Genomic DNA, 115343 nt, shown 5'->3' on the forward strand with positions numbered 1-115343 from the left:
GCCACAGCGTACCGGGCAGGTAGCCCATTTGCGCAGCCAGTACCGGCCCGACCAAGGGGCCTGCGCCGGCGATGGCGGCGAAGTGGTGGCCGAAAAGAATGTGTTTGTTGGTCGGGACGTAGTCCAGGCCGTCGTTGTTGAGCACCGCCGGGGTGGCACGGCGCGGGTCGAGTTGCATCACCTTGGTGGCGATGAACAGGCTGTAGTAACGATAGGCGACCAGGTAGATGGCCACCGCCGCGACCACGATCCACAAGGCGTTGATCGCCTCGCCGCGACGCAGGGCAACCACACCCAGTGCGCAGGCACCTATGACTGCCAGCGCCAGCCACGGAATATGGCGTAGCAGGCTATTATTGTTGTTCATGGTTAGCTTCCAGCTGGTGGATTGGAAAGACCGCCCACCGAGTCTAGGGCCAGTCAAGCGGCATTGCCACACTTGCTTTGTTCTAGAGCCTCTGCGGCCACATTGCAGCACCTGATGCACGTGCAACTCTAACTATAGTCAGGACGACACCTGATGATCTATTCGAGGATCCATGCCATGAGCGATCACGACGAACGCCGCCGCTTTCAACGCATCGACTTCGATGCCCCCACCGAGCTGCGCCAGGGGCTGAACTGCTGGCCTGCAAAACTGCTGGACCTTTCACTCAAAGGCTTGCTCATTGAACGCCCGGCAGATTGGGATGCCGACCTGACGCAGGACTTCGACGCCATCATTCACCTGGGCGACGATGCCCGCGTGCAGATGCAGGTCGAACTGCGCCATGAAGAACCGGACCGTCTGGGCTTCATCTGCCTGTACATAGACCTCGACTCGATGAGCCATTTGCACCGTCTTGTGGAATTGAACGTGGCTGACAGCACCGAAATGATGCGTGAGCTGCGCGAACTCATCGAATAATGGAATCTCTTAGCTAGCTAATAGCCTTCCCGCCTGGTGTTTCTTGTCTACCCAGACAGCTTTAAGCCTGGGTAGCGTTGCTTTGTACACACCCCTCTAATACAGCTTCTGCCAAGTTGGTACGCCTTCTGCATTGGGTTCTAGCACGCCCTGCGGCCGGATCTGTTCGCGCTCCGATCAAAATATTGTATACAATTTTTGTAGCAATCATTTGTAGGAAGTGTCTACAGTAGCGGCACAACAATAAACAGAGAGCCTGCTCCATGACTACGTCCCCTAGCACGTCTCCCGCCAAGCGACCCGAGGATGAAAACCTCGGCCTTGGTGCCAACCTGGCCTATGGTCTGCAGCATGTGCTGACCATGTATGGTGGAATCGTCGCAGTACCCCTGATCCTGGGGCAGGCCGCGGGCCTGAATGGTGCCGAAATCGGCATGCTGATCGCCGCCTCGCTGTTTGCCGGTGGCCTGGCCACCCTGCTGCAGACCCTTGGCCTGCCGTTCTTCGGTTGCCAGTTGCCACTGGTACAAGGCGTGTCGTTCGCCGGTGTGGCGACCATGGGGGCGATTCTGAGCAGCGAGGGTGGCGGTGGCCTGCCTGGGGTGCTCGGGGCGGTCATGGCAGCGTCGCTGATCGGCTTTCTGATCACGCCGGTGTTCTCGCGCATCACCAAGTTCTTCCCGCCGCTGGTGACCGGCATCGTCATCACCACCATCGGCCTGACTCTGATGCCGGTTGCCGCACGCTGGGTGATGGGTGGCAACAGCGCCTCGCCGGAGTTCGGTAGCATGGCCAACATCGGCCTGGCCGGGCTGACCTTCGCCATCGTGCTGCTGCTCAGCAAGCTTGGCAACGCAACCATCTCACGGCTGTCTATCCTGCTGGCCATGGTGGTCGGCACGCTGATCGCCTGGGCATTGGGCATGACCGATTTCAGCAAGGTCAGCGAAGGCCCGATGTTCGCCTTCCCCTCGCCGTTCCACTTTGGCATGCCAGAGTTCCACATCGCCGCGATCCTTTCGATGTGCATCGTGATCATGGTGACCCTGGTGGAAACGTCGGCCGATATCCTCGCCGTGGGTGAGATCATCGACACCAAGGTGGACTCCAAGCGCCTGGGCAACGGCCTGCGCGCCGACATGGCATCTAGCATCCTGGCGCCGATTTTCGGTTCGTTCACCCAGAGCGCGTTCGCCCAGAACGTTGGCCTTGTGGCGGTGACCGGGGTCAAGAGCCGCTACGTGGTGGCTACCGGCGGCGTGATTCTGGTGGTACTCGGCCTGCTGCCAGTCATGGGCCGGGTGATTGCTGCCGTGCCTACCCCGGTATTGGGCGGCGCCGGTATCGTGCTGTTCGGCACCGTGGCGGCCAGCGGTATCCGCACCCTGTCCAAGGTCAGCTACAAGAACAACGTCAACCTGATCATCGTCGCGGCCTCGCTGGGCTTCGGCATGATCCCGATTGCCGCGCCGACCTTCTACCACCACTTCCCGAACTGGTTCGAGACCATCTTCCACTCCGGCATCAGCTCGGCGGCGATCATGGCCATCCTGCTGAACCTGATCTTCAACCACTTCACCACCGGCAACTCGGAAAACCAGTCAGTGTTCGCTGCAGCCTACGAGCGGACCATCCAGTATTCGGACATTTCCGCGCTGCGTGATGGGGACTACTTCAAGGATGGCAAGCTGTTCGATGCCGAGGGTAACGAAGTGCCGATGCTGGAACTGGACGAGCATGGCAATGAAACGGTCAGGCGCACGGCCGTTGCCGAGCACTGACTGATTGCAGGAGCGAGCTTGCTCGCTCCTGCACACTATTCGAACAATGCATCCAGCGCCTGTTCCAGGCGGGTAACGGCAATCACCTGCAACCCCGCCGGCGCTTCTTTCGGCGCATTGCCCTTGGGTACGATGGCACGCTTGAAGCCGTGCTTGGCCGCTTCCTTCAAGCGCTCCTGGCCACTGGGCACCGGCCGTACCTCGCCCGACAAGCCAATCTCGCCAAACACCAGCAGACCATGGGCCAGTGGCCGGTTACGCAGGCTGGACATCACCGCCGCCAGCAGCGCCAGGTCCGAAGCCGTTTCCAGCACCTTCACCCCGCCGACCACGTTGAGAAACACATCCTGGTCATGGGTCGGGATGCCGCCATGACGGTGGAGTACCGCCAACAACATGGCCAGGCGGTTCTGATCCAGGCCCAAGGTCACCCGCCGCGGGTTGGCCAGATGGCTATCGTCGACCAGCGCCTGCACCTCGACCAGCATTGGCCGGGTCCCCTCCCAGGTTGCCATCACCACGCTCCCCGGCACCTCTTCCTGAGTACGGTTGAGGAAGATCGCCGACGGGTTCGATACCTCCTTGAGGCCACGATCGGTCATGCCGAACACGCCCAGTTCGTTGACCGCGCCAAAGCGGTTCTTGACCGCCCGCAGCAAGCGCAGACGGCCATCGGACTCACCTTCGAAATACAGCACAGTGTCGACCATGTGCTCCAGCACCCTCGGGCCAGCCAGCGAGCCTTCCTTGGTCACGTGGCCGACCAGAAAGATTGCCGTACCGCTTTGCTTGGCGTAGCGCACCAGCAACGCTGTGCTTTCGCGCACCTGAGCCACGCCGCCCGGGGCCGATTGCAACTGCTCGGTGAAAATGGTCTGGATCGAGTCGATCACCATTACCCTCGGCTTCTCGACCCGCGCCGTGGCAATGATCGTCTCGATGCAGGTTTCGGTCATCACCTTGAGCTGGTCCTGAGGTAGCCCCAGCCGCCGGGAGCGCATGGCCACCTGCTGCTGCGACTCCTCCCCTGTGACATACAGTGCCGGCATGCCCACGGCGATGTTGCACAAGGTCTGTAGCAAAATGGTCGATTTGCCGATGCCGGGGTCACCGCCGATCAGCACCACCGAGCCATCCACCAGGCCGCCGCCCAGCACGCGGTCCAGTTCGGTGCTGCTGGTCGTGAAACGCGGGATTTCCTCAACACTGACTTCGGCCAGGGTCTTGATCTGCGCCTGCTGTCCCGTCCAGCCAGCGCGGCCACTGCTGGGTGCAGCAGCGCCGCCGCTTTCGATCATGGTTTCGACCAGGGTGTTCCAGGCCCCGCATTCGCCGCACTGGCCAGCCCATTTGGGGAAAGTCGCGCCGCATTCGGTGCAGCCATACAAGCGCTTGGCCTTGGCCATGGGTGGGGTCTCCTGGAAAAATTCGCCATGATAGCCGAGCAGGACGTGTCTCGAACGCCTCGGGATGCGACAAAACTATTCGTTCTAACTGCAGTCAGTAGCCCTGAACACAACGCATGAAGCGTTTTAGTGGCTTACACTGCCTTAACCTTACCTTTTGTTACAAGGAACCAAACATGGGCATGCTCAACGAGTTCAAGGCTTTCGCAGTCAAAGGCAATGTCGTCGACATGGCGGTCGGTATCATCATCGGCGCGGCCTTCGGCAAGATCGTCTCGTCCTTCGTCGGCGACGTGATCATGCCGCCACTGGGCCTGCTGATCGGTGGCGTGGACTTCAGCGACCTGGCCATTACCCTGAAGGCTGCCGAAGGTGACGTGCCAGCGGTGATGCTGGCGTATGGCAAGTTCATCCAGACCGTGATCGACTTCGTGATCGTGGCCTTTGCCATCTTCATGGGCGTGAAAGCAATCAACAAGCTCAAGCGTGAAGAAGCCGTGGCGCCGACTACGCCGCCTGTGCCTTCGGCTGAAGAGACGCTGCTGACCGAGATCCGCGATTTGCTCAAGACGCAGAACCAGAACCGCTTGCCTTGAAATTGCCGGGGCCGTTGTGGGAGCGGGCATGCCCGCCCCCACAACGGCCCCAATAGTCTTACCAGTAGTTCTCGACTGCTACCTGCCCGGGCCGCTTGCTCAGGCTCAGTTGCAGGTCTCGCGCCTTGAGGACCTTGCGGGTTTCGTCGATCATTTCCGGGTTACCGCAGAGCATCACCCGCGAATGCTCTGGTGACAGTTCAAGCCCCGCCGCCTTCTCCAGCTCGCCATTCTCGATCAACGTGGTAATGCGCTGATTCAACGCACCCGGGTGCTGTTCACGGGTCACCACGGGAATGAACTGCAACTTGCCCGCGTACTCAGCCAGATAATCGCGCTGTTCCAGCCCGGCAATTTCATCCACATAGGCCAGTTCCTTGGCTTCGCGCACTGAATACACCAGCTTGATGCTGTCGAAGCGCTCCCAGGCTTCGAAGTCCTGCAGGATCGACATAAAGGGCGCGATGCCGGTACCGGTAGCCAGCAACCACAGGTCACGACCACCGACGAAGCGGTCGAGGGTGAGGAAACCGAACGCCTGGCGGTCGATCAGCAACGTATCGCCTGCCCCCAAACGGCTCAACTCACTGGTGAACTCACCACCTGGCACCACGATGGAAAAGAAATCCAGATACTCATCATGAGGCGCGCTGACCATGGAATAGGCGCGCCACACCACGCTACCATCGGCCTTGGTCACACCTAGCCGGGCGAATTGGCCGGAACGGAAGCGGAACCCCGCATCGCGCGTGACCCGCAGGCTGAAGAGGTTCGGCGTCAGTGGCTGAACATCGAGCAGTGTCTGGCGGGTGAACTTTTCGGCGCTAGCGGTCATATCGGGCTCCAGGGTTGGCGTGTGCACAGTGTCGCCTAAAGTGGCCAGGATAAAAACCACCGCTTTGTAGGGCCTCATGAAGTGCAATCGGGCCAAAGTCGCAGAAATTCCTGATCGCTATAACAAAAAATTCCCAACAGGATGGTAGGTCTTTTCCTACAATCTTCCGGGTACTCAAACGGATTGGATTCTGCGCGCATCAAGGAGTGCTTCAGATGTATCACTGGAAACCTGAACATCTTCATGCATTCGTCAGCGAACGCAGCCCACAAAAGCTATTCGACATCGCAGTCCATCTGGCTCGGGACCTGGACATGGATTACCTTGGGCTGAACATCCGCATTCAGATCGCTACGCAAACGCCAAAGCTGTACCTCTACAGCAACTACCCAAGTGAGTGGATCGAGCGCTACCAGCGCGACGACTTCTACAAGCAGGACCCGGCAGCGAACCTGAGCCACAGCTCCACGACACCGGTGCTCTGGACCGATGAACTGTACAAGGAAGCCCCGCAATTTCGCGAAATGGCCTGCCAGCATGGCCTGCGCCACGGCTGGACACAGTCGCTTCACGATCAGCAGCACAACGAAAGCCAGATCAGTGTCGCTCGGCCAAACGGCCACATCGATGCGTTCGAGCTGTACGACAAAGCCGGTAGTGTGCAGTGGCTGTGCCACACCCTTCACGCGGTACTGGGCGAGCACCACCTGAACGCGCTGTGCCCACCGCAACCGAAAATGAGCGAGCGTGAACTGGAAGTGCTGAAATGGTCTGCCGCCGGCAAGACCGCTGCCGATGTTGCCTGCATCCTCTCGCTGTCGCAAAGCACGGTCAACTTCCATATCCGCAGCGTGATCACCAAGACCAATGCAGCCAACAAAGCCGGAGCCATCGCCATTGCCGCCTTGCGTGGCTGGATCTGACCTTCAAACCTGCGACCTTGGGCAAAGCCCTGTAGAATCGTCCGGCAAAGCCCGGCGCGAACCGCAGCGGGCAGTTTCGTACCCGAGCCAGACGCCATGCCCCTGTTGACCACCCCCTACGCCGAACTCGACCTGATCCGCCAGCCGGAGCAGGCCAACGACCCGCTGCAGGCTTTCGATGCCGCCGACGAGTACCTGCTTGCGCAGTTACACGATCAGGCACCTGACGCCAATTGCCGGGTACTGGTGCTCAATGACAGCTTCGGTGCCCTGGCCGCAAGCCTTGCGGGCCAGCTGCAGGTGGTCAGCAGCGGTGACTCGCACCTGGGGCACCTGGCCCTGGAAAAAAACCTGGCGCGCAATGGCCTGCCATTCGACAGTGTCCCGTTCGTACCAGCCAGCCAACACTGGCAAGGCCCGTTCGACCGGGTGCTGGTGCGTGTACCCAAGACCCTGGCCCTGCTCGAAGAACAACTGATCCGCCTGCAAGGCCAGCTGGCCCCCGGTGCGCAGGTGATTGCCGGGGCGATGATCAAGCACCTGCCACGGGCGGCCGGCGACCTGATGGAGAAGTACATCGGCCCCGTACAGGCTTCGCTGGCGCTGAAAAAGGCCCGCTTGCTGACAGCAACGGTTGCCGAGCGGCCGCACGCCAAGTCCCCCTACCCTAGCCGCTACCGCCTCGACGTGCCGGCACTGGAATTGGTCAACCACGCCAACGTGTTCTGCCGTGAAGGCCTGGATATTGGTACCCGGGCATTCCTCCCTCATCTGCCACGCGACCTTGGCCGTGCACGGGTGGCTGACCTGGGCTGCGGCAATGGCGTACTCGCGATTGCCAGCGCCCTGGCCAACCCGGACGCCGAGTACACCCTGGTCGACGAGTCGTACATGGCGGTGCAATCAGCACAGGAGAACTGGCAGTCCGCGTTGGGCGAGCGCCCGGCGACCTTCGTCGCGGCCGATGGCCTGGCCGGGCTGGAGAAACAGTCGCTGGACGTGGTGCTGTGCAACCCGCCGTTCCACCAACAGCAGGTGGTCGGTGATTTCCTGGCCTGGCGCATGTTCCAGCAGGCGCGTGAAGCGCTGGTGGTAGGCGGGGCGCTGTATATCGTGGGTAACCGGCACCTGGGCTATCACAGCAAGCTGGCGCGGTTGTTCCGCGGCGTTGAGCAGGTGGCGGCTACGCCCAAGTTCGTAATCCTGAAAGCCCGCAAGTAGGAGCGGGCTTGCCCGCGAACACCGGCAACGCCGGTGCCATCTAGCGCGTTGCCTGCTTCGCGGGCAAGCCCGCTGCCGCTCTTTATCAATGTGTGGTCAATCCCGCCGCCCCCATGAACAGCCGCATCACCCAGGCCGCCACACCCAGCGCTGCCACGCTCATCGCCCAGATCAGCAACAGCCAACCCAGTCGCTGCCACAGCGGTTTCTTTTCTTCCAAGCCATGCTTGCCAGTCATCATGCGGCCCTCCTAGTGATAGCCGTCTTCGTGGGTCACCTTGCCGCGGAACACGTAGTAGCTCCAGAAGGTATACATGAGGATAAACGGCAGGATGAACAGGGTACCCACCAGCATGAAGCCCTGGCTTTGCGGTGGCGCTGCGGCATCCCAGATCGAGATCGACGGCGGGATGATGTTAGGCCACAGGCTGATTCCCAAGCCGCTGTAGCCAAGGAAGATCAATACCAGAGTGAGCAGGAACGGCGTGTAGTGCGCGTTGCGCGCCACCGCTTTGAGCAACCCGTAGAACGTCACCAGCACCAGCAGCGGTACCGGCATGAACCAGATCAGATTGGGCATGCTGAACCAGCGGTCGGCAATCTGCGGGTAGGCGATTGGCGTCCACAGACTGACGATACCGATCACCACCAGCAGCACCAGCGCCAGCGGCCGGGCCATATCGTGCATCTTCTGTTGCAGCGGCCCTTCGGTCTTCATGATCAGCCAGGTACAACCCAGCAGGGTGTAGGCCACGATCAACCCCAGCCCGCAGAACAGGCTGAACGGTGTCAGCCAGTCCAGGGTGCCACCGGCAAAATGCCGGTCGACCACCTTGAAGCCCTCCAGGAACGCGCCAAGCGCCACGCCCTGGAAGAAGGTGGCGATCAGCGAACCCCAGATGAAAGCCTTGTCCCAGATGTGCCGCTTGTCGGCCTTGGCCTTGAAGCGGAACTCGAAGGCCACGCCTCGGAAAATCAGGCCGATCAGCATCAGGATCAGGGGCAGGTACAGGGCCTCAAGGACCACGGCATAGGCCATCGGGAAGGCCCCGAACAGTCCGGCACCGCCCAGGATCAACCAGGTTTCGTTGCCATCCCATACCGGCGCGACAGTGTTCATCATGACATCACGGTCCTGCTCGCCCTTGACGAAGGGGAAGAGCATGCCGATCCCCAGGTCGAATCCGTCCATCACCACGTACATCATGACGCCGAAGATGATGATCACGGCCCAGATCAGTGGAAGGTCGATACCCATGGTTCAGTTCCCCTCGTTCAGGCTGGCAGAGGTGGCCTCGCGGCCATCATCGGCGGCGGACAAAGGCCGTGCCGGCGTGCGTTTCTGGCCTGGGCCTCCCGGTGTGTGCTCGTCACCCTCGCCGGTCTGCGGCCCTTTGCGCACCAGGCGCATCATGTAGCCAAGGCCGGTGCCAAACAGGGCGAAGTACACCACCACGAACGCCACAAGGGTGAAGCCGAGCTGGGCGTAACTGTGGTTGGAAACACCGTCCGCCGTGCGCATCAGGCCGTACACCACCCAGGGCTGGCGGCCAATTTCGGTGGTGAACCAACCGGCCAGTAGCGCGACCAGCCCGGATGGGCCCATCCACAGCGCCACATACAAGAACGGTCGCGAACTGTACAGCGTGCCGCGTTTGCGCAACCACAGGCTCCACAGGCCGACGAAGATCATCAGGAAACCAAGCCCGACCATGATCCGGAACGACCAGAATACGATGGTCGAGTTAGGCCGGTCCTCGGGCGGAAACTCCTTCATCGCCGGCACCTGCTTGTCCAGGCTGTGGGTCAGGATCAGGCTGCCGAGCGCCGGGATCTCGATCTTGAACCGGGTAGTCTCGGCCTTCATATCGGGAATGCCGAACAGGATCAGTGGAGTCGGCTCACCGGGCACGTTCTCCCAATGGCCTTCGATCGCGGCAATTTTTACCGGCTGGTGCTTGAGTGTATTGAGACCGTGGAAATCGCCGATCACTGCCTGAATCGGGGCGACGATCAGTGCCATCCACATGGCCATCGACAGCATCTTGCGAACGGCCGGGTTGTCACGCCCGCGCAGCAGGTGCCAGGCCGCCGAGGCACCGACGAAGAACGCGGTGGAAACGAACGCAGCAGTGGCCATGTGCATCAGGCGGTAGGGGAAGGAGGGGTTGAACACCACCGCAAACCAGTCCACCGGCACCACCCGACCATCGATGATCTCGTGACCTTGCGGGGTTTGCATCCAGCTGTTCGAGGCGAGAATCCAGAAGGTCGAAACCAGCGTACCGAGCGCTACCATCACCGTGGAGAAGAAGTGCAGACCACGGCCGACGCGGTTCCAGCCAAACAGCATGACGCCCAGGAAGCCGGCTTCGAGGAAGAACGCGGTCAGTACTTCGTAGGTGAGCAGCGGGCCGGTGACGGCGCCGGCAAAGTCGGAGAAGCGGCTCCAGTTGGTGCCGAACTGGTAGGCCATGACCAGGCCGGAGACGACGCCCATGCCGAAGTTGACGGCGAAGATCTTCGACCAGAAGTGATAGAGGTCACGGTAGACCTGGTTGTGGGTCCGCAGCCATAGGCCTTCGAGGACTGCCAGGTAACTGGCCAGGCCAATGGTGATGGCCGGGAACAGGATGTGGAACGACACGGTAAAGGCAAACTGCATTCGGGCGAGCTCTAAGGCCTCTATTCCGAACATGGTGCTTCCTCTTCAGATAATCCGGCGTCCGGGCTTGTGGCCCCAGTCGCCCACTGCCCCCACTGGGTCGAGTACGGCGTGTTGGAATTGTTCTGTTCGATCGCAGGGATTCCGGCCAGACGGCCATTTCTTTGATCTGGAACGATTGACCCAGATCAATGAATGCTAGGAAGCATAGTCCCGAATGGCCCGGTGGGCCGTGTGGTGGATTGCCGCGTGACCTGTTGCCTCACCCTCTTTAATCAACAATAGAAAAGTGCCGCCCCGTGCAAACAGTAACTGTTTGTTACAAACAGATGATACGCTGCGCCCCCCTCTACTGCGCCGAGGCCCCTGGTTTCCGATGTCCGATTCCGCACCGCAGTTGTTGCGTCACCATCGTCCTTTTCTGGCCTTCTGGCTGGCTCGCGTGTTCACCGCCAGCGGCTTCCAGATGCTCACCGTGGCCATCGGCTGGCACCTCTACCAATTGACCGGCAACGTACTGGACCTGGGCCTTGTCGGCCTGGTCGAGTTCGCCCCACGGGTGCTGTTCATGTTGCACACCGGCCATGTCGCCGACCGCTATGACAGGCGCAAGGTCGCCGCCCTGTGCCAGAGCCTTCAGGGCCTGATTGCCCTGGCGCTGGCGCTGGGCAGTGCCACCGACAACGTCACCCGCGAACTGATCTTTGCCCTGGCCTTCCTGCTCGGCGCCAGCCGCTCGTTCGAAATGCCGGCAACCCAGGCGCTGTTGCCCAATGTGGTACCGGCCGGGCTGTTCCCGCGGGCGGTGGCGGCGTCGGCCTCGGCCACCCAGTCGGCGACCATCGTGGCGCCGGCGGTGGGTGGTTTCCTGTATGCCTTTGGCAGCATGTGGGTGTACGGCCCGACGGTGGCCCTGTACGCCATTGCCTGCGTACTGACCCTGAGCCTGCAGGCGCGTGGCCAGGTCGCCCAGCGCGGGCGCGCCAGCATCGAATCGCTGCTGGCTGGCATCCGCTTCATTCGCAGCCGGCCCGACATCCTCGGCGCCATCTCGCTCGACCTGTTCGCCGTATTGTTGGGCGGGGCCACCGCGTTGCTGCCGGTATTTGCCAAAGACATCCTGCTGACCGGTCCGATGGGGCTTGGCCTGTTGCGCTCGGCGCCAGCGGTGGGGGCGTTGCTGATGTCACTCTGGCTGGCGCGCTTCCCGTTCCAGCGCAACGTCGGGCGGACGATGTTCACTGCGGTCGGCGTGTTCGGCGTGGCGACCATCGCCTTCGGCCTGTCGACCTCCTTCTGGTTCTCGCTGGCAGTACTGGTGGTACTGGGTGCGGCAGACATGATCAGCATGGTCATTCGCAGTTCGTTCGTACAGCTGGAGACACCGGATGAAATGCGTGGGCGGGTGAGCGCAGTGAACGGCTTGTTCATCGGTGCCTCGAACCAGCTCGGCGAGTTCGAATCGGGGGTGACCGCGCACTGGTTTGGTACAGTGCCGGCGGTGGTGCTGGGCGGGGTGGGCACCTTGGTGGTGACCGGGGTGTGGATAAAACTGTTCCCTACCCTGGCCAAGCGGGATCGGTTGCATAGCGGGTGATCGTTACCTGTGCCAGCCTTTTCGCGGGCATGCCCCGCCTACAGGGGACCTTACCCGCGAAGAGCAAGAAAAACCCATTCCCCAACGGCCATAGGCCCCCGCCATGCATGCTGGTATGATGCGCGGCTTTTTTCCTCCCCACACAAAACCACGGCATCCGGTACGGTCTGTGCTTTGCTGATGGGGTCGATACATTCATGGCGCCGGGGGCGCCTTGGGGAGCGGGCATGCTGGAAAGGCTGTTTCAACTAAGAGCACACAACACCAACGTGCGCACCGAGATTCTCGCGGGCGTCACCACCTTCCTGGCCATGGCCTACATCCTGTTCGTCAACCCGAGCATCCTCGGCGAGACCGGCATGGACAAGGGCGCGATCTTCGTCGCCACCTGCCTGGCAGCGGCCATCGGCTCCGCCACCATGGGCCTGATTGCCAACTACCCGATCGCCCTGGCACCGGGCATGGGCCTGAACGCGTTCTTCACCTACACCGTGGTGCTGCACATGGGCCACACCTGGCAGGTGGCGCTGGGTGCCGTGTTCCTGTCTGCGGTGATGTTCTTCCTGCTGTCGATCTTCCGCATTCGCGAGTGGATCGTGAACAGCATTCCGCTGCCGCTGCGTTCGGCGATTGCCGCCGGTATCGGCCTGTTCCTAGCACTGATCGCCCTGCATAACGCTGGCATCGTCGTCGATAACCCAGCCACTTTGGTGGGCATGGGCGACCTCAAGCAGCCCTCGGTGATTCTCGCCACGCTGGGCTTCTTCCTGATCGTCGGCCTTGAGTCGCTGAAGGTGCGCGGCGCGGTATTGATCGGCATCCTGGCCGTCACCGTCGCGTCGATCGCCATGGGCGTCACGCCGTTCGGCGGGATCGTGTCGATGCCACCTTCGCTGGCACCCACCTTCCTGCAGCTGGACATCGCCGGTGCCCTCGATGTGGGCCTGATCAGCGTGATCTTCGCGTTCCTGTTCGTCGACCTGTTCGACAACTCCGGCACCCTGATCGCCGTGGCCAAGCGCGCCGGCCTGATGGGCAAGGACGGCCACATGCCGAAGATGGGCCGCGCCCTGATCGCCGACAGCACCGCCGCCATGGCCGGCTCCCTGCTGGGCACCTCGACCACCACCAGCTACATCGAATCTGCTGCGGGTGTGAGCGCCGGTGGCCGTACCGGCCTGACTGCCATCGTGGTTGCCGTGCTGTTCCTGCTGGCGCTGTTCTTCGCCCCGCTGGCCGGTAGCGTACCGGCCTTCGCCACGGCCCCGGCGCTGCTGTTCGTCGCCGTGCTGATGGCCTCGGGCCTGGCAGAAATAAACTGGGACGACGTGACCGAAGCCGCGCCGGTTGTCGTGACCGCCCTGGCCATGCCGCTGACCTACTCGATCGCCAATGGTATCGCCTTCGGCTTCATCGCCTGGACCGCCGTCAAACTGATTTCCGGCCGCCGTCGCGACCTGAACCCGGCCCTGGTGATCCTTTCCATCCTGTTCGTCATCAAGCTAGGCTGGTTCAACGCATGAGTGCTGCTTTCGACCCCTCCTCCTACGCGACCCAGCTGGATGCCAAAGTGGCCCGGCTGCGCGAGCTGCTGGCGCCGTTCGGCGCGCCGGAGCCGACTGTTTTCGACTCACCGCGCGAGCATTACCGCCTGCGCGCCGAGTTCCGCCTGTGGCGCGAGGATGGCCAGCGCCATTACGCCATGTTCGCCCCGGGCGAGAAGCACAAGGCAATCCTGATCGACGATTTCCCCATTGCCAGCCAGCGCATCAATGCATTGATGCCACGCCTGAAAGCGGCCTGGCAGGCCAGCGAAGAACTGGGCAATCGCCTGTTCCAGGTAGAGTTCCTCACCACCCTGGCTGGCGATGCAATGATCACGATGTGCTATCACCGCCCGCTGGACGAGGCTTGGGAAGTGGAAGCCCGGCAACTGGCTGACGCGCTGGGCGTGAGCGTCATTGGCCGTTCCAAGGGCAAGCGCCTGGTAATCGGCCGTGACTACGCGGTGGAAAAACTCGATGTGGCTGGCCGCGTGTTCAGTTACCGCCAGCCGGAGGGTGCGTTCACCCAGCCCAACGGCGCAGTGAACCAGAAGATGCTCAGCTGGGCCTTCGAGGCCATTGGCGAGCGTGAGGATGACTTGCTGGAGCTGTATTGCGGCAACGGCAACTTCACCCTGCCGCTGGCCACGCGTGTACGCCAGGTGCTGGCCACCGAAATCAGCAAGACATCGGTCAATGCCGCACTGAGCAACCTCGACGAGAACGCTGTGGATAACGTGCGGCTGGTACGTTTGTCGGCAGAGGAACTGACCCAGGCACTGAATGAGGTGCGGCCGTTCCGGCGCCTGGAAGGCATCGACCTGAAGAGTTATCAGTTCGGTACAGTGTTCGTCGACCCTCCGCGTGCGGGGATGGACCCAGATACCTGCGAGCTGACCCGTCGTTTCGAACGCATCCTGTACATCTCGTGCAACCCGGAAACACTGGCAGCGAACATTGCCCAGTTGCAGGACACCCACCGCATCGAGCGCTGTGCATTGTTTGACCAGTTCCCGTATACCCACCATATGGAAAGCGGGGTTCTGCTGGTTCGGCGCTGATCGTTGTATCGCCGGGGCTGCTTTGCAGCCCATTCGCGGGCAAGCCCGCTCCCACATTGATCGGCGTCGGTGTACGCAGATCGTTGTAGGAGCGGGCTTGCCCGCGAATGGGCCGCAGAGCGGCCCCAAGCTTCACCTCAGAAGTCGAAGAAGACTGTCTCCCCTTCCCCCTGAATGCGGATATCGAAGCGATATGCCGTCTTCCCATCCACTTCACAACGCTTGGCAATCAAGGTTTCTCGCCGCTGCGGCTGCTCGATCAGGTTGAGCACCGGGCACTTGGCGTTGGCCTGGGCCTCATCATCGAAATACAGGCGCGTGTGCAGGTGGATGTTGATGCCACGGGCAAACAGGCTGATGTTGATGTGCGGTGCCATCGGCACGCCAGCAGCGTTGTTCACCACACCCGGCTTGACCGTGTACAGCGTCCACTCACCGGCATCGAAAGTGGTAGCCGTGCGGCCAAAGCTGTTGAAGACGTTTTCCAGGTTGTAGGCATCCTGGTACTCACCGTTGGCGTCGGCCTGCCACACTTCCAGGAACGAATCGCGCACCAGGTGGCCGTTCCCGTCATATACGTGGCCGATCAGCAGAATGTGCTCGCCCGGGGCGTCCGGCTTGGCCAGGCAGTTCCAGATTTCCTGGTCGCGGGTCGGATTGCCGGCGGCTTCCAGGGCCAGGCCGATGTGCACGTAAGGGCCGGCAGTCTGCGAAGGGGTTTCCGGCAGCAGTTCGATTGGCATGGCGGGGTCCTCAGCAGTTTTCGAAGTGGGTCTTGCGCTGGCCGCGCAGCACGATGTCGAAGCGGTAGGCCAGGCAGTCCATCGGGTTGGCGTTGCTCATGTCGAGCTTGGCGATCAACTGCTGCACGGCTTGCGGGTTGGCGATCGACTTGACGATCGGGCACATCGGGATCAGCGGGTCACCCTCGAAATACAACTGAGTAATCAGCTTGGTAGCGATCGACGGGCCACTGATGGCGAAGTGGATATGCGCCGGGCGCCAATCGTTCGGGCCGTTGCGCCATGGGTACGGGCCCGGCTTGATGGTGCGGAAGCTGTAGTAGCCGTCGCGGTCGGTCAGGCATCGGCCAACACCACCGAAGTTCGGGTCCAGTGGCGCCAGGTAGCGGTCGTTCTTGTGGCGATAGCGGCCGCCGGCGTTGGCTTGCCACATCTCCACCAAGGTGTTCGGCACAGGCTTGCCGTACTGGTCGACGACACGGCCGGCGACGATGATGCGCTCGCCGATTGGCAGGCCGCCGTTATTGAAATTCAGCAGCAGATCATGGTCGTGGGCGCCGAAGCCCAGGTGGGAAAAGTCTGGACCAGTGGTTTCGCTGATCGACTGCGGAATGCTGACCAGTGCCTGGCGCGGCGAGCGGGCAACGGACGTCTTGTAGTCAGGCGTAAGGGCTTTAGGGTGCCAGTTGCGATCACGGATCACGAAGCGGCTGTTGTCCTGGGCGGGCATGCCGGTTTCCTCTCTTGGAATTGTGAGAACGCCTGGGCGTGGCAGGCGGACTTGCAGTTTCCGGCAGGCGGTACGTGATGAATACTGAAATCGACCACCTGATCCATAACCAAATGGTTATGTATCAACACCTCAGCCTGACACGTACCGCCTTCGTGAACTAATCTTTGTCTTCTTGTTTCACGCTCGGGAGAGCATTCATGGAATGGCGAAAAGGCCGACGCAGCGACAACGTGGTCGATGCCCGAGGCGAAGGTGGTGGCGGCGGCATGCGTTTCGGCGGCGGCAAGGGGCTGGGCCTCGGGGCGATCCTGCTGATCGTCGGTATCGGCTGGCTCACCGGGCAGGACCCGTTGCAGATTCTTGGCCAGCTTGCCGGCCAGATGGAGCAGCAACAACAGCAGACGGCGCCCAGTGGTGCGGGCGGCAAGGCGCCACCGGCCAACGACCAGCAAGCCGAGTTCGTCGCCTCGGTTCTGGGTGACACCGAAGACACCTGGAAAGCCCTGTTCGCCGAGGCCGGCAAACAATACCGTGACCCCAAACTGGTCCTGTTCAGCGGCCAGGTCAACTCGGCCTGTGGTTTTGCCTCGGCAGCGGTCGGGCCGTTCTATTGCCCGGCGGACCAGCGGGTGTATCTGGACATGTCGTTCTTCCGCGAAATGGAAACCCGCTTCGCTGCAGCTGGCGACTTCGCCCAGGCCTACGTGATCGCCCACGAAATCGGCCACCATGTGCAGACACTGCTGGGGGTTTCGGCCAAGGTCGATGCCGCACGACGCGCCGGCCAGCGCATGGAGGGCGACAACGGCCTGTTGGTGCGCCAGGAGTTGCAGGCCGACTGCCTGGCCGGCGTATGGGCCTATCAGGCGCAGAAACGCCTGAACTGGCTGGAGCCAGGCGATGTCGAGGAAGCGCTGAATGCGGCCAATGCCATTGGCGACGACCGCCTGCAGCAGCAAAGCCGCGGGCGCGTGGTGCCGGACTCGTTCACCCACGGCACCTCGGCGCAGCGGGTGCGCTGGTTCAAGACCGGGTTTGCCGAAGGTGAAGTGAACCGCTGCGATACCTTCAGCGCGCGCACCCTCTGATACCCGGCCCAACAGCGAACGAGTGAAAGCGCGTGCTGATGTTTTTGCTGAAAAAGCGTTTCAGCTTCCTCAATCATTGCCGATAACACCTGCACGATTCAGCGGGCATCCAGAACAATAACGCCTGGCGATCGAAGATCAAGAGAGCGAAATCAACTTCTGGAGAGCGTGCATGAACAGCTGGTTCGCCAACATCAGCGTCAATCTTAAACTCGGCCTGGGCTTCGGCCTGGTGCTGGTCCTCACCGGCCTGCTGGCCCTCACCGGCTGGACCAGCCTGGGCAGCCTGATCGACCGCAGCAACTGGATGGGCGACATCGGCCAGTTGAACAAGGACCTCACCAATCTGCGCATTGCGCGCCTGCAGTACATGATTGCCAACGGCGACGATACCGCCGCCGCCAACACCCTGGCCAAGCTGGACGCATTCAGCAAGCAGCAGGCCTACCTGGCCACCACTTTCAAAAGCCCGGAGAACGTCAAGCTGCTGGGTGAGCTGGGCGAAACCATCAGCGCCTACAAGCTGTCGCTGAACAAGATGCGCCAGGGCTACGACGCCACCCGCGCGGCGCGCGTTTCCATGGACAGATCGGCCATCCTCGCCGACCAGGCCATGGATGCGCTCAGCCAGGAAGTGATGGCTCGCCCCGAGGCTGACAGCGTGCGCCTGGCCCAGTACCAACTGATCAGCAAGGCCCGCCAGCAACTGCTGCAGGTGCGTATTGATGTGCGTGGTTACATCGCCGAAAACAGCAGCGCCAACGAACAGGCCGCGCTGCGCCAGCTGGATGCAGCACTGGCCGATACCGACAACCTCAAGCGCCAGCTGCCCAGCGAAGACGCGCGCCTGCAGCAGTTCGAAAACGCGGTACTGGCCTATCGTGACGCGGTACGCCAGTTCCGCGACGCGGTTGCCAACATCACCACCTCGCGCGCCGAAATGACCGTGCAGGGCGCCGACATCGTCAAGCGCAGCGACGCGCTGTACCAGATCCAGCTAGAGCGCCGTGACATCGAGAGTACCCAGGCCCGTAGCCTGCAGGCCATTGCCACACTGCTGGCGCTGCTGGTCGGCGTGCTGGCGGCGGTACTAATCACCCGCCAGATCACTCGCCCCTTGCAAGACACCCTGGCGGCCGTGGAAAAGATCGCCAGCGGCGACCTTACCCAGCACATGCGCGTCACCCGCCGCGACGAACTGGGTGTGCTGCAGCAAGGCATCGCGCGCATGGGCACCACCCTGCGCGAGCTGATCAGCGGCATCCGCGATGGCGTCACCCAGATCGCCAGCGCCGCCGAAGAGCTGTCGGCAGTCACCGAACAGACCAGCGCGGGCGCCAACAGTCAGAAGGTCGAGACCGACCAGGTGGCCACCGCCATGCACGAAATGGCCGCCACCGTACAGGAAGTGGCGCGCAATGCCGAGCAGGCCTCACATGCAGCCACCGGTGCAGATGACGAAGCTCGGGCCGGCGACCGCGTGGTAGGCGAAGCGATTGGCCAGATCGAACGCCTGGCCGAAGACATGCACCGCTCTACCGAGGCGATGAACCTGCTGCAGCAGGAAAGCCAGAAGATTGGTAGCGTGATGGACGTGATCAAGTCGGTGGCCGAACAGACCAACCTGCTGGCGCTCAACGCGGCGATCGAGGCGGCACGCGCCGGCGAGGCAGGCCGTGGCTTTGCCGTGGTTGCCGACGAAGTGCGCGGCTTGGCCCAGCGCACGCAAAAGTCTACCGAAGAGATCGAAGAGCTGATTGCCGGCCTGCAGCACGGTACCCAGCAAGTGGCGAGTGCCATGGAGGGCAGCCGTACCCTGACCGACAGCAGCGTCGAACTGGCGCGCAAGGCCGGGTCATCGCTGGAGAACATTACCAGTACGGTATCGAGCATCCAGTCGATGAACCAGCAGATTGCTGCGGCGGCAGAGCAGCAGAGTGCGGTGGCTGAAGAGATCAGCCGAAGCATCCTGAATGTGCGCGATGTGTCAGAGCAAACCGCGGCAGCCAGTGACGAGACGGCAGCGTCGAGTGTGGAGCTGGCGCGGTTGGGTGGGCAGTTGCAGACATTGGTCAGCCAGTTCCGCGTCTGACCGACCGCCTGGATTCGCGGGTAAACCCGCCCCTACAGATGTAGCAGGGGGTTTACCCGAGAATGCGTCAGCACGGCTTGCACAGCATCACTTGACGATCATCCCCACCCCACGCCCACGTGGATCAGAAGCGGTCTCAAGCTTCGCTCCATCGACTCGAATCGCCTGGATGTCACCCATCTCCCAGCCCTGGTCCTCCAGCACATAGCCCATCTTCTTCAGCTCGTCAGCTACCGGACCGGTCAGCGGCGCATAGCTGTCGAAGTAGATGGTGTCCTTGGGCAGCAACTGATGGTGCACGCGCTGCGCCGCCACCGCCTTGTCCAGCGGCATGCCGTAGTCGTACAGGTTGTTCATCACCTGGAAGATCGAGGTAAAGATCCGTGAACCACCCGGGGTACCGATAACCAGCTCGACCTTGCCATCGCGGGTCATCAGGCTGGGACTCATCGACGACAGCATGCGCTTGCCCGGTTCGATCGCGTTGGCATCACCGCCGACCACGCCAAAGGCGTTCGCCGCCCCCGGTTTGGCGCTGAAATCATCCATCTCGTCGTTGAGCAGGAAACCGGCGCCCTTCACCACCACACCACTGCCGTAGTCGAGGTTGAGGGTGTAGGTATTGCTGACCGCGTTGCCCTGCTTGTCGATGATCGAGAAATGCGTGGTCTGGTGCGGTTCGAGGCCCGGCTTGACCTTGTCGGTCTCGGAGATGGCCTTCGGGTTGACCTGGGCTGCGCGCTTGGCCAGGTAATCCTTGGCCACCAGCTGGTCCACCGGCACCTTGGTGAAGGCCGGGTCGCCCAGGTAGTCGGCGCGGTCGGCGAACACCCGCTTCTCGATCTCGGCCAACAGGTGGATGTACTGCGCCGAGTTATGCGCCACCCCTTTGAAGTCGGCCGCGCGGTCTTCCTTGATGCCCAGCAACTGGGCCAGCGCCACACCGCCGGAGCTCGGTGGCGGCGCGGTATACACCACATTGCCACGCCAGCTCACGGCCATCGGTTCACGCCATACCGCCTTGTAATCCTTAAGGTCGTCTTTGGTAATCAGGCCTTTGTCAGCCTGCATCTGCGCCACCAGCAAATCGGCGGTCTTGCCTTGATAGAACTCGCTCACGCCCTTGTCGGCTATACGCTCCAGGGTCTGGGCCATTTCCGGCTGCTTGAACAGCTCGCCGACCTTCATGTTGCCGAAGTAATCGTTGAAGTTGGTCGCGGTCTTGAACATGCCCTGGGCATCGTTGCGGTACTGGTACTGCTTTTCTGCCACCTTGAAGCCGTTTTTCGCATAGCCGATGGCCGGGGTCAGCAACTCGCTCCAGGGCAGCTTGCCGAACTTCTGGTGCGCCTCCCACAGGCCCATTACCGTACCGGGTACGCCTGCGGCACGTGCCCCGACCAGGCTGAGGTTCTCGATGACCTCGCCCTTGTCGTCCAGGTACATGTTGCGTGTGGCGGCCTTGGGCGCGACTTCGCGGTAGTCGAGGAAGTAAGGCTTGCCATCGACGAACAGGGTCATGAAGCCGCCACCGCCGATGTTACCGGCCTCCGGGTAAGTCACCGCCAGGGTGAAGGCGGTCGCCACTGCCGCGTCTACCGCGTTGCCGCCCTTTTTCAGAATATCGGCGGCCACCTGTGCACCATATTGATCGGGGGCGGCCACCGCGCCGCCCTCCAGCGTGGCGGCGTAAACCGAGGAACAGCTCAGGATCGCGGCTGCGAGAGCCAGGTACTGGAAAGGGACAATGCGCATGACACTTCCTTGGTGTTGTTTTTGTCGAGCACTCAGTAAGGCCGAAGCGCTTCGACTGTGCAATCAACCGTCGGAAGTTTCGCCGCCTGTGGACAGAATTTGTCGCGTTCAGGCAACTCAGCAGGCGTACATGGCCAGCTTGCGCTGGATGAAATCCAGGAAGCACTGGATGCGCAGCGCCAACTGGGTGTTGCGGTAATACACCGCGTGGATCGGCTGACGGTAGCCATTATTGGCCTCGCTCAGCAGCACCTGCAGGCGCCCTGTACGGATATCTTCGTGGGTCATGAAGTGCGACAGGCTGACGATGCCCTCCCCGGCCAGCGCCAGCTGGCGCAGGGTTTCGCCGCTGGAAGCGACCAGCGTCGGGCGGATGCTCCAACGATCGCCCTGAGCGTGGCGTAGCGGCCAATGATTGAGCGACTCAGGTTGGCTGAAGCCGAGCAGACAGTGGTCGGCCAGCTCCTCGACCTCCCGTGGCGTGCCGTGCTGCTCCAGGTAGGCCGGACTGGCCAGCACCTGCACCGGACTGCAACCCAGGCTGCGCGCATGCAGGCTGGAGTCGGCCAGTTCACCGATGCGGATCGCCACATCGGTGCTCTGCTCCAGCAGGTCGATGATCAGGTCGTCAGTGTTGAGTTCCAGTTCGATGCCCGGGTACTGGCGGCGGAACTCGCCGATCCACGGCAGGATGGCATGCAGCATGAACGGCGCCGCAGCATTGATGCGCAATCGCCCGGTCGGGGTCTGGCGGTTCATCGACAGACGCTCTTCCATCTCGTCCATCTGCTGCAGGATCAGCCGCGAGCGCTCAAGAAAATAACGACCCTCTTCGGTAAGGTCCATGCGCCGGGTGGTGCGGTTGACCAGCGTGGTGCCCAGCTTGCCCTCCAGGCGCGACAGGGTGCGGCTGACGGCAGACGGGGTCTGGCCCATCTGCTCGGCAGCAGCGGAAATCGAGCCGCAGTCGATGACGGCGACGAATACCTGGAGTTCTTCGGATCGGGTTTTCACATCTAGGCCTGTGGTTGGTCTGTGCAAGGATTAGATAACCGCTTGTCGAGGCCAAGTCCAGCGGCGCCTGTACGGGCCTATTCGCGGGCTTGCCCGCTCCCACAAGTACTGCAAAGTCCTTGAAACCTGTGTAATACCTGTGAGAGCGGGCAAGCCCGCGAATAGGCCCGTACAGGCATAAAATTACTGTGCCTTGCCAAACACCTTGTCCAGATGCGCCTCATAAGCTGCCAACGCCGCCGGCACATCCGGGCGCTTCATCACATCCACCGCCAGGAAGGTCGGCAGGCCGGTCATACCCAAGAACTGGTTGGCCTTGTGGAACGGGAAGTACACGGCATCCACCCCTTTGCCTTCAAAGAAATCGCTCGGGTCATCGAACGCCTGCTGCGGCGCGTTCCAGGTCAGCGACAACATGTATTGCTTGCCGTGCACCAAACCACCGCTGCCGTATTTTTGCGAGTGGTCCGAACGGGTACGGCCATCATTGGCATACAGGCTGCCATGGCCGGCAGTGAATACCTCGTCGATGTACTTCTTAACGGTCCACGGCGCGCCCATCCACCAGCCGGGCATCTGATAGATCACCACATCGGCCCAGAGGAATTTCTCCACCTCTTCCTGGGCATCGTAGCCGCCATCGATGAACGTCTGGCGCACATCGAAACCGGCGCGGTCCAGATGAGCGATGGCCGCTTCGTGCAAGGTCGCGTTGAGACGGCCTTCGGAGTGAGCGAACTGTTTACCACCATTGAGCAGAAGGATCTTTTTCATGCTGGCCTCCACGGCCGAATCAAAAATTGATGCCGGCAGGTTAGAGGCTCGCGGGGGCGGGATACAGCGGTGACGGGGCAAAATACAATTGACCAGAAGTCACGAATGAGCAATACATTATTGCCGTAGAATAGCGTCACCCCCCATCACCGAGTAGCGCCCCATGAGTGAGCCGTTCGCCTTTATCCTCAAAGCCAAGACCCGCCCGGAAATGGCTGATGCGTTCGAAAACCTGTTCCGTCCCTACGTCGAGCCAAGCCGCCAGGAACCCGGCTGCATCGAATACCACATGCTGCGCGACCAGCAGGACCCGAGCCTGTTTGTGTTCTTCGAAGTGTGGGCCGACAAGGCCGCGCTGGACGTGCACTCGGCCCTCCCGCACATGGCCGCCTTCTTCGAAAAGCGCATGGACTACCTGGAGCGCGATTTCGATATCCAGAGGGTCGACATGCTCAGCGCTTCGTCCGCTAGCCGCTGATCAGCAGATGGCCGCCGAGTGCGGCCAGGCCGATGAAAAAGCAACGCTTGAACAGCAGCGCGCTGATCCGCTGACGCAGCCACTGCCCCGCCAGCATGCCGAGCAAGGCCGGCGCCAGCATCAGCAGCGACGCTCCTAGCGCCTGGCCACCCAAGGCATCCTGCCCGGCCAGACCTAGGGCCAAGGCCAGGGTCGACACCGTAAACGACAAGCCCAGGGCCTGGATCATCTGCTCGCGGTTCAAACCCAGGCTCTGCAGATAAGGCACCGCTGGCATCACGAACACCCCGGTCGACGCGGTGACCACACCCGTGACCAGCCCGCAAAGCGGTCCCAGCCAGCGCTCGTGTGCCGGTTTCACATGCAAGCCCAAGCCGACCAACCCATACAACGCATAGACCAGCAAGGCGCCCCCCAGCGCGTGCGCAGCCCATGGGCCACTGTTGATTCCCACCCAGGCGCTGCCCAGCAAGGTGCCGACAAAGATCAATACCAGCATCGGCCCCAGGCGGACCAACAACCCTCGCAAGTGCCCGCCGCAGGCCAACTGCCACAGGTTGGTGAGGGTCGAGGGCACGATCAGCAAAGCGGCAGCCTGCGCTGGCGGCATAGCCAGGCCCAACAGGCCCATGGCAATGGTCGGCAGGCCCAGGCCAATGACCCCCTTCACTGCCCCAGCCAGCAGGAAGGTCAGTACAACCAGCAACGACAGTGCCGGGCCAATGTTCTGGTAGAACGCGAGCAAGGTAGTCATGGGGCCGATGATGGCGCACCCCGGGCAACGTGAGAATCTGCCATATACTCAGCCAGCCTCTTGCCAGGACAGAGCCACATGCATTTCGACCTGATCGACCTCAAGCTGTTCCTGCACACCCTGGAGTGCGGCAACATTACCGCCGGCGCCAGCCGCAGCCATCTGTCGCTGCCGGCAGCCAGTGCGCGCATTCGCGCCATGGAAGCATCGCTGGGCATTCCCTTGCTGGAACGTAACCGCCGTGGCGTACAACCAACGCCGGCTGGCCAGGCACTCTTGCAGCATGCACGGCTGATAACGCAGCAGGTCGAACGCCTGCAATTCGACCTGGGCCAATACGCGCAAGGGCAGCAAGGCCAAGTGCGCCTGCTGTGCAACACCGCAGCGCTGACCGAATACCTGCCCGAACTGCTGGCCAGCTACCTGGCTGAAAACCCGGGCGTCAGCGTGGATGTGCAAGAGCTGCCGAGTTTGCGCATCGTGCAGGCAATTACCCAAGGCATGGCCGACCTGGGTATCGTTTCCACAGCCGCCCCCAGCGAGCACCTGCAGACCCGGCAGTTTCGAGACGACCCGCTGGTGCTAGTGACGCCCCAGGGCCACCCCCTGGCCAGTGCGCTGGCGCCAAGTTTCGTCGACAGCCTGGCCCATGGCTATGTAGGCCTGGGGGCCGGCAGTGCATTGGGGTTGTATCTGGAAGAGCAAGCGCTGCACGAGGGGCAGCGCATGCAGGTCCGGGTGCGTGCCGAGGGGTTTGATGGGGTGATCCGCATGGTCGCGGGCGGGGCCGGAATCGGGGTCGTGCCGCTGGCGGCAGTACAGCGCTGGCAAGGCATGCTGCCGTTGCACTGGGTTGCGCTGCAGGAGCCATGGGCCAACCGCCGGTTGCTGGTGTGCGCGCGGGATTTTGCGACATTGCCGGGCTATGCCGCAGAACTGGTAGCCACCTTTACCCATTGACAGCCTTCGCTGGCACGACTGCTTCCACAAACTCGTTCGCGTACCGCTCGGACCGTGAGGGTATTGATACCCCCTGGGGTATTCGTGAAAGGGTACGGCGACCCCCTACTTCAGATAAGAACGCAACAACGCCGCCACCTTGTCTGCCTCGTCCTGCCGTTCCTCGGCACTCAGGCCGTCCGCCACGAGGTGATCGCGGATGTGCCCTTCCATCACCTCGGCCATCAGCCCGTTCACCGCGCCGCGCACGGCAGCGATCTGCTGCAGGATCGCCAGACAGTCCTTGTCCTGATCCAGCGCCGTCTCCAGGGCGGCGGCTTGGCCTTTGATCTTGCGCACCCGGGTCAACAGCTGCTTCTTGCTCTTCAGGGTATGTGCCATTGGGCTTAACACCATGCTAGGTATACTGGGGTATAGTATTTGTCTCGATCTTCCGGGAGCATGATAAACCATGGCGACACAAACCTCAGACCGCTGGCAGCACAGCCACCAGTTCCACACCAGCAACCTGGGCGCTGAGCGCAAAACCCGCCTGGCGGTTTGGCTGACCGCAGTGATGATGGTGGCGGAGGTTGCCGGAGGCTGGTACTTCAACTCCATGGCGCTGCTGGCCGACGGCTGGCACATGAGCTCCCACGCCCTGGCACTTGGCCTGTCCTTGCTTGCCTACGCTGCCGCTCGGCGCTATGCAGGTGACCGGCGCTTTGCCTTCGGCACCTGGAAGATCGAAATTCTCGGCGGCTACTCCAGCGCACTGCTATTGCTGGGCGTGGCCGGACTGATGGCGTTCCAGTCGGTGGAACGGCTGTTGGCGCCGGGACAGATCCACTATGACGAGGCTATCTTGATTGCCGTGGCGGGCCTCGCCGTCAACCTCATCTGCGCCTGGCTGCTACGCGATGACCATCATCATGACCATCACCCTCACAGCCACGATCATCATCACCATCACCACCACGACCTGAACCTGCGCTCGGCCTACCTGCATGTGATGGCCGATGCCGCCACTTCGGTGCTGGCCATTGCTGCCTTGCTGGCCGGCAAGTTCTGGGGCGCCAGTTGGCTCGACCCAGCGATGGGCCTCGTCGGTGCGCTGCTGGTCGCGCTGTGGGCCCGTGGCCTGCTGCGCGATACCGGGCGAGTGTTACTGGACGCCGAGATGGACGCCCCAGTTGTGGCGGAAATCCGAGAAGTGGTAGCGCAATTGCCGGCGCCGGCCAGTATCACCGACCTGCATGTCTGGCGGGTGGGCAGGGACCAGTACGCCTGCATTCTTGGCCTGGCCACCCAGGCCACACTGAATGCCGACGGCGTGCGCCAGGCCCTGGCCGTGCACGAAGAGTTGGCGCACATCACTGTCGAGGTAAACCGCCTGCCATAGCGCGGCCAGACACCTGGACGTCGAGCCCAGGCAACTGCGGCGCGGCCGTTGGGCCTATGGTGACCAGTCATTCAGCCAGTCACCAGGAGTTGTGCCATGTCCGATTTCATCACCGTCCTGCGCGAAACCTGCCCGACGCCGGTCGTGGACGCCACCAAGTGGAAGCGCATCGGCGGCGATCCGCACACCGTCAACCTCAATGCCTACCTGTCGGCCGACGGCAGCAAAATCATGGGCACCTGGATCTGCACCCCAGGCAAGTTCGAGGTCAACTACGATAAATGGGAGTTCTGCCACTTCCTCGATGGCTACTGCATCATCACCCCGGAAGGCGAAGAGCCGAAGCACCTGAAAGCGGGTGATGTGTTCGTTATCGAGCCAGGCATGAAAGGTACCTGGGAAGTGGTCGAGACTGTACGCAAGTATTTCGTCTTCGCCTGACTTGTAGGCGCGGGTTTACCCGCTCCTGCAACGGCCACGCAATACCTGTAAGCGTGGACAAAAAAAATCGCGAAGCAGACGCCCTTCCCTCTGGTGCGCAGTTACAGAGGGAAGGCCGCCTGGCCCGCGATGAAATCCACCTCTTGCATCAATCCTTCTTGCGATAACCCTCGACGATGGCCGAGAAGTCCTTGCCACCCTCACCTCGCAAACTCATGGCCTGATACAACTGTTGGGCCACGGCACCGAGAATCACCGGTTGGTGTGCCTGGCGTGCCGCTTCGGTGGCCAGCCCCAGGTCCTTGAGCATGAGTTCGGCGCCAAAGCCACCGGTGTAGCCACGCGATGCCGGTGCGGTTTCGATGATGCCCGGCCACGGGTTGTAGGTGTCCGAGCTCCAGCAACGCCCGGTCGAACTGTTGATGATGCCGGCCAGCACCTTGGTATCGATGCCCAACGCGTTACCCAGGGCCATGGCCTCGGATACGCCGATCATCGAAATGCCTAACAGCAGGTTATTGCAGATCTTGGCGATCTGGCCGGTACCGACTTCCCCGCAGTGCACAATGTTGCGGCCCATCTGCTCCAGTACCGGCTTGAGGCTGGCGAACAACTCGGTACTGGCGCCAACCATGAACGTCAGGGTGCCCGCCGCGGCGCCGCCAGTACCACCGGAAACCGGCGCATCACCCATGTCCACGCCCTTCGCCGCTGCGGCCTTGGACACATCACGTGCGGTCTGCGGGTCGATGGTGCTGCAGTCAACGGTCGGCGTGCCAGGGCGAATGCCGGCCAGTACGCCGTCCTCGTTCAAATACACGCTACGTACATGGGCTGCGGCCGGCAGCATGGTGATCACCAGCTCGCTGTTGGCCGCCGCGTCCTTGGGCGAGGGGCTGATCTGCCCGCCCAGTTCTGCCAGCTCTGCCAGCACGGCCTTGTTCAGGTCGAACAGGTTCAGCTGATGCCCGGCCTTGATCAGGTTGCGAGCCATGGGCGCGCCCATGTTGCCCAGGCCGATGAATGCGATACGCATAACGTACTCCTTAGCGCAGGCTAATGGTGGTGTTCACACCGTCGTTGACGCTGTCGTCATCGAACCAGCGAGCAGTGACAGTCTTGGTCTGAGTGTAGAACTGCACCACTTGCTTGCCGTACGGCCCGAGATCACCGAGCTTGGAACCACGCGAGCCGGTGAAGCTGAAGAACGGTACGGGTACCGGGATCGGGATGTTGATGCCGACCTGGCCGATATCGATCTCGCTCTGGAACTTGCGTGCTGCCGCGCCGCTCTGGGTGAACAGGCCGGTGCCGTTGCCAAACGGGTTGGCGTTGACCAGGGCGATGGCCTCGTCGAGCGTGTCGACTTCCAGGGTCACCAGCACCGGGCCGAAGATTTCCTGGGTATACACCTGCATGTCGGTCTTCACGCCCGAGAACAGGGTCGGGCCGACGAAGTTGCCTTGCTCATAGCCCGGTACCTTGACGTCACGGCCGTCGAGTTCCAGCTTGGCGCCTTCCTTGATACCGCTTTCGATCAGGCCCAGCACACGCTCCTTGGCCCGCTTGGAAACCACCGGGCCAACGTCGGTGCCCGGCTCGCAGCCAGCATTGACCTTGAGCTTGCTGGCAGCCTCCTTGATATCCGGCAACCATTCGCGGGCCTTGCCCACCAACACTGCCACCGAGGTCGCCATGCAGCGCTGGCCCGCCGCGCCGAAGGCCGCACCGACCAGCGCATTGATGGTTTGCGTGCGGTTGGCATCAGGCAACACCACCGCGTGGTTCTTGGCGCCCATCATTGACTGCACACGCTTGCCATGCTGGCTGCCGAGGTTGTACACGTGCGTACCGACTTCAGTAGAGCCCACGAAGGAAATCGCCTTGATGTCCTGGTGGGTGCAAATGGCATCCACCACCTGCTTGCCGCCGTGCACCACGTTCAGCACGCCGGCCGGTACGCCGGCTTCCAGCGCCAGCTCGACCAGAAGCATGGTCGACAGCGGATCCTGCTCGGATGGTTTGAGCACGAAGGTGTTGCCGCAGACGATGGCCATGGGGAACATCCACAGCGGGATCATCGCCGGGAAGTTGAACGGGGTGATGCCAGCGCACACGCCGATCGGCTGGCGCAAGGTGTAGGTATCGACACCGCCGGCGACGTTCTCGGCGAATTCGCCCATCTGCAGGGTGCCAATGGACGCCGCGTGCTCGACCACTTCCAGGCCGCGGAAGATATCACCTTCGGCGTCGGCCAGGGTCTTGCCCTGCTCGGCGCTGAGTACCTGGGCAATGCGTTTGGTGTGTTCGCGGATCAGCGCCTGCAGCTTGAGCATGATGCGCATGCGCGCGCCGATCGGGGTGTCACGCCAGGTCTGGAATGCGCGGTGCGCGGCGGCCACGGCTGCATCGACTTCCTCGACGGTGGCGAACGGTACGCGCGCCAGCACCTCTTGGGTGGCCGGGTTGACGATGTCACGCCATTCGGTGGTTCTGGACTCGACCCACTGGCCGTCGATCAGCAGCTTGACCTGCTCAACCTTGGTGCTGTTAGGGGATTGCGGTGCGTTCATCTGCGTTCTCCTTGGAATTATTGTCGGGACGAGATCGCCAGCGCCGGGCAAACGCGAGGTGGCGTCCTGAGGCTTGTTTCGAGTATAGATGTGCAAACATCCAACAAGAACGCACAAAAAAACCGGATCATCATGCAAAAAGACCTCACATCCCTGAGCGCGCTCAACTGGGACGATTTGAAGTTCTTCCTCGAAGTGGCTCGCACCCGCAAGGCCAGCAGTGCTGCCAAACGGCTGAGCGTGGACTACACCACCGTGTCGCGACGCATCAGCTCGCTGGAGGGTGCGCTGGGCACCTTGCTGTTCGAAAAGTCGCGCACCAACGGCTTTGTGCTGACCGCCGAGGGCCAGCGCCTGCTGGGCTATGCCGAATCGATCGAGAGCACGCTGCACATGGCGTGCGAGCAGGTGTCCGGGTCGGGGGTGGCGTTGTCGGGCCATGTGCGCATGGGCTGCACGGAGGGCTTTGGCAGCTTTTTCATCACGCCGCAGCTAAGCCACTTCGTCGACGCCTACCCGGCGATTTCGGTAGACATCCTGCCGCTGCCGCACTTCATCAGCCTGTCCAAGCGTGAGGCGGACATCGTCATTGCCCTGGAGCGGCCCGAGCATGGACCTTATGTGTGCTGCAAGCTGTGCGACTACCGCTTGCGCCTGTACGCGACCCAGGATTACCTGGACAGCCACGCGCCGATCCGCCAGGTGGGGGATTTGGCCAAACACCCGTTCATCAGTTACGTGGATGACCTGGCGTTCAGCTCCGAGCTGCTGTACCTGGCCAACCTGATCCCCAACGCCAGCGCGCATCTGCGCAGTACCAGCGTGATCGCGCAGTACACGGCAGCGCTGCAGGGGCGCGGGCTGGCGATATTGCCGTGCTTCCTCGCCGCGCAGGACCCGCGATTGGTCACGGTGTTGCCGGAGGAGATCGAGGTGACGCGGCAATTCTGGATGTACTGCCGGGAGGACTTGCGCAAGTTGAAGCGCATTACCCTGCTGTGGGATTACATCCGTGGGGTGACCGAGGCGAATGCGCCGTTGTTGATGGGGCAAACCCGCGAGATACGCTTTGCCCAGGACTGATGGGCCTGCGCAATTCAGAGAGCGACACAGACCCTGTGGAAGCGGGCTTGCCCGCGAACACCGGCGAAGCCGGTACCACACACCGCGTTGCCTGCTTCGCGGGCACGCCCGCTCCCACAGGGGATATTTGACTGATGGGCCTGCGCATTTCCGAAGGCAACACAGCCCCTGTAGGAGCGGGCTTGCCCGCGAACACCGGCGAAGCCGGTGCCAGGCCGCGTTGCCCACGCTTACAGGGGATATGTGACAGCCCGAGCGTCAACGATCAGTAGGACGCTACCACGATGGACACCCGACGGTTCTCGGTACGCCCGGCGCTGGTGCGGTTGTCCGCCACCGGCTGGCTGCTGCCCAGGCCGCGGCTCTGAATGTTCTGCGCCTGCATGCCAACCCCCACCAGCGCCTTGGTCACGCTTTGCGCGCGGCGCTCGGACAGTTGCTGGTTGTATGCCGCCTTGCCCGACGAGTCGGCATGCCCGTCCACCCGCACGCCCTGGATACCAACGCCGAGCAACGCCTTGCCGATGCGCTCGACAATCGCCTGGCTCTGGCCGTTGAGGCTGTCCAGATCGCTGCCGAACAGCACTTTGCCAGACAAGTCGTAGGCCCAACCTTCATCGGTCGGGGTGAAACCTTCGCGCTTGAGCACAGCAATCTGTTCTGGGGTAAGGCCCTTGGGGGGTGCGCTCTGACAACCGGTCAGCGCCAGCATGGCGAGCAACAAGGCCCAAAGCGGGAATCGTAAGGCTTGCATCACGGGTTCAACTCCTGTTCCTGATTTCGTTGGCGGACCGTTCCGTCTGCGCCACTTGCCAATGGCCACGGCGTTTGCGCTTGGCCTGGTACATTGCCGCATCGGCGGCATTGAGGAGACTGGCCGGGTCAGCGCCGTCATCCGGGTAATAGGCAATACCGACGCTCAGCGAGGTGGCGATACTGCGGCCACTGTCCAGTTGCACCGGCAACTTCATGCTGGCAACGATCTTCTCGGCAATGTGTTCGGCGTCCTCGCGCGAATGCAAAGGCGTCAACAGCACGGCAAACTCGTCGCCCCCCAGGCGCGCCACCAGGTCTTGCTCGCGCAGCTGGGCGCGCACACGTTCGGCCACACTGATCAACACCTCGTCACCCACGGCGTGGCCAAGGGTGTCGTTGATCTGCTTGAAGTGGTCGCTGTCGAGGAACAGCACTGCCAGGTGGTCTTGCTGGCGCGCCGCATTTTGCACGCTGCGGCTCAGGCGCCCTTCAAAGAAGGTGCGGTTGGGCAAGCCGGTCAGGCTGTCGTGGCTGGCCTGGTGGGCCAGGGTCTGGTTTTCGCTCTGCAGGTGGCTATGCCACACCTCCAGTTCATCCAGCAGCGCATTGAAGTCGTTACCCAGTTCGTTGAGCTCGGCAATCGGCGCTTCTGGTACGCGCCGGTCGAAGCGGCGCTCGCGGCGGGCGGCATGGGCGACACTGGCCAGGCCACGCAGGGGGCGGGTGATATCGCTGAGCAGGCGCCGCGACAGATACTGGGCAGCCAAAGCGCTGAGCACCGTACAGAACAGAATCCCGGCCAAGCCGCTGAACAGGAACAGCAACAGGCTCCTGCCCTGGCCTGCCAGCTCGATGTGCCCAACCTGCTGGTTCTGGTGCACGATCGGCAGAATGACCGGCTCTTCCAGCAAGGCAGTGGCAACCTGCACCTCCAGCTGCGCGAGCATGCCGGTATTGTCGCGTTGCCAGTGCGCCAGTTGCTCGCCCTCGTTGTTGAAGACCTTGGCCTCGGCCACTTCTTCGGTACTGGCAATCAACGCCAGCGATTCATTGGCGGCGGCGCTGTCATCGAACACCACCGCCGCTTCTACGGTGTAGTTGATCGAGCGGGCGATCAGCTGCAGGTTATGGTTGGCATAGACACGCAGGGCGAGCACGCCCAGCAGGGTAAGAGAGATACCCGCCAGGCCAACGGCAAGCAAGGCGACGCTAAGGTGGCCACGGCCCAGCACCGAGCGCAGGGTCGGGCGCACGGTACGCTTGCGGGTCGGCTTCATGGCTGCTCCGCCCGGCGCCGCGACAATTGCAGCACGCTGGGGTGAATGTGCACGCCAGAGCGTGCCACCGAGTCGAGATTGACTTCAAAGGCCACCTGCTGGTCGCTGACCCGCAGGCAGAACAGGCTGCCGACCGTGCAGGGGTCATCCGCCTCGCTGATGCTCAGCACCGGGCGGCCGCCGATACGCTGGAACAGTCGATCCCGCTGGCCCTGGTCAAGCTTGCCGATGTAGATGGCATCGCAGGCCTGGGCGACCTGGGTGTCTTCTGCCAGCAGGCGCCGCACCTGCAGCGGCCGGCCAGACTCCTGGACATGGCCCTTGATGAGATCGTCGGCGTACTCGGTCGGGCCGACCAGGCACAGGCGCAAAGGAGAAGGTTCGACGGGCCAGCGGGCGTAGCTGAAGATACCCAGTACTACCTGGGTGACTGCCTTGGCGCGTTGCTGTGCCTGGGCGGTAGTTGTACCGGGGTCTGCCTGGGCAGCGCCTGCAGAAAGGAACAGGACGGCCAGCAATAGCGAAAGCGCACAGCTTGTCACTCGCCTTGCGGCCACGTTCATGTGGGAAATCCCTTCAAGCCCCTTCCGATATCGGCGCAACGATAGCACATGGCCGCTTTATTGTATGAACATGCGGCCACGTGTAATGGGTTTCATGGCCCTAGACCTGTTCGAGCATCAACCCGGAAATACGCCGTACTTTGCGCGCCACCGCTTCTTCGAAGATGCCTTGGCGTGGCTCAACCAGGCTGAAGCAGTGCTTGGCCCGGGTGATGCCGGTGTACACCAGTTCCTTGGTCAGCACCGGGTTGAGCGCATCCGGCAGCACCAGGGCAGTGTGGCTGAACTCCGAGCCCTGGGACTTGTGCACGGTCATGGCGAATACCGTTTCCACTTCGTTGAGCCGGCTCGGCAGAACGAACCGCACACCACCATTGCCATCGTTGCGCGGGAAGGCCACACGCAGCAGCGGCTGGCCATGCTCATCCGGCAGGCGCAGGGCAATGCCGATGTCACCGTTCATCAGACCCAGGCCGTAGTCGTTGCGGGTCACCAGCACCGGGCGCCCTTCGTACCAAGGCTGCTGGCTGTCGATCAGACCGGCATTGTGCAGCACCCGCGCCACCCGCTCGTTGAGGCCTTCGACACCCCAGGCACCCCGGCGCACCGCGCACAGCAACTGGAAATCTTCGAAACTGCGCAAAACCTTGCTCGCCCATTGCTCCCAGGCGGGATCGTCAAAGGCGGTATCAAGTGCCGGCCGGTAACGGCCAAGGGTGCGCAGGTAGCTGCGGTAGCCTTGCGGGCCATCGGTCCCGCGGTTCAGGCCATCGAGTAGCAGGCGGTCGAAAGCACGATCCTGCTCGTGCTTGAGCGCCAGGCTGTGCACGTCGGCCGGCGCCGTGGCCAGCAGGTTGCGCGCCGCGTGAGCGTCCTGACGATTGACCAGTCTGGCCAACTGGCCGATACCGCTGCCTTCACCGAAACGCCTTGAGAACCGCAGCATCACCACTTGCTGCGCCAATGGGTGGCGCTGCTCATCGCCGGTCTTGAGGCCACTGCCGGCCAGCGACTCGCCACTGATCTGCTGAAGCCACGCTGCAGTCGCCGGCGAGTAAAAGCCCTCCTCAGCATCGCGGCACAGGTCACCCAGCACCGCGCCGGCCTCAACCGAAGCCAACTGGTCCTTGTCGCCCAGCAGCACCAGACGCGCCCGCGGCGGCAAGGCATCGAGCAGGTTGGCCATCATTTCCAGGTCGATCATCGACGCCTCGTCGACCACCAGCACATCCAACGGCAACGGGTTGCCAGCATGGTGGCGGAAGTGCCGCGAGCCCGGGCGGCTACCGAGCAGGCGATGCACGGTGCTGACTTCAGTAGGGATTTGCCCGCGTACTTCGGCGCTGACTTGCAGGCGCTCGACTTGCTGGCCAATGGATTCGGTCAGGCGCGCAGCGGCCTTGCCGGTCGGTGCAGCCAGACGGATGCGCAGTGGCCTGCCCTGCTCCACTGCCGGTGCCTGCAGCAACGCCAGCAGGCGCACCACGGTGGTCGTCTTGCCAGTACCGGGGCCGCCAGTGATGATGCTGAAACCGGCACGGGTGGCCAAGGCACAGGCGAGCTTCTGCCAGTCCACCTGGCCAGCTGGCGCGCCGCCCTCGAACAGTTGCGCCAGGCGCTCTGGCAGGTCTGCAGGCGGTGCTTCGGCCTGACTCAGGCGCTGGCGCAGGGCATGGTCGATGCGCCGTTCGTAACTCCAGTAACGGCGCAGGTAAAGGCGCTCGCCACTGCGTACCAGTGGCCGCGCTTGCTGGTCAGGCGTATCACCTGCGGCCACCAGCGGGCTAGCGATGATGCGCTGAAGCCAGGCATTCAAGTCAAGGTTGGCCAGCAGTTGCGATGGCAGTAGCAAGGGGCCGATCAGGGCATCACCTTCCGGCGGCAACGACAGTGCGAAATCTGGCTCGGCCAAGGTTTGTTGCAGGTCGAGGCAGACATGCCCGTGCCCAAGTTGGTGGCTGGCCAGCGCTGCCGCCAGCAATAGCAAGGGATCACTGCCGGGGGCGCGCTCTTCCAGGAACGAGACGAATGCGCGGTCCAGGGCTCGTAGCCAGCCCCGCTCAACCCAACGGTCGAGCAATTGCAGCAGGTCAGCGCTGTTGTGCTGCGGTGCCAGCGCCAGCAGGTGCTCTGCGTGCAACGGGGTGGGCAACAGGTCGACAAGGCTTCGGCTCATGGCGCAACTCCGGCAAACAGGTCCTGCTGTACCGGCGCGTGCTCGCCACGGAACAGCGCATCGAGGCTTTCGATCAGCTCACGCGGTGGCTTGGCGTGGTACACACCGTGGCCGCTGCTGCTGGCACCGCGCAGGAAGATGAACAGGGCGCCGCCAACATGGCGGTCATAATCGTAGTCCGCCAGCCGCGCGCGCAACTGGCGGTGCAGGGCCAGCAGGTACAGCACATACTGCAGGTCGTAGCGGTGCTCAAGAATCGCCTTTTCCATGGCCATGGCATCGTAGGCCTGGATGTCCGGACCCAACCAGTTGGACTTGTAGTCGGTCACGTAGTAACGCCCGTCCAGCTCGAACGCCAGGTCGATGAACCCTTTGAACATGCCGTTGAGCACTGTCGGCTGCGCAGCCGGGCGCGCCAGACCGGGGTGGGTGTGACGCGCCACCAGGCGATCGAGTTGTTCTGCGTCGACCCGGTGGCTGGCGAACCAGAACTCCATTTCGATCTGGTAATGACGCAGCTGGCCCAGGGTTACGCTCTGGTCGCCGCCCGGCAGCGGCAACGCCTCGCCCAGCAAACGTTGCATCCAGTGGCTCAGGGTGGGGATCCAGCCGGCCCAGTCACGGCGGTTGCAGCGCTGGCCAACGGTACGCTCGATCAGTTGAGGGTTGCCGCTGACCTCGCAGAAGCCCTCACGGCCCGCCCACTCCAGCAAACCATGGAGGAAGGTGCCGGGGTTAGGCCCCCGCGGGAAGCGATGGATATCGCCGCTGTCGGCCGGGACTTCACGCAACATCTGGGCATCGGCCACCTCGTCATCCAGCAGTTGCTGGGCCTGCGAGCTGTCGGCGCCGAGGGTCTGATCACCAACACGAAGGGCACTGTAGGAAGCGATCCACCAGTGCTCGGCAGCCGCACGGCGTGGCCTGCGTGCTGGCAGCAGTTCACGTTCGGCGTGTGGCATGCGATACATCTGCTCGTCCGCCTGTGGCAAGCCTGGGCAAGTGATGTGCGGGCAACCTGCCGCCAAAGCCTGCAACCAGTCCGTCAGTTGCGCCGAGCCAGCCAAGGCAAGGCCGCCCCCCAGCAGGTAGCCAAAAGCCGAGCGGTGCAGCTGCGAGCTCTTCTGATTACCGCGCTTGAGGTCGGCGACACCCAGCCAGCAAGCATGCTGGGCGCGAGTCAGGGCCACGTAGAGCAGGCGCAGGTCTTCGGCCAGGCGCTCGTCGTCAGCGCGCTCGATCTGCTCCTGGTCAGGTGTAAGGGTGACGTGGGCGTTACCTTCGCTGTCATGCCACGCCAGCGGCAGACGGCTACCATCCACCGGTTTGCTGGTGCAGATGAATGGCAGGTAGACCAAGGGATATTCCAGGCCCTTGGATTTGTGGATGGTCACCACCTTGACCAACTGTTCGTCGCTCTCCAGGCGCAGGATCTGCTCTTCACCGGCCTGCCCGGAACTGGCCAGGTGCTCGGCCAGGTGGCGGATAAGCGCCTGTTCGCCGTCCAGCTCGCCAGCAGCCTGCTGCAGCAGCTCGGCCAGGTGCAGCAGGTTGGTCAGCACCCGCTCGCCATCACTGCGGCGGATCAGCGTGCGCGGTAGCTGGAAGTCATGCAGCAGGTGGCGCAACATCGGCAACACCCCCTGGCGCTGCCAGGTGTCGCGGTAAAGACGAAAACGCATCACCCAGCTCTCCCAGACCCGCTCGTCCTGGTTAAGCCGGTCCAGCGCGGCCAGCGACAGGCCCAGTGTCAGGCTGGCCAGAGCAGCCTTGAGCAGGCGCTCCGAGTCAGGCTCGGCGCAGGCCTTGAGCCAGACCAGCAGGTCGTGGGCTTCCTGGGCGGCAAACACCGAGTCCTTGTCGGACAGGTACACACTGCGCACCTCGCGAGCGGCCAGTTCGGCGCGGACCATCTGCGCCTCATGGCCATCGCGCACCAGGATGGCGATGTCCGAGGGCAAGCAGGCGCGCAATTCGCCTTCGGCATTCTGGAAACCCGCCGTGCCCTGCTGGCCGCCATTGAGCAAGGCAACAATATGGCTGGCGCAACTGGCGGCCAGTTGCTGGCGGTAAACGCTGCTGGAGACTGGCTCTTCACTTTCCAGCTGCCAGCATTGCAGGGCTGCACTGACTTCACCGTCAATCAGCAGCTGTTCGCCACGCCCCTTGGCGCGCACCTCGATGAATGGCAGCGGGTTGTCATCGGCCTCGCGGAACAGGAATGCACCCCGCCCCGCTTCACGCGCCTCGGCCTGCAGGAACACCTGGTTGACCGCCGCCACCATGGCTTTGCTGGAACGGTAGTTGGTGTCCAGGCTGTGCAGGCGGCCGCTGGTGGCACGTCGCGCGGCGAGGTAGGTGTAGATGTCGGCACCCCGGAAGGCGTAGATCGCCTGCTTGGGGTCGCCGATCATGAACAGGCCGGTTTCTGCGCGATTTTCGCTGATCTGGTAAATGCGCTCGAAAATACCGTACTGAACCGGGTCGGTGTCCTGGAATTCGTCGATCAGCGCTACCGGGAACTGCTCACGGATCAGACTGGCCAGGCGCTCGCCGGCCTCGCTGGCGAGTGCGTGCTGCAAGCGCACGAGCATGTCGTCGAAGCCCATTTCTGCACGCCGGCGCTTCTCCACTTCGAAACGCGCCGATACCCAACTGGCCGCGTGCTCGAGCAGCGGGGCATCCGGGCTGTCCAGGGCCTGCAATTGTTGCTGCAAGTGCTGCATGGCGTTGAGGGCTGGGTGCTCGGGAGGTTCTCCCTTCCAGGCCTCGGCCATGCCCGCCGGGGTCAGCCGGGTAAAGCCGGTGCCCAAGTCGAGCTCTACCAGTTGCTCATCGCTGGCCCAAGCGCAGAGCTTGTCGAACCAGGGCTCGAAGTAACGGGCTTGCATCTTGCGGCCGTCGACCTGCTTGGCAGCCAGCGCATCGCGGCAGATTTGCCGCAGCTCCTCGGCCCACTGCGCCCATGGCGCCTTGATCCGCGCCAACTGCGCGCCACGTTGCTGCAGCGACGCTTGGATCAATGCGGCGGGCTCTGGCCCATCCTGCTGGACGCGCACACGGCCGAACAGCGGGCGAATGTGCGGCAGCAAGGCGTCGGGGCTCCCCCAGTTGCCGCGTACCCAGGTCAAAGCGTCACCTTGCATCCCATAGCAGAAGCGCCGCCAGTAATCGCGCATGACCTGGCCCAACAACTCACTGTGGTCGGTTTCCAAGGTCTGGGTGAACAGGCTGCCGCTGTCGAAGGCATGCTCGCGCAGCATGCGCTGGCACCAGCCATGGATGGTCGATACCGCAGCCTCGTCCATCCACTGCACGGCGATTTCCAACCGGCCGGCGCAGCGCGGCCAAGTCTCTTGCGGGTAATCGTCACGCAGTTGGTGCAACAGCGGATCAGCGCCTTCCAGCTCACCACGGAAGAACCGTGCGGCTTCAGCCAGGCGGGCGCGGATGCGCTCGCGCAGCTCTTTGGTGGCGGCGTCGGTGAAGGTCACCACGAGGATCTGCGGTGGCAGCAGCTCACGCTCGAAGCCCTGCTCGCCACCGTGCCCGAGGATCAGGCGCAGGTACAGCGCCGAAATGGTGAAAGTCTTGCCCGTGCCAGCGCTGGCCTCGATCAGCTGGCTACCGTGCAGGGGGAAACTCAGTGCCAGCGGACGGTCCTGGGTCATGCGCCTTTCTCCGGGTTGCCCAAGGTCTGCCAAGGGGCGGTGAACAACGGGCGGTACAAGGTCTCGCACCAGCCTTCAAACGTTTCGTCAGCGGTGAGTGCTGCAAAGTCCCGGAACTGGCGGGCCAAGGCAATGCTTTCACTCCGTTCGCCAAAGCTGGTGCGTTCGTCGCCTTCGTAGGCACGAGCTGCTGCGGCCATGGCTTTATCGGCATCGTCTTGGGCCAACCAGGCGAACGCGGTCTTGGCCGCGACTGGCAACGGCGCATTCATTGCCGCCTGACGGGCCACCAACAGGTCGCCCAGCAGTTGCGCGGCCAGTGCTTGCGGCAGCGGCGCAAGCAACAGGGTCAGGTCACTGGCTACCAATGCACTGTTATAGGGGTAGCCCGCTGCACAGGCCGCCAGGTGCGTAACCCAGGGCGCGATAAGGCGGTGCCACTTCAGGTTGTTGCGCCCGGCACTGATGGTGTTGGGTACTGTGGTGATGCTGAGCAGGCTCTGGTCTTCCGCCTGGAACACCCGGCCCAGCCAGCCTTCCAGACGGTGCTGACCGTGCTCGAAATGCACCGGCAAAGCGCCCTCGACCAGCTGTGGCCAGCGTTGCAGCAATTGCTGGTGACGTTGCAGCAGGTCCGGCAGCGGTTCGATCAACTCGTTTTGCAGCAGTTCGCCGAAACCGGCTAGTGGCAGTAAGCCGCAGGCCTGCAGGCGTCGGGCCTGGGCGCGCAAGGCCTGTTCGGCGTTGTCAGGTGCGGCCAAGGCGGCGCCAAGCAGGCTTTCACTGGCGCCGTAGCGTTGCAGGGTATCGAGGACGAAGGGCTCTTCGTCCGGGGTGGGCGCTTCCAGCGCCTCAAAGTACACCTTCAAGCGCTGGCTGAAGAAGTGCCGCACCGGGTGGCGCAAGAAATCATTCAGCTGGTGCAGACTCAGGGCTTCAGCGTCCTGATATGGCGGCAGGCCCGGCTCGCTCTGCTCGTCTGCCTCGCCCTGCTGGTGCAGCACCTGCCATTCATGGGCATAGCTGAACAGTGGGCTGCCCTTCTGGAAGTACCGAGGGCTGAATGGCTGCAGCGGGTGCTCCTGGGTCAGTGCGTGCAACAGTTGCTCGCCCGGTTTCGCGGGCTGCCCCTGCTGCGCGTCGGCCAAATGCCAGCCCGCAGCAATGTGATCGCGCAGCTGGCCGATCAGCACTGAGGCCGGGCGTTCGCTGTTGTCGCGGATACTGCGCCCCACCCAGCTGACATACAGTTGGTCACGTGCCGACAGTAGCGCTTCAAGCAGCAGGTAACGGTCGTCTTCGCGGCGTGAGCGGTCACCGGGGCGATAGTCGCTGGCCATCAGGTCGAAGTCCAGCGGTTGCTGCGCACGCGGGTAGTCGCCATCGTTCATGCCCAGCAGGCAGACCACCCTGAACGGGATGGCGCGCATGGGCATGAGTGTGCAGAAGTTGACCGAACCGGCGAGGAAACGTTGCGACAACTTGCCTTGATCGAGGCCCGACAGCCAGGCTTCACGCACCACGGTAAGCGGTAGCGGGTCGTGCAGGCCGACGGTCTCGCACACTTCAAGCCAGCTGTCGCGCAGATCCTGCAACTGCATCAACAGGAATTCATCACCTTCGTCCTCGGCGAGGAAGAACACGTTCAGCAAGGCATGCAGTCGCTCGCCCCACTGGCTGACGGTAGCAGGCTCGGACAAGGCCTGGCAGGCAACTTCGAGCGCATCAAGCAACGCGACCAGCGGGCCGATCAGTGCCGCGTCCAGGCCACCGATTTCATCGTAGGGTTCAATGCCATCACAGGCCTCACCCACCCCCACCGCATAACCCAACAACATGCGGCGCAGGCCGAAACGCCAACTGTTCTGTTCAAGCCCGGCGGGCAAGCCCAGGCTCGCCCGCTGCTCGGCGTCAAGGCCCCAACGGATGCCAGCGCCCTCGATCCAGCGGTGCAGCGTGGGCAGGTCGTTTTCACGGATGCCGAAGCGGGCGCGGACTGCCGGCACGTCCAGCAGGTCGAGCACTTCGCTGACCGCGAAGCGGCTGTCAGGCAGTTTGAGCAGGTGCTCCAGCGCGATCAGCAAAGGCTCGCGGCCACGCTGGCCCTGGTCTGTCAGGGTGAACGGGATGTATCGCGGGTCGTTGCGCTGCAACTGGCCGAAGACGGCACGGATATGTGGCGCGTAAGTGTCGATGTCCGGCAGCATGACGATCACGTCGCGCGGGCGCAAACTAGGGTCGGCGCTGAAGCGGGCCAACAGCTGGTCGTGGAGGATCTCCACTTCACGTTGCGGGCTGTGCGCGATATGGAAGCGGATCGAGCGGTCTTTTGTGGTGTCGACTGGCGGCCACAGTTCGCGGCTCTCGGCGAGCGGGCGCAACTCCAGAATGTCGTCCTGCAGTTCGTTGAGCAGCGTGGTGGGCGAACCGTCGCTGAACAGGTCGATGCGGCCGTCGCTGAACACGCCCTGGTAGCTGCCCGGGTCGTCATAGCTGTCGAGCAGGTTGATGTAGTCGCGGCCTTGTTTACCCCAGGCTGCCAGTAACGGATGAGCATGCTGGTGCAGCGTCTGGTCGTCCAGTTGCAAGGGCATGCCTTGCTTGCGTTGCTGGCGTTTGTACTGATGGCGCAACAGGTCCTTGTCGGCAACGATATCGGCCCAGTGATGACGGCATGGGTTGTGTACGCACAACAGAACCTGACTGAAACGCGACAGGCCTGCCAGCGCTTCCAGGGCCTGGGCCGGCAGCGAAGAGATACCGAACACGATCACCCTCGATGGCAGCCCTGCAGGCGCCTGCTCCAGGCTGTTGATGCGCTCGATGAAGCGTTGGTGTACTCCGGCGCGGCTCTGTGCCATGCCTTGCTCGCCAACATCCTCCAGCAATGCTCGCCACAGCTCGGCTTGCCAGCGGTTGCCTGGCGGCAGGACTTTGCGCTCGCCGCGGGCCGTGTTGATGACATGCTCGCCAGTGGCCCAGTCCTTGAGCCAATCGGCGCGGTAGACCTGGTACTGGTCGAACAGGTCGGCCAGGCGCTCGGCCAGCTGGTAGCGCTTGCGCAAGTCACTGTCGTCGGTGAGGAAGCGCCGCAGTGGCTCGAAATACGGCCGCTCGATGAGTGCTGGCAACAGGCGCATCAGGCGCCAGGTCAGTGGTGCCTTGTCGAGCAGAGACACTTCGGGAATTTCGCTACGGCCCAGCACGCTGCGATAGAGCTGCCACATAAAGCTACCGGGCAGTTGCACATCGATTGCAGCGGCGATGCCGCAGCCGCCCAGGTCATCCTCCAGCGGATCTTCAGCCAGGGCCAGCTTGAGCCATTGGGCGATACCGTTGCTTTGCACCAGGGCAATTTCGTTTTCCAGAGGCGCCAGCGGGTAGCGACGCATCCAGCTCACTACCAAGCTACGCAGGTCGTCGAGGCGGTTGCCGTGAACGATCATGAAGCCTGGATGGAGATGGGCGGTGTTGAGCATCGGAAGGTCTCTGGAGGCGCTGATGGCTGAGAGGGGAACGATATCACGCGTACATGAAACGGCCGAATGCCATCAGGCCGCGGGAGCGGGCGTGCTCGCAGGGCTTCGAGCAGGCACAGGCTTTTTTGCCCACAAAGACAAAACCCCTACCTGCATGTGCAGATAGGGGTTTTGCGAAATGAATCTTGACGATGACCTACTCTCACATGGGGAAACCCCACACTACCATCGGCGATGCATCGTTTCACTACTGAGTTCGGGATGGGATCAGGTGGTTCCAATGCTCTATGGTCGTCAAGAAATTCTGTAGCCAGAATGTCCAGATGGACAGCCCGGCGAATCCGGATATGTGATGTTTGTGGTCTTACGAATTTTCGGGTCTTTCGTCTTCACCACCGCAATCTGCGTCAGCAAATTGCTTGGGTGTTATATGGTCAAGCCTCACGGGCAATTAGTATTGGTTAGCTCAACGCCTCACAGCGCTTACACACCCAACCTATCAACGTCGTAGTCTTCGACGGCCCTTTAGGGGATTCAAGATCCCAGTGAGATCTCATCTTGAGGCAAGTTTCCCGCTTAGATGCTTTCAGCGGTTATCTCTTCCGAACATAGCTACCCGGCAATGCCACTGGCGTGACAACCGGAACACCAGAGGTTCGTCCACTCCGGTCCTCTCGTACTAGGAGCAGCCCCTCTCAAATCTCAAACGTCCACGGCAGATAGGGACCGAACTGTCTCACGACGTTCTAAACCCAGCTCGCGTACCACTTTAAATGGCGAACAGCCATACCCTTGGGACCGGCTTCAGCCCCAGGATGTGATGAGCCGACATCGAGGTGCCAAACACCGCCGTCGATATGAACTCTTGGGCGGTATCAGCCTGTTATCCCCGGAGTACCTTTTATCCGTTGAGCGATGGCCCTTCCATACAGAACCACCGGATCACTAAGACCTACTTTCGTACCTGCTCGACGTGTTTGTCTCGCAGTCAAGCGCGCTTTTGCCTTTATACTCTACGACCGATTTCCGACCGGTCTGAGCGCACCTTCGTACTCCTCCGTTACTCTTTGGGAGGAGACCGCCCCAGTCAAACTACCCACCATACACTGTCCTCGATCCGGATAACGGACCTGAGTTAGAACCTCAAAGTTGCCAGGGTGGTATTTCAAGGATGGCTCCATGAGAACTGGCGTCCCCACTTCAAAGCCTCCCACCTATCCTACACAAGCAAATTCAAAGTCCAGTGCAAAGCTATAGTAAAGGTTCACGGGGTCTTTCCGTCTAGCCGCGGATACACTGCATCTTCACAGCGATTTCAATTTCACTGAGTCTCGGGTGGAGACAGCGCCGCCATCGTTACGCCATTCGTGCAGGTCGGAACTTACCCGACAAGGAATTTCGCTACCTTAGGACCGTTATAGTTACGGCCGCCGTTTACCGGGGCTTCGATCAAGAGCTTCGCTTGCGCTAACCCCATCAATTAACCTTCCGGCACCGGGCAGGCGTCACACCCTATACGTCCACTTTCGTGTTTGCAGAGTGCTGTGTTTTTAATAAACAGTCGCAGCGGCCTGGTATCTTCGACCGGCATGAGCTTACGGAGCAAGTCCTTCACCCTCGCCGGCGCACCTTCTCCCGAAGTTACGGTGCCATTTTGCCTAGTTCCTTCACCCGAGTTCTCTCAAGCGCCTTGGTATTCTCTACCTAACCACCTGTGTCGGTTTGGGGTACGGTTCCCAGTTATCTGAAGCTTAGGAGCTTTTCTTGGAAGCATGGTATCAACCACTTCGTCGCCTAAAGGCAACTCGTCATCAGCTCTCGGCCTTGAAATCCCGGATTTGCCTAAGATTTCAGCCTACCACCTTAAACCTGGACAACCAACGCCAGGCTGGCCTAACCTTCTCCGTCCCTCCATCGCAATAACTGGAAGTACAGGAATATTAACCTGTTTTCCATCGACTACGCTTTTCAGCCTCGCCTTAGGGACCGACTAACCCTGCGTCGATTAACGTTGCGCAGGAAACCTTGGTCTTTCGGCGTGCGAGTTTTTCACTCGCATTGTCGTTACTCATGTCAGCATTCGCACTTCTGATACCTCCAGCAAGCTTCTCAACTCACCTTCACAGGCTTACAGAACGCTCCTCTACCGCATCATCATAAGATGATACCCGTAGCTTCGGTGCATGGTTTGAGCCCCGTTACATCTTCCGCGCAGGCCGACTCGACTAGTGAGCTATTACGCTTTCTTTAAAGGGTGGCTGCTTCTAAGCCAACCTCCTAGCTGTCTAAGCCTTCCCACATCGTTTCCCACTTAACCATGACTTTGGGACCTTAGCTGACGGTCTGGGTTGTTTCCCTTTTCACGACGGACGTTAGCACCCGCCGTGTGTCTCCCATGCTCGGCACTTGTAGGTATTCGGAGTTTGCATCGGTTTGGTAAGTCGGGATGACCCCCTAGCCGAAACAGTGCTCTACCCCCTACAGTGATACATGAGGCGCTACCTAAATAGCTTTCGAGGAGAACCAGCTATCTCCGAGCTTGATTAGCCTTTCACTCCGATCCACAGGTCATCCGCTAACTTTTCAACGGTAGTCGGTTCGGTCCTCCAGTCAGTGTTACCTAACCTTCAACCTGCCCATGGATAGATCGCCCGGTTTCGGGTCTATACCCAGCGACTAAACGCCCTATTAAGACTCGCTTTCGCTACGCCTCCCCTATTCGGTTAAGCTCGCCACTGAATATAAGTCGCTGACCCATTATACAAAAGGTACGCAGTCACCTAACAAAGTAGGCTCCCACTGCTTGTACGCATACGGTTTCAGGTTCTATTTCACTCCCCTCTCCGGGGTTCTTTTCGCCTTTCCCTCACGGTACTGGTTCACTATCGGTCAGTCAGTAGTATTTAGCCTTGGAGGATGGTCCCCCCATATTCAGACAAAGTTTCTCGTGCTCCGTCCTACTCGATTTCATTGATAAGAGATTTTCGTGTACGGGGCTATCACCCACTATGGCCGCACTTTCCAGAGCGTTCCACTAATCTCAAACCAACTTAAGGGCTGGTCCCCGTTCGCTCGCCACTACTAAGGGAATCTCGGTTGATTTCTTTTCCTCAGGGTACTTAGATGTTTCAGTTCCCCTGGTTCGCCTCTTGCACCTATGTATTCAGTACAAGATACTCAGCTTATGCTGAGTGGGTTCCCCCATTCAGAGATCTCTGGATCACAGTCTGTTTGCCGACTCCCCAAAGCTTATCGCAGGCTACCACGTCTTTCATCGCCTCTGACTGCCAAGGCATCCACCGTATGCGCTTCTTCACTTGACCATATAACCCCAAGCAATCTGGTTATACTGTGAAGACGACATTCGCCGAAAATTCGTACGTTGCTCTTTCGAGCAGAACTCACAAATTTTACCTTAGCCTGATCCACCAGCAGTGAAACTGGTGTTCAGTCTATATCTATCACATATCCGAATTTTTAAAGAACGATCTGACAAAAGTCAGAAATCAACATTCGATACGAATGCTCATTTCTGAGTTTGATCAAGGTACAGCAAGTGGTGGAGCCAAGCGGGATCGAACCGCTGACCTCCTGCGTGCAAGGCAGGCGCTCTCCCAGCTGAGCTATGGCCCCGCATATTGGTAGGCCTGGGCAGATTTGAACTGCAGAAGAGCCGTCCTCACCACTCTTTATCCAGAGGCATGGGGTGCTCAACATTCCAACCAAAATTGGTAGGTCTGGGCAGATTTGAACTGCCGACCTCACCCTTATCAGGGGTGCGCTCTAACCAACTGAGCTACAGACCTAAGGGTAAAACTTTGGGTCTCGATCGTCTTTATACAATGAATCAAGCAATTCGTGTGGGAGCTCATCAGCAGGCTGATGTCGTCGATTAAGGAGGTGATCCAGCCGCAGGTTCCCCTACGGCTACCTTGTTACGACTTCACCCCAGTCATGAATCACACCGTGGTAACCGTCCTCCCGAAGGTTAGACTAGCTACTTCTGGTGCAACCCACTCCCATGGTGTGACGGGCGGTGTGTACAAGGCCCGGGAACGTATTCACCGCGACATTCTGATTCGCGATTACTAGCGATTCCGACTTCACGCAGTCGAGTTGCAGACTGCGATCCGGACTACGATCGGTTTTGTGAGATTAGCTCCACCTCGCGGCTTGGCAACCCTCTGTACCGACCATTGTAGCACGTGTGTAGCCCAGGCCGTAAGGGCCATGATGACTTGACGTCATCCCCACCTTCCTCCGGTTTGTCACCGGCAGTCTCCTTAGAGTGCCCACCATTACGTGCTGGTAACTAAGGACAAGGGTTGCGCTCGTTACGGGACTTAACCCAACATCTCACGACACGAGCTGACGACAGCCATGCAGCACCTGTGTCAGAGTTCCCGAAGGCACCAATCCATCTCTGGAAAGTTCTCTGCATGTCAAGGCCTGGTAAGGTTCTTCGCGTTGCTTCGAATTAAACCACATGCTCCACCGCTTGTGCGGGCCCCCGTCAATTCATTTGAGTTTTAACCTTGCGGCCGTACTCCCCAGGCGGTCAACTTAATGCGTTAGCTGCGCCACTAAAATCTCAAGGATTCCAACGGCTAGTTGACATCGTTTACGGCGTGGACTACCAGGGTATCTAATCCTGTTTGCTCCCCACGCTTTCGCACCTCAGTGTCAGTATCAGTCCAGGTGGTCGCCTTCGCCACTGGTGTTCCTTCCTATATCTACGCATTTCACCGCTACACAGGAAATTCCACCACCCTCTACCGTACTCTAGCTTGCCAGTTTTGGATGCAGTTCCCAGGTTGAGCCCGGGGCTTTCACATCCAACTTAACAAACCACCTACGCGCGCTTTACGCCCAGTAATTCCGATTAACGCTTGCACCCTCTGTATTACCGCGGCTGCTGGCACAGAGTTAGCCGGTGCTTATTCTGTCGGTAACGTCAAAACAGCAAGGTATTAACTTACTGCCCTTCCTCCCAACTTAAAGTGCTTTACAATCCGAAGACCTTCTTCACACACGCGGCATGGCTGGATCAGGCTTTCGCCCATTGTCCAATATTCCCCACTGCTGCCTCCCGTAGGAGTCTGGACCGTGTCTCAGTTCCAGTGTGACTGATCATCCTCTCAGACCAGTTACGGATCGTCGCCTTGGTGAGCCATTACCCCACCAACTAGCTAATCCGACCTAGGCTCATCTGATAGCGCAAGGCCCGAAGGTCCCCTGCTTTCTCCCGTAGGACGTATGCGGTATTAGCGTTCCTTTCGAAACGTTGTCCCCCACTACCAGGCAGATTCCTAGGCATTACTCACCCGTCCGCCGCTGAATCAAGGAGCAAGCTCCCGTCATCCGCTCGACTTGCATGTGTTAGGCCTGCCGCCAGCGTTCAATCTGAGCCATGATCAAACTCTTCAGTTCAATACTGCTTGGGTTTTTAAGAAACCCTAAACTTGGCTCAGCAATCTCAAATGACTATGTGATTTCTCGCATGGTCACTTGTGATGCTGATAATCTTTTTGACTATCAGTCCGTACTCACAAGCACCCACACGAATTGCTTGATTCGATTTGTTAAAGAGCGTTTGGTTAAGAGCTTTTCGTCTCAACCGAGGCGCGCATTCTACGCTTTCCTCAGAGCCTGTCAAGCGTTTATTTTGAAGTTTTTTGCGAGAAACTCGTTTAGCTTCAAACACTTGGCTCGCTGCGATCTCTCGTAGCGGGAGGCGAATCATACAGCACTTAGAAGCACTGTCAACCACCTTTTCAACCGCTTTCGATCATTCGATCGTAGCCCTCTAGCTTTCGCCTTAACTACTTAACTCGTTGAATATCAAGGAGTTTTTCGTTCCGATGTCGCTGGAAGTGGGGCGCATTATAAGGGGATTCGAAAGCGCGTCAACCTTTAATTTCATTTATTTGGAATATTCCAGGTGAAGACCGTATCAAGGCCACCAGGTGCTCGCCGCAACACATTCAGCGCCTGTGAGATCGAGCGCCGCCCGCGCGGCGCATCGCGAGCTGCGCTCGCTCCTACGTTTGTTTCGGGCCAATTATGCCTGTGGGATTTGCGCGCGAACGCCTTGGCGCATGGCGCGATATCGCGTCGTACAAACAAGGCGGTCGCGCGCGTCTATCACAGGCGTGACTGGCCCGAAACAAACGTAGGAGCGAGCGCAGCTCGCGATGCGCCGCGCGGGCGGCGCTCGATCTCACAGACACCAGAGAAACAAAGGCGGGCCCCCTCCACAGCCATTGCTATCTCAAGACAGGCCCGTGGCAGCCCCACCCCCTCTCAAACCGCCCTACCCTGCCTCCTGGCAACCCTGGGAAGAGCCCGCGCAACAGCAGGTATCCGCAACACCATCAACACAGCCCCAATAAACGCATAGATCGACCATTCCCGAAGGTCGGAACGCACGATCCAGAGGAAATGCAGCAAGCCCAACCCAAGCACCGCATACACCAACCTATGCAGCTTCTTCCACCGCGCCCCCAGCCGCCGTTGGCTGTACCGGTTAGAGGTAACCGCCAACGCCAGCAAACCCAGGAAGCCCAGCGCCCCCACAATAATGTAGGGCCGCTTGCTGAGTTCCACCGCCAACTGCCCCCAATCCAGCCCAAGAATGAAAAACAGGTAAGCCAGTATGTGCAGCACTATATAAGCGAACACCCACAACCCCAGCTGCCGGCGAACCACGATCCAGCCAGACCAGCCCGTCAACTTCTGCAGAGGGGTCATGCTCAAGGTCACCAGCAAGAAGGTAAGCGCCCCGAGCCCAAGGCGGTCCATCATGATCTTCCCGGGGTCAGGCCCCAGCAGGTTCATCGCTGCTTCATATAGCCACCACATCGGAAACAGGCAGCCTACGACGAAGATGGCCAAACGAAACCAGGGGTAACGCATCAGTAGTTCTTCCGCAGATCGAGCCCGGCATAGAGCGACGCCACTTCATCAGCATAGCCATTGAACATCTGGGTCTCCCGCACGTTGGGACTGAACAGTCCGCTGGGCAAGCGACGTTCGCGCGCCTGACTCCAGCGCGGGTGGTCGACTGTAGGGTTCACATTGGCATAGAAGCCATATTCATCCGGCGCCAGCCCTTCCCAGGTAGTACCGGGCTGCTCCGCTACCAGGCTGATGCGCACAATCGACTTGATGCTCTTGAAGCCATACTTCCAAGGCACCACCAGACGCAACGGCGCGCCGTTCTGGTTGGGCAGCTCCCGGCCGTACATACCCACCGCGAGAATTGCCAACGGGTGCATCGCCTCATCCAGGCGCAACCCTTCTCTATAAGGCCAGTCGATCAAGGCGAATCCTGAGCGCTGCCCGGGCATATGCTGCGGATCGTTCAGCGTTTCGAAACGCACATAACGCGCCTTGGAAGTAGGCTCGACCTGCTTGAGCACCTGAGCCAAAGGGAACCCCAGCCACGGAATGACCATCGACCACGCCTCAACACAGCGCAGCCGATAGATCCGCTCCTCAAGCTGATAGGGTTTGACGAAGTCCTCCAGTGCATAGCGTCCGGGTTTGCCAACCTCACCATCCACCACAACAGACCACGGTTCGGTCTTCAGGCTGTCGGCATTGGCCGCCGGGTCGCCCTTGTCGGGCCCGAACTCGTAGAAGTTGTTGTAGTGAGTGGCATCCTTGAATGGCGTGATCGCCTCGTCCTTCACCGTCACCGCTTGCCAGTGCGTGGCCGCGAGCTTTTCAGTGAACCAGGCTGGTGCGACCCCAGCCTGCACATCAGCATAACGGGACACTTGCGCCGCGCCCACCCCGCCCGGTAATGCGCCTAGCGCCAAGCCAGCCAATGAGCCGCCCAGCAGGGTACGACGGGAAAGGTAAATGCCTTCGGGGGTGATCTCCGACGCCTTGCACTCGGAAGACCTGGGAAGCTTGATAAGCATGAACGGCTCCATAGCACTGAGTAACGGATGTACCAGTAAGACTATGGAGCCGTGAGGTTATTCCAGCGTTAAGTGATTTTCACACTTTGCGACGGCGTGCCTTCAGCAGGAACTGGATCGGCCCCGATGCTGCATAGGCAAGGAAGATCAACAGAAGGATACGCGGAGGGTCGCTGAACACGACGGCAAACACCAGCACCACCGCCAGGATCGCCACGAACGGCACGCGCCCCTTGAGGTCCAGCTCCTTGAAGCTGTTGTACTTGATGTTGCTGACCATCAGCATGCCAGCAGCAGCCACCAACAGCGCCACCAGGAACGACAGCTTGGAGCCCTGAATGCCATAGTCGCTGAACGCCCATACGGTGCCCGCCACCACACCGGCGGCAGCCGGGCTGGCCAGACCGATGAAGTAGCGCTTGTCGGCGGTACCGACCTGGGTATTGAAACGCGCCAGGCGCAACGCGGCACCGGCCACATAGATGAATGCAACCATCCAGCCGACCTTGCCCATGTCACCCAGCGCCCAGCCGAAGGCCAGCAAAGCCGGGGCCACGCCGAAGGCGACCATATCCGATAGCGAGTCATACTCGGCACCGAAGGCACTCTGGGTGTTGGTCATGCGCGCAACGCGGCCGTCCAGACCGTCGAGCACCATGGCCACGAAAATGGCGATAGCGGCAAAAGCGAAGTACTTGCTCGCCTCGCGCGGGTCGCCGGCACTCAGGGCGCTCTGTGCGCTCATCGAGCTGATGATGGAATAGAAACCGGCAAACAGGTTGGCGGTGGTAAACAGGTTGGGCAGCAGGTAGATGCCGCGGTGGCGCACCTTACGGCCTTCGGCGTCATGCCCTTCTTCAACGTGCTCATCGACAGGTAGCAGGCTTTCGGCGTCGGAGGGCTTGTTCGGCTCTTCGGGACGTTCGCTCATGGAGGGTACCTTGCAACAGGATGGAAAATGTTCGACACGGGCCCGCGAAACAGGTTCTGACAGCGAGCCACTGGTCTGCTTTATACCAGAAGCGGGATGCCAGAACGAAAAAACGCGGCCAAAGCCGCGTTTTTCATCTTTCGATAAGACTTAGTTCTTGGTCTTGTCGACGATTTTGTTAGCCGAGATCCACGGCATCATCGAGCGCAGCTGCTCACCGATGATTTCGATGCCGTGAGCGGCGTTGTTGCGACGCTTGGCGGTCATCGATGGGTAGTTGGTAGCACCTTCGGAGATGAACATCTTCGCGTACTCGCCGTCCTGGATGCGCTTCAGAGCATTGCGCATGGCCTTGCGGGATTCTTCGTTGATGACTTCCGGACCAGTCACGTACTCACCGTATTCGGCGTTGTTGGAGATCGAGTAGTTCATGTTGGCGATGCCGCCTTCGTACATGAGGTCTACGATCAACTTCAGCTCGTGCAGGCACTCGAAGTAGGCCATTTCCGGCGCGTAGCCAGCTTCGACCAGGGTTTCGAAACCGGCTTTGACCAGTTCGACAGTACCGCCACACAGAACAGCCTGCTCACCGAACAGGTCGGTTTCGGTTTCGTCCTTGAAGGTGGTTTCGATGATGCCGGTGCGGCCACCACCCACGCCCGAAGCGTAGGACAGCGCGACATTCTTGGCGTTGCCGGAAGCGTCCTGGTAGATAGCGATCAGGTCAGGGATGCCGCCGCCTTTGACGAACTCGGAACGAACGGTGTGGCCCGGGGCTTTCGGCGCGATCATGATCACGTCGAGGTCGGCACGCGGAACAACCTGGTTGTAGTGGATCGAGAAACCGTGCGAGAAGGCCAGGGTAGCGCCCTTCTTGATGTTCGGCTCGATTTCGTTCTTGTACAGAGTGCCCTGGAATTCGTCCGGGGTCAGGATCATGACCAGGTCAGCCGCAGCGACAGCGGTAGCAACATCAGCAACTTTCAGGCCGTGAGCTTCAGCCTTGGCAACGGTAGCCGAACCTTTACGCAGACCGACGGTAACGTCTACACCGGAATCTTTCAGGTTGCACGCCTGAGCGTGGCCCTGGGAGCCGTAACCGATGATGGCGACTTTCTTACCCTGGATGATGGAAAGGTCGCAGTCTTTATCGTAGAAAACTTTCATGAAAATACCCCTGGTTATATCTCGGCCCCTGCGGAGCCATCGCTAATTTTTAAATTTAGATGCTGAGCACTTTGTCGCCACGGGCAATGCCGGTAACGCCGCTGCGCACGGTTTCCAGAATCGATGCAGTGCCGATCGCCTGGATGAAGCTGTCCAGTTTGTCGCTGGTACCGCTCAGCTGCACGGTGTACACGCTGGCGGTCACGTCGACGATCTGGCCGCGGAAGATATCCGTGGTGCGCTTGATCTCGGCGCGCTGGGCACCGGTGGCCTTGACCTTGACCAGCATCAGTTCACGCTCGATGTGAGCGCTTTCCGACAGGTCGACAAGCTTGACCACTTCGACCAGCTTGTTCAGGTTCTTGGTGATCTGTTCGATCACTTCGTCATGGCCAACGGTGGTCAGCGTCAGACGCGACAGGGTCGGGTCTTCGGTCGGCGCTACAGTCAGGCTTTCAATGTTGTAGTTGCGCTGGGAGAACAGGCCGACCACACGGGACAACGCACCTGGTTCGTTTTCCAGCAGCAGGGAAATGATGTGCCGCATATCAGGTACGCTCCGTCTTGCTCAGCCACATGTCACGCATCGAGCCATCCTTGATCTGCATCGGATAGACGTGCTCACTGCGGTCAACCGCGATGTCGATGAACACCAGACGGTCCTTCATCGCAAACGCTTCTTCCAGCTTCGGCTTGAGGTCTTTCAGGCTGGTAATGCGGATACCCACATGGCCATAGGCCTCGGCCAGCTTGATGAAGTCAGGCAGCGACTCGACGTATGAGTGCGAATGGCGACCGTTGTAGGCCATGTCCTGCCATTGGCGGACCATGCCCAACACACCGTTGTTCAGGTTGACGATCTTCACCGGCAGGCCGTATTGCATGCAGGTGGACAGCTCCTGGATGTTCATCTGGATACTGCCTTCGCCGGTCACACAGGCCACGTCCTGATCCGGGAAGTTGAGCTTGATGCCCATCGCCGCCGGGAAGCCGAAGCCCATGGTGCCCAGGCCACCGGAGTTGATCCAGCGGTTTGGCTTGTTGAAGCGGTAGTACTGCGCGGCAAACATCTGGTGCTGGCCTACGTCGGAAGTGACGAAGGCATCGCCATTGGTCACTTCGCACAGTGTCTCGATGACTTTTTGCGGTTTGATGACGTTGCCATCGCCCTTGTCGTAAGGGAACAACTCGCCATTGCCACGCCATTCGTCAATCTGCTTCCACCAGGCATCCAGCGCCGCCTTGTCAGGCTGCTCGCCGATTTCCTTGAGGATGCCGAGCATTTCGCTGAGCACGCTGTCGACCGGGCCGACGATCGGCACGTCGGCCTTGATCATCTTCGAGATCGACGCCGGGTCGATGTCGATGTGGATGATCTTGGCATTCGGGCAGAACTTGGCCGGGCCGTTTACAACGCGGTCGTCGAAACGCGCACCGACGGCAAAGATGACGTCGGCATTGTGCATGGCCATGTTGGCGGTGTAGCTGCCATGCATGCCAAGCATGCCGAGGAACTGGCGGTCGGTACCCGGGAAGCCACCCAGCCCCATCAGGGTATTGGTGACCGGCAGGTTCAGCGACTTGGCGATTTCAGTCAGGGCTTCGGAGCCACCGCCGAGGATCACACCGCCACCGGAGTAGACAACCGGGCGCTTGGCAGCCAGAAGCATCTCGGCAGCCTTGCGGATCTGCCCGGAGTGACCGCGGACCGCCGGGCTGTAGGAGCGCAGCTTGACCTTTTTCGGGTAGACGTATTCAAACTTTTCAGCCGGGTTGGTCATATCTTTTGGAATGTCGACCACGACTGGACCTGGGCGACCGGATTGCGCCAGGTAAAAAGCTTTTTTCAGAATTTCAGGGATCTCGGTCGGGTTCTTGATCATGAAGCTGTGCTTCACGATCGGCCGCGAGATACCGATCATGTCGGTTTCCTGGAAGGCATCGGTGCCCACCATGGTGCTAGGCACCTGGCCGGACAGGATAACCATCGGAATCGAGTCCATGTAGGCGGTGGCAATGCCGGTAATGGCATTGGTCGCGCCAGGACCGGAGGTTACCAGTACCACACCGGCCTTGCCGGTGGCACGAGCGTAGCCGTCCGCCATATGGGTTGCCGCCTGCTCGTGACGAACCAGGATGTGTTCCACTTCCGGTTCTTTGAACAGTGCGTCGTAAACATGCAGGAGAGCACCACCAGGGTACCCGTAGATGTGCTTAACGCCTTCGTCACGCAAGAAGCGGACGACCATCTCAGCGCCAGATAAAAGCTCCACGTTGTTCACCTCTAAAACGCCAGAATACCGCCCTCACTGGACGGGTCTTAATAGGTTTACTGCCAAGCAGAGCATGAGCGAACGTCAGCACTGACTGAGCAAGTATTGGGAGATCCCCAGAGTGTTGCGGGGGTTTCCCACCCAGCGCGAGGTAACGCGTTGCGGGGTGTAACAGGTCGGCGCGGGTGTGCACCTCATGATCTGCTTAGCGGGTCTGCTTCTGGCAGTCCCTCTACAGCGGAAGTTGGATTCTTGTGATTCGGCGCCAACAAGTCAAGAAAAATTATTGCCAATTTTTCCCCAAGATGAATTCCTGCCACCACTAAAAATCGCTTCAGCAGCAGAATTAAGAAGATTTCCAATAAAAAGGGCCACAATCTGCGGCCCTAGAAGGAAAAACTGAAGAAATCAGGCGGAAGGAGCGATCAATTGATCAAAAGCTGCCAACAGGCGCCGTAGCTCACGACTTTGCTCCGGCCGGTCGGTAAACACGGTTTCGGCCATGACAAGGATGCTCGATGCATTGGGCAACGGGTGGCCCAGTTCGATGATGATTTTCATGCGGGGCAGGAAGATCCATTGCAGCCACTGCTCAAAATTGAGGGTATCCACGGCGAACGGCACCGTACTGGCCAGCGCCTCGTCGCTTGGCGGCTCGTCATCCCACCAGCCTTGCACCTGCAGTTCACGCTCGATCAATAGCAGGTGGTCGGCAATATCCAGAATGCGCTGCTCGATCATCACGAATTGACCCGCGCCTTTTGCCGGGCCAGCGCAGCGCCAGCGCTGTCACCCTGCTTTTCACGCGCCTGGGCGATCGTGTTCCATAGCTCTGCCTGCAGGCTTGGGCGGCCGTTGGCGTAGGTCAGAGCGCGACGCGCCAACTGCTCGGCCTGCGCTGCATCACCTTGCGAGAGGCGCACCTGGGCCAGGCGATACAGCACCTGCGGCTCACGCGGAGCAATACGCTGGGCACGCTCCAGGCTCGAGGCGGCACCGTTGAAGTCGCCACTGCCCTGCTGCGTCTGCGCAGTGGTCAGCAACGCCAGCACCGGGCCGTCCAGTTGCTCGTCGGCCGACAGACCACCGGCGGCAGCGCTGCGCGGAATACCGGTGGGCGCACTGGCGCTTTGCGGGGTGTTATTCATCGCGGCAATGTCGAAGGGTTCATCGGCAATCGGGTTGGGATTGGTGGTCATCGGTGCCGAACTGACAGGGCCTGGAGTGATGGGCCCTGGAGTGATCGGCGCTGCGCCATTGTTCGCCGGGAACGTCTGGATGCCCGAAGCACCTGCGCCCTGCGGGATCATCACGGTGACGCCGGAATCCTCCGGCAGCGTCTGCGCCTGGGCGGTGCCGGTGTTATAGCCACCCGCCGAGCGGTTGGCCGTCACGCGCTCGCTGTTGGACACGCGGGTGCTCGAATCGACCACCGGAATATTGCCACGCGGGACGCTGGAGCACCCCTGGAGCACAGCCAACGCCGTCACGGCAGGAAACAGCCACTTGTTCACGTCACACCTCATCAATGCAGCCTGTGCTTAATTCATCCAGCCCTTGACCCAGTCCATTACCGATTCGACTGGATCCTGCTCGCCGCCACAGGTTGCGCCGGCCGGCGGCTCACTCCCGCGAATATACGGCATCTGCACCGCTCCCGGACAGCTGGCATCAGACCCATGGCCAGTGTACGGGTCGATCCAGGCCTGCACCACGTTGTCCGGTTGCGGCATATCCAGTGGCAGCGGGTCGGCCTTCTTCATGAAACTGGTCCACACCTGCAGGGCTCCGGTGGCGCCGGTAAACGGTGTCTTGCCGTTATCGTCACGGCCCATCCACACCACGGCCAGCAGATCCTGACTGAAGCCGGAGAACCAGCTGTCACGCGAGTCGTTACTGGTACCGGTCTTGCCCGCCAAGGTCAGCGAGCGTGGCAAGGTGTTGTACACCGAGCGCCCGGTACCTTCGCGCATTACGCGCTGCATGGCGTTCTGCACCAGGTAGATGGCACCCGGGTCGAAGGTTTGCTGGATCTGGAACGGGTAGCGCTTGAGCGGCTCGCCCTCGGCGGTGAGCACGCTGCGGATACCGCGCATCGGCGTGTTGAAGCCACCGTTGGCGATGGTCTGATACATGGTTGCCACCTGCATCGGTGACATGCCACCAGCGCCCAGCAACATGGCCGGGAACGCTGGCCAGTCAACATTTACCCCCAACCGACCAATGGTCTTGATCACGTTCGGCACGCCCACTTCCAGGCCGAGCTTGGCGGTCGACAGGTTGTACGAGTTGGCCAGCCCCTGGTACAGGTAGATAGTGCCGTGCGGGCGACGGTCATAGTTTTGCGGGCGCCAGACTTGGCCGTCAGCCCCCTTGACCGAAAATGGCTCATCCTGCACCCAACTGGTCAGGGTGTATTTGCTCGGCTGCTCCAGCGCAGTCAGGTATACCGACGGCTTGACCAGCGAGCCGATCGGCCGCACGGCATCGATGGCCCGGTTGAAGCCGGCGAAGCCTGCCTGGCGGCTACCGATCAGCGCCTGTACTTCACCGGTCTCAGGGTTGGTCACGACCATTGCCGCTTCCACCTCGTCAGCCCCCTTGCGGCCCGACAGGCGCTTGAAGGTCTCTCTCATCGAGGTTTCGGCCTTCATCTGAAGGATCGGGTCGAAGCTGGTAAAGATGCGCAGGCCTTCTTCGGTCAAGTCTTCGTCGCGGTAGTCCTGACGTAGCTGTCGCTTGACCAGGTCAAGGAAGGCCGGGAACGAGCTGTCGGCCAGGCTGCCACGCTTGGTTACGCCCAGCGGCATTTTCTTCGCCGCATCGACTTCTGCCTGGCTGGCCACGCCCTGCTCGGCCACCAGGTCGAGCACCAGGTTGCGGCGCGCCAGGGCGCGCTCGGGGTGACGCCGCGGGTTGTAATAGGACGGCCCTTTGACCATGCCCACCAGCAGGGCGATCTGATGCAGTTTCAGCTCGGACAACGGCTGGCTGAAGAAAAACTGGCTAGCCAGGCCAAAGCCGTGCACGGCGCGTTGACCGTCTTGACCGACGAACACCTCATTGAGGTAGGCCTCAAGGATTTCGCGCTTGTCGTAATGCAGTTCGAGCAGTATCGCCATCATCGCCTCGGTCAGCTTGCGGCTGAGGCTGCGCTCGCTGCTGAGGTAGAAGTTCTTCACCAACTGCTGGGTCAGGGTACTGCCACCCTGGCGCATGGAACCGGACGAAGTATTGACCCACATGGCCCGGGCGATGGACTTGGGCGACACGCCGTAGTGGCTGTAGAAGTCGCGGTCTTCCGTGGCCACCAGGGTTTCGAGCAGATACTTGGGGACCTGATCGATCTTGATCAGGATGCGGTCTTCAAGGTTTTTCGGGTAGATGCCGCCGATCATCAGCGGCTCCAGGCGCACCACGTCAAGCGCCTTGCCGTTGGCGCCGGAAAGGCCCGCAACGTAGTCGCCAGAGAAGCGCACGCGGACGAACTGCGCCGGCTCCATGCCCTCGTAGAACTGGAAGCCACGGGTATTGAGGTCGACGGTATTGCCGTTGACGGACGCAGCGCCGGGGCCGTTAGCCGCGCTCTCGCGACGGTAGCCGAGGGCATCGAGCTCGGTGAGGAAGTCGCTCTTGCTCAACTTCTGGCCGGTGAACAGCTCCAGCGGCCGGGCATACACTTTGGCCGGGATGGTCCAGCGCTTGCCGGAGAACTTTTCCTGGACGACGGCATCGAGGTAAACCGCGAAGCCGGCGACTATCACCAGGCCTACCAGGCTGAGCTTCAAAGCCCAGCCCAGCCAGGCGCGGGAGCGGCCGGTCGGGCGTTTCTGAGGGGTACGGGAATTTCGGGTTCGGGTCATGGCGGCGGATTATACGCACTTTATAAAGGCTGGGCAGACGGCCCGGCGGTAGGCAGGGACGGCACCATTGACCATAATGGCGCATTCGAATTCCCTTGCCCCGGAAGGATTTGCCGTGAGCCAAGCTCTTATTACTGCGTTGCAGAACCCTGCCCTGTACCCTCACCCCGTGGATGGGTTTCAGCTCATCGAGACGCATATCTCCTGGGTCCTGCTCACTGGCGAGTACGCCTACAAGGTCAAGAAACCGATGAATTTCGGCTTCCTGGACTTCACCGGGCTGGACCAGCGCCGGCATTTCTGTAACGAAGAGTTGCGCCTGAACCAGCGCCTGACCGAAGGCCTGTATCTGGAAGTGCTGCCGATCACCGGTAGCGTCGACGCACCGCAGATCGGTGGCGAAGGTGAAGCCATCGAGTACGTGCTGAAGATGCGCCAGTTCCCTCAGGGCCAGATGCTCAACACCCTGCAGGCCAATGGCGAGCTGAACGCCACGCACATCGACCAGATGGCCCGGCAGATTGCCGAGTTTCACCTGCAGGCCCCACGTGTGCCGATGGAGCACCCGCTGGGCACGCCAGACAGCGTGATGGCCCCGGTGGAGCAGAACTTCGAGCAAATCCGCCCATTCCTCAGCGACAAAGCCGATCTGCAGCAACTCGACGCCCTGCAGGCCTGGGCTCGCAGCAGCTTCGAGCGCCTGCACGGCCTGCTGGAAAAGCGCAAGGCCAATGGCTTCATCCGTGAGTGCCACGGTGACATCCACCTGGGCAACGCCACCTTGATCGATGGCAAGGTAGTGATCTTCGATTGCATCGAGTTCAACGAGCCTTTCCGACTGACCGACGTCTACGCCGACACCGCCTTCCTGGCCATGGACCTGGAAGACCGAGGCCTGAAATGCCTGGCCCGGCGCTTCATCAGCCAGTACCTGGAACTGACGGGGGACTATGAAGGCCTGGAACTGCTCAACTTCTACAAGGCCTACCGTGCGCTGGTGCGGGCCAAGGTCGCACTGTTCAGCATGCCGGCCGATGCTGATGGCGTGCAACGTGCCACCACCCTGCGCACCTACCGCAATTACGCCAACCTGGCCGAAAGCTACAGTGCCATCCCGTCGCGGCTGCTGGCCATCACCCATGGCGTTTCGGCGGTGGGCAAAAGTCACGTGGCCATGCGCCTGGTCGAGGCCTTGGGTGCTGTGCGCGTGCGTTCGGACGTGGAGCGCAAGCGCCTGTTCGGCGAACAACAACAGGCCGACGCCGGCCAACTGAGCACGGGCATCTATGACCAGGACGCCAGCGCTGCGACCTACCTGCGCCTGCACGAGATAGCTGCGACCGTGCTGCGCGCCGGCTTCCCGGTGGTGCTGGACGCCACCTACCTCAAGCATGAGCAGCGCCAGGCTGCGGCAGACGTTGCCAGCCAGACCGGAGTGCCGTTCCTCATCCTTGACTGCCACGCGCCAGAGGCGGTCATCGCCAGTTGGCTGGAGCAGCGCCAGGCCGAAAACAGCGACCCGTCGGATGCCACGCTAAAGGTGATCAAGGCCCAGCAGGCAGGCCGTGAGGCGCTGGATGCGCAGGAGCTGGTGCACAGCACACGCGTCGATACCCAAACTGCCGGCAGCATGGACCAGGTGATCGAGCAGATTCGCCAGCGATTGCCTGGCCTGTAAGTTCATCATCTTCCTGTGCCTGCCGGCAAAAGGGCAGGCACAGGCCGCTCATCATCCGATGGCAAAAAGCCGCGTATTCCCGAACCCCCGCTACACTCCTCTCTGACCCTGCTCGCGATTTATCCCCCATTCCCGTTCAGCCATCGCAAGGAGGCTCGATGAACGATGAATTGCAGCATCTGAAGAACCTTGGCAAGACTTCTGCGCAGTGGCTGCATGCAGCCGGCATCCACAGTGCATCGGATTTGCGCCGCCTGGGCGCTGTGGGTGCGTACCAGGCCGTGAAAACACGAGGGTTCCGTGCATCGAAGGTGCTGTTGTATGCCATTGAAGGCGCCCTGCTGGACATGCACTGGAACGATTTGCCGCTCGAACGCAAGGAAGCACTCAACCAACAATTGGACGCGAAAAAACCTACGCAGAAAAACCAAAATAATCAGGGTAAAGGGATTGACGGCTAAATGAGAATTGTTATGATTATCGCAACTGGTCGCGAGACTGGTTGGATAAGCTAAGAGACCTTGGTTCGGACTCTCAGATTATCTCCTCATCAGGCTAATCACGGTTATTGACCCGGCAATTTGCCGGGTCTTTTTTTGCCTGTGCTTTTCAAGGATCAACGCCGCAACTGCGCACAATAATCCTGCTCCGGCATCGCTGCCGTGTACCACACATAATCAGCCTCGCCAGGCTCGATTCGCTCGCCTACCTCAGCCAGCAGCAATACCTTGCTCTCCCCCGATGCCTCTAGGTCAGCCAGATGCAAGGGTATGCCCAAGTCCTTGCGCACGTGGTAAGCCCCGGCAAACAACAGTGCCGGTTGCGGCGCCGCCTGCAAACGCTCGGCCATGCGCCGGTCGCGCTGCTGCTGAACGGCCAACATCGCCGGTAACTGGCTTTCCGGCAGCATCCCGCAATGCCCGGCGCGCACCTGTTCCAGCAAGGCAGCCTTTACCGCGGGTGCATTGGACTTTTCGCCCTGCACCGGAGCCGGTTGTCGATAGGCCTGACGCATCTCGGCGGGCGAAAGGTTGGCTGCCAGCAACGTCACCCGATGCTGCAAGGCTTCGGTGACAATCGGCCCGTACAACTGCCAATCCCAGCCCTCCTGCCAGGCCAGCGCCTTGGGCAAGTCTTCCGGCAAAGGCTGCCCCATCAGCTTGTCCACCCGTGACTGCTGTTCGGGCTGCAGCATTTCCAGCAACAGGCTGCCCTGAGTACGCTGGCTTTGAAGAGCGCGCAGCAGCCATAGCTGCAGCGCGTGATGGTCAGGGTTGTCGTGCTTCTCGCCGACAAGCACGCGGGGGGCGACAGCCAGGCGATGCACCAGCTTTTCGGGGCTTATGACCTGCTCATTGGACAGATCGACAATCTTACCCAGCTCGGCGTGGGTGCGACCTTCGCTACTCTGCCAGGCGGGCAACGGCGGCAGGCTGGCCTGACAACCGCCCAGCGCCAGTACCAGGCACAGCGAGAAACCAGACAGCAGCGGGTGTCGCATCGGCAGTTACTCCATGTCATCCACAATTTGAATGGCCTTCCCCGAGGGGGCGGATCTGTCGCGAGACAAGGCCGCTTCCACACAGGCCGTGCATGGCTTGAGAATCAACGGGTGATGATCAGCGGATGCCCGCGCTCGGGGTGCGCTTGCACCAGTACGTCGATACCGTACACCGCCTTCAGTGCCGCCGGGGTCAGTACCGCGTCGGGTGTGGCAAACGCGTGGCAACGCCCCTGCTCCAGCAACAGGATGCGATCACAGTAACGCGCCGCCAGGTTCAGGTCATGCAGGATCACCAACACTGCAGCACCGCAGTCGGCGAAACGACGTACGGCTTCCAGGGTGGTGTGCTGATGCAGTGGGTCGAGCATCGAGGTCGGTTCGTCGAGCAGCAACGTGGCCCCCTCCTCGCCCGGCCATAGCTGCGCCAGCACGCGGGCCAGGTGCACCCGTTGCCGCTCGCCACCGGAAAGCGCCAGGTAACTGCGCTCCACCAGGTGCCAGGCATCTGCCGCCTGCAACGCCGCCTCGACAATTTCCGCATCACGCCGCTGCCCGGTGCCATGAGGCATGCGCCCCATACCGACCACTTCCTCGACCCGAAACGAGAAACTCAGGCTGGACACCTGTGGCAACACTGCCAGGCGCCTTGCCCGTTCCTGCCCAGCCCAATCGGCCAGGGGGCGGCCCTGCAGCGTCACCCGCCCGCGGCCGGGCGCCAGTTCACCGCACAGCACACTCAGCAGGCTGCTCTTGCCGGCACCGTTGGGACCAAGCACACCCACTACCTGCCCCGGAGGCAACTGCAGGTGAATGTCGTGCAGCACCTCATTGCTACCCCTGCGCAGATACAGGCCCTCTACTTGCAACATCAGCCGCGCCCTCGCATCAGCAGGAACAGGAAGAACGGCGCACCAATGAAGGCCGTGACGATACCAATCGGCAGCTCGGCCGGCGCCAACAGCAGCCGCGCCGCAAGGTCGGCGAACAACATCAGCACACCGCCGGCCAGCAGCGAGGCTGGCAGCACCACACGGTGATCGGGGCCGGCCAGCAGGCGTACCAGGTGCGGCACTACCAGGCCGATGAAGCCGATCAACCCGGCTGCAGCCACTGCCGCCCCAACCCCCAGTGCCGTGCAGAACACCAGCTCACGCTTGAGCCGCTCCACGTCAACGCCCAGGTGACGCGCCTCAGACTCACCCAACAACAGGGCATTCAGCGCCTTGGCCCGGCGCGGCAACCACACCGCAACCCCTGTCGCCACCAGCAACAATGGCCACAGTCGCTCATAGCTGGCGCCATTGAGGCTGCCAAGGTTCCAGAATGTCAGCGTGCGCAAGGTGGCATCATCGGCCAGGTAAGAGAACAGCCCCACGGCCGCGCCACCCAGCGCGGTCATGGCCACGCCAGCCAGCAGCATCGTGGCAACGTTGGTCTGGCCATCGCGGCGCCCCAGGCGGTAGACCAGCGCAGTTACCCCAAGCCCGCCGACAAAAGCGCAGAACGACAGCAGATAAGGCGCGAAAGCATCCGGCATGCCGCCAAGCCAGGCGCCGCCAACAATGGCAACCGCAGCCCCCACTGCGGCACCGGCGGCAACACCTACCAGCCCGGGGTCGGCCAGCGGGTTGCGGAACAGCCCCTGCATGGCCACCCCGGACAGAGCCAGCACCGCGCCCACCGCCAAGCCCAACAGGGTGCGCGGCAGGCGGATCTGGCCAAGGATCATCTCGGCCTGCTGCAGGCCATCTTCGGAAACAGGCAGCCCCAGCAGACGCAGGCCAGCGCGCAGCGTATCAAACATCGGCAGGCTGACTGGCCCCAACGCCAGTGACAGCCAGATCGCCAACAGGCACAACAGGCTCAGGCTAATGAACAACGTACGTGGCTGGAACCGCTGTTTCATTGCGCGAAGCTGGCCTGAGCAAGGGGGTAGAAGGTGGCTGCCAGCGACTGCAAGGTCGCCGGTAGCCGAGGCCCAAGCCCGCCGACCAACAGCGTCGGGTCCAGTGAGACCAGGCGTTTCTCACGCACGGCCCGCGAGGCCGCCAGTGCGGGGTTTTCTTTCAACAGCGCCTGCAACGCCTGCCCATCGGCCAGCGCCCGGTCGGAAAACACGATCACATCCGGGTCAAGCGCCGCCAAGGCTTCGTTGGAGAAGTTCTTGTAACCTTGGTGCGCGGCCAGGTTACGCCCACCCGCCTGGCTCAGCAGCCAGTCACCGGCAGTGCCTTGCCCGGCGATCAGCGGCTTGGCCCCGGCATGGCCGACCAGCAGCAACACCCCAGGAGCCTGCTGCCCGGCCTGGGCCAGCTTGACGTTGGCATGCAACGCATCGAGCCGCTGGCGGTAGTCCGCTGCAAGCGTGGACGCTTGCTGCTCTGCGCCGAGCAACTTCCCCAGGTGCCTGAGGTTTTCATCTACCGCCGGCAGCTCGGCTTTGCTGGAGAACAACTCAACCCGCACGCCGGCCTTGCGGATTTGCGCCAGTACCGGTGGCGGGCCCATTTCCTCGGTGCCCACCAGCACATCCGGGCGCAGGCTGAGAATGCCTTCGGCCGACAGCTGTCGCTGATAACCCACACTGGGCAACGATTTCAACGAGGCCGGGTGCTGGCTGGTAGTGTCCACACCGACCAGGCGCGCTTCACCCCCCAATGCGGTTATCCACTCGCTCAAGGCGCCACCCGCGCTAACCCAGCGTTGCGGCAGCTCGGCTGCCAAGGCTTGGGTAGAGAGCACAAGGCTTGCACACAAAGCGAGAAAAGCAGTTGGACAGCGCATCATCGGGTTCCTTCTGAAGACGGCTACACGCCTTGTGGCGAGCGGCGGAACTGCGCACCATAGACAGCCAGGCGCAGCGAACGCGATCAATTTGATAATTATTCGCATTGAAGCGTCAAGCCAACATATGTTCCACGAGCCATCCTTGCCATGCACTTCCTTTGTACATCCCTCGGCCTGGCCGAGGGCCAAAGCCGCGCCTTCAGCGTAGACGGCCTCGAATTGTTCGGCGTACGCCGCCAAGGCCAGGTGTACCTGTACCGCAACCGCTGCCCGCACCGGGACATCCCGCTGAACTGGGCAGAGGACGCGTTTCTGGATGACAGCGCCAGCCTCATCCACTGCGCCCATCACGGTGCGCTGTTCCTGATAGAAAGCGGCGAATGCGTGGCAGGCCCCTGCGAGGGTGAGCAGCTGCAGCCCCTGGGCTGCCACGAAGACAGCCTGGGCATCTGGTTCAAGGGGTAAGCAACACCGGCAAGCGGCGATCGATGACGATACCCTCGGCGTCCAGCCGGGTGCCATAGGCCAGCACCTCCACCCCGTCCGCTACTGCAGCGCGCAGCGCCTGGGCGTAGGCCATATCGATTTCCTCAGCCGGGCGCACAGCGTCGATACCGGTCAGGTTCACGCAATACAGCTGCACGGCCCGCACGCCCTGCCGGGCCAGCGTTGCCAGCTCGCGCAGGTGTTTCGCACCGCGCTGAGTCACCGCATCAGGGAAGGCCGCAACTGCAGTGTCGGGGTAGCCCAGCGTCACACTCTTGACCTCGACATAGGCCGGAGCACCCTCGAACTCCAGCCGAAAGTCGATACGGCTGCCTTCCTCGCCATAGGCCACTTCGCGCTTGAGTGCAGTGAAACCAGCCAGTTCAGTGATAGTGCCGGCGCGCAGGGCCTCTTCGACCAATGCATTGGCCCGCCCGGTATTCACGCAGGCCAACCGCCCCTGGGGGGTTTCGCTGATTTCCCAAGTCCCTGGCAGCTTGCGCCTGGGGTCGTTGGAGCGGCTGAACCACACCTGCCCACCTTCACGCATACAGTTGAGCATGGAGCCGGTATTCGGGCAGTGGATAGTCATCTGCTCGCCGCTGGCCAGTTCGATATCGGCCAGAAAGCGCTTGTAGCGACGCAGCAGGCAGCCCTGCTCGAGTGACGGAGAGAAACGCATCAGCCTTGCCAGCTCCGCAGGCCACGGGCAATACGCTGCACCGCTTCTTCCAGGCGCGGCAGGCTCTGGGTATAAGCGAAGCGCACATGGTGCCCGGCCAGGTGGCGACCAAAGTCCAGGCCCGGCGTGAACGCCACGTGCTCGGTTTCCAGGAAATGTCGGCAGAATGCGAATGCGTCACCGCCAAAAGCGCTGATATCGGCATATAGGTAGAACGCGCCTTGCGGCTCGACGGCAATGCGGAAACCCAGTTCACGCAGGGCAGGCAGCAGGTAGTCGCGACGGCGGGCGAACTCGGCGCGGCGCTCTTCGAAAATGGCCAGCGCCTCGGGCTGGAAACAGGCCAGCGCGGCATGCTGGGCCATGCTCGGCGCGCTGATGTACAGGTTCTGCGCCAGTTTCTCCAGGTCGGCCACCGCACCGGGCGGGGCCACCAGCCAGCCAAGGCGCCAACCGGTCATGCCGAAATACTTGGAAAAACTATTCAGGACAAAGGCCGAGTCGTCGACTTCCAGCACGCTTGGCGCGTCCATGCCATAGGTGAGGCCGTGGTAGATCTCGTCCACCACCAGATGACCATGCCGCTCATGGGTGGATTTGGCCAGGCAGGCCAACGCTTCGCGCCCCAGCACGGTTCCAGTCGGGTTAGCCGGCGAAGCGACCAGAGCGCCGACGGTGTCCTTGTCCCAGTAGCGCTCAACCAGTTCGGCAGTCAGTTGGTAGTTAACGTCCGGGCCCACCGGTACCAATTGGGCCCCGCCCTCGACCAGGCGCAGGAAGTGGCGATTGCACGGGTAACCCGGATCGGCCAGCAGCCAGTGCTTGCCCGGGTCCACCAGCAGGCTGCTGGCCAGCAGCAGCGCGCCGGAGCCACCCGGGGTAACAAGGATGCGCTGCGGGTCGATATTCAGGCCATAGCGCTGCCCATAAAAGCCGGCAATTGCCTCACGCAGTGCCGGCAGACCGCGTGCGGCGGTATAGCGAGTGTGCCCGGCGGCCAGCGCGGCCTGGCCGGCAGCGACGATGGGTGCGGCCGTGGTGAAGTCCGGCTCGCCGATTTCCAGGTGGATCACGTCGTGCCCGGCCGCCTGCAGCTCGTTGGCCCGGGCCAGCAGCGCCATGACGTGGAAAGGTTCGATGGCGCGGCTGCGCGCACTGTAGGGTTGGGCCATGACCTTCTCTCAATTGGGTCTAAACTGGAGATTCTACCTCTGCACACCACCGAACGTACCGCTCAGGCCAGTGTCAATTAGCAGGATCGGGCGGGGTAGCGCACCCCCGATCTATCTGGTAAGTTCGGCGGCTCGCAGTCGCAGGGCCGGCGGTCGCCGGAGATGGAGCATCCTGCGCATTGGATCAGATGAGTGAGAGGCGGTCTATTCATGTCCACCCTAGAAAAGCAAAAAGCCAACCAGAATCTTTATGGGGTTGCACCCTATCAGGAGACCAAGGGTGAGGAGTACATGGGTGAGCCCATGCGCAAGCACTTCACCAAGATCCTCACTGGCTGGAAGCAAGAGCTGATGGTCGGCGTCGACAAGACCGTTGACCATATGAAAGAAGAGGCAGCCAACTTCGCAGATCCCGCAGACCGGGCATCCCAGGAAGAGGAATTCGCCCTCGAACTGCGCAACCGCGACCGCGAGCGCAAGCTGATCAAGAAAATCGATAAAACCCTGCAGAAGATTCAGGACGAAGAGTACGGCTGGTGCGAGTCGTGCGGCATCGAGATCGGCTTGCGCCGCCTGGAAGCCCGCCCAACCGCCGACCTGTGCTTCGACTGCAAGGAAATTGCCGAGAAAAAGGAAAAAACGGTCGGCAAAGGCTGATCTTTCTTCCACCTGAACGGGGCGCATCATGCGCCCCGTTTCATTTATATGCCCAGCCTGACCATGACCGACTCCAGCTACATCGGGCGCTTCGCCCCCACCCCCAGCGGCTTCCTGCACTTCGGCTCGCTGGTCGCCGCCCTCGCCTCCTGGCTCGATGCCCGCGCCGTCAACGGCCGCTGGCTGCTGCGCATGGAAGACACCGATCCGCCCCGGGAAATGCCCGGCGCCCGCGATGCCATCCTCCAGACGCTGGAACGTTACGGCCTGCACTGGGATGGCGAGGTGGTATTCCAGAGCCAGCGCCACGATGCCTATGCTGCCGTGGTAGACCGCCTGTTCAACATGGGCCTGGCGTACGCTTGCACCTGCTCGCGCAAGCAACTGGAAAGCTACAACGGCATTTACCCGGGCTTTTGCCGTAACGCCGGGCATGCCCGTGAAGGGGCGGCCATCCGCCTGCGGGTGCCGGAGCTGATCTACCGTTTTACCGATCGTGTGCAGGGTGAATACCAGCAACACCTGGGGCGTGAGGTGGGCGATTTCGTCATCCAGCGTCGTGACGGGTTGTACGCCTACCAGTTGGCCGTGGTGCTGGACGATGCCTGGCAGGGTGTTACCGACATCGTGCGTGGCGCCGACCTGCTCGACAATACCCCGCGCCAGCTGTACCTGCAGGAACTGCTGGGCTTCTCACAGCCGCGTTACCTGCATATTCCGCTGATCGTGCAGCCAGATGGGCACAAGCTGGGCAAGTCGTACCGTTCCCCGCCACTGCAGGCGGAGCATGCTACTCCCCTGCTACTGCGGGCACTGCGGGCGCTGGGGCAGGAGACGGATCCGGAACTGCTGTTGGCGACGCCAGCAGAGGTGCTGGCAGTCGCGCGCACGCAGTGGCGGCCAGAAGCGATCGCGCAGCGGACCACGGTGCCGGAGGCTGATTTGCGCTGAACCTTTACCAGCCTTTTCGCGGGCGCGCCCGCCCCCACAGGAACCACGCCGCCTTCAAGGCCTGTGGTCTACCTGTGGGAGCGGGCATGCCCGCGAAAGGGCCGGCACAGGTAAAGCCCCCCTAAAAACAAAAGCCCAGTAAATTCAAACCCTTGGCGAACGCTGTGGATTCCCGCTAGCATCCCCCCTGCCATTTGCGCCAATAATAAGTTCAAGCCCGCAGCGCCCAACCATCGAGGCCAGCATGTACATCTATCGTTTGGTCCTGCTTCTGGTCGTGGGGATCTACCTGTTCTCCCCGGCCATCATGGACTGGTGGATCGAACCGACCGGAGCCTGGTACCGCCCCTACCTGCTCTGGCTGATCCTGATCGTCGTCACCTTCATCCTGCAGAGCCAACGAGATGCCGATGAGCTTTAGCCTGACCCAGATGATCCTGATCAGCGCCGGGTACCTCATGGTGCTGTTCGGCGTGGCCTGGATCAGCGAGCGCGGGCTGATCCCGCGTTCGATCATTCGCCACCCACTTACCTACACCCTTTCGCTGGGCGTTTACGCCAGTGCCTGGGCCTTCTATGGCTCGGTTGGCCTGGCCTACCAGTATGGCTACGGCTTCCTTGCCTGTTACCTGGGGGTGTCTGGCGCATTCCTGCTGGCGCCGGTGCTGCTCTACCCGATCCTCAAGATCACCCGCACCTATCAGCTGTCATCGCTGGCCGACCTGCTGGCCTTCCGCTTCCGCAGCACGTGGGCCGGGGCCTTGACCACCATCATCATGCTGATTGGCGTGCTGCCGTTGCTGGCCCTGCAGATCCAGGCGGTGGCCGACTCGATCAGCATCCTTACCGGTGAGCCGGTCAAGGCCCGGGTGGCCTTTGCCTTTTGCACGCTGATCATTCTGTTCACCATCTTCTTCGGCTCGCGGCACATCGCCACGCGCGAAAAGCATGAGGGGTTGGTTTTCGCCATCGCCTTCGAGTCGGTGATCAAGCTGCTGGCCCTGGGCGGTATTGGCCTGTATGCCTTGTATGGCGTATTCGGCGGCCCGCACGAGCTGGAAGTCTGGCTGTTGCAGAACCAGACCGCCCTCGCCGCCCTGCACACCCCCCTGCAGGAAGGCCCATGGCGCACCCTGCTGCTGGTGTTCTTTGCATCGGCCATCGTCATGCCGCACATGTACCACATGGCCTTTACCGAAAACCTCAACCCGCGCTCGCTGGTCAGCGCCAGCTGGGGCCTGCCGCTGTTCCTGCTGCTGATGAGCCTTGCCGTGCCGCTGGTGCTGTGGGCCGGCCTGCGCCTGGGCGCCAGCACCAACCCCGAGTACTTCACCCTGGGTCTGGGCATCGCCGCCAACAACCAGGCATTGGCACTGCTGGCCTACATTGGCGGCCTGTCGGCAGCCAGCGGCCTGATCATCGTCACCACCCTGGCGCTGTCGGGCATGGCCCTGAACCACCTGGTGCTGCCGCTTTACCAGCCCCCGGCCGAAGGCAACATCTACCGGTGGCTGAAGTGGACCCGCCGTGCACTGATCGTCGCCATCATCACCGCCGGGTTCATGTTCTACCTGAGCCAGAACTACCACCAGAGCCTTGCAAACCTGGGCATCGTCGCGTTCGTCGCCACCTTGCAGTTCCTGCCTGGGGTGCTGTCGGTGCTCTACTGGCCAACCGCCAACCGCCGCGGTTTCATCGCCGGGCTGCTGGCCGGCACCCTGGTGTGGATGGTGACCATGCTGCTGCCGCTTCTCGGCAATTTGCAGGGCTTCTACATCCCGCTGCTGGACATGATCTATGTGCTGGACGATACCAGCTGGCACATGGCAGCCATCGCCTCGCTGGCGGCCAACGTGCTGCTGTTCACCCTGATCTCACTGTTCACCAACGCCAGTACCGAAGAGGTCAGCGCGGCCGAAGCCTGTGCCGTGGATAACGTGCGCCGCCCGCAGCGCCGCGAGCTGCACGCCGCCTCGCCGCAGGAATTTGCCACCCAACTGGCCAAGCCGCTGGGCGCCAAGGCCGCGCAAAAGGAAGTCGAGCAAGCACTGCGCGACCTCTACCTGCCGTTCGACGAACGCCGCCCCTATGCCCTGCGCCGCCTGCGCGACCGCATCGAAGCCAACCTGTCCGGCCTGATGGGGCCGAGCGTGGCCCAGGACATGGTCGAGACTTTCCTGCCGTACAAGTCCGGTAACGAAAACTACGTAACCGAAGACATCCACTTCATCGAAAGCCGCCTGGAGGACTACCACTCGCGCCTGACCGGGCTGGCCGCCGAACTCGATGCCCTGCGCCGCTACCATCGCCAGACCCTGCAGGAGTTGCCCATGGGCGTCTGCTCATTGGCCAAGGACCAGGAAATCCTGATGTGGAACAAGGCCATGGAAGAGCTCACCGGCATTGCCGCCAAGCATGTGGTCGGCTCGCGCCTGGTCACCATCGACGAGCCTTGGCGCGGCCTGCTGCAAGGCTTCATCAACGTGCCCGACGAGCATCTGCACAAGCAGCGCCTGGCACTGGATGGCCAGCCGCGCTGGCTGAACCTGCACAAGGCAGCCATCGACGAGCCACTGGCCCCCGGTAACAGCGGGTTGGTACTGCTGGTGGAAGACCTTACCGAAACCCAGGCACTGGAAGACAAGCTGGTGCACTCCGAGCGCCTGGCCAGCATCGGCCGCCTGGCCGCCGGCGTGGCCCACGAGATCGGTAACCCGATCACCGGCATCGCCTGCCTGGCGCAAAACCTGCGCGAGGAACGCGAAGACGATGGCGAAATCATCGAGTTGTCCAGCCAGATCCTTGACCAGACCAAGCGCGTATCGCGCATCGTCCAGTCGCTGATGAGCTTTGCCCATGCCGGCGGCAGCCACCAGAACAGCGAGGAGCCCGTGTGCCTGGCCGAAGTGGCACAAGATGCCATCGGTCTGCTGGCGTTGAACCGGCGCAATTTCGAAGTACAGTTCTTCAACCTTTGCGACCCGGACCATTGGGCCGAAGGCGACCCGCAGCGCCTGGCCCAGGTGCTGATCAACCTGCTCTCCAACGCCCGCGACGCCTCGCCGCCCGGCAGCGCCGTACGCGTGCGCAGCGAGGTTAGCGAGCACACCGTCGACCTGATCGTCGAAGACGAAGGCAGCGGGATTCCGAAGAACATCATGGACCGCCTGTTCGAGCCCTTCTTCACCACCAAGGACCCGGGCGAAGGAACCGGACTGGGGCTCGCTCTGGTCTATTCCATCGTGGAAGAGCATTATGGGCAAATCACCATCGACAGCCCGGCCGATATCGAACGGCAACGAGGCACCCGGATCCGCGTGACCCTGCCCCGGCATGTCGTAGCGACGTCCCCTGAAATTCGAGACCGTCGAGAGAATTGAATCAATGCCGCACATTCTGATCGTCGAAGACGAAACCATCATCCGCTCGGCCCTGCGTCGTCTACTTGAGCGGAACCAGTACCAGGTCAGCGAGGCCGGCTCGGTGCAGGAAGCCCAGGAACGCTTCAGCATTGCCACTTTCGACCTCATCGTCAGCGACCTGCGCCTGCCAGGTGCCCCCGGCACCGAGCTGATCAAGCTCGGCCAGGGCACCCCGGTGCTGATCATGACCAGTTACGCCAGCCTGCGCTCAGCGGTGGACTCGATGAAAATGGGCGCGGTGGACTACATCGCCAAGCCCTTCGACCATGACGAGATGCTGCAGGCAGTGGCGCGTATTCTGCGCGACCGGCAGAACGCCCCGGCTGCTGCACCGCCTGCCGAGCCACGCGCCAGCAATGGCAAGGTTGCAGCCTCCGACAAAGGCAGTGCGACAACGGCCAATGGCGAAATCGGCATCATCGGCTCGTGCCAGCCCATGCAGGACATGTACAGCAAGATCCGCAAAGTCGCCCCAACCGACTCCAATGTGCTGATCCAGGGCGAGTCGGGCACCGGTAAAGAGCTGGTGGCCCGCGCCCTGCACAACCTGTCTCGCCGGGCCAAGGCACCGATGATCTCGGTGAACTGCGCGGCCATCCCCGAAACACTGATCGAATCCGAACTGTTCGGCCACGAAAAAGGCGCTTTCACTGGCGCCAGCGCCGGGCGCGCCGGCTTGGTGGAAGCCGCCGATGGCGGTACGCTGTTCCTCGATGAAATTGGCGAACTGCCGCTCGAAGCCCAGGCACGCCTGCTACGTGTGCTGCAGGAAGGCGAAATTCGCCGGGTAGGTTCGGTGCAGTCGCAAAAGGTCGATGTGCGCCTGATTGCCGCGACCCACCGCGACCTGAAAAACCTGGCCAAGGCCGGCCAGTTCCGTGAAGACTTGTATTACCGCCTGCACGTGATCGCCCTGAAGCTGCCAGCACTGCGCGAGCGTGGCAGCGACGTCAACGAGATCGCCAGCGTCTTCCTCGCCCGCCAGAGCGCTCGCATCGGCCGCGACGACTTGCACTTCTCGGCCGAGGCCGAGCAAGCCATTCGCCACTACAGCTGGCCCGGTAACGTGCGTGAACTGGAAAACGCCGTGGAGCGCGCGGTGATCCTCAGCGAGAGCGCAGAAATTTCCGCCGAGCTGCTGGGCATCGACATCGAACTGAGCGATCTGGAAGAGGACGACCTCCTCGACAATGCCCTGGTGGTGGCCGGCGCGGCCAACGCGAGCCACGAGCCGACCGAGGACCTGTCGCTGGAAGACTACTTCCAGCACTTCGTGCTTGAGCACCAGGACCACATGACCGAGACCGAACTGGCACGCAAGCTCGGCGTCAGCCGCAAGTGCCTGTGGGAACGCCGCCAACGCTTGGGCATACCACGACGCAAGAGCAACGCTACCAGCGAGTAATTCAACCTGCCCAGTGTTCGCCGCAGCAAGTGCGGCGCCTGTGAGATCGAGCGCCGCCCACGCGGCGCATCGCGAGCGAAGCTCGCTCCTACATCTGTTTCGGGCCAATCAATCCTGAGCCATTGGCGCGCGGCCCCTTGTGTGTCCCCTTCAATATCCTGTCGTGCACCGAGGGGGATGCGCGCCAATGGCACAGGCGCTGAACGGGGTGTGGCGAACACATCTGGCCTGGGAACACCCCAGGTAACACATCACCTCCCGTAAAAATCTGTTACCCACGCTTTCCGCCGTAACAGCCCCCGAGGCGTACGGTAACGAAATTCCGACATTTTCGACCTTCCGAAAATTGCGAAACCTGCTCAAGCCCTTGATTTTATTGGGTTTTGAAAAGTTGGCACGGCACCTGCTATATGTTTGGTACAAGAACAATAACAAGCACTGCAACTCAGAATAAGAACAAGACGAAACGGCTCACGCACAATAAAAACAAGACGGCGGAGGCGCAGCTAACTGATTCTTTTGGAGAGGATGCGTGTTTGGGGCTTGCCCCACAGCCAGGCAGAGAACAACAAAAACTGCACTAAAAAGCAGCGCCTGAACTGGTTGGATCGACAGATCAACGTGTCATCAGCGGCCAAAGCAATCCGTTTGCTCTTTACCCTCGGTTTGGGGGTCGTCCACAAGCTTCGAGATTTGTGGACAGGGCACTCAACAAAAACAAGAAGCCCAGCAAAAAAACAATAAGAGCACGCAATGACTTCTTGGGGAGCTTAGGCTCCCCTTGTCATTTCTACCCTTCTGGCAGGCATCCTGCTACCCGCCTACACCATTCCCCGAGTAAATGCTAGAATCCCCGCCCATCATGCGGCCATTCTCCTATTCTTGGCCGAACATTCCTTCACACAGTGCATCCCATGCTGAAGAAGCTGTTCCAGTCTTTCCGCCCGCCCGTACCGGGCCCGCACCACAGGCGCACCACGCCCGAGGTGATCAACAAGAGCCAGCATTCGCTGCAGCGCCACCAGTTCAGCCGTCATGCGGTCAACATCGTGGAGCGCCTGCAAAGCGCCGGCTACCAGGCTTACCTGGTCGGTGGCTGTGTCCGCGACCTGATGCTGGGCATTACGCCGAAGGACTTCGACGTGGCCACCAGCGCCACCCCCGAACAGGTCCGTGCCGAGTTCCGCAACGCCCGCATCATTGGTCGCCGCTTCAAATTGGTCCATGTGCATTTCGGCCGTGAGATCATTGAAGTCGCCACCTTCCGCGCCCACCACTCCGAGGGCGATCAGGGCGATGCCCACCGTTCGTCGCATAACGCCAGTGGTCGCATTCTGCGAGACAACGTGTACGGCACCCTGGAAGAGGACGCGCAACGCCGCGACTTCACCATCAACGCCCTGTACTACGATCCGGTCAGCGAACGCATTCTCGATTACGCCAACGGTGTGCACGACGTGCGCAATCGCCTGCTGCGGCTGATCGGGGACCCGACCCACCGCTACCAGGAAGACCCGGTGCGCATGCTGCGCGCGGTGCGTTTTGCTGCCAAGCTCGACTTTGGCATCGAAAAGCACACCTTCCTGCCGATTCGCGGTCTGGCCCCGATGCTGCGCGAGATTCCACCCGCACGCCTGTTCGAGGAATGCCTCAAGCTGTTCCTCAGCGGCCAAGGTGCCATGGCCTTCGAAATGCTGGTCGATCTGGAGTTGTTCGAACCGCTGTTCCCGGCCAGTGCCCACGCGCTGGACGAGCGGCCGACCTACACCCACACGCTGATCAGCCAGGCGCTGAACAACACCGACCTGCGCGTGAAGCAGGGCAAGCCGGTGACGCCAGCCTTCCTGTTTGCGGCTCTGCTCTGGCCAGCTCTGCCGGCCCGTGTGCTGCACCTGCAGAACCAGGGCGTACCGCCGATCCCGGCCATGAACGGTGCGGCCCACGACCTGATCGCTGAGCAGTGCGCGCGCATTGCCATCCCCAAGCGTTTCACCCTGCCGATCCGCGAAATCTGGGACATGCAGGAGCGCCTGCCGCGCCGCAGCGGCAAACGCGCCGACATGCTGCTGGACAACCCGCGTTTCCGCGCCGGTTACGACTTCCTGCTGCTGCGTGAAAGCGCCGGGGAAGAAACCGACGACCTGGGCCAGTGGTGGACCGATTACCAGGACGCAAACGACAGCGAGCGCCGCGAGATGATCCGTGAGCTTGGCAGCCGCGACGAAAGCGCCGGCCCGCGCAAGCGCAAGCGCAGCGGCAGCAAACGCAAGCGCAGTGGCGACGAGGCGTTCGAGTGACCATTCGCGCCTACATAGGCCTGGGCAGCAACCTGGACGCCCCTGCCGAGCAGTTGCGTAGCGCCCTGCAGGCGCTCGACCAGGTCGAAGCCACGCGCCTGGTAGCCGCCTCGGCCCTGTACACCAGCGATTCGCTGCTGCCCGGCCAACCGCGCTACACCAATGCTGTCGCCGCCTTGGACACCGCCCTGGCACCACTGGCATTGCTCGATGCGCTGCAGGCCATCGAAAACGACCAGGGCCGCGTGCGCAAAGAGCGCTGGGGCCCGCGCACGCTGGATTTGGACATCCTGCTGTTCGGTGACCAGGTGCTCGACCAGCCACGCCTGAAAGTGCCGCATTACCACATGCATGCCCGCCCCTTCGTGCTGTATCCGTTGGCCGAACTGGTACCGGGCGATTTCCGCCTGGCCGATGGCCGCGCCCTCGCGCAACTGCTCGACGAATGCCCGTTCGTCGGCCTGGAACGCCTGTAAACCGGGCGTTCCAGCCTGCATTGCCACCTCGGTAACGCCAGTAACACCCTGATCGTAACAATGCGGTAACAGGGTGATTGACTTCCCACACCTCGCTCACGACTATAGGCGTCCCGTGTGGCACCAAAGTGCCGCATACCCGTATTTAGGCCCGGACGGACCTGTGCCCGAACATCACGCGCGATGATGTGCCGCTCCGGAAGATGACTACACGCGTTGAATGCAGTCGTTTTTTACAGCGCCTGAACGAGGAATTTCCTACATGCCTGAAGTAACCCTTACCACCCTTAACGGCCTCAAGGCCAAGGGTGAAAAAATCACCATGCTGACCTGCTACGACGCGACCTTCGCCAAGGCTGCCAGCCAGGCCGGCGTTGAAGTGTTGCTGGTGGGCGACTCGCTGGGGATGGTCCTGCAGGGCCACGACAGCACCTTGCCGGTCACCACGGCGGAAATGGCCTACCACACCGCCAGCGTCAAACGCGGCAACGACGGCGCGCTGATCCTCACCGACCTGCCGTTCATGGCCCACGCCACGCCGGAGCAGGCCTTTGCCAACAGCGCCACACTGATGCAGGCCGGCGCCCACATGGTCAAGATCGAAGGCGCAGCCTGGCTGGCCGAAACCATCCGCTTGCTGGCCGAACGTGGTGTGCCAGTGTGCGCGCACATGGGCCTGACCCCGCAAACCGTCAACGTGCTGGGCGGCTACAAAGTGCAGGGCCGCCAGGAAGCCCAGGCCCGGCAGATGCGCGCCGACGCCATTGCCCTGGAACAGGCCGGTGCGGCCATGCTGCTGCTCGAATGCGTCCCCAGCGAACTGGCGGCGGAAATCACCAACGCCGTAGGCATCCCGGTAATCGGCATTGGCGCCGGCAACGCCACCGATGGCCAGGTGCTGGTACTGCACGACATGCTCGGCCTGTCGCTGAGCGGCCGGGTACCGAAGTTCGTGAAGAACTTCATGCAGGGCCAACCGGATATCCACAGTGCCCTCGTCGCTTACGTCGAGGCAGTCAAGCAAGTCAGTTTCCCAGGCAGCGAACACGGGTTCAGTGCATGAATACAGTCAAGACCGTCCGCGAACTGCGCGCGGCAGTGGCCCGCGCTCGCGGTGAAGGCAAACGCATCGGTTTCGTGCCGACCATGGGCAACCTGCACAGTGGCCACGCAGCCTTGGTATCCAAGGCGGCGCAGCGCGCCGATTTCGTGGTCGCCAGCATCTTCGTCAACCCGCTGCAATTTGGCGCCAACGAAGACCTCGACAAATACCCACGCACCCTGGCAGCCGACCAGGAGCGCCTGGTGCAGGCCGGCTGCAACCTGCTGTTCGCGCCCACCGTGGAAGAGATGTACCCCGACGGCATGAGCGTGCAAACCCGTGTCAGCGTGCCCCAGCTTTCCGAAGGCCTGTGCGGCGCCAGCCGGCCTGGGCACTTCGAGGGTGTGGCCACCGTAGTGAACAAGCTGTTCAACATGGTCCAGCCAGACCTCGCCGTGTTCGGCGAAAAGGACTATCAGCAGCTGGCGGTGATCCGCGCCATGGTGCGCGACCTGAACATGCCGATCCAGATCATCGGCGAACCCACTGTGCGTGCCGAGGATGGCCTTGCGCTGTCATCGCGCAATGGTTACCTCACGCCAGAGCAGCGTGCTGCTGCGCCAGCGCTGTACCGCACGCTGCAACACATCGCAGTGGGCATCGGCCGTGGCCAGCGGGATTTTGCCGCGCTGGTCGCTGAAGGCCAGGCACAACTGAGCGCAGCGGGTTTCCGCCCGGATTACCTGGAAGTACGCCATGCCGTAAGCCTGCGCCCGGCAGTGATCGATGATCGAGACCTGGTGGTGATTGCGGCGGCTTACCTGGGTAACACGCGGTTGATCGACAACCTCTACCTGCATGTGGAAGAGAAGACCGCATAATGGCCTTGGGCTGCCTGCAGCCCATTCGCAGGCAAGCCCGCTCCTATATTCACTTGCAGGAGCGGATTTGCTTACAAAGTCCCCCAAAATCCCCCTGCCATACCCATTCCCAGCGCGTGGCCTTTGCCTATAATGATGCCAGCCTGAACCCGGCAATGACTGCCGTGTCCAAGCCCTCACCACGCACCAAGGGACCCCCGCGCAATGGCGTATTACCGTACACCCCACGATGTGACGGCCCTGCCCGCCTGGCAGGCGCTTCAGAAACACCGCGACGCCATGCAAAGCTTCAGCATGCGCGAAGCCTTCGCCGCCGATGCCAAGCGCTTCGACCAGTTTTCCCTTAGCGCTTGCGGCCTGTTCCTCGACTACTCGAAAAACCTGATCACCGAGCAAAGCCGCGATCTGCTGGTCAACCTGGCCAATGAAGTGGGCCTGCAGGACGCCATCAAGTCGATGTTCGGTGGTGAGATCATCAATGCCTCCGAAGGCCGCCCGGTGCTGCACACCGCCTTGCGCCGGCCTGTAGGTGACAAACTCAGTGTCAACGGCGTGAACGTCATGCCGGAAGTGCACAAGGTGCTCAACCAGATTACCGAACTGGTCGGCCGCATTCACGATGGCCTGTGGCGCGGCTACAGCGAAAAGCCAATCACCGACGTGGTCAACATTGGTATTGGCGGTTCCTTCCTTGGCCCCGAGCTGGTTTCCGAAGCGCTGCTACCCTACGCCCAGCGCGGCGTACGCTGCCATTACCTGGCCAACATCGACGGCAGTGAGTTCCACGAACTGTCGGCCAACCTGCGCGCCGAAACCACCTTGTTCATCGTCTCGTCGAAGTCGTTCAATACGCTCGAGACGCTGAAAAACGCCATGGCCGCGCGGACCTGGTACCTGGCCCAAGGCGGCTCGGAAGCCGAGCTGTACCGCCACTTCATTGCAGTTTCCAGCAACAAGGCCGCTGCTGTAGCGTTCGGTATCCGCGAAGAAAACATCTTCCCGATGTGGGACTGGGTGGGCGGGCGCTACTCGCTGTGGTCGGCCATCGGCCTGCCGATCGCCCTGGCCATCGGCACTGCCAACTTCAAGGAACTGCTGTCCGGTGCCTACACCATGGACCAGCACTTCCAGACCGCACCGTTCGACAAGAACATGCCGGTGCTACTGGCTCTGCTGGGCGTGTGGTATGGCAACTTCTGGGACGCGAACAGCCACGCGATCCTGCCGTACGACCACTACCTGCGCAACATCACCAAGCACCTGCAGCAGTTGGACATGGAATCCAACGGCAAGAGCGTGCTGCAAGACGGTACCCCGGTGAAGACCGACACCGGGCCGGTAATCTGGGGCGGCGTGGGTTGCAACGGCCAGCACGCCTACCACCAGTTGCTGCACCAGGGCACCCAGCTGATTCCGGCCGACTTCATCGTGCCGGTGGTGAGCTTCAACCCAGTGGCCGACCACCACCAGTGGCTGTACGCCAACTGCCTGTCGCAGAGCCAGGCGCTGATGCTGGGCAAAACCCGCGAGGAAGCCGAAGCCGAATTGCGCGGCAAAGGCCTCAACGAAGCGGACATCGAAAAGCTGGCCCCGCACAAGGTGATCCCGGGTAACCGCCCGAGCAACACGTTGGTGGTCGAGCGCATCAGCCCGCGCCGCCTGGGCGCGCTGGTGGCCATGTACGAGCACAAGGTGTTCGTCCAGAGCGTTATCTGGGGTATCAACGCCTTCGACCAGTGGGGCGTCGAGCTGGGCAAGGAACTGGGCAAGGGCGTTTACCAGCGCTTGGTCGGCAGCCTGGAAGACAGCGCCGAAGACGGTTCTACCCAGGGCCTGATCAACTACTTCCGCGGCCGTCACCGCGGGTGATTTGATACCTTCGCCGGCCTCTTCGCGGGCTTGCCCGCTCCCACAGGTACAACACAGCCCTCGACGACTGTGCAGTACCTATGGGAGCGGCCAAGCCCGCGAAGAGGCCTGCCCAGGTTGAACACCGCTCCCAGCTACACTGTCTTATCGAATAGCCGTTGCAGTCCATCGCCCCTTACAAGAGCAGGACCACCCGCCATGTTCGATATCCGCAAATACCCCCAGGCCCTGGCTGTCAGCCAGTCCGCCGCCCTCACCCCCGAAGACTACCGCCGCCTCTACCGCCAGTCGGTCGAAGACCCAGACACCTTCTGGGCCGAACAAGCCAAACGTCTGGACTGGATCAAGCCCTGGTCGAGCGTGCAGCAATGCGACCTGCATACCGGCAAGGCCCGCTGGTTCGACGGTGCGCAACTCAATGTCAGCTACAACTGCATCGACCGCCATCTGGCCCAGCGCGGCGAGCAACCGGCCTTGCTGTGGGAGGGCGACGACCCCAAGGACTCCAAGGCCATCACCTACCGCGAACTGCACCGTCAGGTCTGCCGCCTGGCCAATGCAATGAAAGCGCGTGGTGTGAAGAAAGGCGATCGGGTGTGCATCTACATGCCAATGATCCCCGAGGCCGCCTTCGCCATGCTTGCCTGCACCCGCATCGGCGCCATCCACTCGGTGGTGTTCGGCGGTTTCTCCCCCGATGCCCTGCGTGACCGAATTCTCGATGCCGACTGCCGCACCGTGATCACTGCCGATGAAGGTGTGCGTGGCGGTAAGCGCATCCCGCTGAAACAGAATGTCGACAAGGCCCTGGCCAACTGCCCAGCGGTCAGTAGTGTATTGGTGGTGCGCCGCACTGGCGGCGATGTGGCCTGGGCCGAGGGCCGCGACCTCTGGTACCACGAAGCGACGGAGGCCGCCGGCGACGACTGCCCTCCTGAGCCGATGGAAGCCGAAGACCCGCTGTTCATCCTCTACACCTCCGGCAGTACCGGCAAACCCAAAGGGGTGCTGCATACCACCGCCGGCTACCTGCTGCAGGCAACGATGACCTTCAAGGTGGTGTTCGATTATCGTGACGGCGAAGTGTTCTGGTGCACCGCCGATGTCGGCTGGGTGACCGGCCACAGCTACATCGTCTACGGCCCGCTGGCCAATGGCGCAATCTCGCTGATGTTCGAAGGCGTGCCCAACTACCCGGACACCTCGCGCTTCTGGCAGGTGGTGGACAAGCACCAGGTGAACATCTTCTACACCGCCCCGACCGCCCTGCGCGCCCTGATGCGCGAGGGCTCCGCGCCACTGCAGAGCACCTCGCGCAAAAGCCTGCGCCTGCTGGGCAGCGTCGGTGAGCCGATCAACCCGGAAGCCTGGGAATGGTATTTCGAGGAGGTCGGGCAGAAGCGCTGCCCGATTGTGGATACCTGGTGGCAGACCGAAACCGGCGGCATCATGCTCACCCCACTGCCCGGCACGCAGTCGCTCAAACCCGGCTGCGCCACCCAGCCAATGTTCGGCGTGCAACCCGTGCTACTGGATGAAAAAGGCAAACTGATCGAAGGCCCCGGCGCCGGCCTGCTGGCAATCAAGGCCAGCTGGCCCGGGCAGATCCGCAGTGTCTACGGCGACCACCAGCGGATGGTCGACACCTACTTCAAGCCTTTGCCTGGCTACTACTTCACCGGCGACGGTGCCCGCCGCGACGCCGATGGCGACTACTGGATCACCGGGCGCATCGACGATGTGATCAACGTTTCCGGGCACCGCATCGGCACCGCGGAAGTAGAAAGCGCACTGGTGCTGCATGACAGCGTGGCGGAAGCCGCAGTGGTCGGCTACCCCCACGACCTCAAGGGCCAGGGCGTCTACGCCTTCGTCACGACCATGAATGGCGTGTCGCCGGATGACGCACTCAAGGCCGAGCTGTTTGCCCTGGTCAGTAAGGAAATCGGCAGTTTCGCCAAGCCTGAGCTGATTCAGTGGGCGCCAGCGCTACCCAAGACGCGCTCAGGCAAGATCATGCGGCGTATACTGCGCAAAATCGCCTGCAACGAGCTGGAAAACCTGGGCGATACCTCGACCCTGGCCGACCCAAGCGTGGTACAGGGCCTGATCGACAAACGCCTCAACCAGTAACCGGCGGCCGCCAACCATGGCCGCCCTGCACAACAGGTCGCCATGGAAGCCCTTCGTCGCCGCATCGAAACCCAGGTCATGAGCCTCACTGGGCTGGCCCTCGGCCAGCTCGACCTGGAGTCGCCCAAGGGCGACCCCGGCCTGTTCGGCCCACACAGCATCAGCTGGCGGGTACATGGCGACTTCCCTAGCATGCTGGTCGGTGGCATCAGCGCGCTAATGCTGCAGTTGTTGCATCCTCTGGCCCTGGCCGGTGTATGGGACCACTCCAATTTTCGTGAAGACCTGCTCGGCCGCTTGCGCCGCACCAGCCAGTTCATTTCCGGCACCACCTTCGGCGCCACCGGCGATGCCGAGTGGCTGATCGACAAAGTGCGCACCATTCACCTGCAGGTCACCGGCACGGCACCAGATGGCCGCCCCTATGCGGCCAGCGACCCGGATCTGTTGACCTGGGTGCACGTAGCGGAGGTCAGCAGTTTCCTCGCCGCCCACCTACGTTACCGCAACCCACACCTGCCACGCGCCGAGCAAAATGCCTATTACAACGAAATCGCCCTGATCGCCGAGCGCCTTGGTGCCCGTGACGTACCGCGCTCGTGCCAGCAAGTTGAAGACTATCTGCAACACATGCGCCCGCAGCTGCACTGTGATGCGCGCAGCCATGAGGTCATACAGATCCTGCTCGACGCCCCGGCCCCCAGCCGCCTGGCACAGCCGGTTGGCAAACTGATGCTGCACGCGGGTATCGACTTGCTGCCCGGCTGGGCCCAGGCCATGCTCGGGCTGCAGCATGGGCCCCTGCAGCAGCGCCTGATCCGCCTGGGCCTGCGCGGCACCGCGCCGGTCCTGCGCTGGGCAATGCGCGACGGCTCGGCACACCGGGCCAAACGGCGCATGGGCATTGATTGAGCGCAAAAGGTCGCCCCTGCGGAACTGATTTAACGTGCCATACTCCAAGCACTCCGGCTTAGACAGACGAAGCGACACATGTACAAAGGATTGACTCGCGCCGCTGGCGCAATCGTGGCCCTGGTAGCCCTGTATAGCCTGCTCGGCTTTCTCGTTCTTCCCGGTGTTGCACTGCGCATCGCCAACCAGCAGTTGGCCCAATACGCCACCGTGCCGGCCCACCTCGAGCGGATCGAACTCAACCCCTTCAGCCTCGAGCTGACGCTGTGGGGCCTGCAGATCGGCGAGCCGGGCAAGGAGCAGGTCGGTTTCGAGCGTCTTTACGCTAACGCCTCGCTCGACAGCCTGTGGACCAAAGCCCTGCATCTGGAAGCAGTGGAACTTGACAAACCGCGCAACGAAGTGCTGTTCGCCAAAGACGGCACCCTCAACCTGACCGGATTGTTCAAACTACCGGCCAGCGAAGCCAAACCCGAAGAGCCACCCAGCGACCCGTTCCCGCTACGTATTGGCAGCATCAAGCTCGTCGAAGGCTACCTGCACTTCGAGGACCTGCGCCCCAGCGAGCCGATCGAGTTCCTCTACGACAACATGAGTCTGGAGCTGAAAAACCTCAGCACCCTGCCCAACGACAGCGCCGACATGACCTTGGTGGCCAGCGGCCCCAACGGCGGACGCGTGGACTGGAAGGGTACACTGAGCCTGTCGCCGATCGCCTCCGAAGGCACACTGAAGGTCACTGACGGCAAGATGAAGCTGTTCTGGCCCTACGTGCGCGATGCCGTGCCTCTGGTGCTGGAAGACGGCGTGTTCAACCTCGATACGCATTACACGCTCAACCTCGCCAAACAGACCGAGCTGCTGCTGGATAACGCTTCCGTACAGATCGCGCCATTCGCCATCAAGGCGCCGGATGGCCGACCGCTGGCACGCCTGGCCAGCCTGGCGGTTAGCGAAACTTCCATTGATCTGGTCAAACAGCAGGTCATCGTGGGCAAGGTCCGCAGCGAAAAACTCGAAACCTGGGCGGCGCTGGAAAAAGACGGCCAGCTCGACTGGCAGAAGCTGTTCGCCAGCCAACCCGCCAAGGCCACGCCGAAGGAAAAGGCCGAGCCAGCTGCCGCAGAACCTACGCCTGAAGAGAAAGCTGCCAAGGAGCCAAGCAAACCCTGGCAAGTGCTGCTCAAGGACGTGCAGTTGCGCAATTACCTGGTGCACCTGGCAGATCGCAGCCAGAAGGAACCGGTAGCGTTGGACATTGGCCCTCTCAATGCCGACCTGCAAGGTTTCGACAGCCTCAACCAGTCGCCCTTCACCGTCAAACTCGACACTGGTGTGGGCAAGCAAGGCAAGCTGCAGGCCGCAGGCCAAGTCAACCTGGCACCGATATGGGCAAAGCTGGATGTGAGCACCCGCGACATCGACCTGCGTGTGGCCCAGGCCTACATCAGCCCGTTCATCCTGCTGGAGCTGCGCAGTGGCATGCTCTCCAGCGACCTCAAGGTCGACCTGAAGAACACCGCACCGCTGGCCTTCAATGTTACCGGCAAGGCGCAGGTCAGCCAGTTGCATACCCTCGACACCATCAAGAGCCGCGACTTCGTCAAATGGCAACAGGTGAGCGTGGACGGCTTGTCCTACGTGCACGGCGATGCACTGTCGATCGACAAGGTGACCCTGCTGCAGCCCTATGCACGCTTCATCATCAACGAAGACCGTACTACCAACGTCAATGACCTGCTGATCCCGCAACCGGCCGGCGCCCCGACGAGCAGCCAGGCCAAGCCGACCACGGCCAGCAACAGCAAGCCGCTCGGCATCCATATCGGCCAGATCGACATCAAGGACGGCTCGGCCAACTTTGCCGACCTGTCGCTTACCCCCAACTTCGCCACGGCCATCCAGCAACTCAACGGCCAGATCGGCACCATCGACAACCGCAAGCCGCTGCCGGCCAAGGTCGACGTCAAGGGCAAGGTAGACCGCTACGCTCCGGTTACCATCAAGGGCGCACTCAACCCGTTCAACCCGCTGGCCAGTCTGGACATTGCCACCAGCTTCAAGCGCGTCGAACTGACCACGTTGACCCCCTACTCCGGCAAGTTCGCCGGATTCCGCATCCGCAAGGGCCGGCTGAATCTGGACCTGCACTACTTGATCACCAACGGCCAACTCAAGGCCGAGAACAAGGTAGTAGTGGAACAACTGCAACTGGGCGAGAAAGTCGACAGCCCGGATGCGGTCGACCTGCCGATCCGCCTGGCGGTGGCATTGCTGAAGGATACCGAGGGCAAGATCTCGATCGAGCTGCCGGTGTCTGGCGACCTCAACAACCCGCAATTCAGCGTGATGCCGATCGTTTGGCAAACCCTACGCAACCTGGTACTGCGCGCGGCGCAGGCGCCATTCAAATTCATTGGCGGGCTGATCAGCGGCGGCGGCTCGGAAGACCTTGGCAACGTGGCGTTCGCCCCGGGCTCCAGCGAACTCAGCGGCGATGCCCAGGCGTCCCTGGACAAGCTGGCATCCGCACTGAAAGAGCGCCCGGGACTGCGCCTGGAAATCGAAGGCACCAGCGCCCAGGCCAGCGACGGCCCGCTGATCGCCCAACAGCGTCTGGAGCGTGAGTACCAGGCCACCTGGTACAAAATCCTGCAGCGACGGGGTGACAAGGTGCCGGCCAATGCCTCGATGCTGGTGGTCGACGACAGCGACAAGCCCGCGATGCTCGAAGGCATTTACCGCAGCCGCCTGAAAAAGCAGCCGCCAGCAGAATGGGAGCAACTGAGCCGTGACGAGCGTACCGCCAAGCTGCGCGAGGCGGTGATCAAGTCATGGGCTGAGAGTAGCGCATTGCTGCGCACACTGGGGCAGGAGCGGGCCAGCAGTATCAAGGATTACCTGGTGGACAAGGGCAAGCTGGAAGATGACCGGGTGTACTTCATCGATACCAGCCTGGGCCAGCCTGAGAGCGATGGGCGGGTGATTACGCCGATGCACCTGGATGCCGAGTAATCCCCTCTGGCAGGCCTGGCCTCTTCGCGGGCACGCCCGCTCCCACAGAGATGGCGCACAACCTCGGACCTGCGCAATACCTGTGGGAGCGGGCGTGCCCGCGAAGAGGCCAGTACGGGCTTCAAACCAACCGCTGCCCCGACACCGCCGGGTGATACAGCGGTTGAACCTTGTTCCCAGCCGGGTCCAGCAGGTGGAAGCTACGCGCGCCGTCACCATGATTGAACGGCCGGTCGAGCAAGGTCACACCATGAGCCTTGAAGTACTGGTACCAGGCTTCCAGCTCCTCCACGCTGTCGACGATGAATCCGTAGTGATCCAGGGTCTGTAACCCGTTGGCCGCCCCTGCCCCACGCCCAAGCGACAGGTTGTCGTTACCGCAGGTGAGATACACCAGGTCCTCATTGGCGCGATTCAGCACTTCCATGCCCAGCACATCGACGTAGAAGCGTTCACATTCCTCCAGGTTGGGCACCAGCAGGGCGATGTGGCGCAGGCCATTCAGGCGGCCAGGGCGTGCAGGCAATTCGGACATTGGCGAAGCTCCATTTTTGTATACAATTCATTATTGAATTTAAAACAAAAGGAGCCATTTGTGTATAGCCTGTTCATCAAGACCCGAGTGAAGCCTGGATGCGCCGACGCTTTTCTGAGTGCAATCAAGGTCAATGCTGCAGCTTCCGTGGCGAGTGAGCCAGGCTGCCTGGTGTTCGATGTGTCACAGGACCGAGTCGATCCGGAGGTGATCTACCTGTACGAAATCTACCGCGATGATGCTGCGTATGAAGCACATACCCAGACCGCGCATTTTCGCGACAGCCGCCCATTGGTAGAGCCTCTGATCCTTGAGCAGGAATGCTTCGAAAGCGATGTCATCACACGCAACCCGGCGTATTGAGCGCAAGACAAAGCCCTGGCACGGGCCAGGGCTTTGATGAAAGTGGCCAAATCCATTTGGCCGACGGGACATTCCTTATTCGGCTTTCAGGCCGTCAGACATTACGCTCTTGACGCCTTTGATGTTCTTGGTGATGCGTACCGCTTCTTCTTTCTGCGATTCGGTAACCTTCACATCAGAAGACAGGGACACAACACCTTGGCTGGTCTCGACTTTGATGTCGCTGCCTGGGATGCCTTTTTCAGTCAGCAGGTCAGCTTTCACCTTGGTAGTGATCCAAGTGTCGGAGCCTTCTTGCTTGGCGTTGTCGACGGTGTTGGCCGCCAACATGACTGGAGCCTGGGTTGGCTCAGCGGCAAATGCACCGTTAGCCATGGTCAGGGTCAGAGCGGTAGCAGTAGCGGCAGCAATGGCGAACTTCTTCATGTGGGTCACTCCTGTTTTTCGAAAGGTCTGCGCCGTATGTCCTGGCGGCAGGTATGAAGGTAGTTGCACGGGCTGTGCCAGCTTTGCCGCTTCTATTATTCTCTTTTAAATCAATAAGTTAGCAAACAGCCATCACTTCGATGGTCGTGCATTTTGCAATCAGCGCGGTAAACCTGCATGCAAGATGCAAGTCCGCAAAAGGTTCCCGTCGCCCATGAAAAAAGGGCCCCGAGGGGCCCTTTCTCTGTAGCGTGTGTCGCTTAGACGCCCGAGGCCTTGGCCGCAGCAACGTCTTTGATCGACAGCTTGATACGGCCGCGGTTGTCCACGTCCAGTACCAACACTTCGACTTCCTGGCCTTCTTTCAGGATGTCGGTGACTTTCTCGACGCGAGCATCGCTCAGCATGGAGATGTGCACCAGGCCGTCCTTGCCAGGCAGGATGTTGACGAAGGCGCCGAAGTCGACAATGCGCTCAACCTTGCCGACGTAGATCTTGCCGATCTCGGCCTCAGCGGTGATGCCCAGGATGCGCTGCTTGGCAGCATCTGCCGCTTCCTTGGTTTCGCCGAAGATCTTGATGGAGCCGTCGTCTTCGATGTCGATCGAAGCCTTGGTCTCTTCGCAGATGGCGCGAATGGTGGCGCCGCCTTTACCGATGACGTCGCGGATCTTGTCGGTGTCGATCTTCATCGCGATCATGGTCGGGGCGTTGGCCGACAGTTCGGTACGCGACTGGCCAATGACCTGGTTCATCTGGCCGAGGATGTTCAGGCGCGCTTCCAGGGCCTGGCCCAGGGCGATTTCCATGATCTCTTCGGTGATGCCGTTGATCTTGATGTCCATCTGCAGCGCAGTGACGCCTTTGGCGGTACCGGCTACCTTGAAGTCCATGTCGCCCAGGTGGTCTTCGTCACCCAGGATGTCGGTCAGGACCGCGAACTTGTCGCCTTCCTTGACCAGGCCCATGGCGATACCGGCAACCGGCGCCTTCATCGGCACACCGGCGTCCATCAGGGCCAGGGAAGCACCGCAGACCGAAGCCATGGAGCTGGAGCCGTTGGATTCGGTGATTTCCGAAACCACACGGATGGTGTACGGGAACACGTCAGCAGCAGGCAGCATGGCCTGAACCGAACGGCGGGCCAGACGGCCGTGGCCGATTTCGCGACGGCCAGCACCGCCCATGCGGCCACACTCACCTACCGAGAACGGTGGGAAGTTGTAGTGCAGCATGAAGGGGTCTTTCTTCTCGCCTTCGAGGGTGTCCAGCAGCTGGGCATCACGGGCAGTACCCAGGGTCGCAACGACCAGGGCCTGGGTTTCGCCACGGGTGAACAGTGCAGAACCGTGAGTTTTCGGCAGCACACCTACTTCGATGTTCAGCGGGCGTACAGTCTTGGTGTCGCGGCCGTCGATACGTGGCTTGCCGTTGACGATGTTTTCGCGAACGGTGCGGTATTCGATTTCGCCGAAGATGTCTTTGACTTCGGAAGCCGAAGGCTGGCCTTCTTCACCGGAGAACTTGGCAACCGCCTGGTCGCGCAGCTCACCCAGACGCGCATAGCGGTCGGCTTTGACGGTGATGGTGTAGCCCTGCGAAACCGCTTCGCCGAACTCGGCGCGGATAGCATTGAACAGCTCGGTGTTGGCAACGGCAGGTTTCCAGTCCCAAGTCGGCTTGCCAGCTTCGGCAGCCAGCTCTTTGACAGCCTGGATAACAGCCTGGAACTCGTCGTGGGCGAACAGTACGGCACCCAGCATCTGGTCTTCGGTCAGCTCTTGAGCTTCCGACTCAACCATCAGTACAGCATCGGAGGTACCGGCAACGACCATGTCCAGGCTCGAGGCAGCCAGTTGCTCGTAGGTCGGGTTCAGCAGGTAGCCAGTGCTTTCGTGGAAGGCAACGCGGGCAGCGCCGATCGGGCCTTCGAACGGAATACCGGAAATGGCCAGGGCAGCCGAGGTACCGATCATCGCAGCGATGTCCGGATCGGTCTTCTTGCTGGTGGAAACCACGGTGCAGACGACCTGCACTTCGTTCATGAAGCCTTCCGGGAACAGCGGACGGATCGGACGGTCGATCAGGCGCGAGGTCAGCGTCTCTTTCTCGGAAGGACGGCCTTCACGCTTGAAGAAGCCACCTGGGATCTTGCCAGCGGCGTAGGTCTTTTCCTGGTAGTGAACCGACAGCGGGAAGAAACCCTTGCCTGGATCAGCCTGTTTGGCGCCTACCACAGTCACCAGCACGGTGACGTCGTTGTCGACGGTAACCAGCACGGCGCCGGTTGCCTGACGGGCAATACGGCCCGTTTCGAGAGTGACGGTCGATTGACCGAACTGGAAAGTCTTGATTACCGGGTTCACGGTTTCCTACCTTTTTCAGTGGCTCTTGGGGGAACTGGTTTCTTGCGAATTCTTGGGCAGAACGGGGAATCGGCCCCATTGACCGTCCAGATACAACACGAGGCTGGGAGCCTGGCACCAAGCGGAAAAACCGCTCAGCATTGCCAGGCTGCCAACCTCGGAGATACGCGTGGCATGTCCAACGGCAGCGCTGCAAAACAGCCCTGCCGAAGCCTGCGACACCCCACGCACACCACTGACCAGGCCGCTATTAGCGACGCAGGCCCAGGCGACCGATCAGGGCGCTGTAACGAGTGGTGTCTTTGCCCTTCAGGTAATCCAGCAGCTTACGACGCTGGTTGACCATACGGATCAGACCACGACGGGAGTGGTGGTCTTTATCGTTGGCCTTGAAGTGGCCTTGCAGCTTGTTGATGTTGGCGGTCAGCAGAGCAACCTGCACTTCCGGGCTACCGGTATCGCCGGCGGCTTGCTGATATTCGGCAACGATCTGAGCTTTTTCTTCAACGCTGAGGGCCATTTGGCTTCTCCTGATAACGGATCCCGCATGCGGGGTCCAATAGGCCAGGGACAAATCCCTGTATTAATAAAAAAGGTGTGACCGTGCCTACTGACAGCCACCCTTGATGCCGTGGGGCTCGGCAACTGCCTGGCCCCGCGGTTTCGGTCATTCCGACCGAATCAGCCGACGCGGCGCAATGCGCCCGTCTTCGCTCACTTCACCGATACCGATGAAGCGCGCATTGTGATCCTGTACCCGGACCATGCCAAATTGTGGCGCGTCCGGCGCGCGTACAGCCTGCCCATGCAGCCAGTAGAACGCACTGTGTTCCGACAGGCTGACCAACGGCCAGTCCTGCAGCCCGCTGTCCGATGGCATCAGGAAGCGATCGAGCGCTTCGTTGCCACCTTCGGAATGGGCCTGTTCGAGTTCCTCGAGGGTGACCGTCTGTGCCAGCGCAAAGGGCCCAGCCTGGGTCCTGCGCAGCTCGGCGACATAGGCGCCGCAACCAAGGGCTTCACCGATATCCTCCACCAGCGTGCGGATATAGGTGCCTTTGCTGCATCCTACGCTCAGCCGTGCACGGGTGCCTTCGCACTCGAGCAACTCCAAGCGGTTAATAGTAACAGAACGCGCCTCGCGCTCCACTACCTCTCCTGCACGTGCCAGTTTGTACAACGGCTGGCCGTCACGCTTGAGCGCCGAGTACATAGGCGGTATCTGGCTGATCGGGCCGCGAAAACGTGGCAGCAGCGCCTCGATGTCGGCGCGACCAACGGTCACGTCGCGGGTCTGCAGCACCTCACCCTCGGCATCGCCGGTGTTGGTAGTCTGCCCCATCTGCATGACGGTTTCGTAGCCCTTGTCGGAATCGAGCAAGTACTGCGAAAACTTGGTCGCTTCACCGAAGCACAGCGGCAACACGCCGGTTGCCAGCGGGTCGAGGCTACCGGTGTGGCCGGCCTTTTCCGCGTTGAGCAGCCAACGCACCTTCTGCAAGGCGGCATTGGAAGTGAAGCCCAGCGGCTTGTCGAGCAGGATGATGCCGCTGACATTGCGGCGGATACGTTTGACCTGGGCCACCGCTTACTCCTTGGTGTCCGACTCGTCGGCATCCTTGTGCAGGCGGTCTTCGGCCACTGCACGCTCGATCAGCGCCGACAGGTGCACACCTCGGCTGACACTTTCATCGAAATGGAAGTGCAGCTGCGGCACGCTGCGCAGTTGCATCGAACGCCCCAGGTGCAGACGCAGGAAGCTGGCGGCGCTATTCAATGCCTTGAGCGATTGCTGCACGGCATCCGGGGTTTCCTCGCCCATGACGGTGATGAACACCTTGGCATGGCCCAGGTCACGGCTCACGTCCACGGCGGTGATAGTCACCAGACCGACACGCGGGTCCTTGACTTCGCGACGGATCAGCTCGGCCAGCTCGCGCTGCATCTGATCGCCAATACGTTGGGTACGGCTATATTCTTTGGCCATTCTTGCTACCTGTAACTTAAAGCGGCAAACGCCCGGACAGACGAATGCCTGACCGGGCGCTACCTGAAGAGGTACCGCAAGCCGCCCTGTAGCAGGCGCTTGCGGCTCGCTCGCCCTTAAAGGGTACGAGCCACCTGGACTTTCTCGAAGACTTCGATCTTGTCGCCGACCTTGACGTCGTTGTAGCTCTTGACGCCAATACCGCACTCCATGCCCGAACGGACTTCGGAGGCATCGTCCTTGAAGCGACGCAGCGATTCCAGCTCGCCTTCGAAGATCACAACGTCATCACGCAGTACGCGAATCGGACGGTTGCGGTACACGGTACCCTCGATGACCATACAGCCAGCGATGGCGCCGAACTTCGGCGAACGGAACACGTCACGTACTTCGGCGACACCCAGGATGTTCTCGCGAACATCGCTGCCGAGCATACCGGTCAGGGCCTTCTTGACGTCTTCGATGATGTCGTAGATCACGTTGTAGTAACGCATATCCAGACCTTCCTGCTCGACGATCTTGCGCGCACCGGCATCGGCACGCACGTTGAAGCCGAACAGTACTGCATTCGAAGCCAGCGCCAGGTTGGCATCGCTCTCGGTGATACCACCGACGCCACCACCAATCACGCGCACTTGCACTTCGTCGTTGCCCAGGCCGCCGAGCGAACCCTGCAGCGCTTCCAGAGAACCACGCACATCGGTCTTGAGAACGATGTTGAGGGTTTTCTTCTCTTCCTGACCCATGGTCTCGAAGATGTTTTCCAGCTTGCCGGCGTGAGCACGGGCCAGCTTGACCTCGCGATACTTGCCTTGACGGAACAGGGCAACTTCACGGGCTTTCTTCTCGTCGGCAACCACGGACAGCTCGTCACCGGCTTCCGGAGTACCGTCCAGGCCGAGGATTTCGACCGGGATCGACGGGCCGGCTTCCTTCACAGGCTTGCCGTTCTCGTCGAGCATGGCGCGTACGCGGCCATAGTTGGAACCGCACAGGACCATGTCGCCCTGACGCAGGGTACCGTCCTGAACCAGGATGGTCGCCACCGGGCCGCGGCCCTTGTCCAGGCGCGATTCGACGACCACGCCACGACCTGGGGCGGTCGGGGTAGCGGTCAGCTCGAGGATCTCGGCCTGCAGCAGAACGGCTTCGAGCAGTTCGTCGACACCGGTACCCATCTTCGCCGAAACCTTGACGAACGGCGTGTCACCACCCCAGTCCTCGGAGGTAACGCCTTCGACGGACAGCTCGTTACGGATGCGATCGAGGTCAGCACCTGGCTTGTCGATCTTGTTCACCGCAACGACCAGCGGAACACCGGCTGCCTTGGCATGCTGAACGGCTTCGCGGGTTTGTGGCATCACACCGTCGTCCGCCGCCACCACCAGGATGACGATGTCGGTCGCCTTGGCACCACGGGCACGCATCTGGGTAAACGCAGCGTGACCTGGGGTATCGAGGAAGGTGACCATGCCGCGGTCGGTTTCCACGTGGTAGGCACCGATGTGCTGGGTAATACCACCGGCTTCGCCAGCGGCAACCTTGGCACGACGGATGTAGTCGAGCAGCGAGGTCTTACCATGGTCAACGTGACCCATGACGGTAACCACCGGCGCACGCGACTCGGTCTGGCCTTCGAACTTCAGCGATTCGGCCAGGGAGTCTTCCAGGGCGGTATCGCTGACCAGCGTGACCTTGTGGCCCAGCTCTTCTGCGATCAGCTGAGCGGTTTCCTGGTCGAGCACCTGGTTGATGGTGACCGGGGTACCCATCTTGAACATGAACTTGACCACTTCAGCGCCCTTGACGGACATCTGGTTAGCCAGCTCGGAGACCGTGATGGTCTCGCCGATGGTCACGTCACGGATGACGGGGCCGGTCGGGTTCTGGAAGCCGTGCTGATTACGCTTTTTCAGCTTGCTCTTGCCACCGCGGCCACGACGAGCGCCATCGCTCTCTTCGTCGGTAGTGCGCGGAGCCGCACGTGGAGTCGGCGCTTTTTCCTTCTCCTTGACCTTGACCTTGATCGACACACGAGGTGCTTCGCCACGACGACGGTCGTCATCACGGGTACGGCTTTCGTTGCGACGGGTCTCGTCTTTCTTGCGCTCTGCAGCACGGGCTGCGGCGTCTTCAGAGGCCGGGGCGTCTGCGACTACCGGGGCCGGAGCAGCGGCAGGCGCCGGCTCTGGCTTGGCGGCAGGTGCAGGAGCGGCGGCTGCGGAGCCCGCCGCCTGACGGCGAGCCTGCTCTTCGTTGCGCTGGCGAACTTCGGCCTCGACCTTGTCGCGAGCGGCATTTTCAGCCGCGCGGCGCTCATCTTGCTCACGCTTCTGCTCAGCCTGGATTTCTTCAGGGCTGCGCTGAACGAAAACTTTCTTCTTGCGTACTTCTACGCTGATGCTTTTGCTACCGGCGACACGCAGGGTGCTGGTGGTTTTGCGCTGCAAGGTAATCTTGCGCGGCTCTTCCGCCTTGCTCTTGTGGCTGCTTTTCAAATGAGTCAGCAGGGTCTGCTTCTCATTGTCGGTCACTACCTGACCGGCGTCGGTGTGCGGCAGACCTGCCTCACGCATCTGCTGCAGCAGGCGCTCTACCGGTGCCTCGACCTCTTGGGCCAGTTCTTTCACCGTGACTTGCGTCATGCACTTCTCTCCTCAGGCCGCGCCTAATTACTCGAACCAGTGGGCTCGGGCGGCCATGATCAACTTGCCGGCACGCTCTTCGTCGATGCCGTCGATGTCGAGCAGATCGTCGATCGACTGCTCGGCCAGGTCTTCGCGGTTAACCACGCCGCGCACCGCCAGTTCAGCCGCCAGGTCTTTGTCCATGCCCTCAAGGGAGAGCAGGTCTTCGGCCGGGTGGGCGTCTGCCAGTTTTTCTTCGGTAGCGATGGCCTTGGTCAACAAACGGTCCTTGGCTCGAGCGCGGAGCTCATTGACGATATCTTCGTCAAAGCCATCGATGTTGAGCATTTCTTCCAACGGTACGTAGGCAATTTCTTCAAGGCTGGTGAAGCCTTCGTCGACCAGCACTTGGGCCAGCTCCTCGTCGACTTCCAGTTCCTCGATGAAATTGCGCAGGATGTCACCGGTTTCGGCCTGTTGCTTGGCCTGGATGTCCTTTTCGGTCATCACGTTCAGGGTCCAGCCGGTCAACTGACTGGCCAGGCGAACGTTCTGACCGCCACGGCCAATGGCCTGGGCCAGGTTGTCCTCGGCGACGGCGATGTCCATGGCATGGGCATCTTCATCAACGATGATCGCCGCGACTTCAGCCGGCGACATGGCGTTGATGACGAACTGCGCCGGGTTATCGTCCCAAAGGACGATATCCACACGCTCACCACCCAACTCCCCGGATACGGCCTGGACGCGCGAACCACGCATGCCGATGCAGGCACCTTGCGGATCGATACGCTTGTCCTTGGAGCGGACGGCAATCTTGGCTCGCGAACCCGGATCACGGGAAGCAGCCATGACTTCAATGAGGCCCTCGGCAATTTCCGGCACTTCAATGCGGAAAAGCTCGATCAGCATCTGCGGCGCAGTGCGCGACAGGATCAGCTGTGGGCCACGGTTTTCAGTGCGAATTTCCTTGAGCAGCGCACGCAGGCGCACGCCAACACGGAAGGTTTCGCGCGGAATGATGTCTTCGCGGGCCAGCAAGGCCTCTGCGTTGTTGCCCAGGTCAACGATGACGTTGTCGCGGGTAACCTTTTTTACGGTACCGGAGATGATCTCGCCAACGCGCTCACGGTAGGCATCGACCACCTGGGCACGCTCGGCCTCACGGACCTTCTGCACGATGACCTGCTTGGCGGTCTGGGCGGCAATACGACCGAACTCGATGGACTCGATCTTCTCTTCGATCACGTCACCGACCTTGGCTTCAGGGTGGGTGTCCTTGATCTTGTCCAGCCAGGTCTCGATCGCCGGATCATCAAGATCGGCTTCGTCGACCACGGTCCAGCGACGGAAAGTCTCGTAGCTACCCGTGTGGCGGTTGATTTCCACACGTAGGTCGACTTCGTCTTCAAAACGTTTTTTGGTTGCAGTGGCCAGGGCCACTTCCAGCGCTTCGAAAATGACGCCGGGCGGTACACCTTTTTCGTTGGATACCGATTCAACAACCAGCAGTACTTCTTTGCTCATCGTACGCCTCGCCTTGCGCAAGCCATTGGGCCCGGATAGTCCGCCGGGCCCGGCACGTCTCAGTCAAAACTGGGAATAATATTGGCCTTGTCGATCGAGTCGATCGGTAACAGGAACTCCTGGTTGTCCACCTGGACCACCACATCCTGCTCCTCCACACCGCGGAGAAGGCCCTGGAAGTTACGACGACCCTCGAAGGGTGAGCGCAGCTTGATCTTCACTTGTTCGCCGGCATGCGAGGCAAACTGTTCCAGCGTGAACAGTGGGCGATCCATGCCTGGAGAAGACACCTCGAGGGTGTACTCACTGCTGATTGGATCTTCCACATCGAGGATTGCGCTGGCCTGACGGCTGACTGCTTCGCAGTCGTCCACCAGAATACCGCCTTCCTTGTCGATGTAGATGCGCAGTACCGAATGCTTACCCTGGGAAACGTATTCGATCCCCCAGCACTGATAGCCCAGACCCTCGACAACCGGGGCCAACAAGGCCTGCAACTGTTCTAGCTTGCTCGACACCTGAACCCCCTCGTGCATGCTGTGCAAATAAAAAATGGGCGAAGCGCCCATCCCTGAAAGCGCCGTAGGACAACGACGCCGAAACTGTTCGGTTAGCAAAAAGCCCCTGAAAAGGGGCTCCGCTGAAGCTGGTTGCGGGGGCTGGATTTGAACCAACGACCTTCGGGTTATGAGCCCGACGAGCTACCAAGCTGCTCCACCCCGCGACAAAGCTGGGGCAAAAGTATAAGACCGAACCCTGTTGAGGGTCAAATCCAAACATTCACCTACAAGAAAGCCCGCTAAAGCGGGCTCTCAAGCTTTAATTGGTACCGAGAAGGGGACTCGAACCCCTACACCCTATGGGCACAACCACCTCAAGGTTGCGTGTCTACCAATTCCACCACCTCGGCAATACTACTACTTGAAACCCGTTACTTCTGCTCTTGAGCCGGAGGAGGTACATCACCCGTATTATTGGTGGTTTCACTCTTCTGCTGTTGGAGCACCGGTACATCATCATTAACTGCCGGTTTCTGCGGCTCTTTCACTTCTAGCACTGCTGGATCTGGAAGACCTGCTTGGCTAAGCTGGTGAGCTTGTTGCTTCGCGAAGTATCCTAACCCAAGTGCTGTCAAAAAGAAAGTGGCAGCGAGTACAGCAGTTAATTTACTTAGGAACGTTGCAGAGCCTTGGCTCCCGAACACGGTGTTTGAGGCACCCGCGCCGAAAGATGCACCTGCTTCAGCACCTTTACCCTGTTGCAACAGAACCAGCACTACAAGCGACAGCGCTGCCAACAGATGAAAAACAACGATGACTGTTTCCAGCATTTGTTCAGTTTCCTGCGGCGCGACAAATTGCACCGAATTCGTCTGCGTTCAGGGAAGCCCCACCAATGAGCCCCCCATCGATATCCGGCATGCCGAACAGTTCGGCCGCATTGGCCGCCTTCACGCTGCCGCCGTATAGCAACTGCACCTTCGCAGCCACTTCAGCATCTTCTGCCGCCAACTGGCTGCGGATGGCTGCGTGCACATCCTGAGCCTGCTGCGGCGTGGCCGTAAGGCCTGTACCGATGGCCCATACAGGCTCATAGGCAATTACTGCATCGGCAAAAGCCTTAACACCGAATGCTTCGATGATACTGCTTAGTTGACGCCCGACAACTTCGAGCGTCTTGCCAGCTTCGCGCTCTTCAAGGGTTTCCCCTATGCAAAGCACTGGTTTCAAGCCTTTGGCCTGGGCCGCTGCAAACTTGCGATTGAGCACTTCGTCGGTTTCACCAATGATCTGGCGACGTTCCGAATGACCAATCAACACCAACTTGCAACCTGCTTCAACCAGCTGCTCGGGAGCAACTTCCCCGGTCAGCGCACCCTGTTCGGGTTGTACAGCAGAATTCTGTGCGCCGACAGTAATTTCTTTACCTGCCAGCCCATCGATCACTTGATTGATGAACAAGGACGGTGGAAATACGGCGACTTCCACTCCGCTCGGCAAGGCGAGATTGCTCAAGCCTTTGGTCAGCTCAGCGACGCTAGCGCGGGTACCGTGCATCTTCCAGTTACCAGCTACCATAGGGCGACGCATGCTTTACCTCGTCGGTCAAAGTGGGCGCAGATCTTACCCAACCAGATCTGCGCTGGCAAGCGCCTTCAGACACAAACTTCGCTGACCAGTTTGGCCAGCGCTTCAGCATGGGCCCGCACCTGGCTTTCGTCTTCGCCCTCAACCATGACCCGCACCAACGGCTCGGTACCGGACTTGCGCAACAGCACACGACCACGCCCAGCCAGCGCCTCGGTAACCTTGGCACTGGCTTCCTTGACGGCGGGATGCTCCAGCGGGTCGACCTTGCTGGCGCCAAAGCGCACATTGATCAGCACCTGCGGACACTTGCGCAGTGCCTGACGGGCCTGAGCCAGGGTTTCGCCACGGCGCTTGAGCGCCATCAGCACCTGCAGCGCGGCAATGATCGCGTCGCCGGTTGTGGTGTGGTTGCAGCACACGACGTGACCGGAGTTTTCACCGCCGACCAGCCATTGACGCTCCAACAGCTCGGCCATGACGTAACGGTCGCCGACCTTGGCCCGCACAAACGGGATGTCCAGGTCCTTGAGCGCCAGCTCCAGGCCCAGGTTACTCATCAGCGTGCCGACCACCCCGCCTTGCAGCTTGCCATGCTCCTGCAGGTCGCGAGCAATGATGAACAGCAGTTCGTCACCGTCGACGATGGCACCCGTGTGGTCGACCATCAGCACGCGATCGCCGTCACCGTCAAAGGCAATGCCGAGATCGGCATGCCCGACCAGTACAGCGGCCTGCAGCGATTCGATGTGTGTCGAGCCGCAACCTTCGTTGATGTTCAGGCCGTCCGGTTGCGCATGCAGCACGGTCACGTCGGCCCCCAGCTCACGGAATACGCTGGGCGCAACCTTGTAGGTAGCACCATGGGCGCAGTCGACCACCAGCTTGAGGCCATCGAAGCTGGTGCTGCTCGGCACGCTGCTCTTGCAGAATTCGATGTAGCGGCCGGCGGCATCGTTGATACGCGAAACCTTGCCCAGCTTGCCCGACTCGACAACGGTCATCGGTTGGTCGAGCAGCTCCTCGATCATCAGCTCGACCTCGTCCGGCAGCTTGGTGCCCTGGCCCGAGAAGAACTTGATGCCGTTGTCATCGTGTGGGTTGTGCGAGGCACTGATGACGATGCCGGCTTCTGCGTGGAAGGTGCGCGTGAGGTAAGCGATGGCCGGTGTCGGCATCGGCCCGAGCAGCAGCACATCGGCACCTGCTGCGGACAAGCCGGCTTCGAGTGCGGACTCGAACATGTAGCCGGAGATACGCGTGTCCTTGCCCACCAGCACGCGGCAATGGCCTTGCTTGCGGAAGGCCATGCCGGCCGCCCAGCCGAGCTTCAGCATGAATTCAGGCGTGATCGGGTATTCCCCGACGCGGCCACGAATGCCGTCGGTACCAAAGTATTTTCTGCTCATAGGGACTCCAATATTCTTATTCGGCGTTTTGCACTGCAGCGATCATGCGCACCACATCGACGGTTTCAGCCACGTCATGTACACGAAGGATGCTCGCCCCCTTGGTCATGGCCAACGCCGCCAGCGCAAGGCTGCCGTACAAGCGCTCGCCGACCGGACGTTCCAGCGTCAGGCCGATCATGCTCTTTCGTGAAACGCCCACCAGCAGTGGGCGCCCAAGGCGATAGAGCGCTTCCATGTGCTTGAACAGGCTCAGATTGTGCGCCAGTGTCTTGGCGAAACCGAAGCCCGGGTCAAGGATGATTCTGTCCGCGTCGATGCCCGCTGCTGCGCAGGCGGCCATCCGCTGTTCAAGATAACGCGTGACGTCAGCGGTCACGTCCTGGTAATGCGGATCATCCTGCATGTTACCTGGCTCGCCACGCATGTGCATGAGGCACACCGGCAGACCGGTGTCCGCTGCAGCGTCCAGGGCGCCATCGCGCTCCAGGGCCCGTACGTCGTTGATCAGCCCGGCACCAAGGCGTGCAGCTTCGCGCATGACGGCAGGTGTGGAGGTATCGACCGAAATGACCACATCGAGGCGACTGTTGATGGCCTCGACCATTGGCGCCACACGCTCCAGCTCCTCGGTGACCGACACTGCACGCGCACCCGGGCGCGTGGACTCGCCACCGATGTCGATCAGCGTTGCACCGGCGGCAAGCATGGCCTCGGCATGGCGCAGGGCCTCGTCGCGCTGACTGAAGCGACCACCGTCGGAGAAGGAATCGGGGGTGATATTGAGAATACCCATGACATGGGTATGCGACAAATCAAGAACCCGGTTGCCGCAAGGCAACCGGGTCGGGTACTGCACTGAGCTCATAGATGCCCTTAGTGTTCTGCCGCTGGGCCGCCGATTGGCGATTCCGGACGATCATCCTGGGCAGCAGGCGTGCCCGAGTGCTTGTCGTCGTCCCAATCACGCGGTTCACGTGGTGTGCGCCCAGCCATGATGTCGTCAATCTGATCGGCATCGATGGTTTCATACTTCATCAGCGCTTCGGTCATTGCCTCGAGCTTGTCGCGGTTGTCGATCAGCAACTGCTTGGCAGTGGCATAGCACTGATCGATGATGCTGCGCACCTCGGAGTCGATCAGTTTGGCAGTCTCGCCGGACACGCTGGCGTGCTGGCTGCCAGCACTACGGCCGAGGAACACCTCGCCCTCTTCCTCTGCATACATCAGCGGGCCGAGCTTCTCGGACAGGCCCCATTTGGTCACCATGTTACGAGCGAGCTGGCTGGCACGCATGATGTCGTTGGACGCGCCTGTGGTAACGCCATCGAAGCCCAAGGTCATCTCCTCAGCGATACGGCCGCCATACAGCGAGCAGATCTGGCTGATCAGCGCACGCTTGGACAGGCTGTAGCGGTCTTCTTCCGGGAGGAACATGGTCACACCCAAGGCACGACCACGCGGGATGATCGAAACCTTGTAGACCGGGTCGTGCTCAGGCACCAGGCGACCGACAATGGCGTGGCCGGCCTCGTGATAGGCGGTGTTTCTCTTTTCCTTTTCGGACATGACCATGGTCTTGCGCTCGGCGCCCATCATGATCTTGTCCTTGGCCAGCTCGAACTCCTTCATTTCGACCAGGCGCTTGTTGGAACGCGCGGCAAACAGCGAAGCCTCGTTGACCAGGTTGGCCAGGTCGGCGCCGGAGAAGCCTGGGGTACCACGTGCGATGACCGCCGGGTTGACGTTCTCGCCGATCGGCACCTTGCGCATGTGCACCTTGAGGATCTGCTCGCGGCCACGGATGTCCGGCAGGCCAACCACCACCTGGCGGTCGAAGCGGCCCGGGCGCAGCAGCGCCGGGTCGAGCACATCCGGACGGTTGGTAGCGGCGATGACGATGATGCCATCGTTCATCTCGAAGCCGTCCATCTCCACCAGCAACTGGTTGAGGGTTTGTTCACGCTCGTCGTGACCGCCGCCCATGCCGGCACCACGATGGCGACCAACGGCGTCGATTTCGTCGATGAAGATGATGCACGGGGCATGCTTCTTGGCCTGCTCGAACATGTCGCGCACACGGCTGGCACCGACACCCACGAACATTTCCACGAAGTCCGAACCGGAAATGGTGAAGAACGGCACTTTCGCTTCGCCCGCAATGGCCTTGGCCAGCAGGGTCTTACCGGTACCGGGCGGGCCAACCATCAGCACACCGCGCGGGATACGGCCACCCAGACGCTGGAATTTGCCCGGATCGCGCAGGAACTCGACCAGCTCGCCAACCTCTTCCTTGGCCTCGTCGCAGCCGGCAACGTCAGCCAGGGTGGTCTTGACCTGGTCTTCGGACAGCAGGCGAGCCTTGCTCTTGCCGAAGCTCATCGGCCCGCCCTTGCCGCCCGCACCACCTTGCATCTGGCGCATGAAGAACATGAATACGGCAATGATCACCAGGATCGGGAAGCTCGCCACCAGCAACTGCGTCCAGATGCTCTGTTGCTCAGGCTGCTTGCCTTCGACGACCACGTGGTTGTCGACCAGATCGCCGATCAGGCCATTGTCGGTGATGGCCGGGCGCACAGTCTTGAAGTTGTCGCCATCGGTGCGCTTGCCAGTGATGATGTAGCCATCGACGGTCACACGCTCGACCTTGCCATCCTTGACCTGCTGGATGAAGTCGGAGTAGTTGAGGGTCTGCGGCTCGTTAGGGCTGGAGAAGTTGTTCATCACTGTCACCAGGACAGCTGCGATGATCAACCACAGGATCAGATTCTTTGCCATGTCGTTCAATTAGCTACCCTCTGAGGCCGGCGCACGACGCAGCCGTGCCTCGCATGATATTCATCGCCCTAACTTACTACATTACCTACGCAGCCGCAGGCACCGTCTGTAACCCTTTGTGAAAGCTAGACTACACGAAGTTCGGACGATCCTGACGCAGCGGCCGATTGGAATTAACTATCGACCACCCCGCTTCACACCTTTCATTACCCTTTGAAGCCCCTGCCCAACAGGTATTGCTCCCGGGAACGGTCCCGCGACGACGACGGCTTGCGCATTTGCACCTTGTCGAACTTGCTGCGCACGTCCTTCAGGTACACGTCAAAACCTTCGCCCTGGAAAATCTTGATCAGGAAGTCGCCCCCGGGCTTGAGTACACGGGTCGCCAGATCGAGGGCCAACTCGCAGAGGAACATGGCACGCGGAATGTCTACCGCGGGCGTACCACTCATATTGGGGGCCATGTCAGAAATCACAAGGTCTACATGCGAATCGCCGACCGCTTCGAGAATGCGCTGCAGCACTTCGTCCTGGGTGAAGTCCCCCTGAATGAAGGTCACGTCGGCGATCGCGTCCATTTCCAGAATGTCCGAAGCGATCAGCCGACCTTGGCCACCAATCAGACGACTGGTCACCTGGGACCAGCCACCAGGGGCCGCGCCGAGATCGATCACGCTCATGCCTGGGCGGATAAGGCGGTCCTTCTCCTGGATCTCCAGCAGTTTGTAGCTCGCACGCGAGCGATACCCATCCTTCTGCGCCTGCTTCACAAAAGGGTCGTTGAAATGCTCTCGCAGCCAGTTTGCGCTGCTTTTGGAACGTTGTACCACGGGGCACCTCGATGATATGCGTCGTGATTGACTGGGCGGAGCCGGTGGCCCTCGGGTAAAATGCCGGTCAATTTTACAGAATCAGACGGAAAGGGTCAGATTATGCCGCTCAATAACGAGCAGAAGAAGCAATACAAGTCCATTGGTCATGACCTGAAGCCGGTCCTGATCGTTGCTGGCAACGGTTTGAATGAAGGCGTCATCGCCGAACTGGAGCGCGCGCTGGTCGACCATGAGCTGATCAAGGTCGAGATTCGCTCGGAAGACCGCGAGGAACGCGCCGAAACCATCGCCGAGCTGTGCAAGGCCGGCCGCGCCGAGCTGGTGCAGACCATCGGCAAGAAAGCCCTGATCTACCGCAAGAACCCACAGCCGAACAAGCAGCTGTCCAACATCCACCGTTACAAGTAACGGTAGCTCCGATCAGTGGCGCGGTGAACGCGCCCTGACCGGTACCGGCTGGGCCACCAGCACGATGCCGGAAAAACCCAGCACCAGGAAGCAGAACATCTGCCAGCGCTCACCCACGGAAATACCGTAGCGCAAGGTGTAATACCCCACGCAAGCACCGAAGCCGAGCAACAGCATCTGGCCACGGAACTGCCGCCACCAGGCCGCCAGGCCGTCCACCCTCGCCAGCACCGCCAGCTGAGTCAACAAGCCAAGCATCGCCACGCCGATCAACCAGCGGTCGATCTGCCCGGCAACATCCTGCACCAGCAGCGGCGCCAGGCCACTGACCTTGAGCGCAGGCACCAGCCCCACATGGAACACCCACAGGCCACCGACCCAGAAAACCTGGGCCAGCTGCCAGAGGATCCCCTCAAGGGATGGCGCCCGCAGGCGCCGGTCAGATGTGCTTGACTTCGACAATCTCGTACTCGACCGTGCCGCTAGGCGTCTTGACGACGACAGTATCACCTTCTTCCTTGCCGATGATGGCACGGGCAATGGGTGCGCCGCTCGACAGCTTGCCCTGCTTCACGTCGGCTTCATCCTCGCCAACGATCTGGTAGGACACCTCTTCATCGGTTTCGGTGTTGGCCAGTACCACGGTGGTACCGAAAATCACCTTGCCGGTGTGAGGGATAGTGGTCACATCGATGACCACCGAGTTCTGCAGACGGCCTTCGATATCGCGGATACGCGCTTCGACCATGCCCTGCTCCTCACGGGCTGCATGATATTCAGCGTTTTCCTTGAGGTCACCCAGCTCACGCGCCTCACCAATGGCCTGACTCAGGCGCGGGCGCTCGGTCTTGCTCAGAAACAGGTGTTCCTCTTCCAGGGCGCGAGCGCCCTGGACGGTCATCGGGTATTTGGTAATGCTCATGCTTTCAGTCCTGCATGCAGATCTTGCAAGCGACGAACGGTCTTTTCCGGACCGAATTTCAGCGCTTCGCAGATGGCTTCACCAGCCGCAATGGTAGTGGTGCAGTAGATCTTGTGCTGCAACGCATTGCGACGAATCGAGTAGGAGTCGGCGATCGACTGGCGACCTTCGGTGGTATTGATGATCAGCGACACTTCGTCGTTCTTGATCATGTCGACCACGTGTGGGCGACCTTCGGTCACTTTGTTCACACGGCGCACTTTCAGGCCAGCCGCCTCGATAACCTTGGCGGTACCGGCAGTGGCAACCACTTCGAAGCCCAGGGCGATCAGGTCGCGGGCAACGCCAGCCACTTGTGGCTTGTCGTCGTCACGCACGCTGATGAACGCAGTACCACCGGTCGGCAGCACTTCGCTTGCACCCATCTGGGCCTTGGCGAAGGCTTCACCGAAGCTGTCACCGACACCCATCACTTCACCGGTCGATTTCATCTCAGGGCCGAGGATCGGGTCAACCCCTGGGAACTTGGCGAACGGGAAGACGGCTTCCTTGACGCTGTAGAAGTTCGGGATGATTTCCTGGGTGAAGCCCAGCTCTTTCAAGGTTTTACCCGCCATGACACGGGCTGCGATCATCGCCAGGGACGTGCCGATGCACTTGGACACGAACGGTACGGTACGCGAGGCACGCGGGTTGACTTCGATCACGTAGATCTTGTCACCCTGCAGGGCCAGCTGCACGTTCATCAGGCCGACCACGCCCAGCTCCAGGGCCATTTTCTTGACCTGAACGCGGACTTCGTCCTGCACTTCCTTGCTCAGCGAGTAAGGTGGCAGCGAGCACGCCGAGTCACCGGAGTGAACACCGGCCTGTTCGATGTGCTGCATGATTGCGCCGATGACCACGTCGGTGCCGTCGCACACCGCATCCACGTCCATCTCGATGGCGCAGTTGAGGAAGTGGTCGAGCAGTACCGGGCTGTCGTTCGACACTTGTACTGCTTCACGCAGGTAGCGCTTGAGCTCGTCCAGTTCGTAGACGATCTCCATGGCACGGCCGCCCAGTACGTAGGACGGACGCACGACCAGCGGATAGCCGATGCTGCCCGCAGCACGGATAGCTTCTTCTTCGCTGCGCACGGTAGCGTTTGGCGGCTGCAGCAGGCTCAGGCGCTGAACCATCTGCTGGAAGCGCTCACGGTCTTCGGCGCGGTCGATGGCGTCAGGGCTGGTACCGATGATCGGCACGCCAGCTTCTTCCAGAGCGCGGGCCAGCTTCAGCGGGGTCTGGCCGCCGTAGTGAACGATCACGCCCTTCGGCTTCTCGACGCGGCAGACTTCCAGCACGTCTTCCAGGGTCAGCGGCTCGAAGTACAGGCGGTCGGAAGTGTCGTAGTCGGTGGAGACGGTTTCCGGGTTGCAGTTGACCATGATGGTCTCGTAACCGTCTTCACGCAGCGCCAGGGCTGCGTGTACGCAGCAGTAGTCGAACTCGATACCCTGGCCGATACGGTTAGGGCCGCCACCCAGGATCATGATCTTGTCGCGGGTCGACGGGTTGGCCTCGCACTCTTCCTCATAGGTGGAGTACAGGTAGGCGGTGTCGGTGGCGAACTCGGCGGCGCAGGTGTCGACGCGCTTGTACACCGGGAACACTTCCAGCTTGTGGCGGTGGCGGCGCAGGTTCTTGTCGGTGATACCCAGCAGTACTGCCAGACGCTGGTCCGAGAAGCCCTTGCGCTTGAGGCGCAGCATGTAGTCCTTGTCGATCGACGACAAAGCCAGGGTCTTGACCTTCTCTTCTTCCTTGATCAGGTCTTCCATCTGCACCAGGAACCACATGTCGATGCCGGTCAGATTGAAGATTTCTTCGCAGGTCATGCCCGAACGCATGGCGTCAGCCACGTACCAGATACGCTCGGCACCCGGCACGGTTAGTTCGCGCTTGAGGATGCTGGCGGCTTCCGGGCTGGCCAGGTCGACTTTCGGGTCGAGGCCGCAGGCGCCGACTTCCAGACCGCGCAGGGCTTTCTGCAGGGATTCCTGGAAAGTACGGCCGATGGCCATGACTTCACCCACGGATTTCATCTGGGTGGTCAGGCGAGCGTCGGCTTTCGGGAATTTCTCGAAGGCAAAACGTGGCAGCTTGGTGACGACATAGTCGATCGACGGCTCGAAGGACGCCGGGGTGCGACCGCCAGTGATATCGTTCTGCAGCTCGTCGAGGGTGTAACCAATGGCCAGCTTGGCGGCGATCTTGGCGATCGGGAAGCCGGTGGCCTTGGAGGCCAGGGCGGACGAACGCGATACGCGCGGGTTCATCTCGATGACGACCATGCGGCCGGTGTTCGGGCAAATGCCGAACTGGACGTTGGAACCGCCGGTTTCCACACCGATTTCACGCAGCACCGCCAGCGAGGCGTTGCGCATGATCTGGTATTCCTTGTCGGTCAGGGTCTGTGCCGGGGCAACAGTGATCGAGTCACCGGTGTGCACACCCATCGGGTCGAAGTTCTCGATCGAGCAGACGATGATGCAGTTGTCCTTTTTGTCGCGGACCACTTCCATCTCGTACTCTTTCCAGCCGATCAGCGACTCGTCGATCAGCAGCTCTTTGGTCGGCGACAGGTCCAGACCGCGGGTGCAGATTTCTTCGAACTCTTCACGGTTGTACGCGATACCGCCGCCGGTGCCGCCCATGGTGAACGACGGGCGAATGATGCATGGGAAGCCAAGCTTCTCGAGGACCGCATTGGCCTCTTCCATGCTGTGGGCGATACCGGAGCGCGGGCATTCCAGGCCGATGTCCTTCATCGCCTTGTCGAAGCGCGAGCGGTCTTCAGCCTTGTCGATGGTGTCGGCGTTGGCACCGATCATCTCTACGCCGAACTTCTCCAGAACGCCGTGGCGCTCCAGGTCCAGGGCGCAGTTCAGTGCGGTCTGGCCACCCATGGTCGGCAAAACGGCGTCCGGGCGCTCTTTTTCGATGATCTTGGCCACCGACTGCCACTTGATCGGCTCGATGTAGGTGGCGTCGGCCATGGCCGGGTCGGTCATGATGGTGGCTGGGTTGGAGTTCACCAGGATGACGCGGAAACCTTCCTCGCGCAGGGCTTTACAGGCCTGGGCGCCGGAGTAGTCGAATTCGCAGGCCTGGCCGATCACGATCGGGCCAGCGCCGAGAATCAGGATGCTTTTGATGTCTGTACGTTTTGGCATGGTGGTCACTCAAATCCGGGGTCAGTCGGCAAGCCGCTTTGAACAATCTGGGTCAGGCGCTTCCGGGCGCGGCAGATGCCGGCCCGGGGCCTTGAAGCAGGATGCTCAGCGGCGCTTGGCCATGGCATCGGTGAAACGATCGAACAGAGGCGCGACGTCGGTCGGGCCTGGGCTCGCTTCAGGGTGGCCCTGGAAGCTGAACGCGCTCTTGTCGGTACGCTCGATACCCTGCAGGGTGCCGTCGAACAGCGACTTGTGAATGGCGCGAACGTTACCCGGCAGGGTCGCTTCGTCAACGGCAAAACCGTGGTTCTGGCTGGTGATCATGACCACGCCGGTATCCAGGTCCTGGACCGGGTGGTTGGCACCGTGGTGGCCGTGGCCCATTTTCACGGTCTTGGCACCGGAGGCCAGGGCCAGCAGCTGGTGGCCGAGGCAGATGCCGAATACCGGAATCTCGGTTTCGAGGATTTCCTTGATCGCCTGGATCGCGTAGTCGCACGGCTCGGGGTCACCAGGGCCGTTGGACAGGAACACGCCGTCCGGGTTGAGTGCCAGCACTTCGCTGGCCGGGGTCTGGGCTGGCACCACGGTCACGCGGCAGCCACGGGCTACCAGCATGCGCAGGATATTCAGCTTGACGCCGTAGTCGAAGGCAACCACGTGGTACGGCAGGTCGGCAGCGTCGATGGTCGGGTGGCTGTCGGTTTTCAGCTCCCACACACTGGAGCGCCACTCGTAACGCTCCTTGGTGGAGACGACCTTGGCCAGGTCCATGCCCTTCAGGCCCGGGAAGCCGCGGGCAGCGGCGATGGCAGCTTCTTCGCTGATGTTGTCACCCGCCAGAATGCAGCCGTTCTGGGCGCCCTTTTCACGCAGGATACGGGTCAGGCGACGGGTGTCGATGCCGGCGATGGCGACGACGTTGTTGGCCTTGAGGTACTCAGGCAGCGACTGGGTGTTACGCCAGTTGCTGGCCAGCAGCGGCAGGTCACGGATGACCAGGCCTGCGGACCAGACGCGGTTCGACTCGGCGTCTTCCGGGGTAGTGCCGGTGTTGCCGATGTGCGGGTAGGTCAGGGTAACGATTTGCTGCGCGTAGGAAGGGTCTGTAAGGATTTCCTGGTAGCCGGTCATAGCGGTGTTGAATACCACCTCACCAACGGTCTGACCGTCGGCACCGATGGCTTCACCGCGGAAAATACTGCCGTCGGCAAGGGCGAGTATGGCTGGCTTTGTCAAGAAGACCTCCCGTAAATCAAGCATGAAAGGGCGATCGCAGGTTGCAAAAAAGCGGAGTGACGTATGGACACGTCACCCCGCTTTCATGTGCTGAATTCAATTCGCTGCGCGCTTTTAGTGGACACACTAAAGCTGTAGCTTACAGAAAAGTGTGTTTTCGGTCTACCGCGGATGTGCCTCTAAAACACATCAATGCGACAGACTGACATCTGTGTTGGCTTCTTCGCAGGCTCGCCCGCTCCCACAGGCCCACCACAAGCCACAAGACCCGCGCAATACCTGTGGGAGCGGGCAAGCCCGCGAAGCAGCCAGCACCGCCAGAACGGCTTAACGCAGCTCGAGCACATCCTGCATGTCGTACAGCCCCGGCTCGCGCCCATCCAGCCACAGCGCCGCACGCACGGCACCCTTGGCGAAGGTCATGCGGCTGGAGGCCTTGTGGGTGATTTCCAGGCGCTCGCCTTCGGCAGCGAACAATACGGTGTGATCGCCCACCACATCGCCGGCACGCACGGTAGCGAAACCGATGGTTTTGCGATCCCGCGCGCCGGTCTGCCCTTCACGGCCATACACGGCCACTTCCTGCAGATCACGGCCCAGCGCATTGGCAACCACTTCACCCATGCGCAGTGCAGTGCCCGACGGGGCATCGACCTTGTGCCGGTGGTGCGCCTCGATGATTTCGATATCGACATCATCACCCAGCACCCGCGCAGCCATATCCAGCAGCTTGAGGCTAAGGTTGACACCCACGCTGAAGTTGGCGGCGAACACGATTGGAATGTCCTTGCCAGCCTCAGCCAACAGCTGCTTCTCTTCGACTGTAAAACCGGTCGTGCCGATGATCATCGCCTTGCCGTGCTTGCGGCAGAACGCCAGGTTTTTCAGGGTCACCGAGGGGTGAGTGAAATCGATCAGCACATCGAACTCGTCGGCAACCTTGGCCAGGTCGTCGGACAACAGCACGCCAATTCGGCCAAGTGCCGCCAGCTCTCCGGCATCAGCCCCGACCAACGAGCTGTCAGGGCGATCGATCGCCGCGGTCAGCCCCGCACCTGGAGTTTGTTGCACGGCTTCGATGAGGGTTTTGCCCATCCGCCCCGCCGCGCCCATCACTGCAATACGTCGCATAACCTGTTCCTTGTCAGAGATCGCCGAAGAAGCGCTTCACACCATCGAACCAGCCGCTGGCCTTGGGCGAGTGGGAACTGTCGCCTTCCAGCGAATCACGCAGCTCTTCGAGCAACTCGCGCTGGCGACGGCTGAGGTTGACCGGGGTTTCTACGGCCACACGGCACAGCAGGTCACCCGCACCACCGCCACGCACCGGGGCAACACCCTTGCCACGCAGACGGAACTGCTTACCAGTCTGGGTGCCTTCCGGAATCCTCAGCTTCACACGACCATCCAGGGTCGGCACTTCCAGCTCGCCGCCCAGGGCAGCATCGGTGTAGCTGATCGGCACCTCACAGTACAGGTGCTTGCCATCACGCTGGAAGATTTCGTGCTCACGCACGCTGATCACCACGTACAGGTCGCCAGTCGGGCCACCATGAGTACCCGCCTCGCCCTCACCCGACAGACGGATGCGGTCGCCAGTATCGACACCTGCTGGCACCTTGACCGACAGCGTCTTGTACTCCTCGACACGCCCCTCACCGTGGCACGAATTGCACGGGTCGGTAATGATCTTGCCTTGGCCATGGCAGCGCGGGCAGGTCTGCTGCACCGAGAAGAAGCCTTGCTGCATGCGTACCTGACCGATGCCACCGCAAGTCGGGCAGGTTGACGGGGTCGAACCCTTCTTGGCACCGGAACCGTCGCAAGGCTGGCAGTTGACCAGGGTAGGCACGCGGATGCTGACCGTAGTGCCACGCACCGCTTCTTCCAAGTTCAGCTCCAGGGTGTAGCGCAGGTCGCTGCCGCGCTGGGCACCGCCTCGACCACCGCCGCGGCCGCCGCCACCGAAGAAGTCGCTGAACACATCACCGAAGATGTCGGAGAAGTTGGCACCACCAAAGCCGGCACCACCGCCACCCATGCTTGGGTCGACACCCGCATGGCCATACTGGTCGAAGGCCGCACGCTTGCTCGCGTCCGACAGCACTTCGTAGGCCTCGTTGGCCTCCTTGAACTTGTCTTCCGATTCTTTATCGCCCGGGTTGCGGTCCGGGTGATACTTCATCGCCAAACGGCGGTAAGCCTTCTTGAGGTCCGATTCAGTGGCGCCGCGCTCGACACCCAGGACCTCATAATAATCACGCTTGGACATAGGTCATTTGCACCTTGTTGGGCGTCTGGCATCTGCGCCACGCCATCAGCACCCGCCCGCTCCCCATAAGAGCCGCTGACAGATGCTGTAAAAATTCTCGAATTCCAGATACGCCAACGCGGGAGCAAGCCCCCGCGCGGCGACATCCTACCAGCTCACCGACAAACGACGGTGAACTGGCCGACAACATGCAGGGATTACTGCTTGTTGTTGTCTTTCACTTCTTCGAACTCGGCGTCAACCACGTCATCGTGCTTGGCTTCCGGCTCGGCCTGCTGCGCGCCACCCTGAGGCTGTTCAGCCGACTGCTCGGCGTACATCTTCTGGGCAACCGGGGCAGAGACCTTGGACAGCTCTTCTACCTTGGCGTCGATGGCAGCCTTGTCGTCGCCTTTGACAGCGGCTTCCAGAGCAACAACGGCGGCCTCAATGGCGGTTTTCTCTTCAGCGGTAACCTTGTCACCTGCGTCAGCGACCATCTTGCGGGTCGAGTGTACCAGCGCGTCACCCTGGTTACGGGCAGCAGCCAGCTCTTCGAACTTGCGGTCTTCCTCGGCGTTGGCCTCGGCGTCACGCACCATGCGCTCGATCTCTTCGTCCGACAGGCCGGAGTTGGCCTTGATCACGATCGACTGAGTCTTGCCGGTAGCCTTGTCTTTCGCGCCTACGTGCAGGATGCCGTTGGCGTCGATGTCGAAGGTCACTTCGATTTGCGGCACGCCACGCGGTGCTGGCGGAATGTCAGCCAGGTCGAATTTGCCCAGCGACTTGTTCTGCGCAGCCTGCTTACGCTCACCCTGCAGCACGTGAATGGTCACGGCGCTCTGGTTGTCGTCGGCAGTCGAGAACACCTGCGACTTCTTGGTCGGGATGGTGGTGTTCTTCTCGATCAGCGCGGTCATCACGCCGCCCATGGTTTCGATACCCAGGGTCAGCGGGCTGACGTCCAGCAGGAGTACGTCTTTCACGTCACCGGCCAGTACCGCACCCTGGATGGCAGCACCCATGGCAACGGCTTCGTCCGGGTTCACGTCCTTGCGCGCTTCCTTACCGAAGAAGTCGGCAACTTCTTTCTGCACCAGCGGCATGCGGGTCTGACCGCCGACCAGGATCACGTCGTCGATCTTGCTGGCGTCGATGCCGGCGTCTTTCAGGGCGATACGGCAAGGCTCGATGGTACGCTTGACCAGGTCTTCGACCAGCGACTCCAGCTTGGCGCGGGAGATCTTCACGTTCAGGTGCTTAGGACCGGTGGCATCTGCAGTGATGTACGGCAGGTTGACGTCGGTCGACTGAGCGGACGACAGCTCGATCTTGGCTTTTTCTGCGGCTTCTTTCAGGCGCTGCAGGGCCAGAGGATCGTTCTTCAGGTCCATGCCCGACTCTTTCTTGAACTCGTCGACAAGGTAGTCGATCAGGCGCATGTCGAAGTCTTCGCCACCCAGGAAGGTGTCGCCGTTGGTAGCCAGTACTTCGAACTGGTGCTCACCGTCGACTTCGGCGATTTCGATGACCGAAACGTCGAAGGTACCACCACCCAGGTCATAAACGATGACAGTGTGGTCGCCCTTGGCCTTGTCCATGCCGTAAGCCAGCGCAGCGGCAGTCGGCTCGTTGATGATGCGTTTTACGTCCAGGCCAGCGATGCGGCCGGCGTCTTTGGTCGCCTGACGCTGGCTGTCGTTGAAGTAGGCCGGAACGGTGATGACCGCTTCGGTTACGGGCTCGCCGAGGTAGTCTTCGGCGGTTTTCTTCATTTTCTTCAGGACTTCGGCGCTGATTTGCGGCGGAGCCATTTCCTTGCCAGCAGCCTCGACCCAGGCGTCACCGTTGTTTGCCTTGACGATCTTGTACGGCACCAGCTTGATGTCTTTCTGCACGACATCTTCTTCGAAGCGGCGGCCAATCAGGCGCTTCACTGCGAACAGGGTGTTGTGCGGGTTGGTGACGGCCTGGCGCTTGGCCGACTGGCCAACCAGGATTTCGCCATCGTTGGCGTAGGCCACGATCGAAGGGGTAGTACGCGCACCTTCGGCGTTTTCGATGACTTTGACGTTACCGTTTTCCAGAATGGAGACGCACGAGTTGGTGGTCCCCAGGTCGATACCGATGATTTTACCCATGTTAACTCTCCCGAAACTTGAATTTGGTAGCAGCGACTACTTTGGCCAACTGCGGTAATACTTGAAGGCTTGACACCTAGATGGGGATGCCCGGAAGGATTTCAAGCCTTTTCATTGATCGAGGGTTGCGCCGCGCTCGGCGCCTTGCTGACCACCACCATGGCGGGGCGCAGCAGGCGGCCGTTCAGCAGGTAACCCTTCTGGAACACGTTCAGCACGCTGTTTGGCTCGACCTCGGCGTTTTCCTGCATGGCCATGGCCTGGTGGTGCTCAGGGTTGAACGGCTGGCCGTGCGGGTCGACCGCTTCAAGGTTGTAGCGCTTGAGCGTGTCCTGGAACATCTTCAGGGTCAGCTCGACACCCTCGCGGATCTGCTTGACGTGCTCATCGTCGGCACTGGAGTGAGCCAGGGCCAGCTCCAGGCTGTCGATCACCGGCAGCAAGTCGCTGGAGAACTTCTCCAGGGCGAACTTGTGGGCTTTTTCCACGTCCTGCTCGGCACGACGGCGTACGTTCTGCAGGTCGGCAACGGCGCGCAGCGCCTGGTCCTTGGCTGCGGCCAGCTGTTCCTCGAGCTCCAGAACACGGGTATCAGCTGCATTGCCTGCACCGGTTTCTTCCACGTTAAGGTCTTTCTCGTTCAGCTGCTCATCAGCCATGGGGTCTCTCCTGCGCAATTTTGTGGACTGCGAGCCAGGCTCGCCTTGGATGTCGGCTATATGGGGCCGGAAAAACCAGGTTCAAGGGGCAAGGTGGTTTTCAAGGCTGCAACAGAATCTGCGAAGGGGCATTGGCAGGCCTGAAAAAAGTACTGTATAAATAACCAGACCTGACTTCCGGGAGCCGCCCCCATGCTGGTGCACCTGTCCATTCACAACTACGCCATCGTCGAGCACCTCGACCTCGAAATCGCCCGTGGCATGTCCGTCATCACCGGCGAGACCGGTGCCGGCAAATCGATCATGCTCGACGCCCTCGGCCTTGCCCTGGGCGACCGCGCCGACAGCGGCGTGGTGCGCCCCGGCACCGACAAGGCAGACATCCTGGCCACCTTCGACCTGGTGGACATTCCCGAAGCGCATACCTGGCTGGCCGAGCGCGACCTGGACAACGAAGGCCTGTGCATCTTGCGCCGGGTGATCACCGCCGAAGGCCGCAGCCGCGGCTACATCAACGGCACGCCCTGCCCGCTCGGCGACCTCAAGGCGCTGGGCGAGCTGCTGATCGATATCCACAGCCAGCACGAGCACCAGTCACTGCTCAAGACCGACACCCACCGCCGCCTGCTTGACGAATATGCCGGCGCCGTCGACCTGGCCCGCCAGGTCCAGCTTGCAGCCAAGCGCTGGAACCAGACCCGCCTGGAGCTGGAGCGCCTGTCCAACTCGGGCGACGAGCAGCGCGCCCGCCACCAGTTGCTCAGTTACCAACTGGAAGAACTGGACAACCTCGGCCTGGGCGAGCACGAACTGGAGCAGCTGGAACAGGAACACAAGAACCTGACCAGCGCCGAAGCCCTGTTCGGCATCTGCCGCCAGGTTATCGACCAATGCAGCGAGAGCGATTCGGGCAATGTGCTCAGCGCCCTCACCTCCAGCCTCAACCGCCTGGGTGCCGCCACCAACTCGCCCAAGGCGCTGAGCGAAGCGGCCAACCTGATTGCCAGCGCGCAGATCCAGGTTGAAGAAGCCGTGGGCGAACTCAACCGCTTCCTCGACAACTTCGACGCCGACCCGATGCGCCTGCAAGCCCTGGAAGAGCGCCTGGATACCATCTATACCCTGGCACGCAAACACCGGGTGCATCCCACCGAACTGCCCCACCTGCAACAGCAATTGATGGAAGAGCTGGAAGGCCTTAATGCCAGCGACGAGTCGATCGAGCGGCTGGGCGAAGAGCTTGGCGCCTTTGCCCAGCACTATAAAGAGAAAGCCCGTGAGCTCAGCGGCCTGCGCCAGCAGGCGGCGCAGCAGCTGGCGGGCGCGGTGGAGCAGGAAATCCAGCGTCTGGGCATGCCTGGCGGTCGCTTCTGCATAGAGCTGACACCCAACGAAGGCACAGACCTGTCACCCCATGGCCTGGAGCAGATCGAACTGCTGGTCAGTGCCAACCCGGGCCAGCCGCTCAAGGGCCTGGCAAAGGTGGCGTCGGGTGGCGAACTGTCGCGTATCAGCCTGGCGATCCAGGTCATTACCGCGCAGACCTCGCGCATTCCTACCCTGGTGTTCGACGAAGTCGACGTGGGTATTGGCGGGCCCACGGCAGAAATCGTCGGCCAATTGCTGCGGCGCCTGGGCGAGCGCGGGCAGGTACTGACCGTGACCCACCTGCCGCAGGTGGCGGCGCAGGGGCATCACCA

At 61.3% G+C, this 115343-nt stretch carries 93 protein-coding genes, 4 tRNA genes, 3 rRNA genes and 1 pseudogene (2 of these 101 running past the window's edge); 35 read left to right on the top strand and 66 right to left on the bottom strand.

Going from position 1 to position 115343, the window contains the following annotated elements; translation table 11 throughout:
• Positions 1 to 367, bottom strand: the 5' end (the start) of a protein-coding gene (locus AC3B5Q_RS21875; protein WP_021784291.1) for a carbon starvation CstA family protein. The gene continues 1700 nt to the left of window position 1, outside the view; 367 of the gene's 2067 nt are visible here — the first part of the coding sequence; the start codon lies at positions 365 to 367; the stop codon falls past the left edge of the window.
• A 177-nt stretch (positions 368 to 544) separates the two neighbouring features.
• Here AC3B5Q_RS21875 and AC3B5Q_RS21880 point away from each other — a divergent pair, with 177 nt between their 5' ends.
• Positions 545 to 907: a PilZ domain-containing protein gene (locus AC3B5Q_RS21880; RefSeq protein ID WP_021784292.1), complete on the top strand. Its 363-nt coding sequence runs from the start codon at positions 545 to 547 to the stop codon at positions 905 to 907.
• Between the two features lie 263 nt (positions 908 to 1170).
• Positions 1171 to 2688 (top strand): nucleobase:cation symporter-2 family protein, encoded by a 1518-nt coding sequence (locus tag AC3B5Q_RS21885; RefSeq protein WP_021784293.1) that lies wholly within the window; start codon positions 1171 to 1173, stop codon positions 2686 to 2688.
• A gap of 35 nt (positions 2689 to 2723) precedes the next feature.
• Here AC3B5Q_RS21885 and radA read toward each other — a convergent pair whose 3' ends face one another.
• Positions 2724 to 4094, bottom strand: a complete 1371-nt coding sequence (gene radA / locus AC3B5Q_RS21890) for a DNA repair protein RadA (RefSeq protein WP_003251626.1) — start codon at positions 4092 to 4094, stop codon at positions 2724 to 2726.
• 176 nt (positions 4095 to 4270) lie between these two features.
• On the opposite strand from radA, the gene mscL reads away from it, so the two are divergent.
• Complete coding sequence (gene mscL / locus AC3B5Q_RS21895) at positions 4271 to 4690, top strand: large-conductance mechanosensitive channel protein MscL (RefSeq protein ID WP_021784294.1); 420 nt, start codon at positions 4271 to 4273, stop codon at positions 4688 to 4690.
• A gap of 58 nt (positions 4691 to 4748) precedes the next feature.
• Here the strand turns inward: mscL and AC3B5Q_RS21900 are convergent, their stop codons facing one another.
• Positions 4749 to 5525 (bottom strand): ferredoxin--NADP reductase, encoded by a 777-nt coding sequence (locus tag AC3B5Q_RS21900; RefSeq protein ID WP_028698125.1) that lies wholly within the window; start codon positions 5523 to 5525, stop codon positions 4749 to 4751.
• A gap of 215 nt (positions 5526 to 5740) precedes the next feature.
• Between AC3B5Q_RS21900 and AC3B5Q_RS21905 the strand changes: the two genes are divergently transcribed.
• Positions 5741 to 6448 (top strand): autoinducer binding domain-containing protein, encoded by a 708-nt coding sequence (locus AC3B5Q_RS21905; protein WP_021784296.1) that lies wholly within the window; start codon positions 5741 to 5743, stop codon positions 6446 to 6448.
• A gap of 96 nt (positions 6449 to 6544) precedes the next feature.
• Entirely contained in the window at positions 6545 to 7669 is a 1125-nt protein-coding gene (locus AC3B5Q_RS21910) for a methyltransferase (RefSeq protein WP_021784297.1), read from the top strand.
• Between the two features lie 85 nt (positions 7670 to 7754).
• Here AC3B5Q_RS21910 and AC3B5Q_RS21915 read toward each other — a convergent pair whose 3' ends face one another.
• From AC3B5Q_RS21915 to AC3B5Q_RS21925, 3 genes are read right to left on the bottom strand one after another with little or no spacing between them, the layout of a single operon-like run.
• Complete coding sequence (locus tag AC3B5Q_RS21915; protein WP_016713451.1) at positions 7755 to 7910, bottom strand: DUF2474 domain-containing protein; 156 nt, start codon at positions 7908 to 7910, stop codon at positions 7755 to 7757.
• 9 nt (positions 7911 to 7919) lie between these two features.
• Entirely contained in the window at positions 7920 to 8927 is a 1008-nt protein-coding gene (gene cydB / locus AC3B5Q_RS21920) for a cytochrome d ubiquinol oxidase subunit II (protein WP_003251612.1), read from the bottom strand.
• Positions 8928 to 8930: 3 nt separating this feature from the next.
• Positions 8931 to 10367 (bottom strand): cytochrome ubiquinol oxidase subunit I, encoded by a 1437-nt coding sequence (locus AC3B5Q_RS21925; protein ID WP_021784299.1) that lies wholly within the window; start codon positions 10365 to 10367, stop codon positions 8931 to 8933.
• 343 nt (positions 10368 to 10710) lie between these two features.
• On the opposite strand from AC3B5Q_RS21925, the gene AC3B5Q_RS21930 reads away from it, so the two are divergent.
• From AC3B5Q_RS21930 to trmA, 3 genes are all read left to right on the top strand, one after another.
• Positions 10711 to 11931, top strand: coding sequence for an MFS transporter (locus AC3B5Q_RS21930; RefSeq protein ID WP_021784300.1), 1221 nt, complete (start codon positions 10711 to 10713; stop codon positions 11929 to 11931).
• Between the two features lie 227 nt (positions 11932 to 12158).
• Positions 12159 to 13454 carry an NCS2 family permease gene (locus AC3B5Q_RS21935; RefSeq protein WP_003251606.1) on the top strand — a complete coding sequence of 432 codons (1296 nt, stop codon included), beginning with the start codon at positions 12159 to 12161 and terminating at the stop codon, positions 13452 to 13454.
• Positions 13451 to 14536 (top strand): tRNA (uridine(54)-C5)-methyltransferase TrmA, encoded by a 1086-nt coding sequence (gene trmA, locus AC3B5Q_RS21940; protein ID WP_021784301.1) that lies wholly within the window; start codon positions 13451 to 13453, stop codon positions 14534 to 14536. Before AC3B5Q_RS21935 ends, trmA begins: the two co-directional genes overlap by 4 nt.
• A 137-nt stretch (positions 14537 to 14673) precedes the next feature.
• Here trmA and pcaG read toward each other — a convergent pair whose 3' ends face one another.
• Both pcaG and pcaH read right to left on the bottom strand, forming a co-directional pair.
• A complete protein-coding gene (gene pcaG, locus AC3B5Q_RS21945) occupies positions 14674 to 15279 on the bottom strand; it encodes a protocatechuate 3,4-dioxygenase subunit alpha (protein WP_021784302.1) in 606 nt (201 codons plus the stop codon).
• 10 nt (positions 15280 to 15289) lie between these two features.
• Positions 15290 to 16009: a protocatechuate 3,4-dioxygenase subunit beta gene (gene pcaH / locus AC3B5Q_RS21950; protein WP_009682255.1), complete on the bottom strand. Its 720-nt coding sequence runs from the start codon at positions 16007 to 16009 to the stop codon at positions 15290 to 15292.
• 200 nt (positions 16010 to 16209) lie between these two features.
• Here pcaH and ypfJ point away from each other — a divergent pair, with 200 nt between their 5' ends.
• From ypfJ to AC3B5Q_RS21965, 3 genes and pseudogenes are all read left to right on the top strand, one after another.
• A complete protein-coding gene (ypfJ, locus tag AC3B5Q_RS21955) occupies positions 16210 to 17100 on the top strand; it encodes a KPN_02809 family neutral zinc metallopeptidase (protein ID WP_101196261.1) in 891 nt (296 codons plus the stop codon).
• 307 nt (positions 17101 to 17407) lie between these two features.
• Positions 17408 to 18337: pseudogene (locus tag AC3B5Q_RS21960) on the top strand (methyl-accepting chemotaxis protein); the annotation flags it as partial.
• Entirely contained in the window at positions 18329 to 19192 is an 864-nt protein-coding gene (locus tag AC3B5Q_RS21965) for a methyl-accepting chemotaxis protein (protein WP_407726748.1), read from the top strand. The pseudogene AC3B5Q_RS21960 and the gene AC3B5Q_RS21965, both read left to right, overlap by 9 nt.
• Positions 19193 to 19279: 87 nt before the next feature.
• Here AC3B5Q_RS21965 and ggt read toward each other — a convergent pair whose 3' ends face one another.
• From ggt to mdaB, 3 genes are all read right to left on the bottom strand, one after another.
• Positions 19280 to 20947 carry a gamma-glutamyltransferase gene (ggt, locus tag AC3B5Q_RS21970; RefSeq protein ID WP_021784305.1) on the bottom strand — a complete coding sequence of 556 codons (1668 nt, stop codon included), beginning with the start codon at positions 20945 to 20947 and terminating at the stop codon, positions 19280 to 19282.
• Positions 20948 to 21064: 117 nt separating this feature from the next.
• Positions 21065 to 21961, bottom strand: coding sequence for a LysR family transcriptional regulator (locus AC3B5Q_RS21975; protein WP_021784306.1), 897 nt, complete (start codon positions 21959 to 21961; stop codon positions 21065 to 21067).
• A gap of 183 nt (positions 21962 to 22144) precedes the next feature.
• Positions 22145 to 22735 (bottom strand): NADPH:quinone oxidoreductase MdaB, encoded by a 591-nt coding sequence (gene mdaB, locus AC3B5Q_RS21980; protein WP_020193400.1) that lies wholly within the window; start codon positions 22733 to 22735, stop codon positions 22145 to 22147.
• 163 nt (positions 22736 to 22898) lie between these two features.
• On the opposite strand from mdaB, the gene AC3B5Q_RS21985 reads away from it, so the two are divergent.
• Positions 22899 to 23213, top strand: a complete 315-nt coding sequence (locus AC3B5Q_RS21985) for a putative quinol monooxygenase (RefSeq protein WP_003251589.1) — start codon at positions 22899 to 22901, stop codon at positions 23211 to 23213.
• On the opposite strand, the gene AC3B5Q_RS21990 is transcribed toward AC3B5Q_RS21985, so the two are convergent.
• A complete protein-coding gene (locus AC3B5Q_RS21990) occupies positions 23203 to 23967 on the bottom strand; it encodes a sulfite exporter TauE/SafE family protein (protein ID WP_021784307.1) in 765 nt (254 codons plus the stop codon). The genes AC3B5Q_RS21985 and AC3B5Q_RS21990 overlap by 11 nt on opposite strands.
• A 78-nt stretch (positions 23968 to 24045) precedes the next feature.
• Between AC3B5Q_RS21990 and AC3B5Q_RS21995 the strand changes: the two genes are divergently transcribed.
• Positions 24046 to 24927: a LysR family transcriptional regulator gene (locus AC3B5Q_RS21995; protein WP_028698122.1), complete on the top strand. Its 882-nt coding sequence runs from the start codon at positions 24046 to 24048 to the stop codon at positions 24925 to 24927.
• A 105-nt stretch (positions 24928 to 25032) separates the two neighbouring features.
• Here AC3B5Q_RS21995 and AC3B5Q_RS22000 read toward each other — a convergent pair whose 3' ends face one another.
• A complete protein-coding gene (locus AC3B5Q_RS22000) occupies positions 25033 to 25308 on the bottom strand; it encodes a metal/formaldehyde-sensitive transcriptional repressor (protein WP_021784309.1) in 276 nt (91 codons plus the stop codon).
• A 70-nt stretch (positions 25309 to 25378) separates the two neighbouring features.
• Here AC3B5Q_RS22000 and dmeF point away from each other — a divergent pair, with 70 nt between their 5' ends.
• Complete coding sequence (gene dmeF / locus AC3B5Q_RS22005) at positions 25379 to 26308, top strand: CDF family Co(II)/Ni(II) efflux transporter DmeF (RefSeq protein WP_028698121.1); 930 nt, start codon at positions 25379 to 25381, stop codon at positions 26306 to 26308.
• A 96-nt stretch (positions 26309 to 26404) separates the two neighbouring features.
• A complete protein-coding gene (locus AC3B5Q_RS22010; RefSeq protein WP_003251579.1) occupies positions 26405 to 26749 on the top strand; it encodes a cupin domain-containing protein in 345 nt (114 codons plus the stop codon).
• A 148-nt stretch (positions 26750 to 26897) separates the two neighbouring features.
• On the opposite strand, the gene mmsB is transcribed toward AC3B5Q_RS22010, so the two are convergent.
• Both mmsB and AC3B5Q_RS22020 read right to left on the bottom strand, forming a co-directional pair.
• Positions 26898 to 27785 carry a 3-hydroxyisobutyrate dehydrogenase gene (gene mmsB, locus AC3B5Q_RS22015; protein WP_010955321.1) on the bottom strand — a complete coding sequence of 296 codons (888 nt, stop codon included), beginning with the start codon at positions 27783 to 27785 and terminating at the stop codon, positions 26898 to 26900.
• A 10-nt stretch (positions 27786 to 27795) separates the two neighbouring features.
• Complete coding sequence (locus AC3B5Q_RS22020; RefSeq protein ID WP_021784312.1) at positions 27796 to 29322, bottom strand: CoA-acylating methylmalonate-semialdehyde dehydrogenase; 1527 nt, start codon at positions 29320 to 29322, stop codon at positions 27796 to 27798.
• Positions 29323 to 29454: 132 nt separating this feature from the next.
• Between AC3B5Q_RS22020 and AC3B5Q_RS22025 the strand changes: the two genes are divergently transcribed.
• The gene (locus tag AC3B5Q_RS22025; protein WP_021784313.1) at positions 29455 to 30405 is read left to right on the top strand and encodes a LysR family transcriptional regulator; all 951 of its coding nucleotides are present in this window, start codon (positions 29455 to 29457) and stop codon (positions 30403 to 30405) included.
• A gap of 265 nt (positions 30406 to 30670) precedes the next feature.
• Here AC3B5Q_RS22025 and yfiB read toward each other — a convergent pair whose 3' ends face one another.
• The 20 genes from yfiB to mrcB form a co-directional block, all read right to left on the bottom strand.
• Positions 30671 to 31162: an outer membrane lipoprotein YfiB gene (yfiB, locus tag AC3B5Q_RS22030; protein WP_021784314.1), complete on the bottom strand. Its 492-nt coding sequence runs from the start codon at positions 31160 to 31162 to the stop codon at positions 30671 to 30673.
• Positions 31163 to 31166: 4 nt separating this feature from the next.
• Positions 31167 to 32438: a diguanylate cyclase DgcN/YfiN gene (dgcN, locus tag AC3B5Q_RS22035; RefSeq protein ID WP_103463063.1), complete on the bottom strand. Its 1272-nt coding sequence runs from the start codon at positions 32436 to 32438 to the stop codon at positions 31167 to 31169.
• Positions 32435 to 33001 carry a regulatory sequestration protein YfiR gene (gene yfiR / locus AC3B5Q_RS22040; protein WP_488392739.1) on the bottom strand — a complete coding sequence of 189 codons (567 nt, stop codon included), beginning with the start codon at positions 32999 to 33001 and terminating at the stop codon, positions 32435 to 32437. The genes dgcN and yfiR overlap by 4 nt, the downstream gene beginning before the upstream one ends.
• Before the next feature lie 100 nt (positions 33002 to 33101).
• Positions 33102 to 35177, bottom strand: coding sequence for an exodeoxyribonuclease V subunit alpha (recD, locus tag AC3B5Q_RS22045; protein WP_135192968.1), 2076 nt, complete (start codon positions 35175 to 35177; stop codon positions 33102 to 33104).
• Complete coding sequence (gene recB / locus AC3B5Q_RS22050; RefSeq protein WP_135192967.1) at positions 35174 to 38848, bottom strand: exodeoxyribonuclease V subunit beta; 3675 nt, start codon at positions 38846 to 38848, stop codon at positions 35174 to 35176. Before recB ends, recD begins: the two co-directional genes overlap by 4 nt.
• A complete protein-coding gene (gene recC / locus AC3B5Q_RS22055; protein WP_103443763.1) occupies positions 38845 to 42327 on the bottom strand; it encodes an exodeoxyribonuclease V subunit gamma in 3483 nt (1160 codons plus the stop codon). The genes recB and recC overlap by 4 nt, the downstream gene beginning before the upstream one ends.
• A gap of 183 nt (positions 42328 to 42510) precedes the next feature.
• Positions 42511 to 42626, bottom strand: a 5S ribosomal RNA gene (rrf, locus tag AC3B5Q_RS22060).
• Between the two features lie 131 nt (positions 42627 to 42757).
• Positions 42758 to 45650: ribosomal RNA gene (locus AC3B5Q_RS22065) — 23S ribosomal RNA — on the bottom strand.
• A gap of 234 nt (positions 45651 to 45884) precedes the next feature.
• Positions 45885 to 45960 (bottom strand) — tRNA-Ala (locus AC3B5Q_RS22070).
• A gap of 96 nt (positions 45961 to 46056) precedes the next feature.
• A tRNA-Ile gene (locus AC3B5Q_RS22075) sits at positions 46057 to 46133 on the bottom strand.
• 87 nt (positions 46134 to 46220) lie between these two features.
• A 16S ribosomal RNA gene (locus tag AC3B5Q_RS22080) occupies positions 46221 to 47757 on the bottom strand.
• Together the 16S, 23S and 5S rRNA genes with 2 tRNA genes alongside form the textbook arrangement of a ribosomal RNA operon.
• An 873-nt stretch (positions 47758 to 48630) precedes the next feature.
• Entirely contained in the window at positions 48631 to 49242 is a 612-nt protein-coding gene (msrQ, locus tag AC3B5Q_RS22085) for a protein-methionine-sulfoxide reductase heme-binding subunit MsrQ (RefSeq protein WP_084850154.1), read from the bottom strand.
• Positions 49242 to 50255 carry a protein-methionine-sulfoxide reductase catalytic subunit MsrP gene (msrP, locus tag AC3B5Q_RS22090; RefSeq protein ID WP_021784769.1) on the bottom strand — a complete coding sequence of 338 codons (1014 nt, stop codon included), beginning with the start codon at positions 50253 to 50255 and terminating at the stop codon, positions 49242 to 49244. The genes msrQ and msrP overlap by 1 nt, the downstream gene beginning before the upstream one ends.
• 79 nt (positions 50256 to 50334) lie before the next feature.
• Positions 50335 to 51186, bottom strand: a complete 852-nt coding sequence (gene pssA / locus AC3B5Q_RS22095) for a CDP-diacylglycerol--serine O-phosphatidyltransferase (RefSeq protein WP_021784770.1) — start codon at positions 51184 to 51186, stop codon at positions 50335 to 50337.
• A 150-nt stretch (positions 51187 to 51336) separates the two neighbouring features.
• On the bottom strand, positions 51337 to 52353 hold the full coding sequence (ilvC, locus tag AC3B5Q_RS22100) for a ketol-acid reductoisomerase (RefSeq protein ID WP_021784771.1): 1017 nt from the start codon (positions 52351 to 52353) through the stop codon (positions 51337 to 51339).
• 55 nt (positions 52354 to 52408) lie between these two features.
• Entirely contained in the window at positions 52409 to 52900 is a 492-nt protein-coding gene (gene ilvN / locus AC3B5Q_RS22105) for an acetolactate synthase small subunit (protein ID WP_003250040.1), read from the bottom strand.
• A gap of 1 nt (position 52901) precedes the next feature.
• On the bottom strand, positions 52902 to 54626 hold the full coding sequence (locus tag AC3B5Q_RS22110) for an acetolactate synthase 3 large subunit (RefSeq protein WP_028697593.1): 1725 nt from the start codon (positions 54624 to 54626) through the stop codon (positions 52902 to 52904).
• Positions 54627 to 55034: 408 nt separating this feature from the next.
• Entirely contained in the window at positions 55035 to 55367 is a 333-nt protein-coding gene (locus AC3B5Q_RS22115) for a YqcC family protein (protein ID WP_021784773.1), read from the bottom strand.
• The gene (locus tag AC3B5Q_RS22120; protein ID WP_021784774.1) at positions 55367 to 56152 is read right to left on the bottom strand and encodes a tetratricopeptide repeat protein; all 786 of its coding nucleotides are present in this window, start codon (positions 56150 to 56152) and stop codon (positions 55367 to 55369) included. Before AC3B5Q_RS22120 ends, AC3B5Q_RS22115 begins: the two co-directional genes overlap by 1 nt.
• Positions 56153 to 56167: 15 nt before the next feature.
• Complete coding sequence (gene mrcB, locus AC3B5Q_RS22125) at positions 56168 to 58489, bottom strand: penicillin-binding protein 1B (protein WP_021784775.1); 2322 nt, start codon at positions 58487 to 58489, stop codon at positions 56168 to 56170.
• A 115-nt stretch (positions 58490 to 58604) separates the two neighbouring features.
• Here mrcB and AC3B5Q_RS22130 point away from each other — a divergent pair, with 115 nt between their 5' ends.
• Positions 58605 to 60167 (top strand): bifunctional aminoglycoside phosphotransferase/ATP-binding protein, encoded by a 1563-nt coding sequence (locus AC3B5Q_RS22130; protein WP_135192632.1) that lies wholly within the window; start codon positions 58605 to 58607, stop codon positions 60165 to 60167.
• A 158-nt stretch (positions 60168 to 60325) separates the two neighbouring features.
• Positions 60326 to 60628: a TfoX/Sxy family protein gene (locus AC3B5Q_RS22135; RefSeq protein ID WP_021784777.1), complete on the top strand. Its 303-nt coding sequence runs from the start codon at positions 60326 to 60328 to the stop codon at positions 60626 to 60628.
• A 155-nt stretch (positions 60629 to 60783) separates the two neighbouring features.
• On the opposite strand, the gene AC3B5Q_RS22140 is transcribed toward AC3B5Q_RS22135, so the two are convergent.
• The 4 genes from AC3B5Q_RS22140 to AC3B5Q_RS22155 all read right to left on the bottom strand — a co-directional run bounded on the left by AC3B5Q_RS22140 (position 60784) and on the right by AC3B5Q_RS22155 (position 64458).
• Positions 60784 to 61668 (bottom strand): ChaN family lipoprotein, encoded by an 885-nt coding sequence (locus AC3B5Q_RS22140; protein ID WP_021784778.1) that lies wholly within the window; start codon positions 61666 to 61668, stop codon positions 60784 to 60786.
• A gap of 104 nt (positions 61669 to 61772) precedes the next feature.
• Positions 61773 to 62540 (bottom strand): heme ABC transporter ATP-binding protein, encoded by a 768-nt coding sequence (locus AC3B5Q_RS22145; protein ID WP_021784779.1) that lies wholly within the window; start codon positions 62538 to 62540, stop codon positions 61773 to 61775.
• Positions 62540 to 63523 carry a FecCD family ABC transporter permease gene (locus AC3B5Q_RS22150; RefSeq protein ID WP_172402780.1) on the bottom strand — a complete coding sequence of 328 codons (984 nt, stop codon included), beginning with the start codon at positions 63521 to 63523 and terminating at the stop codon, positions 62540 to 62542. Before AC3B5Q_RS22150 ends, AC3B5Q_RS22145 begins: the two co-directional genes overlap by 1 nt.
• Before the next feature lie 50 nt (positions 63524 to 63573).
• A complete protein-coding gene (locus AC3B5Q_RS22155) occupies positions 63574 to 64458 on the bottom strand; it encodes a heme/hemin ABC transporter substrate-binding protein (protein ID WP_053870477.1) in 885 nt (294 codons plus the stop codon).
• Positions 64459 to 64605: 147 nt separating this feature from the next.
• On the opposite strand from AC3B5Q_RS22155, the gene AC3B5Q_RS22160 reads away from it, so the two are divergent.
• Positions 64606 to 64923 carry a Rieske (2Fe-2S) protein gene (locus AC3B5Q_RS22160; RefSeq protein WP_028697598.1) on the top strand — a complete coding sequence of 106 codons (318 nt, stop codon included), beginning with the start codon at positions 64606 to 64608 and terminating at the stop codon, positions 64921 to 64923.
• Here the strand turns inward: AC3B5Q_RS22160 and sfsA are convergent.
• Both sfsA and AC3B5Q_RS22170 read right to left on the bottom strand, forming a co-directional pair.
• Positions 64913 to 65626, bottom strand: a complete 714-nt coding sequence (gene sfsA, locus AC3B5Q_RS22165; RefSeq protein ID WP_053870478.1) for a DNA/RNA nuclease SfsA — start codon at positions 65624 to 65626, stop codon at positions 64913 to 64915. The two genes, AC3B5Q_RS22160 and sfsA, sit on opposite strands and share 11 nt — an antisense overlap.
• Positions 65626 to 66798 carry a pyridoxal phosphate-dependent aminotransferase gene (locus AC3B5Q_RS22170; protein WP_021784784.1) on the bottom strand — a complete coding sequence of 391 codons (1173 nt, stop codon included), beginning with the start codon at positions 66796 to 66798 and terminating at the stop codon, positions 65626 to 65628. The genes sfsA and AC3B5Q_RS22170 overlap by 1 nt, the downstream gene beginning before the upstream one ends.
• A 210-nt stretch (positions 66799 to 67008) precedes the next feature.
• On the opposite strand from AC3B5Q_RS22170, the gene dksA reads away from it, so the two are divergent.
• The 13 genes from dksA to AC3B5Q_RS22235 all read left to right on the top strand — a co-directional run bounded on the left by dksA (position 67009) and on the right by AC3B5Q_RS22235 (position 85858).
• Positions 67009 to 67455, top strand: coding sequence for an RNA polymerase-binding protein DksA (gene dksA / locus AC3B5Q_RS22175; protein ID WP_003250009.1), 447 nt, complete (start codon positions 67009 to 67011; stop codon positions 67453 to 67455).
• A gap of 63 nt (positions 67456 to 67518) precedes the next feature.
• Entirely contained in the window at positions 67519 to 68406 is an 888-nt protein-coding gene (gene gluQRS, locus AC3B5Q_RS22180; protein ID WP_033730627.1) for a tRNA glutamyl-Q(34) synthetase GluQRS, read from the top strand.
• 244 nt (positions 68407 to 68650) lie between these two features.
• Positions 68651 to 68827: a hypothetical protein gene (locus AC3B5Q_RS22185; RefSeq protein ID WP_003250005.1), complete on the top strand. Its 177-nt coding sequence runs from the start codon at positions 68651 to 68653 to the stop codon at positions 68825 to 68827.
• On the top strand, positions 68811 to 71786 hold the full coding sequence (locus AC3B5Q_RS22190; protein WP_021784785.1) for a sensor histidine kinase: 2976 nt from the start codon (positions 68811 to 68813) through the stop codon (positions 71784 to 71786). The genes AC3B5Q_RS22185 and AC3B5Q_RS22190 overlap by 17 nt, the downstream gene beginning before the upstream one ends.
• 4 nt (positions 71787 to 71790) lie before the next feature.
• Positions 71791 to 73233, top strand: a complete 1443-nt coding sequence (locus AC3B5Q_RS22195; RefSeq protein WP_021784786.1) for a sigma-54-dependent transcriptional regulator — start codon at positions 71791 to 71793, stop codon at positions 73231 to 73233.
• A gap of 914 nt (positions 73234 to 74147) precedes the next feature.
• Positions 74148 to 75530: a polynucleotide adenylyltransferase PcnB gene (locus AC3B5Q_RS22200; protein WP_021784787.1), complete on the top strand. Its 1383-nt coding sequence runs from the start codon at positions 74148 to 74150 to the stop codon at positions 75528 to 75530.
• Positions 75527 to 76006, top strand: coding sequence for a 2-amino-4-hydroxy-6-hydroxymethyldihydropteridine diphosphokinase (gene folK / locus AC3B5Q_RS22205; RefSeq protein ID WP_021784788.1), 480 nt, complete (start codon positions 75527 to 75529; stop codon positions 76004 to 76006). Before AC3B5Q_RS22200 ends, folK begins: the two co-directional genes overlap by 4 nt.
• 262 nt (positions 76007 to 76268) lie before the next feature.
• Positions 76269 to 77069 (top strand): 3-methyl-2-oxobutanoate hydroxymethyltransferase, encoded by an 801-nt coding sequence (gene panB / locus AC3B5Q_RS22210; protein ID WP_021784789.1) that lies wholly within the window; start codon positions 76269 to 76271, stop codon positions 77067 to 77069.
• Positions 77066 to 77929 (top strand): pantoate--beta-alanine ligase, encoded by an 864-nt coding sequence (gene panC, locus AC3B5Q_RS22215; protein ID WP_021784790.1) that lies wholly within the window; start codon positions 77066 to 77068, stop codon positions 77927 to 77929. Before panB ends, panC begins: the two co-directional genes overlap by 4 nt.
• A gap of 204 nt (positions 77930 to 78133) precedes the next feature.
• The gene (gene pgi, locus AC3B5Q_RS22220) at positions 78134 to 79798 is read left to right on the top strand and encodes a glucose-6-phosphate isomerase (RefSeq protein ID WP_021784791.1); all 1665 of its coding nucleotides are present in this window, start codon (positions 78134 to 78136) and stop codon (positions 79796 to 79798) included.
• A 198-nt stretch (positions 79799 to 79996) separates the two neighbouring features.
• On the top strand, positions 79997 to 81931 hold the full coding sequence (gene acs, locus AC3B5Q_RS22225) for an acetate--CoA ligase (protein WP_021784320.1): 1935 nt from the start codon (positions 79997 to 79999) through the stop codon (positions 81929 to 81931).
• Between the two features lie 42 nt (positions 81932 to 81973).
• Positions 81974 to 82843, top strand: coding sequence for an oxygenase MpaB family protein (locus AC3B5Q_RS22230; RefSeq protein WP_021784321.1), 870 nt, complete (start codon positions 81974 to 81976; stop codon positions 82841 to 82843).
• Positions 82844 to 82921: 78 nt separating this feature from the next.
• The gene (locus AC3B5Q_RS22235) at positions 82922 to 85858 is read left to right on the top strand and encodes a DUF748 domain-containing protein (RefSeq protein ID WP_488392740.1); all 2937 of its coding nucleotides are present in this window, start codon (positions 82922 to 82924) and stop codon (positions 85856 to 85858) included.
• A gap of 121 nt (positions 85859 to 85979) precedes the next feature.
• Here the strand turns inward: AC3B5Q_RS22235 and AC3B5Q_RS22240 are convergent, their stop codons facing one another.
• Positions 85980 to 86393 (bottom strand): VOC family protein, encoded by a 414-nt coding sequence (locus tag AC3B5Q_RS22240; protein ID WP_010955354.1) that lies wholly within the window; start codon positions 86391 to 86393, stop codon positions 85980 to 85982.
• Between the two features lie 60 nt (positions 86394 to 86453).
• Here AC3B5Q_RS22240 and AC3B5Q_RS22245 point away from each other — a divergent pair, with 60 nt between their 5' ends.
• Entirely contained in the window at positions 86454 to 86756 is a 303-nt protein-coding gene (locus tag AC3B5Q_RS22245) for a heme-binding protein (protein WP_021784323.1), read from the top strand.
• A gap of 75 nt (positions 86757 to 86831) precedes the next feature.
• Here the strand turns inward: AC3B5Q_RS22245 and AC3B5Q_RS22250 are convergent, their stop codons facing one another.
• From AC3B5Q_RS22250 to rlmE, 16 genes are all read right to left on the bottom strand, one after another.
• Entirely contained in the window at positions 86832 to 87182 is a 351-nt protein-coding gene (locus tag AC3B5Q_RS22250; RefSeq protein WP_021784324.1) for a BON domain-containing protein, read from the bottom strand.
• Between the two features lie 260 nt (positions 87183 to 87442).
• Positions 87443 to 89548, bottom strand: a complete 2106-nt coding sequence (pnp, locus tag AC3B5Q_RS22255; RefSeq protein ID WP_004575780.1) for a polyribonucleotide nucleotidyltransferase — start codon at positions 89546 to 89548, stop codon at positions 87443 to 87445.
• 250 nt (positions 89549 to 89798) lie between these two features.
• Positions 89799 to 90068, bottom strand: coding sequence for a 30S ribosomal protein S15 (gene rpsO / locus AC3B5Q_RS22260; RefSeq protein WP_003249971.1), 270 nt, complete (start codon positions 90066 to 90068; stop codon positions 89799 to 89801).
• Between the two features lie 147 nt (positions 90069 to 90215).
• Positions 90216 to 91133: a tRNA pseudouridine(55) synthase TruB gene (gene truB / locus AC3B5Q_RS22265; RefSeq protein WP_021784325.1), complete on the bottom strand. Its 918-nt coding sequence runs from the start codon at positions 91131 to 91133 to the stop codon at positions 90216 to 90218.
• Positions 91134 to 91136: 3 nt separating this feature from the next.
• Positions 91137 to 91535, bottom strand: coding sequence for a 30S ribosome-binding factor RbfA (gene rbfA / locus AC3B5Q_RS22270; protein ID WP_003249967.1), 399 nt, complete (start codon positions 91533 to 91535; stop codon positions 91137 to 91139).
• A 116-nt stretch (positions 91536 to 91651) separates the two neighbouring features.
• Complete coding sequence (gene infB / locus AC3B5Q_RS22275) at positions 91652 to 94180, bottom strand: translation initiation factor IF-2 (protein ID WP_021784326.1); 2529 nt, start codon at positions 94178 to 94180, stop codon at positions 91652 to 91654.
• Positions 94181 to 94207: 27 nt separating this feature from the next.
• On the bottom strand, positions 94208 to 95689 hold the full coding sequence (nusA, locus tag AC3B5Q_RS22280) for a transcription termination factor NusA (RefSeq protein WP_003249963.1): 1482 nt from the start codon (positions 95687 to 95689) through the stop codon (positions 94208 to 94210).
• A 59-nt stretch (positions 95690 to 95748) separates the two neighbouring features.
• Positions 95749 to 96207, bottom strand: a complete 459-nt coding sequence (gene rimP, locus AC3B5Q_RS22285; protein ID WP_003249960.1) for a ribosome maturation factor RimP — start codon at positions 96205 to 96207, stop codon at positions 95749 to 95751.
• Positions 96208 to 96336: 129 nt separating this feature from the next.
• Positions 96337 to 96413 (bottom strand) — tRNA-Met (locus tag AC3B5Q_RS22290).
• 100 nt (positions 96414 to 96513) lie between these two features.
• Positions 96514 to 96599, bottom strand: a tRNA-Leu gene (locus tag AC3B5Q_RS22295).
• A gap of 21 nt (positions 96600 to 96620) precedes the next feature.
• Positions 96621 to 97019: a preprotein translocase subunit SecG gene (secG, locus tag AC3B5Q_RS22300; protein ID WP_103463067.1), complete on the bottom strand. Its 399-nt coding sequence runs from the start codon at positions 97017 to 97019 to the stop codon at positions 96621 to 96623.
• Between the two features lie 4 nt (positions 97020 to 97023).
• A complete protein-coding gene (gene tpiA / locus AC3B5Q_RS22305) occupies positions 97024 to 97779 on the bottom strand; it encodes a triose-phosphate isomerase (protein WP_021784327.1) in 756 nt (251 codons plus the stop codon).
• Between the two features lie 65 nt (positions 97780 to 97844).
• Positions 97845 to 99185: a phosphoglucosamine mutase gene (gene glmM, locus AC3B5Q_RS22310; RefSeq protein WP_021784328.1), complete on the bottom strand. Its 1341-nt coding sequence runs from the start codon at positions 99183 to 99185 to the stop codon at positions 97845 to 97847.
• A gap of 16 nt (positions 99186 to 99201) precedes the next feature.
• Entirely contained in the window at positions 99202 to 100053 is an 852-nt protein-coding gene (gene folP / locus AC3B5Q_RS22315) for a dihydropteroate synthase (protein WP_021784329.1), read from the bottom strand.
• Between the two features lie 8 nt (positions 100054 to 100061).
• Positions 100062 to 101966, bottom strand: coding sequence for an ATP-dependent zinc metalloprotease FtsH (gene ftsH, locus AC3B5Q_RS22320; protein WP_021784330.1), 1905 nt, complete (start codon positions 101964 to 101966; stop codon positions 100062 to 100064).
• Positions 101967 to 102172: 206 nt separating this feature from the next.
• Positions 102173 to 102796: a 23S rRNA (uridine(2552)-2'-O)-methyltransferase RlmE gene (gene rlmE, locus AC3B5Q_RS22325; RefSeq protein WP_021784331.1), complete on the bottom strand. Its 624-nt coding sequence runs from the start codon at positions 102794 to 102796 to the stop codon at positions 102173 to 102175.
• Between the two features lie 102 nt (positions 102797 to 102898).
• On the opposite strand from rlmE, the gene yhbY reads away from it, so the two are divergent.
• Positions 102899 to 103207 carry a ribosome assembly RNA-binding protein YhbY gene (yhbY, locus tag AC3B5Q_RS22330; RefSeq protein WP_003249945.1) on the top strand — a complete coding sequence of 103 codons (309 nt, stop codon included), beginning with the start codon at positions 102899 to 102901 and terminating at the stop codon, positions 103205 to 103207.
• A 12-nt stretch (positions 103208 to 103219) separates the two neighbouring features.
• On the opposite strand, the gene AC3B5Q_RS22335 is transcribed toward yhbY, so the two are convergent.
• From AC3B5Q_RS22335 to grpE, 8 genes are all read right to left on the bottom strand, one after another.
• A complete protein-coding gene (locus tag AC3B5Q_RS22335; protein WP_028697604.1) occupies positions 103220 to 103669 on the bottom strand; it encodes a hypothetical protein in 450 nt (149 codons plus the stop codon).
• Positions 103647 to 104129 (bottom strand): transcription elongation factor GreA, encoded by a 483-nt coding sequence (gene greA, locus AC3B5Q_RS22340; protein ID WP_013974292.1) that lies wholly within the window; start codon positions 104127 to 104129, stop codon positions 103647 to 103649. Before greA ends, AC3B5Q_RS22335 begins: the two co-directional genes overlap by 23 nt.
• A complete protein-coding gene (gene carB / locus AC3B5Q_RS22345) occupies positions 104126 to 107347 on the bottom strand; it encodes a carbamoyl-phosphate synthase large subunit (RefSeq protein ID WP_028697606.1) in 3222 nt (1073 codons plus the stop codon). Before carB ends, greA begins: the two co-directional genes overlap by 4 nt.
• A gap of 105 nt (positions 107348 to 107452) precedes the next feature.
• A complete protein-coding gene (carA, locus tag AC3B5Q_RS22350) occupies positions 107453 to 108589 on the bottom strand; it encodes a glutamine-hydrolyzing carbamoyl-phosphate synthase small subunit (RefSeq protein WP_003249935.1) in 1137 nt (378 codons plus the stop codon).
• A gap of 327 nt (positions 108590 to 108916) precedes the next feature.
• On the bottom strand, positions 108917 to 109720 hold the full coding sequence (gene dapB / locus AC3B5Q_RS22355; RefSeq protein ID WP_003249933.1) for a 4-hydroxy-tetrahydrodipicolinate reductase: 804 nt from the start codon (positions 109718 to 109720) through the stop codon (positions 108917 to 108919).
• Positions 109721 to 109733: 13 nt separating this feature from the next.
• Positions 109734 to 110861, bottom strand: coding sequence for a molecular chaperone DnaJ (gene dnaJ / locus AC3B5Q_RS22360; protein ID WP_021784335.1), 1128 nt, complete (start codon positions 110859 to 110861; stop codon positions 109734 to 109736).
• Positions 110862 to 111058: 197 nt separating this feature from the next.
• Positions 111059 to 112984, bottom strand: a complete 1926-nt coding sequence (gene dnaK, locus AC3B5Q_RS22365) for a molecular chaperone DnaK (protein WP_010955366.1) — start codon at positions 112982 to 112984, stop codon at positions 111059 to 111061.
• 101 nt (positions 112985 to 113085) lie between these two features.
• Positions 113086 to 113643 carry a nucleotide exchange factor GrpE gene (gene grpE, locus AC3B5Q_RS22370; RefSeq protein WP_010955367.1) on the bottom strand — a complete coding sequence of 186 codons (558 nt, stop codon included), beginning with the start codon at positions 113641 to 113643 and terminating at the stop codon, positions 113086 to 113088.
• 192 nt (positions 113644 to 113835) lie between these two features.
• On the opposite strand from grpE, the gene recN reads away from it, so the two are divergent.
• Positions 113836 to 115343, top strand: the 5' portion of a protein-coding gene (gene recN / locus AC3B5Q_RS22375; RefSeq protein ID WP_021784336.1) for a DNA repair protein RecN. The gene runs 166 nt beyond the window's last position; 1508 of the gene's 1674 nt are visible here — the first part of the coding sequence; its start codon is at positions 113836 to 113838; the stop codon falls past the right edge of the window.

The organism is Pseudomonas sp. D5(2026) (genome assembly GCF_057766845.1).

Bases quoted from the DNA above. Each gene is read 5' to 3' on its own strand.
- acs (WP_021784320.1), top strand. From the start codon at position 79,997: ATGTTCGATATCCGCAAATACCCCCAGGCCCTGGCTGTCAGCCAGTCC.
- recB (WP_135192967.1), bottom strand. From the start codon at position 38,848: ATGACCCAGGACCGTCCGCTGGCACTGAGTTTCCCCCTGCACGGTAGC.
- ilvN (WP_003250040.1), bottom strand. From the start codon at position 52,900: ATGCGGCACATCATTTCCCTGCTGCTGGAAAACGAACCAGGTGCGTTG.
- folP (WP_021784329.1), bottom strand. From the start codon at position 100,053: ATGAGCTCAGTGCAGTACCCGACCCGGTTGCCTTGCGGCAACCGGGTT.
- AC3B5Q_RS22235 (WP_488392740.1), top strand. From the start codon at position 82,922: ATGTACAAAGGATTGACTCGCGCCGCTGGCGCAATCGTGGCCCTGGTA.
- AC3B5Q_RS21905 (WP_021784296.1), top strand. From the start codon at position 5,741: ATGTATCACTGGAAACCTGAACATCTTCATGCATTCGTCAGCGAACGC.
- dapB (WP_003249933.1), bottom strand. From the start codon at position 109,720: ATGCGACGTATTGCAGTGATGGGCGCGGCGGGGCGGATGGGCAAAACC.
- pgi (WP_021784791.1), top strand. From the start codon at position 78,134: ATGGCGTATTACCGTACACCCCACGATGTGACGGCCCTGCCCGCCTGG.
- dmeF (WP_028698121.1), top strand. From the start codon at position 25,379: ATGGCGACACAAACCTCAGACCGCTGGCAGCACAGCCACCAGTTCCAC.
- mrcB (WP_021784775.1), bottom strand. From the start codon at position 58,489: ATGACCCGAACCCGAAATTCCCGTACCCCTCAGAAACGCCCGACCGGC.
- AC3B5Q_RS22195 (WP_021784786.1), top strand. From the start codon at position 71,791: ATGCCGCACATTCTGATCGTCGAAGACGAAACCATCATCCGCTCGGCC.
- pcaG (WP_021784302.1), bottom strand. From the start codon at position 15,279: ATGCCAATCGAACTGCTGCCGGAAACCCCTTCGCAGACTGCCGGCCCT.
- rbfA (WP_003249967.1), bottom strand. From the start codon at position 91,535: ATGGCCAAAGAATATAGCCGTACCCAACGTATTGGCGATCAGATGCAG.
- msrP (WP_021784769.1), bottom strand. From the start codon at position 50,255: ATGCTTATCAAGCTTCCCAGGTCTTCCGAGTGCAAGGCGTCGGAGATC.
- trmA (WP_021784301.1), top strand. From the start codon at position 13,451: ATGAGTGCTGCTTTCGACCCCTCCTCCTACGCGACCCAGCTGGATGCC.
- pssA (WP_021784770.1), bottom strand. From the start codon at position 51,186: ATGAGCGAACGTCCCGAAGAGCCGAACAAGCCCTCCGACGCCGAAAGC.
- dnaK (WP_010955366.1), bottom strand. From the start codon at position 112,984: ATGGGTAAAATCATCGGTATCGACCTGGGGACCACCAACTCGTGCGTC.
- cydB (WP_003251612.1), bottom strand. From the start codon at position 8,927: ATGGGTATCGACCTTCCACTGATCTGGGCCGTGATCATCATCTTCGGC.
- AC3B5Q_RS22140 (WP_021784778.1), bottom strand. From the start codon at position 61,668: ATGCGACACCCGCTGCTGTCTGGTTTCTCGCTGTGCCTGGTACTGGCG.
- AC3B5Q_RS21985 (WP_003251589.1), top strand. From the start codon at position 22,899: ATGAGTGAGCCGTTCGCCTTTATCCTCAAAGCCAAGACCCGCCCGGAA.
- yfiR (WP_488392739.1), bottom strand. From the start codon at position 33,001: ATGAACGTGGCCGCAAGGCGAGTGACAAGCTGTGCGCTTTCGCTATTG.
- AC3B5Q_RS22240 (WP_010955354.1), bottom strand. From the start codon at position 86,393: ATGTCCGAATTGCCTGCACGCCCTGGCCGCCTGAATGGCCTGCGCCAC.
- recD (WP_135192968.1), bottom strand. From the start codon at position 35,177: ATGAGCCGAAGCCTTGTCGACCTGTTGCCCACCCCGTTGCACGCAGAG.
- AC3B5Q_RS21965 (WP_407726748.1), top strand. From the start codon at position 18,329: ATGGGCACCACCCTGCGCGAGCTGATCAGCGGCATCCGCGATGGCGTC.
- AC3B5Q_RS21930 (WP_021784300.1), top strand. From the start codon at position 10,711: ATGTCCGATTCCGCACCGCAGTTGTTGCGTCACCATCGTCCTTTTCTG.
- ypfJ (WP_101196261.1), top strand. From the start codon at position 16,210: ATGGAATGGCGAAAAGGCCGACGCAGCGACAACGTGGTCGATGCCCGA.
- AC3B5Q_RS22120 (WP_021784774.1), bottom strand. From the start codon at position 56,152: ATGAGGTGTGACGTGAACAAGTGGCTGTTTCCTGCCGTGACGGCGTTG.
- panC (WP_021784790.1), top strand. From the start codon at position 77,066: ATGAATACAGTCAAGACCGTCCGCGAACTGCGCGCGGCAGTGGCCCGC.
- secG (WP_103463067.1), bottom strand. From the start codon at position 97,019: ATGCTGGAAACAGTCATCGTTGTTTTTCATCTGTTGGCAGCGCTGTCG.
- AC3B5Q_RS22170 (WP_021784784.1), bottom strand. From the start codon at position 66,798: ATGGCCCAACCCTACAGTGCGCGCAGCCGCGCCATCGAACCTTTCCAC.
- AC3B5Q_RS22160 (WP_028697598.1), top strand. From the start codon at position 64,606: ATGCACTTCCTTTGTACATCCCTCGGCCTGGCCGAGGGCCAAAGCCGC.
- nusA (WP_003249963.1), bottom strand. From the start codon at position 95,689: ATGAGCAAAGAAGTACTGCTGGTTGTTGAATCGGTATCCAACGAAAAA.
- AC3B5Q_RS22000 (WP_021784309.1), bottom strand. From the start codon at position 25,308: ATGGCACATACCCTGAAGAGCAAGAAGCAGCTGTTGACCCGGGTGCGC.
- AC3B5Q_RS21990 (WP_021784307.1), bottom strand. From the start codon at position 23,967: ATGACTACCTTGCTCGCGTTCTACCAGAACATTGGCCCGGCACTGTCG.
- AC3B5Q_RS21885 (WP_021784293.1), top strand. From the start codon at position 1,171: ATGACTACGTCCCCTAGCACGTCTCCCGCCAAGCGACCCGAGGATGAA.
- AC3B5Q_RS22200 (WP_021784787.1), top strand. From the start codon at position 74,148: ATGCTGAAGAAGCTGTTCCAGTCTTTCCGCCCGCCCGTACCGGGCCCG.
- AC3B5Q_RS21900 (WP_028698125.1), bottom strand. From the start codon at position 5,525: ATGACCGCTAGCGCCGAAAAGTTCACCCGCCAGACACTGCTCGATGTT.
- mmsB (WP_010955321.1), bottom strand. From the start codon at position 27,785: ATGCGTATCGCATTCATCGGCCTGGGCAACATGGGCGCGCCCATGGCT.
- gluQRS (WP_033730627.1), top strand. From the start codon at position 67,519: ATGACCGACTCCAGCTACATCGGGCGCTTCGCCCCCACCCCCAGCGGC.
- ggt (WP_021784305.1), bottom strand. From the start codon at position 20,947: ATGCGCATTGTCCCTTTCCAGTACCTGGCTCTCGCAGCCGCGATCCTG.
- yhbY (WP_003249945.1), top strand. From the start codon at position 102,899: ATGCCGCTCAATAACGAGCAGAAGAAGCAATACAAGTCCATTGGTCAT.
- dnaJ (WP_021784335.1), bottom strand. From the start codon at position 110,861: ATGTCCAAGCGTGATTATTATGAGGTCCTGGGTGTCGAGCGCGGCGCC.
- AC3B5Q_RS22185 (WP_003250005.1), top strand. From the start codon at position 68,651: ATGTACATCTATCGTTTGGTCCTGCTTCTGGTCGTGGGGATCTACCTG.
- tpiA (WP_021784327.1), bottom strand. From the start codon at position 97,779: ATGCGTCGCCCTATGGTAGCTGGTAACTGGAAGATGCACGGTACCCGC.
- grpE (WP_010955367.1), bottom strand. From the start codon at position 113,643: ATGGCTGATGAGCAGCTGAACGAGAAAGACCTTAACGTGGAAGAAACC.
- AC3B5Q_RS22230 (WP_021784321.1), top strand. From the start codon at position 81,974: ATGGAAGCCCTTCGTCGCCGCATCGAAACCCAGGTCATGAGCCTCACT.
- AC3B5Q_RS21935 (WP_003251606.1), top strand. From the start codon at position 12,159: ATGCTGGAAAGGCTGTTTCAACTAAGAGCACACAACACCAACGTGCGC.
- AC3B5Q_RS21910 (WP_021784297.1), top strand. From the start codon at position 6,545: ATGCCCCTGTTGACCACCCCCTACGCCGAACTCGACCTGATCCGCCAG.
- AC3B5Q_RS22010 (WP_003251579.1), top strand. From the start codon at position 26,405: ATGTCCGATTTCATCACCGTCCTGCGCGAAACCTGCCCGACGCCGGTC.
- ilvC (WP_021784771.1), bottom strand. From the start codon at position 52,353: ATGAAAGTTTTCTACGATAAAGACTGCGACCTTTCCATCATCCAGGGT.
- AC3B5Q_RS22135 (WP_021784777.1), top strand. From the start codon at position 60,326: ATGAACGATGAATTGCAGCATCTGAAGAACCTTGGCAAGACTTCTGCG.
- AC3B5Q_RS21925 (WP_021784299.1), bottom strand. From the start codon at position 10,367: ATGTTCGGAATAGAGGCCTTAGAGCTCGCCCGAATGCAGTTTGCCTTT.
- recC (WP_103443763.1), bottom strand. From the start codon at position 42,327: ATGCTCAACACCGCCCATCTCCATCCAGGCTTCATGATCGTTCACGGC.
- pcaH (WP_009682255.1), bottom strand. From the start codon at position 16,009: ATGCCCGCCCAGGACAACAGCCGCTTCGTGATCCGTGATCGCAACTGG.
- mscL (WP_021784294.1), top strand. From the start codon at position 4,271: ATGGGCATGCTCAACGAGTTCAAGGCTTTCGCAGTCAAAGGCAATGTC.
- AC3B5Q_RS21995 (WP_028698122.1), top strand. From the start codon at position 24,046: ATGCATTTCGACCTGATCGACCTCAAGCTGTTCCTGCACACCCTGGAG.
- AC3B5Q_RS22020 (WP_021784312.1), bottom strand. From the start codon at position 29,322: ATGAACGCACCGCAATCCCCTAACAGCACCAAGGTTGAGCAGGTCAAG.
- AC3B5Q_RS22190 (WP_021784785.1), top strand. From the start codon at position 68,811: ATGCCGATGAGCTTTAGCCTGACCCAGATGATCCTGATCAGCGCCGGG.
- panB (WP_021784789.1), top strand. From the start codon at position 76,269: ATGCCTGAAGTAACCCTTACCACCCTTAACGGCCTCAAGGCCAAGGGT.
- radA (WP_003251626.1), bottom strand. From the start codon at position 4,094: ATGGCCAAGGCCAAGCGCTTGTATGGCTGCACCGAATGCGGCGCGACT.
- carB (WP_028697606.1), bottom strand. From the start codon at position 107,347: ATGCCAAAACGTACAGACATCAAAAGCATCCTGATTCTCGGCGCTGGC.
- sfsA (WP_053870478.1), bottom strand. From the start codon at position 65,626: ATGCGTTTCTCTCCGTCACTCGAGCAGGGCTGCCTGCTGCGTCGCTAC.
- dgcN (WP_103463063.1), bottom strand. From the start codon at position 32,438: ATGAAGCCGACCCGCAAGCGTACCGTGCGCCCGACCCTGCGCTCGGTG.
- msrQ (WP_084850154.1), bottom strand. From the start codon at position 49,242: ATGCGTTACCCCTGGTTTCGTTTGGCCATCTTCGTCGTAGGCTGCCTG.
- AC3B5Q_RS21880 (WP_021784292.1), top strand. From the start codon at position 545: ATGAGCGATCACGACGAACGCCGCCGCTTTCAACGCATCGACTTCGAT.
- glmM (WP_021784328.1), bottom strand. From the start codon at position 99,185: ATGAGCAGAAAATACTTTGGTACCGACGGCATTCGTGGCCGCGTCGGG.
- AC3B5Q_RS22025 (WP_021784313.1), top strand. From the start codon at position 29,455: ATGCAAAAAGACCTCACATCCCTGAGCGCGCTCAACTGGGACGATTTG.
- dksA (WP_003250009.1), top strand. From the start codon at position 67,009: ATGTCCACCCTAGAAAAGCAAAAAGCCAACCAGAATCTTTATGGGGTT.
- ftsH (WP_021784330.1), bottom strand. From the start codon at position 101,966: ATGGCAAAGAATCTGATCCTGTGGTTGATCATCGCAGCTGTCCTGGTG.
- AC3B5Q_RS22115 (WP_021784773.1), bottom strand. From the start codon at position 55,367: ATGATCGAGCAGCGCATTCTGGATATTGCCGACCACCTGCTATTGATC.
- AC3B5Q_RS22155 (WP_053870477.1), bottom strand. From the start codon at position 64,458: ATGATGCGCTGTCCAACTGCTTTTCTCGCTTTGTGTGCAAGCCTTGTG.
- AC3B5Q_RS21915 (WP_016713451.1), bottom strand. From the start codon at position 7,910: ATGATGACTGGCAAGCATGGCTTGGAAGAAAAGAAACCGCTGTGGCAG.
- AC3B5Q_RS22250 (WP_021784324.1), bottom strand. From the start codon at position 87,182: ATGAAGAAGTTCGCCATTGCTGCCGCTACTGCTACCGCTCTGACCCTG.
- infB (WP_021784326.1), bottom strand. From the start codon at position 94,180: ATGACGCAAGTCACGGTGAAAGAACTGGCCCAAGAGGTCGAGGCACCG.
- rpsO (WP_003249971.1), bottom strand. From the start codon at position 90,068: ATGGCCCTCAGCGTTGAAGAAAAAGCTCAGATCGTTGCCGAATATCAG.
- greA (WP_013974292.1), bottom strand. From the start codon at position 104,129: ATGAGCATTACCAAATACCCGATGACCGTCCAGGGCGCTCGCGCCCTG.
- mdaB (WP_020193400.1), bottom strand. From the start codon at position 22,735: ATGAAAAAGATCCTTCTGCTCAATGGTGGTAAACAGTTCGCTCACTCC.
- AC3B5Q_RS22145 (WP_021784779.1), bottom strand. From the start codon at position 62,540: ATGTTGCAAGTAGAGGGCCTGTATCTGCGCAGGGGTAGCAATGAGGTG.